99 protein-coding genes and 2 pseudogenes (1 of these 101 only partly in view) are annotated in these 114,403 nt (G+C 68.8%); 44 read left to right on the top strand and 57 right to left on the bottom strand.

From position 1 onward, the window contains the following. Nucleotides 1-28 precede the first annotated feature (28 nt). A complete protein-coding gene (locus tag WJ16_RS22345) occupies nt 29-667 on the bottom strand; it encodes a LysE family translocator (RefSeq protein ID WP_069261083.1) in 639 nt (212 codons plus the stop codon). 151 nt (nt 668-818) lie between these two features. Here WJ16_RS22345 and WJ16_RS22340 point away from each other — a divergent pair, with 151 nt between their 5' ends. Beyond that, a complete protein-coding gene (locus tag WJ16_RS22340; RefSeq protein ID WP_069259264.1) occupies nt 819-1,283 on the top strand; it encodes a GNAT family N-acetyltransferase in 465 nt (154 codons plus the stop codon). 231 nt (nt 1,284-1,514) lie between these two features. Further along, complete coding sequence (locus WJ16_RS22335; RefSeq protein WP_069259263.1) at nt 1,515-2,894, top strand: FAD-containing oxidoreductase; 1,380 nt, start codon at nt 1,515-1,517, stop codon at nt 2,892-2,894. A 203-nt stretch (nt 2,895-3,097) separates the two neighbouring features. Here the strand turns inward: WJ16_RS22335 and WJ16_RS22330 are convergent, their stop codons facing one another. Beyond that, complete coding sequence (locus tag WJ16_RS22330) at nt 3,098-3,991, bottom strand: SDR family oxidoreductase (RefSeq protein WP_069259262.1); 894 nt, start codon at nt 3,989-3,991, stop codon at nt 3,098-3,100. Between the two features lie 95 nt (nt 3,992-4,086). On the opposite strand from WJ16_RS22330, the gene WJ16_RS22325 reads away from it, so the two are divergent. Continuing rightward, nucleotides 4,087-4,944 (top strand): helix-turn-helix transcriptional regulator, encoded by an 858-nt coding sequence (locus tag WJ16_RS22325; RefSeq protein WP_069259261.1) that lies wholly within the window; start codon nt 4,087-4,089, stop codon nt 4,942-4,944. A gap of 83 nt (nt 4,945-5,027) precedes the next feature. On the opposite strand, the gene WJ16_RS22320 is transcribed toward WJ16_RS22325, so the two are convergent. The 4 genes and pseudogenes from WJ16_RS22320 to WJ16_RS34995 form a co-directional block, all read right to left on the bottom strand. Beyond that, a complete protein-coding gene (locus WJ16_RS22320) occupies nt 5,028-5,411 on the bottom strand; it encodes a hypothetical protein (RefSeq protein WP_069259260.1) in 384 nt (127 codons plus the stop codon). Nucleotides 5,412-5,697: 286 nt separating this feature from the next. Beyond that, nucleotides 5,698-7,037, bottom strand: a pseudogene (locus tag WJ16_RS22315) (serine hydrolase domain-containing protein). A gap of 46 nt (nt 7,038-7,083) precedes the next feature. Further along, entirely contained in the window at nt 7,084-7,479 is a 396-nt protein-coding gene (locus tag WJ16_RS22310; protein WP_069261082.1) for a BON domain-containing protein, read from the bottom strand. A 38-nt stretch (nt 7,480-7,517) separates the two neighbouring features. Beyond that, nucleotides 7,518-7,763, bottom strand: a complete 246-nt coding sequence (locus WJ16_RS34995; protein WP_157126846.1) for a hypothetical protein — start codon at nt 7,761-7,763, stop codon at nt 7,518-7,520. A 107-nt stretch (nt 7,764-7,870) separates the two neighbouring features. Here WJ16_RS34995 and WJ16_RS22300 point away from each other — a divergent pair, with 107 nt between their 5' ends. Continuing rightward, nucleotides 7,871-9,208: an MFS transporter gene (locus WJ16_RS22300; RefSeq protein WP_069259258.1), complete on the top strand. Its 1,338-nt coding sequence runs from the start codon at nt 7,871-7,873 to the stop codon at nt 9,206-9,208. 149 nt (nt 9,209-9,357) lie between these two features. Here WJ16_RS22300 and WJ16_RS22295 read toward each other — a convergent pair whose 3' ends face one another. Both WJ16_RS22295 and WJ16_RS22290 read right to left on the bottom strand, forming a co-directional pair. Next, the gene (locus WJ16_RS22295; protein WP_069259257.1) at nt 9,358-10,368 is read right to left on the bottom strand and encodes a 3-hydroxybutyryl-CoA dehydrogenase; all 1,011 of its coding nucleotides are present in this window, start codon (nt 10,366-10,368) and stop codon (nt 9,358-9,360) included. Continuing rightward, nucleotides 10,365-11,471, bottom strand: coding sequence for an NAD/NADP-dependent octopine/nopaline dehydrogenase family protein (locus WJ16_RS22290; protein ID WP_069259256.1), 1,107 nt, complete (start codon nt 11,469-11,471; stop codon nt 10,365-10,367). Before WJ16_RS22290 ends, WJ16_RS22295 begins: the two co-directional genes overlap by 4 nt. 149 nt (nt 11,472-11,620) lie before the next feature. Between WJ16_RS22290 and WJ16_RS22285 the strand changes: the two genes are divergently transcribed. Both WJ16_RS22285 and WJ16_RS22280 read left to right on the top strand, forming a co-directional pair. Then, complete coding sequence (locus WJ16_RS22285; protein WP_069259255.1) at nt 11,621-12,595, top strand: AraC family transcriptional regulator; 975 nt, start codon at nt 11,621-11,623, stop codon at nt 12,593-12,595. Further along, on the top strand, nt 12,592-13,629 hold the full coding sequence (locus WJ16_RS22280) for a LysR family transcriptional regulator (RefSeq protein ID WP_069259254.1): 1,038 nt from the start codon (nt 12,592-12,594) through the stop codon (nt 13,627-13,629). The genes WJ16_RS22285 and WJ16_RS22280 overlap by 4 nt, the downstream gene beginning before the upstream one ends. Nucleotides 13,630-13,673: 44 nt before the next feature. Here the strand turns inward: WJ16_RS22280 and WJ16_RS22275 are convergent, their stop codons facing one another. Further along, nucleotides 13,674-14,792 (bottom strand): porin, encoded by a 1,119-nt coding sequence (locus WJ16_RS22275; RefSeq protein ID WP_069259253.1) that lies wholly within the window; start codon nt 14,790-14,792, stop codon nt 13,674-13,676. Between the two features lie 412 nt (nt 14,793-15,204). On the opposite strand from WJ16_RS22275, the gene WJ16_RS22270 reads away from it, so the two are divergent. Together WJ16_RS22270 and WJ16_RS22265 are read left to right on the top strand one after the other, a co-directional pair. Then, nucleotides 15,205-16,602: a spinster family MFS transporter gene (locus tag WJ16_RS22270; RefSeq protein ID WP_069259252.1), complete on the top strand. Its 1,398-nt coding sequence runs from the start codon at nt 15,205-15,207 to the stop codon at nt 16,600-16,602. Between the two features lie 158 nt (nt 16,603-16,760). Continuing rightward, entirely contained in the window at nt 16,761-17,750 is a 990-nt protein-coding gene (locus WJ16_RS22265) for a PDR/VanB family oxidoreductase (RefSeq protein WP_069259251.1), read from the top strand. 44 nt (nt 17,751-17,794) lie between these two features. On the opposite strand, the gene WJ16_RS22260 is transcribed toward WJ16_RS22265, so the two are convergent. Further along, the gene (locus WJ16_RS22260) at nt 17,795-18,715 is read right to left on the bottom strand and encodes a LysR family transcriptional regulator (RefSeq protein WP_069259250.1); all 921 of its coding nucleotides are present in this window, start codon (nt 18,713-18,715) and stop codon (nt 17,795-17,797) included. Nucleotides 18,716-18,853: 138 nt separating this feature from the next. Between WJ16_RS22260 and WJ16_RS22255 the strand changes: the two genes are divergently transcribed. The 3 genes from WJ16_RS22255 to WJ16_RS22245 all read left to right on the top strand — a co-directional run bounded on the left by WJ16_RS22255 (nt 18,854) and on the right by WJ16_RS22245 (nt 21,089). Beyond that, nucleotides 18,854-20,137 (top strand): aromatic ring-hydroxylating oxygenase subunit alpha, encoded by a 1,284-nt coding sequence (locus WJ16_RS22255; protein ID WP_069259249.1) that lies wholly within the window; start codon nt 18,854-18,856, stop codon nt 20,135-20,137. Further along, nucleotides 20,134-20,637, top strand: coding sequence for an aromatic-ring-hydroxylating dioxygenase subunit beta (locus WJ16_RS22250; RefSeq protein ID WP_069259248.1), 504 nt, complete (start codon nt 20,134-20,136; stop codon nt 20,635-20,637). The genes WJ16_RS22255 and WJ16_RS22250 overlap by 4 nt, the downstream gene beginning before the upstream one ends. Before the next feature lie 65 nt (nt 20,638-20,702). Beyond that, a complete protein-coding gene (locus WJ16_RS22245) occupies nt 20,703-21,089 on the top strand; it encodes a tautomerase family protein (protein WP_069259247.1) in 387 nt (128 codons plus the stop codon). A gap of 44 nt (nt 21,090-21,133) precedes the next feature. Here the strand turns inward: WJ16_RS22245 and WJ16_RS22240 are convergent, their stop codons facing one another. Next, nucleotides 21,134-22,687 (bottom strand): sensor histidine kinase, encoded by a 1,554-nt coding sequence (locus tag WJ16_RS22240; protein WP_069259246.1) that lies wholly within the window; start codon nt 22,685-22,687, stop codon nt 21,134-21,136. A 173-nt stretch (nt 22,688-22,860) separates the two neighbouring features. Between WJ16_RS22240 and WJ16_RS22235 the strand changes: the two genes are divergently transcribed. The 5 genes from WJ16_RS22235 to WJ16_RS22215 all read left to right on the top strand — a co-directional run bounded on the left by WJ16_RS22235 (nt 22,861) and on the right by WJ16_RS22215 (nt 27,014). Continuing rightward, nucleotides 22,861-24,054, top strand: a complete 1,194-nt coding sequence (locus WJ16_RS22235; RefSeq protein WP_069259245.1) for an acyl-CoA dehydrogenase family protein — start codon at nt 22,861-22,863, stop codon at nt 24,052-24,054. Nucleotides 24,055-24,147: 93 nt separating this feature from the next. Then, complete coding sequence (locus WJ16_RS22230) at nt 24,148-24,525, top strand: hypothetical protein (RefSeq protein ID WP_069259244.1); 378 nt, start codon at nt 24,148-24,150, stop codon at nt 24,523-24,525. Between the two features lie 8 nt (nt 24,526-24,533). Beyond that, nucleotides 24,534-25,055 (top strand): nuclear transport factor 2 family protein, encoded by a 522-nt coding sequence (locus tag WJ16_RS22225; protein ID WP_069259243.1) that lies wholly within the window; start codon nt 24,534-24,536, stop codon nt 25,053-25,055. A 31-nt stretch (nt 25,056-25,086) separates the two neighbouring features. Further along, nucleotides 25,087-26,211: an amidase gene (locus WJ16_RS22220; protein ID WP_069259242.1), complete on the top strand. Its 1,125-nt coding sequence runs from the start codon at nt 25,087-25,089 to the stop codon at nt 26,209-26,211. 59 nt (nt 26,212-26,270) lie between these two features. Continuing rightward, nucleotides 26,271-27,014 carry an SDR family NAD(P)-dependent oxidoreductase gene (locus WJ16_RS22215; RefSeq protein WP_069261081.1) on the top strand — a complete coding sequence of 248 codons (744 nt, stop codon included), beginning with the start codon at nt 26,271-26,273 and terminating at the stop codon, nt 27,012-27,014. Between the two features lie 39 nt (nt 27,015-27,053). Here the strand turns inward: WJ16_RS22215 and WJ16_RS22210 are convergent, their stop codons facing one another. Then, on the bottom strand, nt 27,054-27,686 hold the full coding sequence (locus tag WJ16_RS22210; RefSeq protein WP_069259241.1) for a response regulator transcription factor: 633 nt from the start codon (nt 27,684-27,686) through the stop codon (nt 27,054-27,056). Nucleotides 27,687-28,039: 353 nt separating this feature from the next. On the opposite strand from WJ16_RS22210, the gene hpaC reads away from it, so the two are divergent. Then, on the top strand, nt 28,040-28,585 hold the full coding sequence (gene hpaC, locus WJ16_RS22205) for a 4-hydroxyphenylacetate 3-monooxygenase, reductase component (protein ID WP_069261080.1): 546 nt from the start codon (nt 28,040-28,042) through the stop codon (nt 28,583-28,585). Nucleotides 28,586-28,612: 27 nt separating this feature from the next. Here hpaC and WJ16_RS22200 read toward each other — a convergent pair whose 3' ends face one another. Together WJ16_RS22200 and WJ16_RS22195 are read right to left on the bottom strand one after the other, a co-directional pair. Then, complete coding sequence (locus WJ16_RS22200; protein ID WP_069259240.1) at nt 28,613-29,881, bottom strand: YbfB/YjiJ family MFS transporter; 1,269 nt, start codon at nt 29,879-29,881, stop codon at nt 28,613-28,615. Nucleotides 29,882-30,076: 195 nt separating this feature from the next. Beyond that, nucleotides 30,077-30,622, bottom strand: a complete 546-nt coding sequence (locus WJ16_RS22195; RefSeq protein WP_069259239.1) for an RBBP9/YdeN family alpha/beta hydrolase — start codon at nt 30,620-30,622, stop codon at nt 30,077-30,079. 118 nt (nt 30,623-30,740) lie between these two features. Between WJ16_RS22195 and WJ16_RS22190 the strand changes: the two genes are divergently transcribed. The 3 genes from WJ16_RS22190 to WJ16_RS22185 all read left to right on the top strand — a co-directional run bounded on the left by WJ16_RS22190 (nt 30,741) and on the right by WJ16_RS22185 (nt 32,680). Beyond that, nucleotides 30,741-31,196, top strand: coding sequence for an Lrp/AsnC family transcriptional regulator (locus WJ16_RS22190; RefSeq protein WP_069259238.1), 456 nt, complete (start codon nt 30,741-30,743; stop codon nt 31,194-31,196). A gap of 349 nt (nt 31,197-31,545) precedes the next feature. Then, nucleotides 31,546-31,668 carry a hypothetical protein gene (locus WJ16_RS35790; protein ID WP_257785873.1) on the top strand — a complete coding sequence of 41 codons (123 nt, stop codon included), beginning with the start codon at nt 31,546-31,548 and terminating at the stop codon, nt 31,666-31,668. 58 nt (nt 31,669-31,726) lie between these two features. Further along, nucleotides 31,727-32,680, top strand: coding sequence for a CgnE/CgnB domain-containing protein (locus tag WJ16_RS22185; protein WP_069259237.1), 954 nt, complete (start codon nt 31,727-31,729; stop codon nt 32,678-32,680). Between the two features lie 19 nt (nt 32,681-32,699). On the opposite strand, the gene WJ16_RS22180 is transcribed toward WJ16_RS22185, so the two are convergent. Beyond that, entirely contained in the window at nt 32,700-33,209 is a 510-nt protein-coding gene (locus WJ16_RS22180; RefSeq protein WP_069259236.1) for a GNAT family N-acetyltransferase, read from the bottom strand. A gap of 463 nt (nt 33,210-33,672) precedes the next feature. On the opposite strand from WJ16_RS22180, the gene WJ16_RS22170 reads away from it, so the two are divergent. Beyond that, nucleotides 33,673-34,227 (top strand): arsenate reductase/protein-tyrosine-phosphatase family protein, encoded by a 555-nt coding sequence (locus tag WJ16_RS22170; protein ID WP_069259234.1) that lies wholly within the window; start codon nt 33,673-33,675, stop codon nt 34,225-34,227. A gap of 407 nt (nt 34,228-34,634) precedes the next feature. Here the strand turns inward: WJ16_RS22170 and WJ16_RS22165 are convergent, their stop codons facing one another. Together WJ16_RS22165 and WJ16_RS22160 are read right to left on the bottom strand one after the other, a co-directional pair. Beyond that, nucleotides 34,635-36,653 (bottom strand): LssY C-terminal domain-containing protein, encoded by a 2,019-nt coding sequence (locus WJ16_RS22165; protein WP_069259233.1) that lies wholly within the window; start codon nt 36,651-36,653, stop codon nt 34,635-34,637. A gap of 90 nt (nt 36,654-36,743) precedes the next feature. Then, on the bottom strand, nt 36,744-37,196 hold the full coding sequence (locus WJ16_RS22160; RefSeq protein ID WP_069259232.1) for a hypothetical protein: 453 nt from the start codon (nt 37,194-37,196) through the stop codon (nt 36,744-36,746). Between the two features lie 319 nt (nt 37,197-37,515). Between WJ16_RS22160 and WJ16_RS22155 the strand changes: the two genes are divergently transcribed. Next, on the top strand, nt 37,516-38,160 hold the full coding sequence (locus WJ16_RS22155; RefSeq protein WP_069259231.1) for a response regulator: 645 nt from the start codon (nt 37,516-37,518) through the stop codon (nt 38,158-38,160). Beyond that, nucleotides 38,157-39,947 (top strand): sensor histidine kinase, encoded by a 1,791-nt coding sequence (locus tag WJ16_RS22150; protein WP_069259230.1) that lies wholly within the window; start codon nt 38,157-38,159, stop codon nt 39,945-39,947. The genes WJ16_RS22155 and WJ16_RS22150 overlap by 4 nt, the downstream gene beginning before the upstream one ends. 164 nt (nt 39,948-40,111) lie before the next feature. On the opposite strand, the gene WJ16_RS22145 is transcribed toward WJ16_RS22150, so the two are convergent. Both WJ16_RS22145 and WJ16_RS22140 read right to left on the bottom strand, forming a co-directional pair. Then, on the bottom strand, nt 40,112-41,422 hold the full coding sequence (locus tag WJ16_RS22145; RefSeq protein ID WP_069259229.1) for an MFS transporter: 1,311 nt from the start codon (nt 41,420-41,422) through the stop codon (nt 40,112-40,114). Nucleotides 41,423-41,565: 143 nt separating this feature from the next. After that, the gene (locus tag WJ16_RS22140; protein WP_069261079.1) at nt 41,566-42,582 is read right to left on the bottom strand and encodes an ABC transporter substrate-binding protein; all 1,017 of its coding nucleotides are present in this window, start codon (nt 42,580-42,582) and stop codon (nt 41,566-41,568) included. A 237-nt stretch (nt 42,583-42,819) separates the two neighbouring features. On the opposite strand from WJ16_RS22140, the gene WJ16_RS22135 reads away from it, so the two are divergent. Next, the gene (locus tag WJ16_RS22135) at nt 42,820-43,485 is read left to right on the top strand and encodes a response regulator transcription factor (protein WP_069259228.1); all 666 of its coding nucleotides are present in this window, start codon (nt 42,820-42,822) and stop codon (nt 43,483-43,485) included. Then, complete coding sequence (locus WJ16_RS22130) at nt 43,472-44,893, top strand: sensor histidine kinase (protein ID WP_069259227.1); 1,422 nt, start codon at nt 43,472-43,474, stop codon at nt 44,891-44,893. The genes WJ16_RS22135 and WJ16_RS22130 overlap by 14 nt, the downstream gene beginning before the upstream one ends. A 41-nt stretch (nt 44,894-44,934) precedes the next feature. Here WJ16_RS22130 and WJ16_RS22125 read toward each other — a convergent pair whose 3' ends face one another. From WJ16_RS22125 to WJ16_RS22105, 5 genes are all read right to left on the bottom strand, one after another. Beyond that, nucleotides 44,935-45,381 (bottom strand): hypothetical protein, encoded by a 447-nt coding sequence (locus WJ16_RS22125; RefSeq protein WP_069259226.1) that lies wholly within the window; start codon nt 45,379-45,381, stop codon nt 44,935-44,937. Nucleotides 45,382-45,468: 87 nt separating this feature from the next. Continuing rightward, entirely contained in the window at nt 45,469-46,257 is a 789-nt protein-coding gene (locus WJ16_RS22120) for an ABC transporter ATP-binding protein (RefSeq protein WP_069259225.1), read from the bottom strand. Beyond that, nucleotides 46,254-47,111, bottom strand: a complete 858-nt coding sequence (locus tag WJ16_RS22115) for an ABC transporter ATP-binding protein (protein ID WP_069259224.1) — start codon at nt 47,109-47,111, stop codon at nt 46,254-46,256. The genes WJ16_RS22120 and WJ16_RS22115 overlap by 4 nt, the downstream gene beginning before the upstream one ends. An 11-nt stretch (nt 47,112-47,122) precedes the next feature. Continuing rightward, nucleotides 47,123-48,934 carry an ABC transporter permease gene (locus tag WJ16_RS22110; RefSeq protein ID WP_069259223.1) on the bottom strand — a complete coding sequence of 604 codons (1,812 nt, stop codon included), beginning with the start codon at nt 48,932-48,934 and terminating at the stop codon, nt 47,123-47,125. Nucleotides 48,935-48,968: 34 nt separating this feature from the next. Continuing rightward, the gene (locus WJ16_RS22105; RefSeq protein WP_069259222.1) at nt 48,969-50,162 is read right to left on the bottom strand and encodes an ABC transporter substrate-binding protein; all 1,194 of its coding nucleotides are present in this window, start codon (nt 50,160-50,162) and stop codon (nt 48,969-48,971) included. 354 nt (nt 50,163-50,516) lie between these two features. On the opposite strand from WJ16_RS22105, the gene WJ16_RS22100 reads away from it, so the two are divergent. Genes WJ16_RS22100 through WJ16_RS22085 form a run of 4 tightly spaced genes read left to right on the top strand, consistent with a single transcriptional unit; the run spans nt 50,517 to nt 54,125 of the window. Beyond that, nucleotides 50,517-51,533 (top strand): LysR family transcriptional regulator, encoded by a 1,017-nt coding sequence (locus tag WJ16_RS22100; protein WP_069259221.1) that lies wholly within the window; start codon nt 50,517-50,519, stop codon nt 51,531-51,533. Beyond that, complete coding sequence (locus tag WJ16_RS22095) at nt 51,530-52,960, top strand: NAD(P)-binding domain-containing protein (protein ID WP_069259220.1); 1,431 nt, start codon at nt 51,530-51,532, stop codon at nt 52,958-52,960. The genes WJ16_RS22100 and WJ16_RS22095 overlap by 4 nt, the downstream gene beginning before the upstream one ends. Nucleotides 52,961-53,004: 44 nt before the next feature. Continuing rightward, nucleotides 53,005-53,535 carry a CMD domain-containing protein gene (locus WJ16_RS22090; protein ID WP_069259219.1) on the top strand — a complete coding sequence of 177 codons (531 nt, stop codon included), beginning with the start codon at nt 53,005-53,007 and terminating at the stop codon, nt 53,533-53,535. Continuing rightward, complete coding sequence (locus WJ16_RS22085; RefSeq protein ID WP_069259218.1) at nt 53,532-54,125, top strand: peroxidase-related enzyme; 594 nt, start codon at nt 53,532-53,534, stop codon at nt 54,123-54,125. The genes WJ16_RS22090 and WJ16_RS22085 overlap by 4 nt, the downstream gene beginning before the upstream one ends. A gap of 108 nt (nt 54,126-54,233) precedes the next feature. On the opposite strand, the gene WJ16_RS22080 is transcribed toward WJ16_RS22085, so the two are convergent. Together WJ16_RS22080 and WJ16_RS22075 are read right to left on the bottom strand one after the other, a co-directional pair. Continuing rightward, the gene (locus WJ16_RS22080; RefSeq protein WP_084636147.1) at nt 54,234-54,935 is read right to left on the bottom strand and encodes a methyltransferase family protein; all 702 of its coding nucleotides are present in this window, start codon (nt 54,933-54,935) and stop codon (nt 54,234-54,236) included. Between the two features lie 367 nt (nt 54,936-55,302). Then, nucleotides 55,303-55,734 carry an Lrp/AsnC family transcriptional regulator gene (locus tag WJ16_RS22075; protein WP_006753967.1) on the bottom strand — a complete coding sequence of 144 codons (432 nt, stop codon included), beginning with the start codon at nt 55,732-55,734 and terminating at the stop codon, nt 55,303-55,305. A gap of 295 nt (nt 55,735-56,029) precedes the next feature. On the opposite strand from WJ16_RS22075, the gene WJ16_RS22070 reads away from it, so the two are divergent. Together WJ16_RS22070 and ctlX are read left to right on the top strand one after the other, a co-directional pair. Then, nucleotides 56,030-57,109 (top strand): ornithine cyclodeaminase, encoded by a 1,080-nt coding sequence (locus tag WJ16_RS22070; protein WP_069259216.1) that lies wholly within the window; start codon nt 56,030-56,032, stop codon nt 57,107-57,109. A 58-nt stretch (nt 57,110-57,167) separates the two neighbouring features. Then, nucleotides 57,168-58,172 carry a citrulline utilization hydrolase CtlX gene (gene ctlX / locus WJ16_RS22065; protein ID WP_069259215.1) on the top strand — a complete coding sequence of 335 codons (1,005 nt, stop codon included), beginning with the start codon at nt 57,168-57,170 and terminating at the stop codon, nt 58,170-58,172. Nucleotides 58,173-58,325: 153 nt separating this feature from the next. Here the strand turns inward: ctlX and WJ16_RS22060 are convergent, their stop codons facing one another. The 4 genes from WJ16_RS22060 to WJ16_RS22045 form a co-directional block, all read right to left on the bottom strand. Continuing rightward, entirely contained in the window at nt 58,326-61,076 is a 2,751-nt protein-coding gene (locus WJ16_RS22060) for an Hsp70 family protein (protein ID WP_069259214.1), read from the bottom strand. A 5-nt stretch (nt 61,077-61,081) separates the two neighbouring features. After that, the gene (locus WJ16_RS22055) at nt 61,082-62,923 is read right to left on the bottom strand and encodes an Hsp70 family protein (protein ID WP_069259213.1); all 1,842 of its coding nucleotides are present in this window, start codon (nt 62,921-62,923) and stop codon (nt 61,082-61,084) included. Continuing rightward, a complete protein-coding gene (locus WJ16_RS22050; RefSeq protein WP_069259212.1) occupies nt 62,920-63,507 on the bottom strand; it encodes a DUF2760 domain-containing protein in 588 nt (195 codons plus the stop codon). Before WJ16_RS22050 ends, WJ16_RS22055 begins: the two co-directional genes overlap by 4 nt. A 261-nt stretch (nt 63,508-63,768) precedes the next feature. After that, nucleotides 63,769-64,209, bottom strand: coding sequence for an RrF2 family transcriptional regulator (locus WJ16_RS22045; RefSeq protein ID WP_069259211.1), 441 nt, complete (start codon nt 64,207-64,209; stop codon nt 63,769-63,771). Between the two features lie 142 nt (nt 64,210-64,351). On the opposite strand from WJ16_RS22045, the gene WJ16_RS22040 reads away from it, so the two are divergent. The 4 genes from WJ16_RS22040 to WJ16_RS22020 all read left to right on the top strand — a co-directional run bounded on the left by WJ16_RS22040 (nt 64,352) and on the right by WJ16_RS22020 (nt 68,550). Next, on the top strand, nt 64,352-65,266 hold the full coding sequence (locus WJ16_RS22040; RefSeq protein WP_069259210.1) for an NAD(P)/FAD-dependent oxidoreductase: 915 nt from the start codon (nt 64,352-64,354) through the stop codon (nt 65,264-65,266). 331 nt (nt 65,267-65,597) lie between these two features. Beyond that, a complete protein-coding gene (locus WJ16_RS22030) occupies nt 65,598-66,728 on the top strand; it encodes a DSD1 family PLP-dependent enzyme (protein ID WP_069259208.1) in 1,131 nt (376 codons plus the stop codon). 107 nt (nt 66,729-66,835) lie between these two features. Continuing rightward, a complete protein-coding gene (locus tag WJ16_RS22025) occupies nt 66,836-67,807 on the top strand; it encodes an ornithine cyclodeaminase family protein (protein WP_069259207.1) in 972 nt (323 codons plus the stop codon). Between the two features lie 20 nt (nt 67,808-67,827). After that, nucleotides 67,828-68,550: an HAD family hydrolase gene (locus WJ16_RS22020; protein WP_069259206.1), complete on the top strand. Its 723-nt coding sequence runs from the start codon at nt 67,828-67,830 to the stop codon at nt 68,548-68,550. Between the two features lie 379 nt (nt 68,551-68,929). Here the strand turns inward: WJ16_RS22020 and WJ16_RS34990 are convergent, their stop codons facing one another. The 8 genes and pseudogenes from WJ16_RS34990 to WJ16_RS21990 all read right to left on the bottom strand — a co-directional run bounded on the left by WJ16_RS34990 (nt 68,930) and on the right by WJ16_RS21990 (nt 80,196). Continuing rightward, nucleotides 68,930-69,355, bottom strand: a complete 426-nt coding sequence (locus WJ16_RS34990) for a hypothetical protein (protein ID WP_157126845.1) — start codon at nt 69,353-69,355, stop codon at nt 68,930-68,932. A 519-nt stretch (nt 69,356-69,874) separates the two neighbouring features. Next, complete coding sequence (locus tag WJ16_RS33615; RefSeq protein WP_076605987.1) at nt 69,875-70,270, bottom strand: hypothetical protein; 396 nt, start codon at nt 70,268-70,270, stop codon at nt 69,875-69,877. A 332-nt stretch (nt 70,271-70,602) separates the two neighbouring features. Then, nucleotides 70,603-70,752 (bottom strand): annotated as a pseudogene (locus tag WJ16_RS35955) (RHS repeat-associated core domain-containing protein); the annotation flags it as partial. 23 nt (nt 70,753-70,775) lie between these two features. Then, nucleotides 70,776-71,261, bottom strand: coding sequence for a DUF4265 domain-containing protein (locus WJ16_RS22010; RefSeq protein WP_069259204.1), 486 nt, complete (start codon nt 71,259-71,261; stop codon nt 70,776-70,778). Next, a complete protein-coding gene (locus WJ16_RS22005; protein ID WP_167375394.1) occupies nt 71,251-76,143 on the bottom strand; it encodes an RHS repeat-associated core domain-containing protein in 4,893 nt (1,630 codons plus the stop codon). Before WJ16_RS22005 ends, WJ16_RS22010 begins: the two co-directional genes overlap by 11 nt. Before the next feature lie 43 nt (nt 76,144-76,186). Further along, the gene (locus tag WJ16_RS22000) at nt 76,187-78,979 is read right to left on the bottom strand and encodes a type VI secretion system Vgr family protein (RefSeq protein ID WP_236858367.1); all 2,793 of its coding nucleotides are present in this window, start codon (nt 78,977-78,979) and stop codon (nt 76,187-76,189) included. 137 nt (nt 78,980-79,116) lie between these two features. Beyond that, complete coding sequence (locus tag WJ16_RS21995) at nt 79,117-79,734, bottom strand: glutathione S-transferase family protein (RefSeq protein WP_069259202.1); 618 nt, start codon at nt 79,732-79,734, stop codon at nt 79,117-79,119. A gap of 93 nt (nt 79,735-79,827) precedes the next feature. After that, entirely contained in the window at nt 79,828-80,196 is a 369-nt protein-coding gene (locus WJ16_RS21990) for a hypothetical protein (protein WP_069259201.1), read from the bottom strand. Nucleotides 80,197-80,277: 81 nt separating this feature from the next. Here WJ16_RS21990 and WJ16_RS21985 point away from each other — a divergent pair, with 81 nt between their 5' ends. Then, entirely contained in the window at nt 80,278-80,745 is a 468-nt protein-coding gene (locus tag WJ16_RS21985) for a MarR family winged helix-turn-helix transcriptional regulator (RefSeq protein WP_069259200.1), read from the top strand. 30 nt (nt 80,746-80,775) lie between these two features. On the opposite strand, the gene WJ16_RS21980 is transcribed toward WJ16_RS21985, so the two are convergent. Beyond that, nucleotides 80,776-81,369, bottom strand: coding sequence for a TetR/AcrR family transcriptional regulator (locus WJ16_RS21980; RefSeq protein WP_069259199.1), 594 nt, complete (start codon nt 81,367-81,369; stop codon nt 80,776-80,778). A 118-nt stretch (nt 81,370-81,487) separates the two neighbouring features. On the opposite strand from WJ16_RS21980, the gene WJ16_RS21975 reads away from it, so the two are divergent. The 4 genes from WJ16_RS21975 to WJ16_RS21960 all read left to right on the top strand — a co-directional run bounded on the left by WJ16_RS21975 (nt 81,488) and on the right by WJ16_RS21960 (nt 84,878). Continuing rightward, nucleotides 81,488-82,534: a saccharopine dehydrogenase family protein gene (locus WJ16_RS21975; RefSeq protein ID WP_069259198.1), complete on the top strand. Its 1,047-nt coding sequence runs from the start codon at nt 81,488-81,490 to the stop codon at nt 82,532-82,534. Beyond that, nucleotides 82,531-83,292, top strand: a complete 762-nt coding sequence (locus WJ16_RS21970; protein WP_069259197.1) for an isocitrate lyase/PEP mutase family protein — start codon at nt 82,531-82,533, stop codon at nt 83,290-83,292. Before WJ16_RS21975 ends, WJ16_RS21970 begins: the two co-directional genes overlap by 4 nt. 131 nt (nt 83,293-83,423) lie before the next feature. Continuing rightward, entirely contained in the window at nt 83,424-83,981 is a 558-nt protein-coding gene (locus WJ16_RS21965; protein WP_069259196.1) for a carboxymuconolactone decarboxylase family protein, read from the top strand. Between the two features lie 51 nt (nt 83,982-84,032). Then, nucleotides 84,033-84,878 carry a helix-turn-helix domain-containing protein gene (locus tag WJ16_RS21960; protein WP_069259195.1) on the top strand — a complete coding sequence of 282 codons (846 nt, stop codon included), beginning with the start codon at nt 84,033-84,035 and terminating at the stop codon, nt 84,876-84,878. A gap of 30 nt (nt 84,879-84,908) precedes the next feature. On the opposite strand, the gene WJ16_RS21955 is transcribed toward WJ16_RS21960, so the two are convergent. Continuing rightward, on the bottom strand, nt 84,909-86,120 hold the full coding sequence (locus WJ16_RS21955) for an MFS transporter (RefSeq protein WP_069259194.1): 1,212 nt from the start codon (nt 86,118-86,120) through the stop codon (nt 84,909-84,911). Nucleotides 86,121-86,190: 70 nt separating this feature from the next. On the opposite strand from WJ16_RS21955, the gene WJ16_RS21950 reads away from it, so the two are divergent. After that, nucleotides 86,191-87,240, top strand: a complete 1,050-nt coding sequence (locus tag WJ16_RS21950) for an AraC family transcriptional regulator (protein ID WP_069259193.1) — start codon at nt 86,191-86,193, stop codon at nt 87,238-87,240. Between the two features lie 91 nt (nt 87,241-87,331). Here the strand turns inward: WJ16_RS21950 and WJ16_RS35350 are convergent, their stop codons facing one another. After that, the gene (locus tag WJ16_RS35350; protein WP_167375393.1) at nt 87,332-87,499 is read right to left on the bottom strand and encodes a hypothetical protein; all 168 of its coding nucleotides are present in this window, start codon (nt 87,497-87,499) and stop codon (nt 87,332-87,334) included. A 54-nt stretch (nt 87,500-87,553) separates the two neighbouring features. Then, nucleotides 87,554-89,452 carry a DUF3857 domain-containing protein gene (locus tag WJ16_RS21945; RefSeq protein WP_069259192.1) on the bottom strand — a complete coding sequence of 633 codons (1,899 nt, stop codon included), beginning with the start codon at nt 89,450-89,452 and terminating at the stop codon, nt 87,554-87,556. Between the two features lie 592 nt (nt 89,453-90,044). Between WJ16_RS21945 and WJ16_RS21940 the strand changes: the two genes are divergently transcribed. Further along, complete coding sequence (locus WJ16_RS21940; protein WP_069259191.1) at nt 90,045-90,908, top strand: crotonase/enoyl-CoA hydratase family protein; 864 nt, start codon at nt 90,045-90,047, stop codon at nt 90,906-90,908. 48 nt (nt 90,909-90,956) lie between these two features. Here the strand turns inward: WJ16_RS21940 and pdeR are convergent, their stop codons facing one another. The 4 genes from pdeR to WJ16_RS21920 form a co-directional block, all read right to left on the bottom strand. Next, nucleotides 90,957-92,960: a cyclic di-GMP phosphodiesterase gene (pdeR, locus tag WJ16_RS21935; protein ID WP_069259190.1), complete on the bottom strand. Its 2,004-nt coding sequence runs from the start codon at nt 92,958-92,960 to the stop codon at nt 90,957-90,959. 561 nt (nt 92,961-93,521) lie between these two features. Further along, nucleotides 93,522-97,166: a hydantoinase B/oxoprolinase family protein gene (locus WJ16_RS21930; protein ID WP_069259189.1), complete on the bottom strand. Its 3,645-nt coding sequence runs from the start codon at nt 97,164-97,166 to the stop codon at nt 93,522-93,524. A gap of 129 nt (nt 97,167-97,295) precedes the next feature. After that, the gene (locus tag WJ16_RS21925) at nt 97,296-98,594 is read right to left on the bottom strand and encodes an MFS transporter (protein ID WP_069259188.1); all 1,299 of its coding nucleotides are present in this window, start codon (nt 98,592-98,594) and stop codon (nt 97,296-97,298) included. Between the two features lie 84 nt (nt 98,595-98,678). Continuing rightward, complete coding sequence (locus WJ16_RS21920; RefSeq protein ID WP_069259187.1) at nt 98,679-99,452, bottom strand: putative hydro-lyase; 774 nt, start codon at nt 99,450-99,452, stop codon at nt 98,679-98,681. 205 nt (nt 99,453-99,657) lie between these two features. Between WJ16_RS21920 and WJ16_RS21915 the strand changes: the two genes are divergently transcribed. After that, nucleotides 99,658-100,590, top strand: a complete 933-nt coding sequence (locus tag WJ16_RS21915; RefSeq protein WP_069259186.1) for a LysR family transcriptional regulator — start codon at nt 99,658-99,660, stop codon at nt 100,588-100,590. 92 nt (nt 100,591-100,682) lie between these two features. Here WJ16_RS21915 and WJ16_RS21910 read toward each other — a convergent pair whose 3' ends face one another. The 10 genes from WJ16_RS21910 to WJ16_RS21865 all read right to left on the bottom strand — a co-directional run bounded on the left by WJ16_RS21910 (nt 100,683) and on the right by WJ16_RS21865 (nt 111,943). Beyond that, nucleotides 100,683-101,009, bottom strand: coding sequence for an antibiotic biosynthesis monooxygenase family protein (locus WJ16_RS21910; RefSeq protein ID WP_069259185.1), 327 nt, complete (start codon nt 101,007-101,009; stop codon nt 100,683-100,685). A 65-nt stretch (nt 101,010-101,074) separates the two neighbouring features. Further along, nucleotides 101,075-102,064 (bottom strand): flagellin N-methylase, encoded by a 990-nt coding sequence (locus WJ16_RS21905; RefSeq protein ID WP_069259184.1) that lies wholly within the window; start codon nt 102,062-102,064, stop codon nt 101,075-101,077. Beyond that, the gene (locus WJ16_RS21900; protein ID WP_069259183.1) at nt 102,058-102,867 is read right to left on the bottom strand and encodes a MetQ/NlpA family lipoprotein; all 810 of its coding nucleotides are present in this window, start codon (nt 102,865-102,867) and stop codon (nt 102,058-102,060) included. Before WJ16_RS21900 ends, WJ16_RS21905 begins: the two co-directional genes overlap by 7 nt. After that, nucleotides 102,864-103,913, bottom strand: a complete 1,050-nt coding sequence (locus WJ16_RS21895) for a formylglycine-generating enzyme family protein (RefSeq protein WP_069259182.1) — start codon at nt 103,911-103,913, stop codon at nt 102,864-102,866. The genes WJ16_RS21900 and WJ16_RS21895 overlap by 4 nt, the downstream gene beginning before the upstream one ends. A 15-nt stretch (nt 103,914-103,928) precedes the next feature. Then, nucleotides 103,929-105,887, bottom strand: a complete 1,959-nt coding sequence (locus WJ16_RS21890) for an arylsulfatase (protein ID WP_069259181.1) — start codon at nt 105,885-105,887, stop codon at nt 103,929-103,931. Between the two features lie 181 nt (nt 105,888-106,068). Further along, the gene (locus WJ16_RS21885) at nt 106,069-106,788 is read right to left on the bottom strand and encodes an SDR family oxidoreductase (protein ID WP_069259180.1); all 720 of its coding nucleotides are present in this window, start codon (nt 106,786-106,788) and stop codon (nt 106,069-106,071) included. 250 nt (nt 106,789-107,038) lie between these two features. Next, nucleotides 107,039-108,346 carry an MFS transporter gene (locus tag WJ16_RS21880; protein ID WP_069259179.1) on the bottom strand — a complete coding sequence of 436 codons (1,308 nt, stop codon included), beginning with the start codon at nt 108,344-108,346 and terminating at the stop codon, nt 107,039-107,041. Nucleotides 108,347-108,658: 312 nt separating this feature from the next. After that, entirely contained in the window at nt 108,659-109,843 is a 1,185-nt protein-coding gene (locus tag WJ16_RS21875; protein ID WP_069259178.1) for a porin, read from the bottom strand. A 139-nt stretch (nt 109,844-109,982) separates the two neighbouring features. Next, the gene (locus WJ16_RS21870; RefSeq protein WP_069259177.1) at nt 109,983-110,771 is read right to left on the bottom strand and encodes an ABC transporter substrate-binding protein; all 789 of its coding nucleotides are present in this window, start codon (nt 110,769-110,771) and stop codon (nt 109,983-109,985) included. A 50-nt stretch (nt 110,772-110,821) separates the two neighbouring features. Then, the gene (locus WJ16_RS21865) at nt 110,822-111,943 is read right to left on the bottom strand and encodes a M20 aminoacylase family protein (RefSeq protein ID WP_157126891.1); all 1,122 of its coding nucleotides are present in this window, start codon (nt 111,941-111,943) and stop codon (nt 110,822-110,824) included. A gap of 185 nt (nt 111,944-112,128) precedes the next feature. Here WJ16_RS21865 and WJ16_RS21860 point away from each other — a divergent pair, with 185 nt between their 5' ends. Beyond that, complete coding sequence (locus WJ16_RS21860) at nt 112,129-113,088, top strand: LysR substrate-binding domain-containing protein (RefSeq protein ID WP_069259175.1); 960 nt, start codon at nt 112,129-112,131, stop codon at nt 113,086-113,088. 57 nt (nt 113,089-113,145) lie between these two features. On the opposite strand, the gene WJ16_RS21855 is transcribed toward WJ16_RS21860, so the two are convergent. Then, a protein-coding gene (locus WJ16_RS21855) for a TonB-dependent receptor (protein WP_069259174.1) crosses the window boundary here: on the bottom strand, nt 113,146-114,403 show its 3' portion. 1,055 nt of this gene lie beyond the right edge of the window; only the last 1,258 of its 2,313 coding nucleotides appear in the window; its start codon lies beyond the right edge, outside the window — the gene reads right to left on this strand; it ends in the stop codon at nt 113,146-113,148.

Below are 114,403 nucleotides of genomic sequence, written 5' to 3'. Positions count from 1 at the left end.
GTGCGATCCCGCCCGAAAACGAAAGCGCTCAGATCCCCGCTTTCGGCGCGTTCAGGATCAGCCGCAGCCCGAGCAGCGTGATCGCGCCGGCGGCGACGCGGTCGACCCACTTCTTCGCGCGCAGATAAAGCTCCCGCGGCCGGCGCGTGGAAAAGCACAGCGCGACGATCGTGTACCAGCCGAACTCCACGCCGAACACGAGCGGCGGCAGCGCCAGATAGCACCACACCGGCGGATGCTGCGGGAGCAGCGCCGCGAAGATGCTGCCGTACCAGATCGCCGTCTTCGGGTTGCTGAGCTGCGTCGTGAGGCCCGTCAGGAACGACTTGCGGGCGCTGCCGCCCGCCATCGCCTGCGGATCGTCCATCGCGATCGGCCGGTCGGCGCCGCGCCAGATCTTCGACGCCATGTAGATCAGATACGCACCGCCCGCCACCTTGAGGCCCACGTACAGCCATTCGACGGCCTGCAGCAGCGTATAGAGCCCGGCCAGCGCGACGCCGCCGAATACGATGCCGCCGATGCCCATGCCGAGCGCGGTGGCCAGCCCGTCGCGACGCGACAGCCCGATCGAATTGCGGGCAACCAGCACGAAGCTCGGGCCCGGGATCATCGCGCCGAGAAACAGCGCGGCCAGGATGGCGAGTACGGCGGCCGATGCAGTCATCGAAGTCTCCTTGATGAGCGACGCCGAATCGCCGGCGCCTGCGTGTCGTTTCCGATGGTCGAAGCGCCGATTCTGGCACGCTTCGGACATGACCGAAAGCGGCGTTGCGCTGCTATGCTGGCCCTGTTTCCCGCGATTCGCACCGCCCGCCATGATCGAGATCCGCGCCGCCCGCTATCCCGACGATGCCCGCGTCGTCGAGGCAATCTTCCGCGAGTACATCGCGAGCCCGACCGTCAGCCTCGCATTCCAGGACTACGAGCCCGAGATCGCCGCGCTGCCCGGCAAGTACGCGGCGCCGCGCGGGTTGCTGCTGCTCGCGTGGCGCGGCGAGCGCGCGGTGGGCTGCGCGGCGTTTCGCGAGATCGACGCGACGACCTGCGAGATGAAGCGCGTCTATGTGCGTCCCGACGCTCGCGGGCTGAACGTCGGCCGCCAATTGGTCGAACGGCTGCTGCACGACGCGAAGGCAGCCGGCTATGCGCGCATGTGTCTCGACGTACTGCCCGAGTTCGTGGCCGCCCGGCAACTGTATGCGTCGCTCGGCTTCACGCCCGCGCCGCCCGTCGCGTTCAACCCTGTGCCGGGCACCGAGTTTCTCGGGCGCGATTTGTAGTCCCGCCGTCGACACCCCGTTCCTCCTTTCGACAGGACACTCCGTCATGCGTGCTTTCCGCCTGTCCATCGCGCCAACCAAGTGGAAATACCTAGTCCGTCGGCATTCCGTGTGTCGACGCGCGCCTCGCGGCAACCGGCCCGCGGGTCTACCATAGGCGCTTGCCGTCGCGCGGCAGGCAGCTTGCGTGCGCGTCGCTCCGCAGGTGAACCGCACAGGAAGGAGTACGTCATGACGCAACACTTCGACGCGATCGTCATCGGCACCGGGCAGGCCGGACCGCCGCTCGCCGCGCGGCTATCCGCCGCCGGCCTGAAAGTCGCGATCGTCGAGCGCGGGCGCTTCGGCGGCACCTGCGTGAACACCGGCTGCATTCCGACCAAGACGCTGATCGCGAGCGCGTACGCCGCGCAGCTCGCCCGGCGCGCCGGCGAATACGGCGTGTCGGTCGGCGGCCCGGTCACCGTCGACATGAAAGCCGTGAAGGCGCGCAAGGACCAGATCTCCGGCCGCTCGAACCACGGCGTCGAGCAATGGGTGCGCGGCCTCGCGAACACGACCGTGTTTCAGGGTCACGCCCGATTCGAGCGCGCCGATACGGTGCGGGTGGGCGACGACGTGCTCGAAGCGGCGCGCATCTTCATCAACGTCGGCGGGCGCGCGCAGGTGCCGGACATGCCGGGCCTCGACACGGTGCCGTACCTGACCAACTCGACGATGATGGACGTCGACTTCCTGCCCGACCATCTCGTTATCGTCGGCGGCAGCTATATCGGGCTCGAATTCGGTCAGATGTATCGCCGCTTCGGATCGAAGGTCACGATCATCGAGAAGGGGCCGCGCCTCATCCGCCGCGAGGACGAAGACGTCTCGCAAGCCGTGCGCGAGATTCTCGAGAACGAAGGAATCGACGTGCAACTCGACGCGAACTGCCTGAGCGCGCGGCGCGACGGCAACGGCGTGGCGGTCGGCCTCGACTGCGCGGGCGGCGGCCGCGAGGTCGCGGGCTCGCACCTGCTGCTCGCGGTCGGGCGCGTGCCGAACACCGACGATCTCGGGCTCGACCGGGCCGGCGTCGCCACCGACGCACGCGGCTACATCACCGTCGACGAGCAATTGCGCACGAACGTGCCCGGCATCTGGGCACTCGGCGACTGCAACGGGCGCGGCGCGTTCACGCACACCGCGTACAACGACTACGAGATCGTCGCGGCGAACCTGCTCGACGACGATCCGCGCAAGGTGTCCGACCGCATCACGGCCTACGCGCTGTACATCGACCCGCCGCTCGGCCGCGTCGGCATGACGCTCGCGGAAGCGAAGCAGACGGGCCGCCGGCTGCTCGTCGGCACGCGCCCGATGACGCGCGTCGGACGGGCGGTCGAGAAAGGCGAAAGCCAGGGGTTCATGAAAGTGATCGTCGATGCGGACAGCCACGCGATCCTCGGCGCGTCGATCCTCGGCGTGACCGGCGACGAAGTCGTGCACGGGATGCTCGACGTGATGGCTGCCGGCGCGCCGTACACGACGATCAGCCGCGCGATGCACATCCACCCGACCGTGTCGGAGCTCGTGCCGACGCTGCTGCAGGATCTGCATCCGGTCGAATGACGCGCGGCGCTTGATCGTCCACGCGCCCGCGACGGGCGCGCCGAAGCCGCCGATCGAGAGCACGTTCGTCCGCATTCCAAAACATCATGGAAGCGCATCGATACGCGGAAACCGATGCGCAAGTCGGGAAGATCGTCGTCGCAATCTGAACGCCGCGAGCGCGGTGTGCCGGTCAAACCCGACCGATCGCCGCGCCCGCGCGCTCAGGTTTCGAAATACCGCGGCCGGTCGATATCGGCCAGCAGCCCGGGCTGCGTCGGCGCCCAGTCGAGCGATGCACGCGTGCGCTCGCTCGTCGCGGGCGCATCCATTCCCGCGAACATCGCGAACCAGCCGAAGTGCTCGCCGGCTTCCGCCGTCGTTTTCGCGACGACCGGCACGTTCAGCCGGCGGCCGATGACCTCCGCAATCTCGCGGAACCGCACGCCCGTATCGTCGACCGCGTGATAGCGCGCACCGGCCACGCCGCGCTCGATCGCGAGCCGGTACACGCGCGCCGCGTCGAGCCGGTGCACGGCCGGCCAGCGGTTGTCGCCGTCGCCGATATAGGCCGACGCCCCTTTCTCCCGCGCGAACGCGATCAGGCGCGGCACGAAGCCGTGATCGCCGTCGCCATGCACGGACGGCGGCAGGCGCACGACCGACGCATGCACGCCGCGCGCTTCCAGCGCGACCGCCGTCGCTTCGGACGCCCGCGGGTACGACGACGACACCGGTACGTGCGGATCGTCTTCCGTCGCCGCGCGCCCGGGCGCGACGAGCGCGAGGCCCGACGTGACGACGAGCGGCCGCGCCGAGCCCGCGAGCACCGCGCCGATCGTCTCGATCGCGCGACGGTCGAGTTCGCAGTTCTGCGCGAAGCGCGAGAAGTCGTGATTGAATCCCGTATGAATCACCGCATCGGCGGCTTCGGCGCCGCGCGCGAGGCTGTCGGGGTCCTCCAGCGACCCGCGATGGACGTCGGCACCCGCGGCCGCCACCGACGCGGCAGCCGCGTCGGACCGCGCGAGACCGAGCACCGAGTGCCCGGCGGCAATCAGTTCGGCGACGACGGCGGAGCCGACGAATCCCGACGCTCCAGTCACAAAGACACGCATGTTCAAACCCTCCGGATGGCATGGAGGCTTACTATCCGTCGATGGCCGCGCACGGTGAAGTCGTGACGGTTTACCGGTAAACGAACTAACAGGATATGGCTGACACCCGCGACAACCTGCTCGGCGCGTACCTGCGGGACCGCCGCGAAAAACTCGACCCGGCCGCGCTCGGCCTGCCGGCCACCCGCCGCCGCACGCCCGGCCTGCGGCGCGAGGAAGTCGCGCAGCGCGCGCACGTGAGCGCCGCGTGGTACACGTGGCTCGAACAGGGGCGCGGCGGCGCGCCGTCGGCCGACGTGCTCGACCGGCTCGCCCGCGCGCTGCTGCTGAACGACGCCGAGCGCGAGCATCTGTTCCTGATCGGCCTCGGCCACCTGCCGGAAGTGCGCTATCACGCGAGCGGCCAGGTGTCGCCGCGCGTGCAGCACGTGCTCGATTCGCTCGACGCGAGCCCCGCGATCGTGCGCTCGGCGACGTGGGACGTCGTCGCGTGGAACGACGCGGCGGCCGCAACGCTGACCGACTACGCGACGCTCGCGCCGGAACGGCGCAACATCCTGCGGCTCATCTTCGTCGATCCGCGCGTGCGCGGCGCGCAGGCGAACTGGGAACGCGTCGCGCGGTTCGCGGTGGGTGCGTTTCGCGCCGACGTCGCGCGCGGCGGCGCGACACGGGCCGTACAGGCGTTCGTCGACGAAATGCGCGCGGCGAGCGCGGAGTTCGACGCGCTGTGGCGCGACCACGATATCCGGTCGCACGAAGAAGGAACCAAGGAGATCCACCATCCGGCGGTCGGGCGAATCGCGCTCGAATATTCGGCGTTCGCGGTGAATGGGCGGCCCGACCAGACGCTCGTGATCTTCACGCCGGAAACGGCGGCCGACCGCGCACGCGTGCGGTCGCTGGTGGCCGCACGCGCGCAGGCGCTGGCCGGGCAGATGCCCGTTGCATGACGGCGCGCAATTTCGTCTGACGAAGGCGCCGTAGCGCCGTATCGGCGCCCGCTACGCGCGATACGGCGACCGGAAAATGTCGGTTACGCCGCTCGCTGCAACAGGTCGGTGGCGAACGACTTCGCATGCTCGACGGCTTCCCGCGCGTCGCCGAATACACCGAGCTGATCCCAGTGCTCCTCGGCCGCATATGTGCCTTTCACCGCAAGCGCCCGCTGCACGCTCAACTGCGCGGCGTATCGGCCGTCGTCCAGCGGCCGCGCCGTCGCGACGACCTTGTGCGGCGGGCTCGCGCGCTCCGGCTGGATCAGCTCGACGGCGCCGTCGGCCACGCCGATGTTCATCAACTCGTTCCGGGCCTTGCAGTCCGGGCAGTAGAAGCACCAGCCGGCATCCTCGCGATGAGGCCTGACCTGCCCGCGTGCCAGCACGGCACGGCATTCAACGTTTTCGCAGATGAACGGCATGGCAGTCTCCGAAGTTGTTTGACGGAAATCCTAGCATGTCCGTCGGCGCGCAACCACCGGCATCGGCATCGACCGGATTCCCGGCCGGCCGCCCCGGATCGCCGCGCCGCTCGATGCATACTCGATGCATACGCGATCGACCGTTCCGCACCGCATGCCACGCCCATGCCCGCTTTCTCGACTGGATGGCGATCAACGCGCGCTGCGCGCAATGGATACGCGCCGGAACCGGCAGATCGAGCGGTAATCCCGCGGCGGCCCCTTCGCGGCCACGGTTGTAACCGCGTTACCGCAGTTGGTGCGCCACCGCTCGCGCCACCGCACTCAATGCATCGCCACGCTCGAGCGCCGCACGCGGCCGTGCCGCCGCGCCCTGCGCATCGAGCGCGCGCGGCGCGAAGTCGGGCGACGACGAGAACTTGACGATCGTCAGCGCGCTCTTCGGCTCGACGAGGATCGACTGGCCGAACCGCCCCGCCGCCGCGAACGCGCCCTGACCGTCGTTCACCTGGTACCAGTAGTCGCGATACGCATAGCCGTCCTTGCCGGCGACCACGTTGCCCTTCGCGAACAGCGCCGCGTTGTGCGCGGGCTGCAGCGCCGCGCGTATCGCCGCGGCGGGCAGCGCGCCGCGTGCACCGGCGAGCCCGGTGCGCACGCGCTCGGCAAAGCGCGCGGCGTCGCGCAGCGTCGTGTACAGGCCCCGCTCGCCATCGCCATCGCGTTGCGGTCGACGACGCCGTAGGCGTCGTCTTCCGCGAAATCGCGCCACAGCCAGCGCTCGACCAGCGCGCTCCACGACTGCCCCGTCGCGCGCTGCATCGCCCATGCGACGGCTTCCGGCGACCCGCTCTGGTAGAACCACACGCTGCCGGGCGCGACGTCCGGCACGCGTCGCACGGTCAGCAGGAAATCGGCGATGCTGGCCGGTGCGCCTTCGCGGTGCGGCAGCAGCCCGACCGCGCCGAACAGGCCGAGATCGGGCGGAATGCCCGGCGCGTACGCGGTGGGCACTTCCATGTCCAGGTTCTGCGGCAGCGTGGCGCTGCCGAACGGCGTGTCGGCGAGTTCCGGCACCGTGCGCGAGAGCGGCGCGCCCGCGTCGAGCACGCCCGCTTCGATCATCTGTGCGACGAGCAGCCCCGTCACCGATTTCGTCATCGACGCCCATGCGTGCGGCTGGTCGGGCCGGAACCCGTCGAAGTAGCGCTCGTAGACGATCCGGCCGCGCTGCACGACGATGAAGCCGTCGGTGTGCGTCGCGCGCAGGTAGGCATCGAGTGTCAGCGTCTCACCGCCGATCGTCACGGGCAACGCGTCGAGGCCGGGCGCCGGCCGCTCCGGCAGTGGCATCGGCGCGGCCGCGTGCCGGATGCCGGCCGTCGGCGCGAGCAGCCGCGTGTTGCACAACGCCCAGCGCAGGCGCGCCGGCGTGAACGCGTTCGCCTTGTCGACGATCTGGTCGGCCGGCGGCGGAAAACCCTGCATCATGCCCGGCGTGGCGCCGTCGATTGCAGGAGGTGCGGCGTGCGCGGTCGCGGCAAGCGCGAGGCCGCCGGCTGGCGTGAACGTGCCGGCCAGCCGGCCGGTGCGCCGGACAGCGGTGAAGCGTCGACGAAGTCGCATCGGATCATGTCTCGTAGTGAAAGGAAAAACGACCGCGCGCGGCCACTCACGGCTGCTGGCCGTCGATGCGCAGCAGGTTCGACACCGACGCGCCCCCGTCGACGCGCCGCGCCACCGCCGCCGCGAGATTCGCCTGGTTCGTATCGGTGACGGAACCGCCGAGCGTCACGCCGCCGTCGCGCACCCGGACGAGGATGCGGGTGGCATTCAGGTTCTTCGTGCGCGCGAGCGCCGTGCTGACGCGGCGCTGCAGCTTGCGATCGGCCGCCTTGCGTTGTGCCGGCGACAGGCCGGCCGACGCAGGCGGCTGCGCCGACGCCTGCACGGCCGCGTCCGCCGAGGCCGGCACCGCCGCGCTCGCGGCTTCGGGTTGAGCATGCGCGGCGACGGTCAAGCATGTCGCCGTCAGCAGCGCCGCAGCCAGTCGGGATGAAGTTCGCATCATCGAATCGCACTCCTTAAAACTGTTGAAAGAACACCTCAGAACTGCGTCATCAGCCCGACCGTCACGCCGGTCGTCGCGCTCGCGCCGCGCCGCAGGTTCAGCGCCGCGAGCGTCGCCGGGTCGAGCATGACCTGCGGGCCGGCGAACTGAAACTGGACCGCCGCATCGGCGCGATGCATCGCGCGGGCGCGTAAGTGCCGCCGCTCGCGCAGCGGATGATCGCGCTGCTGCGGGACAGCGCGGCAGCGCACGCCGACCATCATTTGCGGGAGTGATGACACGCCCCTTTTTCTGCGGATTTGACCGGGGCCGGCGGGGCCGACAACACTAACCCGCAGTGCCGCACACAGACAGACGGCACGCGCCCGCGTCCCCTTCAGAGTCCGCCATGTACCCGACCGACACCGTGCAATCCCCGAGCGCCGTCCGGCCGCTCGCCGACCGGCCACTGCGCCGGATCGTCATCGCCTCCGTCGCCGGCAACGCGATGGAGTGGTACGACTTCTTCGTGTACGGCACGGCCGCGGCGCTCGTGTTCGGCCACGTGTTCTTTCCGCCCGGCGCGTCGCCGCTCGCGGGCAGCCTCGCCGCGTTCGCGGCCTTCGCGCTCGGCTTCGTCGCGCGGCCGCTCGGCGGAATCGTGTTCGGCCATGTCGGCGATCGCTACGGGCGCAAGGCGTCGCTCGTGTGGACGCTGCTGATCATGGGCGCGTCGACCTTCGCGATCGGGCTGCTGCCGACCTATGCGCAGGTCGGCGTGTGGGCGCCGGCGGCGCTCGTCGCGCTGCGCCTGCTGCAAGGCGTCGCGTCCGGCGGCGAATGGGGCGGCGGCGTGCTGATGATCAGCGAGAACGCGCCGCCGGAGCAGCGCGGCTATTACGCGGCGTGGAGCCAGCTCGGCGTGGGCGGCGGCTTCGTACTGTCGTCGGCCGCGTTTCTCGCCGCGCAGGCGCTGCCGGACGACGCATTCCGCACCTGGGGCTGGCGGCTGCCGTTCCTCGCGAGCATCGTCATCTTCGCGATCGGCATCTACATCCGCCGCCATCTGCCCGAAAGCCGCGACTTCGAGCAGGCCGGCAAGCAGGGCGCGCACACGCCTCTGCCGATCGTCGCGTGCATCCGGCGTCATCCGAAGGAAATCCTGCTCGCGATGGGGCTGCGCGTGGCCGAGAACGGCGGCGCCTACATCTTTCTCGCGTTCTCGCTCGTCTACGGCAAGTACGTCGGCATTCCGAACGGCGTGATGCTGACCGGCGTGATGATCGCGATGATCGTCGAGATGGGCGCGATGCTCGCGTGGGGCCGGCTGTCCGACCGGATCGGCCGCAAGCCGGTGTACCTGATCGGCGCACTGAGCCTCGTCGCGTGCGCGTTCCCGTTCTTCTGGCTGCTCGATACGCGCGCGACGCCGCTCGTCTGGCTCGCGCTGACGGTCGGTACAGCCGTAAGCCACGGCGCGATGATCGGCACGCTGCCCGCGCTCGTCGGCGAGCTGTTCAGCACCGAGGTGCGCTACTCGGGCGTCGCGCTCGGGCATGAAGTCGCGTCGATCTTCGCGGGCGGGATGTCGCCGCTGATCGCGACCGCGCTGCTCGCGCGCTATCACGCGTCGTGGCCGGTGTCGCTGTTCCTCGTCGCGCTCGGCCTCGTGACCGTCGCGACGCTATGCGTGATGCGCGAGACGCGTGTCGTGCCCGATGCCGGCAACCGCGGCGATCCGGCATGAGTGCGCGGACGGTTCCGGGGCTGGGGCCGGGCGCCGCCGCGCCGATGGCGATGCGGTTACCGTTTCCGGCCGGTAGGCGACGCGCCGGTTCGCTGCGCCGCGCACGCGCCGCTGCGGCACCGGGCGCGCTCGCGGCCGCGACGTCCGGGCTACGCGTCGCCGCCGCGCCGCGCGCCGTCGAACACCGGCGCGAGTCCCAGGTGTTCGAGCAGCCGCGCGAATTCGCCGAGCCGCTGCCGCATGTACGCGGGCACGTCCACGTTCGCGTAGTCGTGGAAGCCCGCGCCGGTACGCACGCCGTCACGCCCGGCTTCCATGTTGCGCACGACGCTCGCGGCCGGCGCGAAGCGCGGGCCGATCTCGCCGGCCAGGTACCGCGACGCGTAGTACAGGATGTCGCAGCCGCCCCAGTCGATGAACTCCAGCAGCCCGAGCACCGCGAAGCGCGGGCCGAAGCCGGTGCGGATCGCCGTGTCGATGTCCGCCGCGCTCGCCACGCCTTCCTCGACCATCCGCGCGGCCTCGTTCATCGCGAGTGCCTGGATGCGCGGCACGATATAGCCGGGCGCCGGCCCGCAGATCACCGGCTTCTTGCCGACGCGTTCGAGCAGCGCGGCCAGTGCGTCGACGACGGCCTGATTCGTCGCGTCGCTGCGGCTGATCTCGACGAGCGGCATCAGCAGCGCCGGATTCAGCCAGTGCGCATTCAGCATCCGTTCCGGGTGCGCGACATGGCGCTGCAACGCGGTGACGACGAACGTCGACGTGGTCGACGCAATCGTTGCATGCGCATCGACATGCCCGCCGAGCCAGCGAAGCGCGTCCGCCTTCGCATCGAGCACTTCGGGGAGCGCCTCGAACACGATGCGCGCATCGCGCACCGCGTCGGCCGCGCCGTCCCGCGCGACGATCGCGATACGCGCGAAGACCGCGTCGACCTGCGCGGCATCGATGCGGCCGAACGCGACCTGCGCGTGCAACGGCCGGGCGATCTCGTCGCGCGTGCGCGCGTCGAACGCGCTTTGCGCGGCCGCGTCGCGCCGCTTGAAGTCGATCAGCGTCACGTCGATCCCGGCAAAGGCGAACACGAGCGCGATCCCCTGCCCCATGCGTCCCGCGCCGAGCACGTGCACGCGCGTCACATCGGCGCCCGCCCTCATGCCGCGTACCCCGCGTCGAGCAGCGTGCGCATCGCGTCCGTCGACAACGCCGCGAGCCCCAGCCGTTCCAGCGTGCGGCCTTCCGCATACAGGTCGCGCACCGCGACCGCGCTCGCGATGCTCAGCAGCCCTTGCGCAACCGGTGTGGGCACGCCGGCGCGGCGCCCGCACGACACGATGAACGACAGCCCGAGCCGGGTGTCCTCGAGCATGTAGCGATGCGTACGCAGATCGATCTTCTCGCGCCAGTCGCCGCTATCGGTCAGCTTGCCGTGCGCGCCGCGCCCGTACATCCACTCGTCGCCGTCGGTCGCGTAGTGATCGGCGAGCGGGAAATGCGGCGCGCGATAGCCGAGCGCTTCGCGCACGGCGATGCGTTCGGCGTCGAGTGCGTTCGTCACGCGCCGGATCGACGGCTGCGTGCCTTCGTTGTGAATGTCCCACGCGTCGAAGTGTTCGAGCGGCCCGGCGTTCATCAGGATCAGCGGCGGGTGAATCACGGGGCCCGCGTTCATCAGCGCGCCGGACAGCGCATCCTCGACCGGCTCGACCGACGGATAGCCCGCGCGCAGCACGTCGAACGCCCAGCCGGCCGCCTGCGCCGGAAACACGCCGGTCGGCAGACGCGTCGCGTACGCGCTGATCACGACGTCGTTGTCGCCGTGCTTGCGCACGAGGTACGGCAGCGTGCCCGTTTCGGCGAACGCGACGCGCGCACGGTTGCCCGCGTCGGCCGCCGCGCGGGCGAACACGACGCTGCCGAACGTGCCGGGCGGCAGGAACACGACCTGGCCGTCTTCCAGCAGCGGCGCGACCTGCGCGGCGAGCGCGTCGTGCGACGTGGCCGGCAGCGGCACCACGACGAGCTGCGCATCGCGCAGCGCGGCCGCGAGATCGTCGGTCAGGCGGATCGCGCCGCGCGCGTCGCCGAGCGGCACGGTCCGCGTGCCACGATAGTCGGTCACGTTCAGCACGCCGAGCTCGCGCAGCCGCGCGTGGGGCGCGCGATCGCGCCGCCACCACGTCACGTCGTGGCCCTTTTCGAGCAGGTCGATCGCCGCCGCATGGCAGCCGTGGCCGCCGCCCAGAACACATGCCTTCATCGTCTTCTCCCGGTGATTGAGTGCTTCCGAGACTACGCGGCCGCGTCGCCGGCGTCGCTTCAAAACGCGCAACGGCACGCCCGTTCACGCAACGCAATCGCGGCGATGCGCAGGCCGCCGCGCCCCCGCATCCGCTACGAGGCCCATGAATGGACATCGCCCTTTCACGCCATGCGCCGAACCGGCTCGGCACACTGCAGGCGCCCGACGAAGTCGAACGCGCGGTCGCGTACCGGCTCGGCCCGCACCGGATGGCCGCGTACGGCCGCGATCCGTTTCATGCGGAGCTGTATGAAGTGCCGCTGCATCACGGCGCGCTACTCGAACTGTGCTACGGCCGCGAAACGCGCATCGATTTCGGCGACGACGCCGATCACTTCCTGTTCAGGCTGACGCTCGCGGGCACATGCGAGCTGCAGGCCGGCCGCGCAGTCGCGCGGGCGGGCCCCGGCGAACTGACCGTGTCGTCGCCCGCGCTCGCGAGCCGCCTGCGCACGAGCGCCGACTGCCGCAACCTCGTGCTGCGGCTCGAACGCGGCGCGCTCGAACGCAAGCTGCAGCACATGCTGCACGCGACGCTCACGCGGCCGCTGCAGTTCGACCTCGCGGCCGGCGGCGCCAGCGCGGGCGCGGCGCTCGCGCTGCCGACCTTCGAATACCTGTGCCGGCTCGGTGCGCAGCCGGGCATCGGCACGGCCGCGACGAGCTTCGGTGCCGACCTCACCGCGTGGCTGATGTCGCTGCTGCTCACGCACCTGCCGCATTCGTACAGCGATGCGCTCGCGCGCGGCACGCCGCCGTTGCCGGCGCACGTGCGCCGTGCGTGCGATCACGTCGATGCGCACCTCGGCGAGCCGCTCGCGCTCGCCGCGCTGGCGGCCGTCGCCGGGGTCGCGCCGCGCACGCTGCAGCACGCCTTCCGCGCGTTCCTGCACACCACGCCGGCCGCGTACGTGCGCGAACGCCGGCTCGCCGCCGTGCACGCGGCGCTACAGCGCGGCGACGCGCGCAGCGTGACCGACGTGCTGATCGCGCACGGCATCCACGGCTTCGGCCATTTCGCGAAGGCATATGCGCGGCGTTACGGCCACGTGCCTTCCGTCACCGCGAGGCAGACACGATGACGCATACCGCTCCCGGCCGCCCGGCGGCCCCGGCCCGCCCCGAACCCGCGCCTCACGACGGCGATTCGCCCGACGGCCTGCGTGTGCAGGACCTCGATCTCAACCTGTTGAAGACGTTTCGCGCGGTCTACGAGGCGCGGCACGTCGGCCGCGCGGCGCTGCGGCTCGGCGTCACGCAGCCGTCCGTCAGCTACGCGCTCGGCCGGCTGCGGCTGATGTTCCGCGATGCGCTGTTCGTGCGCACCGGCACCGGCGTCGAGCCGACGCCGCGCGCGCAGCGGCTCGCGATATCGGTCGACAAGGCGCTCGCGATATTGCAGGACGTGCTCGACGAAGGCTCGCGCTTCGCGCCCGACAGCACGCAGCGCGTGTTTCGTCTGCACATGAGCGATTTCGCGGCGAGCGCGTTCCTGCCGACGCTGCTCGCCGCGTTCGACCGGCGCGCGCCGGGTGCCGTGATCGAGACGCTGCACGTCGACGAATGCCAGCTCAACGTCGCGCTCGAATCGGGGCGCATCGACTTCGCGCTCGGGCAGTTCGCCGACGCGTCGAGCCACTTCCGGCGCGCCGCACTGCTGCACGAGCGCTGCGTGCTGCTGATGCCGCGCCGCACCGCGCAACGCATGGCGTTGCCCGACGATTACGTGCTCGACGGCGCGGCGCCCGACGCGCTGCGCTTCGTCGCGGTCACGTCGCATCCGCAATCGATGCAGTTGCTGGAGCGTCACGCGCTGATGCCGCGGGTGCGCGCGGCGCTGCCCGATTTCATGGTGGTGCCCGCGCTGCTGCAGGACGGCGACTATGCGCTGATCCTGCCGGAGACGATCGCGATCACGTTCGCGGCGCGGCAACCGTGCGCGCTGTACGAGATCGCCGATGCCGGCGAATGGGCCGTCAATGCGTACTGGCACCGGCGTTTCGACGCCGACCCCGGCCATCGCTGGCTGCGCGCGCTGCTGCTCGAACTGTTCAACATCGGCGAGCGGGCGCCGTTCGATGCATGGCTCGCGCCGCAGCCGCCTGCCTGCGCGTAGCGGCGCAGGTGGGCACGCGCGCGGGCGCGGTGCGGCCGGCGCCGTCAGAACGCCGTGAGGATGCCCGCGACGATCGAGCTGGCGGTCGCGCCCGGCCGGGCGACCGCGACGCCGCCGCCCGCCGCGCCGTTCACGACGAAGCGCGCATGCGCGCCGTTGCGCACCATCGCGGCGCCCGTGTACAGCACCGTGCGCTTCGACAGCGGATAGTCGAAGCGGATGCCGTACGAATCGGCGTTGCCGTCGCTGTCGGCAACCTTGCGGTAATGGCCGACGCTCAGCAGCAACGATGCACGCCCGATCGGCACCGTCGCGCTCAGCTCCATGATGTCGCTGTGCGGATACGCGCTCTGGCTGTCGATCGCGGTCGCGACGTCGGGGCCGCCGCGATGGCGCATGTACAGCGCGGCGACCTTCACGACGCGGAAGTCGTACGAAATCGCGCCGAGCGTGTAGTTGCCGTTCGCGGCCGGGCTCGTGTCGCCGAGCGCGGACGCGGCCGCCGGGCTGAACTTCTGCTGCATGTAGTCGACGTCGACCGACAGCCCGCCGCGCACGTAGTTGAGCCCGGCGCCGTACGTGTCGCCGAGCGTCGCCGGCTGTCCGGCCGCGCCGTTGGCGCCGCGCGCGGCCATCGCGCGCAGCATGAGGCCCGCGTAGCGCGGCGACGTGTAGCGCATCGAGTTGCGCACGCGCAGGAACGCGGGCCCGACGAAGTTGTTCGTCGCATTGCCCCACGCGAGCCCCGCGCCGAGGCCCGGCAGGCTGTACGTGACGAGCGTCGTGTGCAGGATCGTGTAAAGCTCGCCGAGCTGCACGCCGCCGAACGGCCCCGTGATGCCGACCCACGCCTCGCGGCCGAACAGCGCGCTGCTGTTCGACAGTGCGCCGCTGGCCGCGTTGAAGCCGTCCTCGAGCTTGAAGATCGTCGCATAGCCGCCGCCGAGATCCTCGGTGCCCCTGATCCCCCACTGCGACGCGAACGGATTGCCGCTGCCCATGCGCGTCACGTGGTTCGGCCCGGCGTTCGCGTATTCGATCGCGGTGTCGATGCGGCCGTAGAGCGTCACGCTCGACTGCGCGGCGGCCGGCAGCGCGATGCACGCGAGCAGCGCGGCAAGCGGTACGGCAAGCCGGTCGGCCCGCCCGTTCGGTTGGTTCATGTTGGTCGTCCCGTAGAAGTGCCGGCGCCGTTCGGCTGCGCGCCGCGTGGTGTGAGGCGCGCTCGCCGCAACGGGCCGGCGCTGCCGATCGAAAACGGGCCGAGTCTAGGAACGACAATTTCGGACGTCGACGCAATGCGCTCTATAACGCTTATAGATGCGTCGCATGATGCGCAAGCGCCCCGCTGCAGGCGCGCTGCGCGGCGGCCCGCGCGCGCGACCCTGGTGTTTTCTTTATCCGGGTCGGTAGATGCCCGTGTGGCGGCGCTGTCACTCCGGCTATGGCGGCCGAATTTGGCCGACTACGCTGCGTCTCCGACACGTGCCCCCGCACGCTTTCGCGCCGCGCAGGCGCGCGGCCCGCAAGGCCGCCGCCCCGCGCGTTTCCCCCGCCCGCTCCTGGAGAATCCGCATGTCCGCATCCACGGCCCGCGCTGCCGACGGCAAGCGCTATACGTACGAATGGTATGTCGTCGTCATCTGCATGCTCGCGTACGTCTTTTCGTTCGTCGACCGCCAGGTCCTCGTGCTGATGATCGAACCGATCAAGCGCGACCTGCACCTGTCCGACACGCAGTTCAGCCTGCTGAACGGCTTCGCGTTCTCGCTGTTCTATGCGGTGATGGGGCTGCCCGTCGCGTATCTCGCCGACCGCTACGCGCGCCCGCGGATCATCTCGCTCGGCATCGCACTGTGGAGCGTCGCGACCGCCGCGTGCGGGATGAGCCAGCATTTCGTACAGATGTTCATCGCGCGCATGGGGGTGGGCGTCGGCGAGGCCGCGCTGTCGCCCGGCGCGTATTCGATGCTCGCCGACTACTTCCCGAAGGAGAAGCTCGGCCGCGCGATCGCCGTGTATTCGCTCGGCTCGTTCATCGGCGGCGGCGTCGCGTTCCTGATCGGCGGCTACGTGATCGCGCTGCTCAAGCATGCGAGCGCGTTCACGCTGCCGGTCGTCGGGCAGGTGCATGCGTGGCAGGTCACGTTCCTGATCGTCGGGCTGCCGGGGATCCTCGTTGCGCTGCTGTTCGCCGCGACCGTGCGCGACCCGCAGCGCAAGGGGCTCGCGCAGGATCGCTCGGGCGCCGTGCGGCGCGTGTCGATGCGCGATTCGCTGCGCTTCGTCGGCACGCATCGCGCGACCTTCTCGTGTCACTACCTCGGCTTCTCGTTCTACGCGATGACGCTGTACTGCCTGCTGAGCTGGACGCCCGCGTTCTATATCCGCCGCTTCGGAATGACGGCCGTCGAAGCCGGCTACACGCTCGGCATCGTGCTGCTGGTCGCGAACACGGCCGGCGTGTTCTGCGGCGGCTGGCTCAACGACTGGCTGCTGCGGCGCGGCCGTGCCGATGCGCCGATGCGCGCCGGCGCGATCGGCGCCGCGTGCATGGTGATCCCCGCGACGCTGTTCACGCAGCTCGACAGCCTGCCGGCGTCGCTCGCGACGCTGGTCGTCGCGATGTTCTTCGCGTCGTTCCCGATGCCGACGTCGACCGCCGCGATGCAGACGCTCGCGCCAAACCAGATGCGCGCGCAGATCTCCGCGCTGTTCCTGCTCGTGTCGAACCTGATCGCGCTCGGAATCGGCACGACCGTCGTCGCGCTGTTCACCGACCGCGTGTTCGGCGCGCCGGCGGCGGTCGGCCATTCGATGTCGATCGTCAACGTCGCGGCGGCCACGCTCGCCGCGCTACTGCTCGCCGCCGGGTGCCGGCACTATCGCCGCAGCCTCGATCGCGAACGCGGCCATGAGTCGGCAGCCGCACCGCACGCGGCCGAAGCAGCCAGCGCGATCGCCGCGCGCTGAATACGGCGCACATTTTGCGTCGCGACCATCATCCATCCGGCTGATTCAGGCATCGTTTTTTTATCGATTTGATTTATGCGATGCCCGTCCCTATTCTCGATCGCATGACGGCGCGGGCCCTGCCGCGCCGTATTTTCCTTACCCCACGGATTTGCCCCATGCAAGCACACCGCCACCAGGTCCGGATCGACGCGCTGATCGACGCGGCGCAGGACATCCGCTGTTTCCGGGTTTCGCGCGTCGACGGCCAGCCGTTCGACGCGTACGAACCGGGCGCCCATATCGACGTCACCGCGCCGTCCGGCATCACGCGGCAATACTCGCTGTGCGGCAACCCGGACGAGCGCGGCAGCTATCTGTTCGCGGTGAAGAAGGAGGCGCAGTCGCGCGGCGGCTCGCGCTCGCTGCACGACGACGTGCGGGTGGGTGCGGAGCTGTCGATCGGCGCGCCGCGCAACCTGTTTCGTCTGGCGAACGACGCGAGCGAGCACGTGCTGATCGCGGCCGGCATCGGCATCACGCCGTTGCTGTCGATGGCGTATGCGCTGCACAAGCGCGGCGCGCGCTACCGGCTGCACTACTTCGCGCGCAGCCGTGAGCACGCGGCGTTCGTCGACGAACTGGCGGCCGAGCCGTTCGCGTCGCACGTGACGTTTCACTACGGCATCGAGCCCGATGCGCTCGCGGCCGAACTGGGCCGCTGCGTCGAAGCGGTCGATGCGCACGCGCATGTCTATACGTGCGGCCCGGGGCCGTTCATGGATGCGGTCGTCGCGGCAGCCGCGACGCACGTGCCCGACGATGCGATCCATCTCGAACGTTTCGCGGCAGACCCCGTCGCCGCCGATGCGGGCCGCGCCGAAGCCGGTGACGGCCCGGCCGACGGCTTCGAAGTGCGCCTGCAACGCAGCGGCCAATCGGTGCGCGTCGCGCCCGACACGTCGATCGTCGACGCGCTCGCGCGGATCGGCATCGAAGTCGACACTTCGTGCGGCGAAGGCGTGTGCGGCACCTGTATGGTGCCGGTGATCGACGGCGAGCCCGATCATCGCGACCACTGTCTCAGCAAGGCCGAGCGCGCGAGCAACACGGTGATCTGCTGTTGCGTGTCGCGGGCGCGTTCGCCGGTGCTCGTGCTCGATCTTTGACCGGCGGCGCAACGCATCACGCATCACGCATCACGCATCACGCATCACGCATCGTCGAACCGCTCGACGAGCTCGGTCAGCAGCGAACGCATCCACGCATTCCCCTCGTCTTCATGAAAATGCTCGTGCCAGTGCATCGTCACCGGCGCGGGCGGCAGCACGACGGGCAAGTCGTACAGGCGAAACGCGTTGTCGCGGTTCAGGATCTGCGCGAGCCGCTTCGGCAGCGTCGCGTACAGATCGGTGACCGACAGCACGCTCGGCAACGCGACGAAGTGCGGCACTTCGAGCGCGATGTTGCGGCCCACGCCCTGCGCGCGCAGCGCGTCGTCGAGCGCATGATGGCTGTGCTCGACCGACTTCACGTTCACGTGCGCGGCACGCACGAACTGCTCGAGGCTCAGCGCGGCCGCCGCCGGCAACCCGCGCCGGCGCCCCGTCATGCACACGTAGGTTTCCTCGAACAGCACCTGGTGCCGCGTGCGCGGCATCAGCTCGGGCAGGTTGCCGATCGCGAAATCGAGCCGGCTCGCGCGCAGCGCTTCCTCGATCTCCTCCACCGGCAGCGGCTGCACGCTGAGCGTCACGCGCGGCGCCCGCTCGCGCAGCGCCTGGCAGATCGCCGGCAGGTACGCCATCTCGCCCGCGTCCGACAGCGACAGCCGGAACGTGCGCGTGCTGGTGGCCGGATCAAAGCGCTCCGCATAGCGCAGCGCCACGCGCACCATGTCGAGCGCCTTGCCGACGATGCCCGCGAGTTCCAGTGCGACCGGCGTCGGCTGCATGCCCGAGCGCGTGCGCACGAACAGCGGATCGTCGAACAGCGTGCGCAACCGGCCGAGCGAATAGCTGACGGCCGGCTGAGACAGCGCGAGCCGCTCGCCGGCCTTCGTCAGACTGCGCTCCTCGACGATCGCCTGGAACACGCGCAGCAGGTTCAGATCGAGATGATCGACCGACGTCATCGTAGCCTCCATCATTTGCCGTATTTATTGATCCGCCAATTTTAGATCAATTTGACGGATATGTAGCGGAAGACGAGACTGGGTACTCGATACCGCGCGCGGCGCGGCCCCTTTCGCGACTCTTTCCCCACGACAACGATGAGCGACATTGCCTACCAGACGATCGACACCCGCGCGTTGCATGGCCTCGCGCAGCCCGACCGCATCGCGCCAGCGATGTATCACGATCCCGCGCTGTTCGAAGCCGAGCTCGAGCGCATCTTCTACCGCACCTGGATCTGGGTCGCGCACGAAAGCGAGCTGCCGAACCCGGGCGACTTCGTCACGACGACGATCGGCCGCCAGCCGGTGATCGTCGTGCGCGACAGGACCGGCGACATCAACGTGCTGCAGAACCGCTGCCGCCACCGCGGCGCGACCGTGTGCGAATCGCACAAGGGCAACGCGAAGGGCTTCACGTGTCCGTATCACAGCTGGTCGTACGCGCTCGACGGCACGCTGCGCGCGCTGCCGTACGGCGACGGCTACGAAGGCGTGTGCGAGAAAGGCGAGCTGCCGCTCGTGAAGCTGCGCGTCGGCGTGTACCAGGGGCTGATCTTCGCGAGCTTCAACGACGCGATCGAACCGCTCGAGGATTTCCTCGGCGGCGCGAAGCCGTGGATCGACCTGTTCATGAAGCAGGGCGCCGGCTACCCGATCAAGGCGAACGGCGAGCACAAGTTCAAGTTCAAGGGCAACTGGAAGATCCAGCTCGAGAACACGACCGACCTCTATCACTTCCCGGTCGTGCACAAGTCGTGGATGAAGTCGATCGACGACGAAACGGCCGCCGCGATCACGAGCTTCATGACGAGCGAGCACGCGTTCTGCCGCGGGCTCGGCAACGGCCACAGCCTCGCGGTGCTGATGCCCGAGCTGATCGACCTCGACGACGACGACGGCGCGCCGCTGCCCGAGCGCTTCGCGCCGCTCGCGGCGAAGCTCGCCGAGCGCCATTCGCCCGACGAAGTGCGCCGCATCGTGCGTTCGCTGCTGGGTGTCGGCTTCAATCTGAACCTGTTCCCGAACCTCGCGCTGTCGATGGCGTTCTTCCGCGTGCTGCGGCCGATCTCGGCGAACGAAACCGAGATCCGTCACGTCGCGCTCGCGATGGACGGCGGCCCGGACGAAGCGAACCGCGAACGGCTGCGCATCCACGAGCACTTCCAGGGCCCGTTCGGCTTCGGCAGCCCCGACGACGCGGAAGCATGGGAACGCGTGCAGCGCGGCGCGCATGCGGGCCCCGACGTGCCGATCCTCGTGAATCGCGGGCTGAACCGCGAGACGACCGCCGCGAACGGCGAAAAGACCGCGCATGCGACCGACGAAACCGGCATGCGCGAGGCCTACCAGCAATGGCGCAAGATGATGGAGCAACAGTGATGGACGACCGCAACGCCCTCTTTTCCGAGCAGACCTTCGCCCGCGCGGTCGAATTCGTGTGGCGCGAAGCCGAGATGCTCGACCGCCGCGACTATCGCGCGTGGCTCGACCTGTGGGCCCCGGCCGGCCACTACGTGGTGCCGATCGATCCCGACACGACCGATTTCGCGGCGACGCTGAACTACGTGTTCGACGACCACGACATGCGCGAGAAGCGCGTGCAGCGAATGGTGTCCGGCTACTCGGCGTCGGCGACCGACGCGGCGCGCACGGTGCGCACCGTGTCGCGCTTCACGCTGGAAAGCGGCAGCGCCGACACCGTCGAGCTGAAATCGGCGCAGGTCGTCGTCGCGTACAAGCGCGGCGTCGCGACGCTGTTCGCGGCCGACGTCACGCACAAGCTGCACATCGATGCCGAAGGCGAGATGCGGATCGCAGAAAAGGTCGTGCGCCTGATCGACTCGACCGAAGCGCTCAGCGCGATCGGCTTCCTGCTGTAAGCCGTGGCCGGTTCACCGCTGCAAGCGCAAAGGTGAACCGGTCACCTTCACCTTTCCGGACGACCATGCCCACCCTCGAAGTTTTCCTGCCGGCCGGCCACGACGACGCCCGCAAGGCCGAACTGATCGCACGGCTGACCGCGGCGACCGTCGACACGATCGGCGCGCCGCCCGAAGCCGTGCGCGTGCTGCTCACCGAACTGCCGCCGACGCATGTCGGCCTCGGCGGCCGCAGCGCCGCCGACGGCGCACCGCCGTCGCTACCGGTGATCGTCGCGATCCTGATCGCCGGCCGCACCGACGACCAAAAGCGCGCGCTGATCGCCGCGCTGTCCGATGCCGGCGCGCACGTGCTCGATGCACCGCTGCAGGCCACGCGCGTGATCATCAAGGACATTCCGAACACCGACTTCGGCATCGGCGGCCGGACCGCGCGGGCGCTGGGGCGCTGATCGTGCGCCGCGCGCCGCCGCCCGGCCGTGACGCGACGCTGCCGCTACGCGTGCGCACCGGCGAGCGGCAGCGTCACGCGGCAGTCGAGGCCGCCGCCGTCGGCCGGGCTCGCCGCGATCCGGCCGCCGTGGCGCGTCACGATGCTCTTGCACAGCGACAGCCCGATTCCGTTACCGCCGGCTTTCGACGACGAGAACCCGTCGAACAGCCGGTCGTGCGCATCGGCCGCAATCCCCGGGCCGTTGTCGATCGCGCGCAGTTCGGCGCGGCCGTCCACGTTCGCGGTGCCGAGCGTCAGCGTGCGCGGCACCTGTTCGCAACCGGCGAACGCCTCGATCGCGTTGAACGCGAGATTCAGGATCACCTGCCCGATCAGCACGCGCTCGCAGCGGATCGGCAGCGGCGCATCGGCCTGCACGATCGCGACCGTCACGCCGGCCTCCCTCGCGCGCAGCTCGATGAAATACGCGACGTCCGCGAGGATGTCGCGCAGATCGGCGAGCGCGACGACCGGCTCGCGCTTCACGATGAACTCGCGCACGCTCTTGATGATCAGCGCCGCATGCTCGGCCTGCCGGTCGGCGCTGCGCAGCCCCCAGATCGCGTCGTCGATCGCGCCGCGCGCGTTCAGCCGCTGCACCGCGCCTTCGATGAAATTGCGCACGGCCGCGAGCGGCTGGCTCAGCTCGTGCGCGATCACGCTCGCCATCTCGCCCATCGCGTTGTAGCGGCCCGCGTGTTCGAGCATGCGCGCTTCGGCCCGGCGAGCGTCCTCGATCGCGACTTCGTCGCTCACGTCGCGGAACTGCACGAGCAGCCCGTCGAGATCGTCCGCGATCTCGACCTGCCGGCACAGGATGCGCAACCAGCACGGCGAGCCGTCGCGCCGCACGATCCGGTAGCGCTGCGGCGCCGACGGATGCGCGGACGGCGCATCGCGCAGTTGCGCGACGAGCCGGTCGCGGTCGGCTTCCGAGCAGTAGTCGAGCACCGCGCCGAGCGCTTCGTCGGGCGCGAGCCCGAGCACGCGGCGGCCCGACTCGCTGATGAACTGCACGCCGCCGTGCGGCGTCACGACCGCGATGCCTTCGTCGAGGTCCTGCATGAACTCGCGCAGCCGCGCCTCGTAGCGGCGCAGTTGCTGGCGCACCGCCTCTTCCGCGCTGATGTCGCGGAACTGCACCATCACGACGTCGCGCCCGCGCAGCGGCACGTAGGTGGCGGTCGCCTCGGACAGCATGTCGACGCCCGTGCGCGACCGGTAGCACCACTCGTACACCTGCGGCCCGTCGACGCGCGCGCGATCCCACGCGCTCACGGCGATTTCGCGCTGGTATTTCGGCTCGGGGCGCGTCATGTCCGGCGCCTTCAGCGGCAACAGCTCCTCGACGGAAAAGCCGAGCGCGATGCACGCGGCGCGGTTCGCCCACACGATCGCCCGGGTGTGCGCGTCGTGCAGCAGCACGCAGGTCGTCAGCGCGTCGAGCAGCCGGTGGAAATCGTCTTCGTCGGGGAAACTCATGATCGGCACAGGATGAGGCCGCGCGGCATCGCGCGGCCGGAAACCCAACATAGCACCGGCGCGCGCCGCCCGCATCTGAAGATTTCTTTAGTGCGGCACGGAACGTCACCAGTGGCGCGGCCCAACGCACCAATTGCTGCGCGTTTTCGGCGTTTCTAGACTGGCTGCATCGTCGTGCCGCCGGCCCGAAACCCGCCCGGCACGCATGCCGCCCCGCATTCGCACCCTTATCCGCCCAGGAGACATCCATGCCGCAAGCCGCCCTCGCCATCGAACCCGCGCCGAGCGCTCCGCCCGGGGCACGCACGTCGGCCGCGCCGTTGTCGGCGCTCGACGCGGTGATCGAGACCGTCGCCGCGCGCCGCGACGAATTCGACCGCCTGTCGCACGTGCCGCGCGACGTGATCGCGCTGTTCAAGCAGGCCGGCATCTATCGCGCGGGCACGCCGCGCCGCTTCGGCGGCGATGCGCTCGCGCCGGGCGCGTTCCTCGACATGATCGAACGCATCGCGACCGCCGACGGCTCGGCCGCGTGGGTCGCGAGCTTCGGCTCCGCGAACGTGTATCTCGCCGCGCTGCCGCTCGAGACCCAGGCCGAGCTGTACGCCGGCGGCCCCGACCAGGTGTTCGCGGGCGGCCTGTTCCCGGTGCAGCCCGCGCAGGCCGCGCCGGGCGGCTGGCGCGTGAACGGCACGTGGAAATTCGCGAGCGGCTGCAAGGGCGCCGACTGGCTCGGCGTCGGCATCGCCGTGCCGGGCGCGCAGGACGCCGCGCCGAACAAGCCGCGCACGGCCGTGTTCCGCGCGACCGACGTCGAGATCGTCGAGAACTGGAGCGTGGTCGGCATGCAGGGCACCGGCAGCCACGACCTGCGCGTGGACGACCGCTTCGTGCCCGAAGCGTGGACCTTCGTGCGCGGCGGCGAGCCGACCGTCGACGAGCCGCTGTACCGCTACCCGACCGTCGCGTATGCGGCGCAGGTGCTGGCCGTCGTGAACCTCGGGCTCGCGCGCGCGGCGCTCGACGTCGTAAACCGCATGTCGGGCGGCCGGCAGACGACCACCGGCGCGCCGCGTCTGGCCGATCGCGCGTACTACCGGATCGAGCTCGCGAAGGCCGAAGCGCAACTGCGCTCGGCGCGCGCGTTCTTCTACGACGCCACCGACACCGTGTGGCAATCGATCCTCGCCGGCAACCCGGTGACGCCCGAGCAGGTCAGCCTGCTGCGGCTCGCGGCCACGCATATCGCACGCGAAGGCGCGAGCGTCGTCGAACGCGCATACCGCCTCGGCGGCACGGCCGCGATCTATCGCACGCACCCGCTGCAGCGGCTGCTGCGCGACGCGATGGTCGTGACGCAGCACGCGTTTCTCGGCGAAGGCAACTTCGACGGCGCCGGCGCGGTGTTCACCGGCGTCGCGCCGTTTCCCGGTTATCTGTAACCTGCGTCGACCGATTTTTTCTGACGCGCACGAAGCCGAAGCCCCGTCGCCGGCCGGTTCATGCGCCCCACCGATTTCTCTGGAGAACCCGATATGTCCGATTCGAATCCGCTGCCGCTGCGCGTCCTGTTCTGCTGCGGCGTGTCGCAAAACTTCTTCGACCTGCCGCGCGAGAAGATCGGCGAAGTGTGGCAGGCGTACGGCGCGATGCTCGCCGCCGTCGAAGCGATGCCCGGCGTGCGCGTGCTCGGCGTGATGGACGACGACCGCCTCGTGGTCGGCCAGGCCGACGGCGCGCCGTGGACCTTCTACATCATGGCCGACGTCGCCGACTTCGACACGACGGTCGCCGTGTGCAACCTGTATCGCACGACGCCGGTCGGCGAATACAACCTGTGGCGCTACGGCAAGATCGAGGCGCGGGTCGGCCGCGCGCTGACCGTGCCGTCGGCCGCGAAGCCCGCGGCGTGAGACGGGCGATGACCAACCTCGCTCCCGGCCTGATCGACGCGCTCGCGCAGCGCATGGCGGCGCTCGAAGCCGAGCGCGCGGTGCGCGCGACGATCACGCGTTACATGGCGCTGTGCGACGTGCCCGAGAATGCCGGCGACGGCCCGTCGCTCGCGGAACTGTTCACCGCCGACGCCGTATGGGAAGGCATCGGCCCGCAGTACGCGCGCAAGTTCGGCCGCGTCGAAGGCACGGCCGCGATCGTCGCGATGCTCGGCCGCTACCTGCCGCCCGATCCGCATTTCTCGGCGAACCTGCATTTCCTGACGTCGGAATCGATCGAAATCGACGCCGGCCTCACGCACGCGCGCGGCCGCTGGATCATGCTGCAGGCGTCGCGTTACGGCGACGGCACGGCCGAGCTGATCGCCGCACGGCTGACCGTCGATTTCGCGCCGGCCGGCGACGGCGCCGCATGGCCGATCCGCCATTTCCGCACCGAACGCGTGCTCGACGGCCCGTGGCCGCTCGCCGCCGCGCCACGGTCCTGATGCTTCCTTCCGTTTTCGCACGAACCCGACCATGACAGGCTTCATCGACACCTTCACGCTCGGCGGCCCCGGCCCCACGATCGCGATCAAGGACACGATCGACATCGCGGGCCATCCGACCCGCGCGGCGAGCCGCGCGCTGGCCGACGCGCCGCCGGCCGCGCAACACGCGGACGTGGTCCGCCTGCTGCTCGACGCCGGCTGGCAGATCGCCGGCAAGGCGAACATGCACGAGCTCGCGTTCGGCATGACCGGCATCAACGACTACACGGGCACGCCCGTCAATCCGCAGGACGCCGCGCGCATTCCCGGCGGCTCGTCGAGCGGCTCCGCATCGCTCGTCGGGCTCGGCGCGGTCGACGCGGCGCTCGGCACCGACACGGGCGGCTCGATTCGCGGGCCGGCCGCATGCTGCGGCGTGGCCGGACTGAAGCCGACGTTCGGCCGCGTATCGCGGCGCGGCGTCGCGCCGGCCGAGACCACGCTCGATTGCGTCGGGCCGTTCGCACGCGATATCCGCACGCTGGTCGCGGTGATGGCCGCGATCGCGCCGGACTTCGACCGGACGCAAGCAGCGGCCGCCGCCGCGGGTTGCACGGTCGCGCACATCTTCGTCGACGCCGATCCGGCGATCGCCGCCGCGCTCGACGCGGCCGTGCGCGCGTCGGGTCTTCGTTCGCATGCGCTCGCGCTCGACGACATGCCGGCTGCGTTCGCGGCCGGGCTCACCGTGATCAACGCGGAAACGTCGCGCGCGTTCGGTCATCTGGTCGCGACCGGCAAACTTGGCGCGGACCTCGATGCGCGACTGCGCGCCGCTGCAACGACGACGCCCGCGGCATTGCAGGAAGCCGACGCCGTGCGCGCGCGCTTCACCGCGCAGGTCGACACCGCGCTCGACCACGCGGACGTGATCGTGCTGCCGACCTTGCCCGCGCTGCCGATCACATTGCAGCAAGCCCGCGACGGCGTGTCGGTGATCGCGATGTCATCGCTGATCCGGCCGTTCAACCTGAGCGGCCATCCGGCGCTCAGCCTGCCGCTGCCGCTCGCCGGTTCGCCGTTGAAGGCCGGCCTGCAGATCGTCGGGCGCAAGGGCGCGGACGAACGGGTCTGCGCGATCGCGGCCCACTTCGAAGCGGCACTCGCCGCATGAATCACGATGCGGGCGCGGCGGTATGCGGTACGCGCCCGCGAACCACGGAAACACGCACCATGTCAGACCGAGTCGTCCTCGTCACCGGCGCCGCGCGCGGCCTCGGCGCCGTCATCGCCGAACGCTTTCATGCGGCCGGCTACCGCGTCGCACTGGCCGATATCGCGGCCGATGCGATCCATGCGCATGCGCGCGAACTCGACCCGGGCGGCGAACGCGCGATCGCGCTGCCGCTCGACGTCACGTCCAAACGCGATTTCGAAGCCGCGCGCGACGCGCTCGTCGCGCGCTGGGGCGCGATCGACGTGCTGGTGAACAACGCGGGGGCATCGAAGGTCGTGCCCGCGATGGAGATCACGGCCGAGCAGTTCGACCAGGTGATCGACGTGAACCTGCGCAGCGTGCTGTTCGGCTGCCAGGTATTCGGCCAGTATTTCGCCGCGCGCGGCGCGGGCCGCATCGTCAACATCGCGTCGCTCGCCGGGCAGAACGGCGGCTCGGCGACAGGCGCGCACTACGCGGCCGCAAAGGGCGGCACGCTGACGCTGACCAAGGTGTTCGCGCGCGACCTCGCCGCGCAGGGCGTGACCGTCAACGCGATCTCGCCGGGCCCGCTCGACCTGCCGATCGTGTACGAAAGCGTCGCGCCGGAGAAGCTGCGCCAGGTGCTCGCGAGCCTGCCGGGCGGCAAGCTCGGCTCGGCCGGCTTCGTCGCGGATGCGGCCGTGCTGCTCGCGTCGGGCGACGCGCATTTCGCGAACGGCGCGTGCTGGGACATCAACGGCGGGTTGTACATGCGCTGAACACGGCGCGCCGGGCGTCGCCGAGGCCGCGTCGCCGCGCTAGCGCGCCGCGTCGCCGCCGTCGCCCCACACGACCATCACGTCGCGCACGAGCGCGGCGATCGACGTCGCGCCGAGCTTCTCCTTGATGCTCGCGCGATGCACGTCGACGGTCTTCACGCTGATCGACAGATCCGACGCGATCTGCTTGCTGCCCTTGCCGTCCACCACGCCGCGCAGCACTTCCTTCTCGCGCGCGGTCAGCGCATCGAGACGCTGGCGCAGTTCGCGGTGACGCTGGCTGACTGCATGGCGCTGCTGCGCGAGCCGCAGCGCGCGCTGCACGCGTTCGAGCATCTGCTGCGAGTTGTACGGCTTCTCGACGAAATCGATCGCGCCGTTCTGCAGCGCGCGCACGGACATCGGGATATCGCCATGGCCGCTGACGAAGATCACCGGCAGCGTCGCGCCGCGCGCGTTCAGTTCCGCCTGCACGTCGAAGCCGCTCTTCTCCGGCATCCGTACGTCGAGCACGAGGCATGCGGGCAGGTTCACGTCGAAGCGCGCGAGAAAATCGGCCGCGTTCGCGAATCCTTCGGACGCGATGCCGACCGATTCGAGCAGCCACGCGAGCGATGTCCGCATGCCGCTGTCGTCGTCGACGATGTATACGATCGGTGCGGGTGACGTCATCGCGGGTGTCTCGCTGAATATTGGAAGGGGTATCGCACGCTGCGCAGACGAGGCCGGTTGTCGGCACGCCGCGCACGTCGTTCGCTGGGGGTGTGCGGCACATCATAACGAGCCGAAAACCCGCTGAGAACCCCTTCGCGTCCCGCACGAGCGGGCAATCGCGCTTTTTTTCGCGCGCCGCGCCGTGCATCTAGGTAGAACCTTTAGACGCGTTGGCGAGAACGCCATCTCCGTCGTCAATCGTGCGAATGGTCGCCGGCGTTTTCGCGACGTACGCTTGGGTCGTCGTCGGCGATCCGGCGCTGCACCGGCGGCGCCGCACGATCGCCGCTTTCGTTCACTCAGGAGCGCCCATGTCTTCCACGACCGATATCCCGCGACCGGCACGCGTCGAGCCGACCGACGCGCAGAAGGCCTTCCGGCAAGCGATGGCCCACCTCGGCGCGGCCGTCAACGTGATCACCACCGCCGGGCCGCACGGCCGCTGCGGGATCACCGCGAGCGCCGTGTGCTCCGTCACCGATACGCCGCCGACGCTGCTCGTGTGCATGAACCGTTCGAGCGCGATGCACGCGACCTTCGAGCGCAACCGGCATGTCTGCATCAACGTGCTGCCGGCCGAACACGAGCAACTCGCGCGACACTTCGCGGGGCTCACCGACCTGCCGATGGAACGGCGCTTCGACCTGCCCGTGTGGGAGCGCGGCGAGCAGGACGTGCCGGTGCTGCGCGACGCGCTCGCGAGCCTGCAGGGCACGATCGCCGACATGAAGGACGTCGGCTCGCATTCGGTGATGTTCATCGAAGCCAGCACGATTCGCGTGCGCGACGACGGCGACAGCCTGATCTACTTCAGCCGGGCGTTTCATCGCGTGTCGCGCACCGCGTGCGTGCGGTGAGCGGCGTTCAGCGCTTGTAGCGTGTGACTATGCGGCGGCCCGCAACGCGCGCTGCCCGGCCGCGAGCGCGGCACCCGCGAACAGCGTCAGCGCCGAATACACGAGCCCGCGCGCGAGCCCTGCACTGTCCGAGACCCAGCCGATCGCGACCGGCCCGGCGATCTGCCCGAACGCAAAGACCGTCGTGAATGCGCTGATCCCCTTCGCCCAGCCGTCGGTCGGCAGGTTGTGACGCACGAAGGCCGTCGTCGACGCCACCGCCGACAGGAACGTCGCGCCGAACAGCACGCCCGACGCGAATGCGGCCGCCGGATGCACGAACAGCGCCGGCATCAGCGTCGCGATGCCGAGCAGCGCGTTGAGCACGGCGAGCGCCTGGCCGCCGCGCATCCGGTCGAGCAGCCCCGACCAGAGCCGCGCCGACACGACGGTCGCGACGCCGAGCATCACGTAGAACGCGGCGACCACCGTGCCGCTCATGCCCGCGCCGCGCAGCAGCGCGACGATGAACGTCATGTAGCCGATATAGCCGACGCCGAACAGCCCGTAGCCGGCCAGCGCGAGCGCGAAGCGCACGGGGCTCGCCGTCGCCGCCGGCACCGCGCCGCCGCGCGGCGCGCCCGGTGCCGCGTGCGCGCGCTCGATGCGGCGCGCGGCCGACACGGCCACCACCGAGAACAACACGCAGGCGAACGCGAGCGCGAACCACGCGGGCTGCCAGCCATGGTCACCGTGCGAAAGCGTGGCCGGCACGAGCAGTGACGACGCGACGATGCCCCACCCGGTGCCGCCGTAGTAGAGCCCCAGCAGCAAGCCCGCATCGCGCGGCGACGCCGACGCGAGCCGCGCGGCCAGCACGCCGCCGCTGATGAAGATCAGCGCGCTGCCGACGCCGGTTGCGAGCCGCTGCACGAGCAGCGCGTGCATGCCCGACGACAGCCCGCATGCGGCCATCAGCAACGCGGTCAGCACGCAGCCGGCCGCGAGCAGCGTGCGTGCGCGCCAGCGCCGAGACAACCACGGAAACGCGAGCGCGCCGATCAGATAGCCGGCCGCGTTCGCGGTGTTCAGCGCGCCGGCCTGCGCGAAGGTCCAGCCGAGATCGGCCTTCATCGGCGGCAGCAGCAGTGCATACGAGAAGCGCGCGAGGCCGAGCGCGATCGCGCTGCCGAGCGACAGGCCGATCGCGAGCCGCCACGCAGCGATGCGTTCGGGGTCACGGTCGGGGCGGGATCGGGTCGCGCCGGCGTCCGGCCGCGACGGGCCGGCACGCTCCGGTTGCGGCGCTGTGCGCATCGAGTGTCTCCTTGTCTTCTGATGTCGGTCGAAGCCGTGGTGAGTCGCGTCGGTGCAACGTGTGTCGTCTGTCGCGCGCGCGTCGATTCCGACGGTCGAGGCTTCCGGTTCCGTCGGTCGATCATACGCGAGCCGTCGCGGGCCGGGATGCGTTCACGACGCGCCGCGCGGGAGGACGGCAACCGCCGGCCCGCACTATGCGCGCAACCCTGCCGCGAAGGCCGTGAACAACGCGCGCCCTTCGGGCCACTCCGCCAATCCCGCTTCCGCATTCAGATGGCCGCGCGGGCCGAGCAGCAGCGGCGTCGCGCCACGCTCGCTCGCCCACGCGATGCCGCGCCCGGACGGGTCGTACCCGTCGTTCGAACTGGCGATCGCCAGCACCGGCACGCCGCCGAAATCGCCATCCGGCAGATCCGCGAATGCAGCGGCCGCGGCCGGAAATCGCGGACCGCCCGGATCGGGCACCGCAACGAGCCACACGCCGCGCACGACACGCGCCGACGCCGCCCGCCAGTGCGCGAACAGCAGGCAGCCCAGCGAATGACAGATCAACACCGGCGGCGTGGCGGCCTGCACGACGGCTTCATCGAGCGCCGCGATCCAGTCGCGCAGGTCGGGCGCATCCCACGACGCGGGCGCGATGCGGATGGCGCCCGGCAACGCGGCCTCCCAGTGGCTCTGCCAATGCGCCGGGCCCGAGTTGCCGATCCCCGGCACGATCACGATCGTCTGATCCATCTCCGTCTCCACGATTAAGCGAGTTCGCAGTCTGGCGTGCTGCAAACGGGCCGGGAATGGCAAATCATCGGATATTGAGACAATATGCCGATGAATTAACGGCAACGGGAACGCGGACATGTCGAACGGAGAGCTCGATCGCCTGGATCTTTCGATCCTCGAAGCGCTGCAGGAAAACGCGCGGATGCCGCTGTCCGAAGTGGGCCGGCGCATCGGTCTGTCGCAGCCCGCCACGTCGGAGCGCGTCAAGCGGCTGGAAGAGCGCGGCATCATCGCGGGCTACGGCGCGCGGATCGACCCGGCCGCGCTCGGGTTGGGAATGATGGCCATCATCCGGCTGAAGACGACGCACGAACACATCAAGCCCGCGCTGCGCGCGTTCGCCGAGATGCCGCACGTCATCGAGGTGCACCGGATGACCGGCGACGATTGCTTCCTGCTGAAAGTGCTCGTGCCGACACCGGGGCAACTGGAAACCCTCATCGACGCGATTGCCCGCTTCGGCGCGGTCACGACGTCGCTGGTGCTGCGCTCCGAGCCGGCCAAACCGATCGGCAAGGCGCTGCTCGGTTGATGCGCGTCGGAGCGCCGGCACGCCGCCGATTGCGACGATCGCAACGATCGAGCCGATTGAATTGCCGATGAAAAAACGCCGGATGCGATGCGCCGATTCCGAATCCGGTCATTAAAAAAACGACGTCGAATCCGTCATTCGCTTTAACCGTGCTTGACCGCACACGACCGAAAATCCCCGCTGTTTAGCGCGCTTCGGCTAAAAACCTTGCAACGCATTGCATTCGCAAATTCGTCAGACTAATATCAACGCCACTCGTCGCGCATTCACGAAATGCGAAATGAGGAGTGGCCATTTTTCTGCCACGTTTTCATGTTGAAACGCTCATGTTCACCACAGGAGGATTCACATGCAGGATACTCAGCAGATCGAATTGCTTGACTGGATGCAGGAAGACACGCACCCCGAGGCCGTCGACATGATGGTCGAGGACGCCGTGGTGCTGTTCGGCACCGCGCTCTGGCCGGTCTGAGCGGGCCAACCGTTCTCGCGGAAGGGCTGCGGCCCTTCCGCCGTTTCCGGAGACACGCATGCTGAACCTGCACCGCGCGCTGGGCTTCCACCCCGCGCTGCGCGACAAGCTGGCGCGCGGCGAATCGGGAAAACTGCTGGTCGGCCATGACATCCGCAACCGCGACATCGCGTTGCGCGCCTTCTCCGCCCTGCCCGATTCGCTCGACGCGACCACCCTCTGCCTCGAAAGCACCCCGCCCGCCGACATCGCCGCCGCGCTCGATCGCGCCGATCTGTTCGTGCTGCTGTACGACTCGTCGTGCCTGCCGAAGCCGTCGCCGAGCGGCCCGCCGTTCCTCGCGGCGATCCGCCCCGCGATCGTCGAGCACTGGAGCAAGTCGGTACTGTTCAAGGATTACGGCCCGCATCTCGACGAGGCGTTCGCCGAATCGCTCGACGACATCGCCGCACGCAACGGCCGGCTGATCGACGCGGCCTCGCGCGCGTCGCAGATCCGCTTCGTCGACGAAGCCGGCAACACGCTCACGGGCTCGCTTGCGCCCGACCAGAAATGGACGAGCGTGGACGGCATGGGCAACCTCGACGTCGTGCCCGGCGAGATCGCGACGCACGTGACCGACCTCAACGGCTCGGTCGTGTTCAGCGGCACGTTTCTCGGTACCGTGCCGTTCGCGATCAAGTACAAGGTCGTCGAACGACTGGCGACCCTGCGCGTCGAGAACAGCACGATCGTCGACTTCGACACCGACGACGAAGGCTTCCGGCGCGATTTCTCGACCTATCTCGACCGGCATGCGAATCACCGGCGGATCGAGGAATTCGGCATCGGCACGAACCTCGGGATTCGCGGGCTGTACGGCCGCAACGCGGGGTTCGAGGAGCGTCATCCGGGCCTGCACCTCGGGCTCGGCGGCGGTGAAAACGGCAGCCACCATCTCGACCTGATCTTTGCGCGCGGCACGCTCGCGCTCGACGAACGGATCGTGTTCGACGGCGCGTTCGCCGTCTGACGACCCGGCCGCGGCGGCCTCAGGCTTCAGCGGCCTGCGGGCCGCCGAGCCACTTGTACATCACGAGGCAGTCGACGAAGCCGAGCCGCGCGTGACGATACGCGCGCGGCAGGCGGCCGACGATGTCGAATCCGAGCTTCTGCCACAGCGCGACCGCCACCTCGTTCGTCGAGACGACCGAGTTGAACTGCATCGCGAGGAAGCCGCGCTCGCGCGCGACCTGCTGCGAGTGTTCGCACATCAGGCGCGCGACGCCGCGACCGCGCGCGTCCTCGCTCACCATGTAGCCGCAGTTGCTCACGTGATTGCCGGGCCCCGCCGCGTTCGCCTTCAGGTAATACGAACCGAGCAGCACGCCATGCTCTTCGGCGATCCACGTGCACAGCGGCGCATCGAGCCACAGTGCGCGCGCCGCGTCCTGCGTCGGCGCCGGATCGAATGCATAGGTTTCCTGAGCAGCGACGATCGCGCGGTAGGTCGGCCAGAAGCGCGGGAAATCGTCGTCGGTCATCGGGCGAATCGTGATCATGCGGGGTCTCTCGTGATGGAAATGTCAGCAGCCGGGTCAGCGATCGTACCGTGATTCACGAACGGCCGCCGCCTCGTTGCGCGGCGCTGCGAGCAACGTGCCGCACATTGGCTCGCACATCGGCACCGTCGGCGGATTCGCATGCGGCGGCAGCCGGGCGGGCAACACGCGGTCGAATGCGTGGCTGTGCGCGCGACGCACTGCGCACGCTGGCAGCATCAGCGCCGGAACAGGTGGCGGTGACGGCGTGACGATGCCGCAGTCACGCACCACGAACGGGACCGTGGCTCGCGACTTCCCCGATTGGGCTCAACGTGCATGCGGCGCCACCGGGCCGGCTTGCCACGAAGCGACGCTATCTTGCGAAAACCAGACGTTTATTTTTTTCCGTCGCACGCGGCCGTCATGATCTCCCTCAAGCCCCGGCGCGCCGCCGGGGCGCCCCCACCCTCGAGGAGACATCATGAAAAGAAGGTACACCCTCACCACCCTGGCGCTGCTCTGCTGCGTCGGCATCCAGTGCGCGACGCCGGCATTCGCCGAAGAGCCGAAGAAGGTGGCGTTCGTCGACACGGGCAACACCGGGCGCAGCGTGATGGCCGAAGCGATCGCCGGCCAGTTGATCGCGCAGCGCCATGCGCATGTCGCGGTGATTTCGCGCGCGGTCGACGAAGATCCGTACGACGAAAAGCCCGAAGAGAACGGCGTGATCCTGATGAAGCGCCGCGGCATCGACACGTCCGCGCACCGGTCGGTGCAGTTGAACGCCAACGACGTCAGGCATTCCGACGTGATCCTGACGATGACCGACAAACACAAGGAGAAGGTGCTCGCGCTCTATCCGTCGGCCGCCGGCAAGGTATTCACGCTCGCCGAATATGCGTCCGGGAAGCACGTCGACGTGCCCGACGCGTGGGGCAAGCCGATCGACTTCTACGAAGCGGTGACCACGCAGCTCGACACCTATATCCCGGCCGCACTCGACAAGATCGCGACGGCTGCGCCGGCAAAGCAGTAGTGCCGGCAGAACCTGTCGGCTCGCCGCGCGCAACGCGCCGGCGCCGACAGGTTCGTCGTTCACGTCGATCCGCCCGGACACGCCACCCACCGCACGCGCCCGTCATCGGGCCATTCATTGTCTGCGTGTGGCGATGGAGTCCGCTCGACGCCCCCGCCAATCGCGCGGCCGGCCGGCCTGCTTGCGCGGCGCACGGTCGTGCAAGCGTACGACACGCTCAGCGCAATCGCCGCCGAAGCCGGCATCCGCCGCGAATCGCTATATCGCACGCGTTCCCACAACGGCAGCCCGACGTTGAAAACCCTGCTCGCGGTGCTCAAGCATCGGCCCGTGCCTATCCGCCGTCCCGGCGCAACCAGCGCACGCGCAAGACATCACGCGTCACACACAAGCAGCTCACCACCCGCTCACGGGCTCACCATCCACACCAGCAGCATCTGCGCCGGCGCGGCCGCCATCCCCGCCGGCGGATGCGCGAGCGTCGGCTCGACCGCCAGCGCCTGCGCAATCGTCGCCGCGTCGTCGACGGGCGTCGTGCGCACGATCGTCATCAGCCGCGCCGGCCGGTGCAGCGTCTCGCGATACAGCGCGCCGTACCACAGCGGTCGCAAGCCGAGCGCGTCCTGCAACACGTACGGATAACGCCACAGCCGCAGCACGAGGCGGGTTTCCGGCTGCCCCGGATCGACGCGGACGAACACGCGCCGCGTGCTTTCGCCGTGCGTGTAGCGCGGCAGCACCGGCAGCGTGTCGGCCGGCGCCTGCGGCAACAGCCAGCGCAGCGCGGTGGCCGGCGACCACGGCGTCGCGCGCTGCCAGCCGGCCTGCGCGAGATGCCGGTCGAGCGTGTCCGACGTCGCGCTCCATTGCAGCGGCAGATATTCCTCGCGATCGCCGCCGATCTCGGTGCGGCGCAGCGGCACGCGCAGCCATCCGCCGTGCAACCACTGGTCGACCGTCATCGCGACCACGTCGCCGACGTGCGGGCGCGCCGCGCGATCGAGCTGCCATTGCGCGGGCACCGTCCATACGCCGGCCGTCGCGAGCACCACCGCCACCGCGACGACCGCGCCCCTCGGCTGCACGTGCTCGCGCACGCGCCAGTACGCATACGCGCCGGCCAGCAACGCGAACCAGGCCAGCCCGAGGCTCCAGCCGCCGAGCAGGCCCGACAGCCACGTGTCGCCGACATACAGCCGCGCGAAGCCGCCGAGCACGATCCACAGCACCACCGCCGTCACGACCGGAATCCGCCATCGCGCGGGCCGGTCGCGCGCGAGCACCCAGCCGAGGCCGCTGCTCGCGAGAATCGCGAACGCGGCTTCGGCATCGGGCAGCGGCACGTGCAGCGCACCGGGCGGCAGACTCGCCGGCGTCGCGCCGGGCACGCCCGCGCCGAACACCGGCACGAGCACGACCGCCACCCCCACCGTCGTGAGCCACCACGCGGCCGTCAGCCAGCAGCGATGGATCATCAGCCAGACGAGAAACGCGGCCGCGACGATCAGCCCCGTATCGTGTCCGTGCAGCACGGCCAGCGCGCGCATCGCGGCATCCACCGGCGGCGTGCGCAGGTTCTGCAGGAACGCATACAGCGCAATGTCCGCATGCATCAGCGGATCGTTCGCGACGACATCCTGCACGAGCCCCGCGAACAGCCACACGCAGCCGACGAACAGCAGCGCGAACACGGGCACTGCGCCCGGCAGCCCGCGCACGTAGGCGATCGCGTCGTGCAGCCGCGCGCCGAACCGCGGCCAGCGGCGCGCGCACGCGTGCACGCCTTCGACGAACGCCCGGCGCAGCAGCGGCCAGCCGCGCCGCAGCGCGACGCGCACGCCGACCCACACGAGCGCGACCAGCGCCGCGACGACCAGCAGGATCGCGGCGACCCGCACGCTGATCGCCGCGGCCAGCGCGGCCGACGCCCCGAACAGGATGCCCGGCGCGACGTGCACGGGCGCCCAGACGAGCGCCGACACGACGTTGACCGGATAGAACGACCGGCGCGGCAGCGTCGCGCAGCCGACGACGACCGGCACGACCGCGCGCACCGGCGCCAGAAAGCGCGCGAGCACGATGCTCTTCATCCCGTGACGCAGCACGAATTCCTCGCCGCGCGCGTACGCGGCCGCATAGCCGAAGCGCGCCCACGCGTCGCGGATCATCCCGCGGTAGCGCCGCCCGAGCTCGTAGCTGATTCCGTCGCCGACCACGGCGCCGACCGCCGCGACGCCGATCGTCGTCCAGCCGTCGAGCGCGCCCGCGCCGATCAGCGCGCCGGCCGCGAACATCACGGCGCCCGCCGGCACGATCGTGCCGATCAGCGCGATCGCCTCCGCGCAGGCCGTCACGAACACGATCGCGAGCACGAGCAGCGGATGGGCGCCGATCGCGCCGATCCATGCGTGGATCGTGTCGCTCATCCTCCGCTCCAGGGCGGGGCGAACGCGGGGCCGGCAATGGCAGGGGGAGCGTTCATCGTGAGAGGCGCGCGCTCGCGCCGGCGTGGCGGATCAATCGAACTCGTGCTGTCGCGCATCGGCCTCGAGCGGCGCATCGTGGTAGCCGACCGTCGCGATTTCCTGCAGATAGCGCGCCAGAAACGCGCCGATCGATCCGGCGGCCTCGTACTGATGCACATGGCGGAATTCGTGGGTCAGCAGGCGGCGCGTATGCTGCCCGCGCAGCACGTACACCACGTGACCGAGCGTGAGCCCGATCGTCCCCGGCGACAGCAGCCCCGTGTCGCGCGCGATCGCGGCAAGCGAAGGCGTCTCGGGGAACGGCATGCGCTCGACGGTCACCAAACGAATCCGCTCCGGTTGCGCGACGCCGACCGTGCGCGCGTCGTCGGCTTGTGCGGGCGTCAGCGGCGCGCCCTGCGCGATCCCGCGCGCCGCCTCGGCTTCGGCCCATGCGACGGCGGCAGGCAGTGCGGACGGCAGGACATCGGCAAGATCGATCATCGCAGGGCTCCTCGGGGCGGAAGTGGCATCGGGCACCAGTTTAGTCCCGATTCGGGACGGTTCGCGGCGCGGCGCGCGACGCACGGTGCCCGCCTGCTCCCGCCACCGCGGTCATCGGGGAATACCCGGATTCGCGCCGGCTGCGCCGCGTATCTTTCCCGTCGATTATTTCGCTTTAGTACACATTCAGCGCTCGTTCGCGTCGAAAATTTCCCGGATGTGTACCGTTTTCGGATTCGGCGGAATATATTGGTCAGAAGAACGGCCGCGGCAATCGCCGCACGACCGTGCGCGGCGCCATCCCGAAGAGGATCGCTCGATGATCAGGGTAATTCTGGCTGACGATCACGCAGTCATGCGGGACGGACTGCGCCACATCCTGGAAACGGCCGGCGGTTTCGAGATCGTCGGCGAGGCGAGCGACGGCGCGGCCACGCTCGCGCTGGCCGAACGCGGCGCCGCCGACGTGCTGCTGCTCGATCTGTCGATGCCCGCGCCGACCGGCATCGAGCTGATCCGGCTGGTGAAGCACCACGCGCCGTCGCTGCGCACGCTCGTGCTGACGATGCATGCGGAAGCGCAGTACGCGGCGCGCGCATTCAAGGCCGGCGCCACCGGCTATCTGACGAAGGACAGCGCAGCAGCCGAACTCGTGGAGGCCGTCGGCAAGGTCGCGGCGGGCGGCGTGTACGTGAGCCCGTCGGCGGCCGAAAGCCTCGCGCTCACGTTGCGCGCGCCGGCCGCGGTGCTGCCGCACGAGCGGCTGTCCGCGCGCGAATTCGACGTGATGCGCCGCATCGTCGCCGGCCAGACCGTCACGCGGATCGCGGCCGAACTCGCGCTGAGCGCGAAGACGGTCAGCACGTACAAGACACGGATTCTCGAGAAGATGGCGCTGCCGCACGAGGCCGCGCTGGTTCGCTACGCGGTGCGCCACGATCTCGACCCCGGTGGCGACGCATGACGGCCGCCTTCCGCGTCCCGCCCTCGCCGCCGGACGACGTGCCCCCGGACGCGTCGCGCCTGTTCATGTCATCGCTGCCGCCGGGCCGGCGCGAACGGCGGCTCGCGCTCGCGACCGTGCTCGTCTCCGCGGTGATCTTCGCCGCGCTGGCGCCGTTCGCGGGCCGGCCGCTCGCGCCGGGCGGGGCGTTCATCCCCGTGTACCAGTCGGCGATCGTCGTCAACGACATGGTGACGGCCGGCCTCCTGCTCGGCCAGTACGCGATCCTGCGCCAGAGACCGCTGCTCGTGCTCGCGGGCGGCTACCTGTTCACGGGCTTCATGGCCGGCACCCACATGCTGACCTTTCCCGGGCTGTTCGCGCCGACCGGCCTGCTCGGCGCCCGCGACCAGACCACCGCGTGGCTGTACCTGTTCTGGCACGGCGGCTTTCCGCTGGCGGTCGCCGCGTACGCGCTGCTGCGCGCGACCTCGCGAACGACTGGCCCGACCGTGGCCCCGCAGCGCCGCGCGGCGATTCCGGTGGGGCTGTGCATCGCGGCCGCAAGCGGCGCGACGGCCGCGCTCGCGCTGCTCGCGACGGCCGGCCACGACCTGCTACCGCGCATCATGGACGGCAACCGGATGGCCGCGACGATGACGAACGCGATCACGATCGTCTGGGGGCTGAACCTGGTTGCGCTGATGCTGATGTGGCAGCGGCGGCGGCGCCAGTCGGTGCTCGACCTGTGGGTGATGACGGTGCTCGTCGCGTGGCTGTTCGACATCGCGCTGTCGTCGATGCTGAATCACGGGCGCTTCGATCTCGGCTTCTACGCGGGGCGCGCATACGGCCTCGTCGCGTCGGGCGTCGTGCTGTTCGCGATGCTGTTCGAGAACGGCCGGCTGCATGCGCAGACGGTGCGCGCGCTGGCCGGCGCACGCTTCCAGCATCGGCTCGTCGTGCAGCAGAGCGCGCAACTGAACGATGCGAACGAACGGCTCGAACAGCGCGTCGCCGCGCGCACCGCGCAACTGAGCGCGTCGAACCGCGACCTGCGGCGCGAAGTCGAGGACCGCGTACGCGCGGAACGAGCGCTGCAGGCGTCGCGCGAGGAGTTGCGCGAGATCGCCGCGATCAGTGCGAGCGCACGCGAAGCCGAGCAGCGCCGCATCGCGCGCGAGCTGCACGACGAACTCGCGCAGACGCTCGCGACGCTGAAGAACGATCTCGAATGGCTGATCGATCGCGTACCGCAGGACGACGCGCAGCTCGCGCGCAAGATCGCGGCGATGCACGCGCTGGCGCGCGATGCGGTGGCCGCGACGCGCCGCATCGCATCGGACCTGCGTCCGCTGATGCTCGACGATCTCGGCTTCGCCGCGGCGATGCAATGGCTCGTCGAGGATTTCCGGCATCGTCACGGCATCGACTGCGCACTGCATGTCGCCCCGCCGGCGCTGCAACTCGACGAGCCTTACGCGACCGCGGTGTTCCGCATCGCGCAGGAAGCGCTCGCGAACGTCGCGCGGCATGCGGCCGCGTCGCATGCGAGCGTCGCACTCGTGCATGCGAACGATGCGATCGAGCTGACGATTCGCGACGACGGCGCGGGATTCGATCCGCGCGCGCCGCGCAAGTCGGGCTCGTTCGGGCTGGTCGGGTTGCGCGAGCGCGCGTATCTCGTCGGCGGCACGCTGCGGATCGCGACGACGCCCGGCGAGGGAACGACGGTCGAAGTGGAGATTCCGCTGTCGCCTGCGCAGGTGGCGACCGCGCAGCGCGGAGTTGGCGGGCCGCGCGGGTAGGCACCCGGCGAAGGCGACGATACGCCGTCGCCGGCCGATCGGCGACGGCGGTCAACGCGTGGATGGCGACCGCCACGCGCTCGCGTACCTGCTGTCGAACCCGCACGCACCGGCCGGCTCCCCGTTCGTCGGCAACCGCTTGATGAAGCGGTCACCGCGCGCGATCACGCGCGCGCCGCCACCATCCCGCGCTCCGAGCGCATCCACGCGACCAGCGCGCCGATCCCGAGCAGCGCGAGACACACGATCGGCACGATCATCGGCCCGAATGCAGTGCCCGTCACCTTGCCGGCAAACGGCATCAGGTTCTGGCTGAAGAAGCCGCCGAGGTTGCCGATCGAATTGATCGCCGCGACGCTCGCCGCCGCCCGCGCGCCGGTGAAGTAACGCGGCGGCATCGACCAGAAGCACGGATACAGCAGCGGAATGCATGCCCCGCCGAGCACCAGCGCGATGAAGCGCAGCGGCGTCGACGGCAGCACGAGGCTCAGCAGGAAGCCGAGCGCGCCCAGCGCCGCGACGATCGCGATCGTGCGCAGGATGCTCTTCGCGCGGCGCAGCTTCGCGGGCAGCCACAGCAGCAGCAGCACCGCGAGCGCCCACGGCAGCATGCTCAGGAAGCCGTTCGTGCTGCTCGACACGCCGAACGATTTCACGAGCGTCGGCAGCCAGTACGTGACGCCGTACAGCGACGTCGACATCAGCATGTAGGTTGCCGCGAACAACATCACGCGCGGATCGAGCAGCGCCTTCCACGGCTGGCCGTGCTCGGCCTGCGCAGGCTTCTCGCGCTCCAGCGCGGCTTCGACGATCTGCTTCTCGCGCGCGTCGAGAAAACGCGCATCGCGCACCGACGCGGGCAGCACGCGGAACACGACGATCGCGACGATCACCGCCGGGATACCCGTCGCGACGAACACCCACTGCCAGCCCGCGAGCCCCCACACGCCGTTCAGACTCAGCAACACGCCGCCGACCAGCGAGCCGAGCATGTTCGCGAGCGCGCTGCCGAGCGTGAAGATGCCGAGTACCTTCGCGCGATAGCTCTGCGGAAACCACAGCGTCAGGTAGTAGATCACGCCCGGATAGAAGCCGGCCTCGGCGATGCCGAGCACGAAGCGCAGCGCGCAGAACGCCGGCATCGACGTCGTGAAGCCCATCAGCACCGTGATGAGCCCCCAGGTCAGCATGATCCGCGCGAGCCACACGCGGGCGCCGTAGCGATGCAGCGCGAGCGTGCTCGGCACCTCGAACAGCAGGTAGCCGATGAAGAACAGCGACGACGCGAGCCCGAACGCGGCTTCCGTCATCCCGAGGCTGTGCACCATCTGCAGCTTCGCGAAGCCGACGTTCTGCCGGTCGATGAACGCGATCAGGAACATCACGACGAGGATGGGCATCAGGCGCCACGCCATCTTCGACATGATGCGCTGTTCTTCGGCGGACGCGAGGTCCAGGGGGGCGGTAGCGTTCACTTCAGGCTCCTTGCGTGAATCGGTTGCATCGCGATTGCATAACGGTTGCGTAATGGTTTCGAATCGGTTGCGTCGCGGTTGAATCGGCGCCGCGCACGACGGTTGCGCGGGCGCGGGCGTATCGGTGAAAGCGAGCGGCGGGATCAGCCCGACCGGAAGTCGTCGAGCATCGGCGCGAACATCTCGTGCCACGCGCGCGGCTTCGCCTTGATCGTGCCGGCCAGGTACAGGAATTCGACGTAATCCATCAGCTGGTTCGGCAGCACCGAGAAGCGCGTATCGGGCGCCGCGAGCATGCGCATCACGTCGTCGTGCGACACGCTCACGCCCGACGACGACGCATAGAGCGCGGCCGCCGCGCGCGGGTCCTGCACGATCAGGCGGTTCGCTTCGTCGAGCGCGCCGAGAAACGCGCTCGCGAGCGCCGGATGCGTATCGACGAGCCGCTTCGGCGCGAACACGACGTCGAGCGTCATCGGGCCGAGCACGTCGACCGAATTCACGACGCGGTGGATGCCCGGCTCGCGCAGTTCCAGCGTCGAGAACGGCGGCGACGTGAAGTGCGCGGTCACGCCGTTCTCGCGGCGGATCAACGCCTGCATCGCCTGCGGATGCGGCAGGTTCACGGTGATCGAATCGAGCTGCGCGAAATGCGCGGGGCCGAGCTGCCGGCTCGCGACCATCTGCAGCACGACCGCCGACAGCGACGTGCGGATGCCGGGCACCGCGATCCGGTCGGCGCGCGTGAAGTCGCGCAGCGACGTCAGGCCCGGCCGGTTCGCGTTCAGCGACAGCGACGTGGTCGACAGCCCGCTGATGCCGATCACCTCGACGTTCGGAATGCCGCGCGCCCGCGCCCACAGCTCGATGAAGCCCGGTGCGCCGGCCCCGGCGAAGTCGAGCGTGCCGGCCATCATCGCGTCGTTGACGGAATTGCCGCCGTCGAGCAGCACCCAGTCGACCGCCACGTCGCGCACGCCGTGGCGCGCCGCGTGCCGCTCGAACAGCCGCTGCTTCTCCATCACGAGCAGCGGCAGGTACAGCACGCCATAGCCTTTCGAGATCCGCACCGTGAGCGGCTTCGCGCGCACGAGCGCCGGCGCGGCCAGCATGCCGAGCCCGGCGGCGAGCAATGCGCGGCGGCGCGGCGACGTCGTCATGCGCGCGCCGCCGTACGACGGGCGGCACACGGCCACGCGCCGGCCCGCGTCACGCGACGCCGCGCGTTCGTCGTGCCCCTGACTTGCTGCATGTTGCCGTCTCCTTGAATATTTCTGGTATTAATGCCGTCCTTGCGTACTGCATCCGGCTCGACACAGGTTATCGACCGAGTCTGAGAAAATGCTGACATCCCGCCCCCGGGAAAACCCCTAACCACCCATCTGCGAAACGGCACCATGCGCATTCTCGTCGTGGAGGACGATGCCGAAATCGGCGCGGCGATCCGCAGCCGCCTCGCGCGGCTCGGCCACGCCGTCGATCTCGAAACCGACGGCGCGACCGCGAACGGGCTGCTGCGCGTCGAGCGCTTCGACCTCGTCGTGCTCGACGCGAACCTGCCCGGCATGGACGGCTTCTCGGTATTGCGCCATCTGCGCGCATCGGGCAGCACGACGCCGGTGCTGCTCGTCACCGCGCGCTCGGCGATCGACGACCGCGTGAGCGGCCTCGGTCTCGGCGCCGACGACTACCTGGTGAAGCCGTTCGACTACCGCGAACTCGATGCGCGCGTGCAGGCGCTCCTGCGCCGCAACAGCGGCCACGCGAACGACGTGCTGACGCTCGGCGGCCTCGTGATCGACCGCAGCAGCCGTCTCGCGGAACTCGACGGCCAGCCGCTGTCGCTGTCGCGTCAGGAATTCGCGCTGCTCGAAATCCTCGCGAGCCGACCGCAACGAATCTTCTCGAAAGACGAACTACTGAACCAGTTGTTCAGCTTCGGCAACGAGCCGACCGCGAACGCGGTCGAACAGTACGTGACGCGCGTGCGCAGGAAGCTGCAGGGCAGCTCGGTCGAGATCCGCACCGCGCGCGGGATGGGGTATCAGATTGCCGCGCACTGACTGGTTTCCGAAGACGCTGTTCGGGCGCACGCTGCTCTTCATCGCGCTCGTCGTCGCGACCGGCGCGCTCGCGCTCGCCGCGATCGCGCGCTACTACGCGGGGGTCGCCGCCGAACGCGCGTACGACCAGCTGCTCGCCGGCGCATCGATCCAGGTCGCGGAAAACCTCTACGTGCAAGGCGGCGTGCTCGCGCTGAATCCGCCGGTGGCCGCGCTGTCGACGCTGTCGCGCTACGACCTCGTCTACTACAAGGTCGTCGATTCGCGCGGCATCGTCGTGGCCGGCTACCACGATCTCGCGAGCCCCGTGACGCTCGCCGCCGCGAAACAGGGGCCCGCGTTCGCGACCGGCCTGTACCAGGGGCACCGGGTCCGCACCGCGACCATCGCGCGCTACATGCCCGAGGAGAGCACGCCGGGCTGGGCGCTCGTCACCGTTGCGCAGACCACGAATGCGCGCCAGCAGCTCACGAACGACATGAGTTTCAAGGTGTGGACGCTGATCCTGCTGATGAGCGTGCTCGCGATCGGCGCGAGCGGCCTCGCGATCCGGCGCGGCCTGCGCCCGCTCGCGCAGATCGGCGCGATCATCGCTGCGCGCGACCCGGCCGACCTGCGGCCGGTGGCCGTCGACACGCCGAGCGAGATCGACGCGATCATCGGGTCGATCAACGGGCTGATGCACCGCCTCGCCGAGCGGATCAACGCGATGCAGCGCTTCATCGCCGACGCCGCGCACCAGATGCGCACGCCGCTCGCGCGGCTCGACGCGCAGATCGAACTGCTCGACGGCGAAGCCGATCCCGCCCGCCACGCGGCACGACTCGACGCGCTGCGCGCGACCAGTTCGGACGTCGGCCGGCTCACCGGCCAGTTGCTCAATCATGCGATGGTGATTCATCGGACCGAGGCCGTCCCGCTGCAACCGGTCGAACTCGTCGCGCTCGCGAAGGAGGTGCTCGGCCGCACGATTCCGCTCGCCGGCGAGCGCGATGTCGCCGTGGCATTCGCGAGCGACGCGCCGCATGCGTGGATCGACGGCGATGCGATCAGCCTGCAGGAAGCGCTGTCGAACGTGCTGCACAACGCGCTGCTGCACGGTCACGCGGACGACATCGTCGTGTCGGTCGCCACCGCGCATCACGCCGACGGCGCGGTCACGCTGACCGTCACCGACAACGGCCGCGGGATTGCGCGCGAGCACTGGGATGCCGCGCTGCAGCCGTTCGTGCGGATCGCGCCGGACGGCAGCGAACGGCGCACCGGGTCGGGCCTCGGGCTCGCGATCGTGCAGGAAGTGATGAAGGCGCATGGCGGGCGCGTGGGGTTCGCGTTTCCCGACGCGGGCGGGTTTTCAGTGGTGCTGACGTTTCCGCGCGCGGCGCAGCGCGATGCCGGGAACGCGTGAGCCGACCGTGAGCGTCGGCGCGCGCGCGGCGCGGCAAACACTCAGTCGTCGCGGTCGTCGTCGAAACGATTGCGCTGCGCATGCGTCGCCACCCGCCGGTCCAGCTCGTCGTACCGACGATCGCAAAACAGCCGGCACAGCGTATCGACGTCCGCGCGCGCGTCGACGTCGATCGTGTCGACATGCTGCTCCAGCTTCCCCTTGCCGATCCCGAACAGCCCCTTCTTCATCCGCATCGACACCGCGTTCAGCTGAAAGCCCGCCGCGTGCGCGTCGCTCAGCGCGGTCACCCACAGCTCGCGCTGATCGTCGGCCTGCTGCAGCACGAGCGCCGGCAACGGGCCGTCCTGCGTGTCGTTCCATTCGGCATGCTGCGCGGCCCACGGGAATGCGTCGAACGCACGGGTAAACGACGCGTAGTCCGTCTCTCCCTGCGGATCGAGCTGCTTGAAATCGTAGCCGACTTTCTGAATGGAATACGTCAACATGGTGCGGCGCTCCCGGTAGCGGTCATGGCGACCGAACGTCAATCTACCCGACAATCAGGCGTGCATGCCAATTTTTCGCCACGCCCGCTATGCCGCCACCGCCTCTCCGCCCAGATACGCATCGCGCACGCGCTCGTCGTCGAGCAGCGCGGTCGCGGGCCCTTCGAGCACGACGCGCCCCGTCTGCAGCACGTATCCGTAATGCGCGATCTCCAGCGCGAGGCTCGCGTTCTGCTCGACCATGAACACGGTCACGCCCTGCCGGTTGATCGTATCGATCAACGCCAGCACCTTGTCGACGTAGAGCGGCGACAGCCCCATCGTCGGTTCGTCCATGCAGATCAGCTTCGGTCGCGCCATCAGCGCCCGCGCCATCGCAAGCATCTGCTGCTCGCCGCCCGACAGCGTGCCCGCGCGCTGCGTCAGCCGTTCGCGTACCCGAGGAAACAGGTCGAGCACGCGCTCATAGTCTTCCGCCACCGCCGCGCGGTCGCCGCGCGTGTACGCGCCCATCAGCAGGTTCTCGCGCACGCTCATGTCGCCGAACAGCCGCCGCGCCTCGGGCACGGCCGCGATCCCGCGCCGCACGCGCTGCGGCGTGGCGAGCGTCGTCACGTCGTGGCCGTCGAAGCGCACGACGCCGCGGCGCGGCCGCATCAAGCCGAGAATCAGCTTCATCGTCGTCGACTTGCCGCTCGCGTTGCCGCCGAGCAGGCTGACGATCTGCCCGCGGCCGACTTCGACGTTCACGTCGAAATGCACCTGCACCGGCCCGTAGAACGTGTCGAGGTGTTCGAGTTTCAGCAGCGCATCGGTCATGGTCGTGGTGATGGTCGTGGTCGTGGTCGTGTCGGGTCCGGAAGTCGGTGCGCTCATGCGGCCGCCTGCGCCGCGCGCTCGGCCGGCGCGCCTCCCGCATGGCGACGGCCGAGGTACGCCTCGATCACGCGCGGATCGTGCCTCACGTCGCGCGGCGCGCCTTCGGCGATCTTCACGCCGTTGTCGAGCACCATCACGCGGTCGGACACGCGCATCACGAGTTCGAGCTTGTGCTCGATCAGCAAAATCGTCAGGCCGCGCGCCTTCAGCGACTGGATCAGTTGCAGCATCTCGGCCGTCTCCGTCTCGTTCATCCCGGCCGTCGGTTCGTCGAGCAGCAGCAGGCGCGGGTGCAGCGCGAGCGCGCGGCCGATCTCCACGCGCCGCCGGTTCGCATACGACAGGCTGTGCGCCGGGTGATCGATGCGCGGCGTGAGCCGTTCGCCGAACCCGGCGACGATCGCGCGCGCCTCGTCGCGCAGTGCGGCTTCCTCGTGCCGCACCGCCGCGGGCCGCACGAGCGCGCGCAGCACCTCGGCGGCCGCGCCGAGCACGGGCCAGCCCGGCCGCGCCGCGCGCAGCCGCGCATGCGCGCCGATCAGCACGTTGTCGAGCACGCTCAGGTTGCCGAACACGCGGCCATGCTGGAACGTGCGCGCGATGCCGAGCGCCGCGAGCCGCTCGGGCGCGGTGCCCGTGATGTCGCGGCCGTCGAACGTCACGCGGCCGGCATCGGGCCGGTCGGCGCCCGCGATCAGGTTGAACAGCGTCGACTTGCCCGCGCCGTTCGGTCCGATCACGCTCAGCAGCTCACCGTCGGCGAGCGTCAGGCTCGCGCCGTCGAGCGCGGTCACGCCGTCGAAGCGGCGCGTCAGGCCCTGCACGTCGAGCAAGGGTCGAAGGGTCGTCATCGCGTGTCTCCTCACACCGTGCCGAGCAGGCCCTGCGGCCGGAACCGGACGAGCAGCAACAGCACGAGGCCATAGATCAGCATCCGGTAGTCGGCCGCCCAGCGAAACAGTTCGGGCAGCCCGATCAGCGCGATCGCGCCTGCGATGCCGCCGAGCACGTTGCCGAGCCCGCCGAGGATCACCATCGTCAGCGCGAGGATCGACACCTGCGAGTCGAAGGTCTGGTGATTGATGTAGCTGTACAGATGCGCGGCAATGCCGCCGCTCACGCCGGCCGCGACACCGCCGACCGCGAACGCGATCGCCTTGTAGCGGTTCGGCGCGATGCCGTGCGCGCGCGCGGCGACGTCGTCCTCGCGCACCGCGCGCAGCGTGCGGCCGAGATGCGAGCGCAGCAGCCGGACCTGCACGAGCGCGAATACGACGAGCACCGCGAACGTGAACCAATACGCGGCACGTGCGGTGGTCGCCCACGGCAGCGGCGCGATGCCGGTGATGCCGAGCGGGCCGCGCGTCAGGCCGTCCCAGTTCAGGATCACGAGGCTCACCACTTCGCCGATGCCGAGCGTCGCGATCGACACGTAGTGCCCGCGCAGCCGGAACGCCGGATAGACGAGCAGCGTGCCGAGCACGGCGGTGATCGCGCCCGCGCACGGAATCGTCACGGCCGGCGACCAGCCGAGATCCGACGACAGCAGCGCCGACGCATACGCACCGATCACGAGCAGCGCGGCATGGCCGAGCGAGATCTGCCCGACCGTGCCCGCGACGAGCGTGAGGCTCAGCGCGAGCAGCCCGTACAGCCACGCGTTGGTCAGTGTCTGCAGCACGTACGGCGACGCACCGAGCCACGGCAGCACTGCCGCCAGCGCGATCAGCCCGACGAGCAGCGGGCGCGGCACGCGCACGGCTTTCACGGCCGCGAGGAAGGTACCCGTCATCGGCTCCGGCGGCAGCGCGCGGTTCGCGCTGAACAGCCCGTTCGGCCGCCACACGAGAAACACGATCAGCAGTCCGAACGCGAAGAGGTCGCGATAGCTGGTGCCGAACAGCGCGACGCCGTAGCTTTCGACGAGACCGAGCAGCAGGCTGCCGGCGATCGCGCCCGGCACGTTGCCGAGCCCGCCGATCAGCAGCGCGACCACGCCCTTCAGCGTCGCCTGGAAGCCCATCGCCGGATCGATGCTGTTGTAGTACATGCCGACCAGCAGCCCGCTCACGCCGCCGAGCGCGCACGCGATCGCGAACACGGTCTGGTTCACGCGGTCGACGTCGACGCCCATCTGCAGCGCCGCGTCGCGATCCTGCGCGGTCGCGCGCACGGCCCAGCCGAGCCGCGTGAAGCGCAGGAAGCCGTACAGCAGCGCGGCCGCCGCGATGCCGATGCCCGCGATCAGCAGGTCGAGCGAGCCGAGCGTCGCGCCGGCGATCCGCAGATGCCAGTCGGGCAGCGGCGTCGGCACCGCGCGCGGGTCCGCGCCGAACGCGAGCTGCGCGAGCTGGTCGAGGATGAAGCTGATGCCGATCGTCGCGAGCAGCGGCGCGATGCGTGCCGCGTGGCGCAGCGGCCGCAACCCGATCCGCTCGATCGCGACGCCGAGCGCGCCGCAGCCGACGACGACCGCCGCGAGCGCGACCGGCAGCGGCAGCCCGAAGCGCGTCAGGCACAGCCAGCCGATGAACGCGCCGACCATGTAGACCGAGCCGTGCGCGAAGTTGATCAGGTGCGACACGCCGAAGATCAGCGCGAGCCCGACCGCGAGCAGCGCGTAGATGTTGCCGACGATGAGGCCGTTGAGCGTGTAGTCGAGCCAGGAAGCCATCACGATGCGTCCGTTGCGTGCATTCGGTTCAGGTTCAGCGCGCCGCGAGCTGCGGCTTCGCACCGTCCCACAGCGCCCACTGCCCCTGCTTCACGACGAGATACACGGTGCGCGCGCCCGCGACGCGGCGCGTCTGCGGGTCGAAGCGCACCTTGCCGAAGATCACGCTCGGCACGTCGGCGATCTTCGCGAAGCCATCGTGCGCGGCCTGGCGCGTGGTGCCGTAGCGGCGCAGCACCTCGGCCGACAGGATCAGCGCGTCGTACGCGCGGGCGACGAAAGAATCGGGATCGGCATGGAATTTCGCGCGATAGCGCTGCACGAACGCCTGCACCTCGGGGCGCGGCTCGGCCGGAAAGAAGTTCGATTCCGTATAGACGCCGTCGACGGCCGCGCCGCCCAGTTCGAGGAATTTCGGCGAATACACGGAGCCGACCGCCGCGATCGGCAGCGTGACGCCCGACGTGCGCGCCTGGCGCACGATCTGCGCGCCGTCCGCGTAGTACGAGATCAGCACGATCGAGTCGGGCTTCGCTGCACCGATCCGTACGAGCGTCGAACGGAAGTCCTTTTCGGTCGGCTGATAGCCTTCGGCCGCGACGACCTGTGCGCCGAGCCCCGTCACCGCCTTCGCGAAGATGTCCTTGCTGGTGCGGCCCCAGTCGGTGTTCAGGTACAGCACCGCGATCCGCTTGAAGCCGAGTTCCTTCACCGCGTAGCGCGCGAGCAGCGGCTGTTCCTCGGCCTGGCTGAGCGCGGTGCTCCACAGGTAGTCGCCGCCCTTCGTGAAGTCCGGATGCGAGTTCGTGAAGCCGAACTGGATCAGTTGCCCGCGCTGGTAGATCGGCGACGCGGCCATCGACGTCGCGCTGGAGAAGTCGCCCAGCTCGATCGCGATGCGCGGATCGGCGACGAACTTCTGCGCGATCGCCACCGCCTGACGCGGGTCGCTGCGGCTGTCCTGGAAGTCGATCGCGAGCGGCCGGCCGTGAATGCCGCCGCTGCCGTTGATCTCGTCGAGCGCGAGATCGAAGCCGCGTTTCCATTGTTCGCCGTACTGCGCGTCCTGGCCCGTGAGCGGCCCGCTCACGCCGATCACCACCGGCTCGCCCGACACGCCGGCCGCGAGCGCGCCGCCCGTCGACAAGCCCCATGCGGCCGCGAGCGCCGCCACCGTGCCCAGCACGCGCCGCCATGCGCCGCGTGCGTCGTTCCCCGAAACGTTCATGCGTCCCCCAGCTTCAGTCAGTCGAAAAGAGTGAGGGCATGTAACCATCCGGTTCAGGACGATCCAACGAAGTTTTGCGCATATCGATATCGCGCGCGGCGCGAAGCGGACGAGCCCCGCGAACGGCGCTGCGCCCACCCGCGTCGCGCGATGCAGCGGCGCGCGTCGCATCGCATTGATTCGATTGGCGTTTCGTTCATGTCATCGGTCGCAACCGACGCACGCTCGCGCGCGACCGGCGCTCGCGACGCGCGTGCCGTTCGCAGGATTCGCGCTGTCGATAGCAAAAATCATTATATGAATCGCGCATGATCGCGCTCCTACAATGCGCAAATCGCATCATCGGAACGCGTCATGGAGCTGCATCAACTCGAAGCCTTTTCCGCGGTCATGTCGGCCGGCAGCGTGACCGGCGCGGGCGAACTGCTCGGCCGCTCGCAGCCGGCCGTCACGCGACAGATCCAGGAGCTCGAAGCCGATCTCGGCTACGCGCTGTTCGACCGGCACGGCCCGCGCGTCACGCCGACGCGGCGCGCGTTCCTGCTCTACGAGGAAGTCGAACGCTCGCTGGTCGGCCTGCGCGCGATCGAGGCACGCGCCCGGGCGCTCGGCGACGACACGGCCGAACCCGTGCGCATCGCGGCGACGCCTTCGCTCGCGGCCACGCTCGTGCCGGCCGCGCTCGCCGCACTGCCCGACGGTGCCCACGCGCCGCATTACCAGTTGCGCAGCGAATCGGCCGAGCACGTCGTGCACGAAGTGCTGGCCGGCACGGCCGATGTCGGCGTCGTCACGCTGCCGATGGCGCATGCGGGGCTCGACGTGCACTGGATCGCGCAAACGCCGTGCGTCGCCGTGCTGCCCGCCGGCGACCCGCTCGCGGCGCAGCCGCGCATCGCGCTGCGCGATCTCGCACGCCGCCGCATCGTGACGGTCGCGAACCGGCACCGGCTGCGCCAGCGCATCGACGCGGCGTTCGCGGCCGCGCGTGTCGATGCACGCGTGTTCGTCGAAACCAATGCGTCGCTGAATGCGGTGATGGCCGCGCGCGCGGGCATCGGCATCGGCATCGTCGATCCGGCGACGGGCGTCGCGCTGCCGGTGGACGGGGTGGTCGCGCGCCCGCTCGACGTCGACATTCCGTTCGCGTTCGGCGTCGCGACGCCGGCCGGCAAGGCGCGCACGGCGGCCGTCGATGCACTGCTCGATGCGTTGCACCGGACGACGCGCGCATTGCTCGACGACGTGGTCTTTCACGACGCCGCCGCGCACGACGCACTGCTGCGCGGCGACCGGCTGCGCACCGAACGTACGCCGCGCGGTGCCGTGCGCGCGACGCGTGCACGCCGTACGCGCGCGGAGGCCGCATGACGACGCCCGCCGCATTGAATGCACTCGAAGCGCGCCTCGCGCAAGACCTGCGCTGGCTCGACCTGCCCGCGCCGTCATGGGTGCCGCCGCGCGAAGCCGACGGCACGCGCGTGCTCGACGTCGCGATCGTCGGCGGCGGCATGGCCGGGCTCGCGGCGTCCGCCGAACTGCGCCTGCTCGGCATCGACAACCAGTGCGTGATCGACCGCGCGCCGGCCGGCTACGAAGGGCCGTGGGTCACGTTCGCGCGGATGGACACGCTGCGCTCGCCGAAGCAGCTCGCCGGGCCCGCGCTCGGGCTGCCCGCGCTGACGTTCCGCGCATGGTTCGAAGCGCAACACGGCCGCGACGCGTGGGACGCGCTCTACAAGATTCCGCGCACGCAATGGATGGACTACCTGCGCTGGTACCGGCGCGTGCTCGACCTGCCGGTGCGCAACGACACCACGCTCGTCGCGCTGCGTCCGCGCGACGACGGCCTGCTCGCGCTCGACGTGCGCGGCCACGATGAAGCCCGGACGCTGCTCGCGCGGCACGTGGTACTCGCGACCGGCCGCGACGGCCTCGGCGGCCCGTACGTGCCGCCCGTCGCGCAACGCGCGCCGCGCACGCGCTGGGCGCATTCGTCCGAGCCGATCGATTTCGCGGCGCTCGCGGGCAAGCGTGTCGGCGTGGTCGGCGCGGGCGCATCCGCGTTCGACAATGCGGGCACCGCGCTCGAAGCCGGCGCCGCACGCGTCGACCTGTTCTTCCGCCGCGCGGACATTCCGCGCATCAACAAGCTGACGGGCATCGGCAGCCCGGGCCTCGTGCACGGCTATGCCGATCTCGACGACGCGACGAAGTGGCGCTTCATGCACTACGCGCTGACGTCGCAGACGCCGCCGCCGCGCGACAGCGTGCTGCGCGTGTCGCGTCACGACCATGCACATTTTCATGCAGGCAGCCCGATCGAGACGCTCGTCGAACATGCGGGGGGCCTCGACGTGACGACGCCGCGCGGCCGCCATACGGTCGACTTCCTGATCTTCGCGACCGGTTTCCATTCGGACTGGACGACCCGCGCGGAATTCGCGTCGTTCGGCGCGCAGGTGCGGCGCTGGAAGGATCGCTATCGACCGGAACCGGGCACGTGGCTCGACGAACTCGCCGAGTCGCCCGATCTGGGCCCCGCGTTCGCGTTCCAGGAACGCGAGCCCGGCGCATGCGCGGCCGTCACGCGCATCCACTGCTTCAACCACGCGGCGAGCCTGAGCCACGGCAAGCTGTCCGGCGATATCCCGGCCATCAGCGCGGGCGCCGCGCGACTCGCGCGCGGGATTGCGAGCCGGCTGTTCGACGCGGACCGCGATCGTCACTACGACGCGCTCGTCGCGTATGCGAACGCCGAGCTGCAAGGCGACGAATGGCGCGACGCCGACGCGTGAACGCGCGTCCATCGATCACATTGACGACGAAGGGAACCCGAAAGATGACTGACTCCATCACGCCGGCCGATGCGCCGGACACGATCGACGCGATCGCCGGCCTGCGCGCCGACGATGCGGTCGCCGCGCTGCGCCGTGCGCGCGACAAGGTGCGGCTGCATACGCGGCTGAGCGAAGCCGCGCTGTTCGATCCCGCGTTGCCCGATCTTTCGCTTGCCGAACGACTGCACGCGGCACGGTATGTCGCACACGCGTCGAACGCGCACGCATTGGCCGATGCTTATCGGGCACGACTGATCGACGCAGGCGGCACGCCCGACGATATCGCACGGGCAGATGCCGATGCATTCGACGCATTGCCCCGCCGCATCGGCGCGATCCTTGCGCATGCGCGCCTGCTGACGCGCTCCCCCGTCGACGCGCGCCCGTCCGATCTCGACGCACTGAAGTCGGCCGGACTCACGACGCCCGCGATCGTCGCGCTGTCGCAGCTCGTCGCGTTCGTCGCATATCAGTTGCGGGTTGCCGTTGCCGCGCGCGCGCTTCAGGCCCATGCCACCCGGGAGGCCGCATGACGACGGCCACTCACGGCTTCACGTCCGACACGCTCGGCTGGCGTGCGTGGCTCGATACGGTTTCGCTCGATGCGGCGACGCCCGATCAGCTTGCGGTGCTCGATGCGAGCCATCCGCAAGCGAAGACGTCCGACTATTACCTGCTGCTCGTCCACTTGCCCGAGATCCTGCGGCAACGTTCCGGCGTATTCAACGCGATCATGTACGGCCCGGGCGGGCTGTCGCGCGCGGAGCGCGAACTGGCAAGCACGGCCGTGTCGCGCGTGAACGGCTGCGTGTATTGCGCGTCGGTGCATGCGCAGCGCTTCGCGCAGCTCGCGAAACGCACCGACGCGATCGAGCAGGTGTTCGACGATCCGGCCACGGCCGGCACGACGGCGCGCGAACGCGCGATCGTCCGCTATGCGATCGCGCTGACGGAGCGGCCCGATACGGTCGACACGACCGACATCGCGGCGCTGGAAGCCGAAGGGCTGACGCATGAGGAGATTCTCGACCTGTCGCACGCGGTCGCGATCTTCGCGTGGGCGAACCGGTTGATGCTGACGCTGGGCGAGCCGGTGTTTCCGGAGCCGGCGGCCCGCGCCTGACCTGTGGCGATACCTGCACCTCGACACGGGATCGGCCCGATCGCGGCGCGACATCGCGTGCCCATCTGCGTCATCGGGGACGCGCATGGCGCGCGCCCGGCCTGCGCGTCAAAACACGCCCGGAATCAGCCGGTACCGCACCTTCTCCTTGTACGCACGATAATCCGCATCTTCCGACAACACCCTTTCCTCGAGACTGATCCGCCCGATCTGCAGCAGCATCCAGGTGGTGATCATGAACACGTTTCGCGCGCTGTAGTTGGCGAGCAGGAAACCGATTTCGGACAACAGGTAGGACGCATAGATCGGGTGACGCACGAACCGGTACGCACCGACCGAAACGACCCCGCGATTGGCGGGCAGCAGACCGAACGAGCGCCCCAGTGACAGTTTCGCGCACAGCTGGCACGCAATCCCGCAAAATTGCAAAGTTGCGCCGGCCCACTCGGGAATCAGTTGGGTACTGGCGTCCAGTTGATAGGCGAGGCAGTAGAACGAGCCGCCAACGGAAAAGCACACCGCGACCGGATGCCAGTCGCGCCGCTTCGGCAATTTCGCGAATGCCGACAATCCCACGGTCAGTGCCGCGGAGACCAGCAGCAGGATCAACGTGATCCGGCCCGGATTCTGGCGCCACGGTAGATAAGCCAGATAGGCAAACAGGCCCAGCACGGTCACCGAGCACACGCGAGCGCCCAGTTCGACCAGATTGATCGGCTCCGACGCCCCTTCCGCCTCCGCGGCATGCGGCATCCGGGCGTCTTGCGCACATTCCCCCCGCCTTCCGGCATCCTGTGTGACCTGTGTCATCTTGTCGACCCCGTCATTCATGCGTTTTTTTATTGCCGATTCAGATTAGCATGCCGAACCAGTTCAAGCGGGCCCAAGTTTTGACTTTGTGATGCGGATTAGTGTAATTCCCGAGAATATCGCCGAATGAAAAGCCGGAAGGGTTGAATATCCCGGTTGCCGCTCGGTACGCCGCATTCCACACTCCGGGCGGATGAAACGATTCCCGTTCTGCGGAAATCGACTGGCTCGTATTACGACGGAATCGGGCCCGGGTAAACGCCATGTATGCAATGGCTGCGATCGCAACGGAAACGACGCCCGGCCGCGCACTTCGCGCCGGGCCGCCCTTTCGTACGGCCGCCGTGGCGTCGCCGGGATACCCGCGTCACGCCTTGTGCGTCGACAGCAAAATACTCGTCTCGGTACTCGCGATCCCGTCGATCAGCCGGATCGCACCGAGCACGCGATCGAAGTGCTCGAGCGAATCCGCATGCAGTTCGGCGACGAGATCCCAGCGCCCGTTGGTGCTGTGGATCGACGCAACGTTCGGATGCCCGCGCAGCACCTTCACCACTTCCGCGCCGCGATTGCCCTGTACGGCGATCGACATCAGCGCGCGAATGCGGTGCCGCTCCGCCGCCGGCTTGAGCCGCACCGTATAGCCGACGATCACGCCGTTCTTCTCCAGCCGCGTCAGCCGGTTCTGCACGGTCGCGCGCGCGACGCGCAGTTCCTTCGCCAGCGCGACGACGGGCAGTCGCGCGTTGTCGCGCAGCAGCGCGATGAGCTGTCGGTCAACGTCGTCGAGCGTGATCATGAACGGGCCTTCCTGTTGAGCGTGAGCCGGCCGCCAGCATGCCGGACGTCGTGCATTTCGATCCATGCGAACCGAACAAACTGCCGGATCTGGCTGGCATTTTGCCAAGTCTATCGATAAATCTGCCACTTTTGCCGTCTTTTTGTTGGCTCGACTCGCGGAAATAATGACTCCATTGACCGGCTGAACACGCCGCGCCGCCGCTTTCCACAAGGCCCGGACCCGCGCCGAAACACCGCCCGGTCGACCCGAGCGCCAGGACACCCGTACCGGCACTGAATATGGAGACAGACCGATGACCCGCTTCCTCGACGTTCCCGCCACCGCGCGACTGATCGCCCAAACCGGCGTCACGACGTTCCTGCGCGAACTCGTCGACACGCTGCGCGCCGATTACCTGCACTGGGCCGACTTCGACAAGTCGCCGCGCGTCGCGTGCCACTCGCGCGACGGCGTGATCGAACTGATGCCCGTCGCGAACGCGTCGCTGTTCGCGTTCAAGTACGTGAACGGCCACCCCGTCAACGCCGCGCGCGGCATGCACACGGTGATGGCGTTCGGCGCGCTGGCCGAAGTCGATACCGGCTACCCGCTGCTGCTCGCCGAACTGACGCTGACCACCGCGCTGCGCACGGCCGCGACGTCGGTGCTCGCCGCGCAAGTCCTCGCCCGCCCCGATTCGCGCACGATGGCGCTGATCGGCAACGGCGCGCAGAGCGAATTCCAGGCGATCGCGTTTCACACGCTGCTCGGCATCGACGAAATCCGCGTGTTCGACGTCGATCCGCACGCGACCGACAAGCTCGTGCGGAACCTCGCCGCGTACCCTGAACTGCGCGTCGTGCGTGCCGCGTCGACCGCCGACGCGGTGCGCGGCGCCGACATCGTGACGACCGTCACCGCCGACAAGGCGTACGCGACGATCGTCACGACCGACATGATCGAGCCCGGCATGCACGTGAACGCCGTCGGCGGCGATTGCCCCGGCAAGACCGAACTCGAGGCGGGCGTGCTGCATGCGGGCCGCGTGTTCGTCGAATTCGAGCCGCAGTCGCGCATCGAAGGCGAGATCCAGCAGATGCCGGCCGACTTCCCCGTCACCGAGCTGTGGCGCGTGCTGCAGCACGAGACGACCGGCCGCGAACGCGCGGACGAAGTCACGGTGTTCGACTCGGTCGGCTTCGCGCTGGAAGACTACTCGGCGCTGCGCTACCTGTATGCGCTCGCGCAGCAGCACAACGCGGGCGTCGAGATCGCGCTGATTCCGCCGGCCGTCGACCCGAAGAACCTGTTCGCGCTGATCGACGACCCGGCCGCGATCGCGCAAGGTCACGCGGCGTACGTGACCGAAGCCGTCGTCGCGCTCGCGCGCTGACCGTCATCCGCGGGCGGCCGGCTCGCCGCCCGCTTTCCTGCCTTCGCTCCCGTCTTTCATGAACCTCGTATCGATCCAGGCGCCGGCCGCCGTCGTGATGATCCGGCCGCACCGCTTCCTGCCGAACCCGCAGACCGCGGCCGACAACGCATTCCAGCGCACGGCCGGCGGCAGTGCGGGCGGCCCGCAATCCGGCGTGTCGGCCGCCGCGCGCGACGAAGTCACGGCCGCCGCGCAGATGCTCGCCGATGCGGGCGTGCGCGTGCATGTGTTCGACGATCACGGCGAGCGCGACACGCCCGATTCCGTGTTCCCGAACAACTGGTTCTCGACGCACCCGGGCGGCCACGTCGCGCTGTATCCGATGGCGAGCCCGAACCGCCGCCGCGAGCGGCGCGCGGACGTGATCGAGATGCTGAAGGCCGAGTACCGCGTGCAGGACGTGATCGACTATTCGGGCCTCGAATACGACGACGTGTTCCTCGAAGGCACCGGCGCGATGGTGCTCGATCACGTCGCACGGATCGCATACACCGCGCGTTCGCGCCGCGCCGATCCGGTCGCGCTCGAACGCTTCTGCACGCACTTCAATTTCGAGCCGATCTGCTTCGATACGGCCGATGCCGACGGGCGGCCGATCTATCACACGAACGTGATGATGAGCGTCGCGACCGAGTTCGCGATGGTGGGCCTCGACCTGATCGCCGACAGCCGGCGTCGTGCCGAGATCGCGCAACGCCTGACTGAAACGGGTCGCGCGGTGATCGCGCTCGATCAGTCGCAGATCGCGAACTTCGCGGGCAATACGCTGGAATTGTCGGGAAGAAACGGGCGTGTGCTTGCGCTGTCGCGGCGGGCGTTCGATTGCCTCACACTTGACCAGCGCGCGACGATCGAGCGCTCCGCGCGGTTACTGCCGCTCGACGTGCCGACGATCGAACTGGCCGGCGGATCGGTGCGCTGCATGCTCGCGGGGATTCATCTTGCGCGGCGGGCGGCCGCGCCGGATGCGATCGCCGTGGAATCAACCGCATCGCCACGCGAGACGACGCCGCAAATCTGACCGGCAGGCTCATAAAGCGCAAACGGCTGCCGATGCGATGCAACGGCTGCCGTTTTTTCGTTCGAAGGGCGTTGAATCGGCGAGTGTCGGCCCGCATCGGCAACGCTGCGGAATGCTCCGGCGTCCGAACGATACCGGCGCCCGCGGCGCCGCTCACCCGGCCAGCAGCTTCAACCCGGCCGGCAGCGTTTCGCCGAACACGCGCGCCGTGTCGGCTTCGTCGAACGCGATCACTTCGCGCACCATGTCGATCCATGCGGCCGACGCATTCGCGGCGGACAGGCGCTTGATCACCGCGTCGCGCGTATCGTCCGGCAAGTCGCGTGAACGGTCGCCCGTCATCCGGGCAATCTGCGCGGCCGCGAACGCGGCCGGCTCGACCTGCTTCCAGTCGAGCGCGAACAGCGCATCGAGCCAGCCTTTGGCGACTTCCGCCGGCACGACGCTGTGCGCGCTGCCATAGAACGGCCGCCGCGCGCCGATGCGCCCGAGCGCCCACGCACACAGCGCACGCTCGGCCGGCTTCTGCAATTGCGCGATCAGGCGCTCGGCCAGCTCGACCTTGCGCTCGACGGGCAACCGTTCGAGCGAAGCGGACAGCCGCGTCATGTCGGCCGGGCCGACCTTGCCCGGATCGAACGGCAGCTTGCGCCGCTTGTCGTCGGACGGTTCGAGGAACGCGATCGCGTCGCGCACCTGCGTCTGCGCATCGTCGTCGAGGCCGCCGGCCACGCGCCGCCACAGCGTCCACCACTCCGACCACACCTGGCCGTCGTTCACATATTGAATACCGTCGTCGAACAGCGGCCACAGCTGCTCGATGCGCCATGCATCGAGCGGATGGCCGAAGCCCGGGCGCAGGCAATAGCCGGCGAGGTTCAGCCACGCGCGTTCGTGATCGGCCGAGCGCCGGCGCCGCCGCGCCCGCGCCAGCAACGCATCGAACAGTTCGCGCGCGAGCGCGACGTCCCACTCTTCGCGCGGGCCGAGCACCTGTTCGAGCTGCGCGCGCAGCCGGCGCGTGTCTTTCGGCGTGACGCCGGCGGCCTTGCTGCCAAACGAGCGCTCGATCAATTCGATCGCCTGGTCGAGACGCGGATGCCGCGCGAGCGCAGCGTCGTCGCCCTGCGCGGGCGCATCGCCGCGCAACTGGAATTCGAGCCGCCAGCGGCGCGACGCATCGTCGGTCGCGATGCAGTGCATTTCGAGCGTGCCGACCTCGGTCAGCGACGCGGTGAGCTTCACCGGCGTTTCGCGTGCATCGCTGCCCGCCCGCCGCTCGACGACCGTCGCGATCGGCGGCAGCCGCACGAAATCGCCGCCGTCGAGCTCGACGAGGTCGCCGGGCCGGTATGCGGTGTCGGCCACCGTCGACACGAGGTGGAAACGCACCGGCTGCCCGAGTTGCAGCGCGAACGTGCGATCGTCGAGCCGGATCTCGTGCCCCTCCTCCGCGCCGCGCGGCAGCAGGCAAACGCCACGCGCGGCGGCACCTTCCGCACCGTCGTCGAGCACGAGGAAATAGCTGCGCGCGGAACCGCCGCCGATGCGCGGCGCATGCCCGGCGCGCGCGAGCCCGTAGGCCACCGCACCGCGCGCGACCGCCACATCCGGATGCGCGTTGTGCAGCACGTCGAGCGGCGCGCCGCGCCACGCGCCGAGCGTCTGCGCGAGACGGCCGGCGAGCGCGCCCGCGCGGAACACGCCGCCGTTGAGCAGCAGCGTGTCGGGCAGCGGGCCTTCCGCATGACGATTCAGGAACGCGGCGACGTGCCGCGTGACGGCCGCGTCGCTCGCATACGGCAGCCCGAATTCGACGATCGCGGCGCGCGCACGGCGCGGCAACTCGCCGGCTTCGACCTGCGGGAAGAACCCTTCGACGACAATCTGCTCGACTTCCTGCCGCGTCAGCTCGGCCGAACGCGCGCCGCCGACGAGCTTGCTGCCCGCGCCGAGCAGCGTGACGTTGACGGATTCGGGTGCATCGTCGCCGAGCAGCCGCTCCTTCGCGGCGCGGCAACGCTCGACGAGCTGCGACAGGCTCGCGGCGGACAGCCGCGTGCCGGGCTCGGTCAGCCGCGACTCGACCAGGCGCGCGAGCGCGAGATCCATGTTGTCGCCGCCGAGCATCAGGTGGTTGCCGACGCCGACACGCGTGAAAGTCGGCTCGCCGTCGTCGCCCGGCGCGACATCGACGAGCGTGAGGTCGGTCGTGCCGCCGCCGACGTCGCAGATCAGCACGCGCCGCGCGGCGGCGAACGTGTCGCGCAGCGTGTCGCGCTGGCCGTACAGCCAGTCGTAGAACGCGGCCTGCGGCTCTTCCAGCAGCCGCAGCGCGGGCAGCTTCGCGCGCCGTGCGGCCTCGACCGTCAGTGCGCGCGCGCCGTCGTCGAACGACGCAGGCACCGTCAGGATCACGTCCTGCTTCGCGAGCGGCGCATCGGGAAAACGCGCGTCCCACGCATCGCGCACGTGCGCGAGATAGCTCGCGCTCGCGTCGACCGGCGACACCTTGTCGACGCCGTCGGCCGCGCCCCACGGCAGGATCGCCGCGAGCCGGTCGACCGACGCGTGCGACAGCCAGCTCTTCGCGCTGGTGACGAGCCGGCCCGGCACCTGCGCGCCGAGCGTGCGCGCATAGCGGCCGATCACGGGCGGCAGCGCGTCACCCGCGCCGCCGTCACGTGCGCCGGCCGCCTGCCACGGCAACCGCAACGCGTGCGCCGCGAGCTCGCCGGCCGCCGGGTGATAGCGCACCGACGGCAGCAGCGGCTGCGCGGCCACCGCGCCGGGGCCGACCAGCTGCTCGACGTCGAACACGCGGATCGCGTCGGAACCGGCCTCGACGTATGCGACGACCGTATTGCTCGTGCCGAGGTCGATCCCGACCGTATAACGCTTCATCGCGCTCAGGCGGCGCCGCGCACGTCGAACTCGACCTTCCAGCGCTCGTTCGTGCCGCTCGGGATCGCCTCGAGTTCGAGCGTGCCGGCTTCGGTCACGCGCGCATGCAGCTTCACCGGCACGACCTCACCGACGGTGCGCCCTTCGGCCGGCAGCGTCGCCTGGATTTCTTCCAGTTCCTGCAACTCTTCCGCCGACCAGTAGTCGAGCAGCGTGCCGACCTGGTCCTGGCGGCGCACCGACGAACCGAAGAAGCGGAACTGCACCGGTTCGCCGACGACGAGGCCGAACTCCTGCGGCGGCAGCGCCGCGTCCGAGCCTTCCTCCATCCCGAACGGCGCGACGCACAGCGCCTGCACCGGCGGTTCGAGCCCCGGCACCGCGGGCATCGCCGATTCGATCGCGACGTAGTATGCGCGCGCCGTGCCGCCGCGAATGCGCACGCCACGGCCGCGCTTCACGTAGCCGTAGTACGCGGCGCCACGCGCGACCGCGAGGTCGAGATCCGCGCCTTCGAGCAGGCGCGCGGGCGGCGCGCCTTCGGCGGCGAGCCAGCTGTTGAGCGTATCGAGCACGCGCTGCGTGAGCAGCGTCGACTTGAACACGCCGCCGTTGAACAGCACGGCGGTCGGATGCAGGAACGTCGCGCCCGGCGGCAGCGTGCGCTGCACGCCTTCGAGCGTGTCGAGCGCCGCGACCTGGCGGCCGAGGAACGCCGCGAGATGGCGGGTGACGCCCGCGTCCTGCGCATACGGCAGGCCGAGCTGCGTCAGGCCGACGCGCGCGCGGCTCACCGGGCGCGCGGCCGCATCGACCTGCGGGAAGAAGCCTTCCAGGATCGTCTGCGTGAGTTCCGCGCGCGTGAGCTCCGTGCGGATCGACCCGCCGATCAGCTTCGAGCCGCGGCTCGGCACGACGAGCGGCACCGCGTCGGTCGCCGGATCGGACAGCAGCGTTTCCTTCGCCGAGCGGCATGCGTACGTGAGCGCGCGCAGTTGCCATGGATCGGCCTGCGTGCCCTGCTGCGCGAGCTTGCGCGCGACCACATGCGCGAGCGCGAGGTCCATGTTGTCGCCGCCGAGCAGGATGTGCTCGCCGACCGCCACGCGATGCAGTTCGAGATTGCCGTCGCGCTCGACGACCGCGATCAGCGACAGGTCGGTCGTGCCGCCGCCGACGTCCACGCACAGGATCAGGTCGCCGACCTGCACCTGCTTGCGCCAGCCGCCCTGGCTCTTCTGGATCCAGCTGTACAGCGCGGCCTGCGGCTCCTCGAGCAGCGTCATCCGCGAGTAGCCGGCGGCGCGTGCGGCTTCCGCCGTCAGTTCGCGCGCGGCCGGATCGAACGACGCGGGGATCGTGACCGTCACGTCCTGGTCGGCGAACGGTGCGTCGGGATGCGCGTGATCCCACGCTTCGCGCAGGTGCGTCAGGTAGCGGATCGAGCTTTCCAGCGGCGACACGCGCGACACTTCCGGCGGCGCATCGCTCGGCAGGATCGCCGCGCGGCGATCGACCCCCGGGTGGCACAGCCAGCTCTTCGCGCTCGACACGAGGCGGATCGGCGTGCCGGCGCCGCGCGTGCGCGCCATCTCGCCGACCGCGAAGCCGCGCGAGGCCGTCCACGGCAGCGTCAGGTCGCCCTGCGTGAGTTCGCTTTCATGCGGCAGATAGAGGAACGACGGCAGCAGGTCGCGCGACTCCAGCGCGCCGGGCGCGGTGAGCTGCGCGATCGGCAGCACCTGCTGCGTGATGGCTTCGCCGTCGCTCGCGGCGCTGTCGACATACGACAGCGCGCAGTGGGTCGTACCGAGGTCGATACCGATCGAATAGCGCGGATCGCTCACAGTTCCACCTCCGCCGGTGCGACGACGGAAGCGTCGTGGCTGCCGGTCAGCTTCGGCAGGCGCACGTCGGCCACGCGCCAGCCGCGATGGCTGAGCGTGCCGCTGAACGGCGCCGAGCCGACCACGTTGCCCGTCACGCGCACGGCCGTCGCGTCGAAGCCGGCCGGCAGCGTGACGCGGCTGCCTTCGGCTTCGTCGCGCACCGGCACGATCGTGAAGTGTTCGCGCAGCGCGGCGCGGCAGCCGTCGTGCACGAGGCGGGCGGCGGCGCCGATGTCGGCGTCCGCGTAGCCGGCGATGTCTTCCTCGACGAAGTCGATGAAGCGCGCATCGCGCTGCAGCAGACCGAGCAGTTGCAGCGCGGCCTGCGGGCTCGCTTCGCGCAGTTCGGGCGCCGGCGCTTTCACGGGGGCGGCGGCCGGGGCCGGGGCCGGGGCGGCAGCGGGTGCCGGCGCGACCGGTGCCGGGGCGCCGTCGCGCACGCGCAGCACGCCGGCCGCGAACTCGCGGTTGCCGAGCACGGAGAAGAACGTGCCGACGGCCAGCGACAGCCGGCCGAAGAAGGACAGGTTGGATTCGGGCATGGGGTCTGGACTCCTGTGGGCTCGCGACATGGCGAGCGATCTTGCCTGGGCGCCCGGCGGCGGCGTGCGGATTGCGCGCTGGCGCCGCCCGGCGCGTGATTCGGTCGCGCCCTCGCGGGTGCGGAAAACCCGTATTTTGCCCTGTGGCGGGCGAACCGGGCAGAAGTTGGGGGACAGAACATGTCGGCACGCCGGTTTCGCGCCGCGCCGGATTGCGTCGAACGCCACGTCATCGACGGCCGGCCGCGATGCTGCGGCGCATCAGCGCGGCTTGCGCCGCGGGGCCGCCTTCGCTTCGAATTCGCGCGACAGCATGCCGAGCGTGACTTCGCCGAAGCGCGCGAGCAGCGTCGTCTCGGCCTCCTTCAGCGTGGCCGACAGGTGCGCGTTCACCGCCTGCTCCACCAGGCATTCGGCGTCGTCGTCGGTGACGAGATCGGAGAACAGCGGCGGCTCGCCCACCGCGCGATAGACGTCGAGCAGCGTGATGTCGTCGAGCGCGACGCTCAGCACCCAGCCGCCGCCGTGCCCCTTCTCCGACTGCACGTAGCCGCAGTCGCGCAGGCCGCCGAGCAGGCGCCGCACGACGACCGGATTCGTGCACAGCATCGTCGCGATCGCGTCGGACGTCATCGGGCCGTCGGCCTGGTCCATGTGGATCAGCGCATGCAGCATGCGCGACAAACGGCTGTCGGTTCTCACGGGCGGAACTCCCTTCTCTCGAAACTTTTGAAGTTGCATGAATGATACCATCGCCCTATCATGCAACTTCTCGTGTTTCATGAGTTGGCCGCCAGCGGAACACGTTCGTCATTCACGCAGGTTCAGGACAAGGAGCGGGTGCATGCATGACCACCATGAAGTGATCGTGATCGGCGGCAGCTTTGCGGGGCTGTCGGCGGCGATGCAACTGGCGCGGGCGCGCCGCCGCGTGCTCGTGATCGACGCCGGCCGGCCGCGCAACCGCTTTGCCGCGCACGCGCACGGCTTTTTCGGGCAGGACGGCAAGCCGCCCGCGCAGATCGTCGCGAACGCCGCCGCGCAACTCGCCGCGTATCCGACCGTGCGGCGGATTGCAGGCGACGTGCGCACCGCCGAGCGCGATGCCGACGGCCGCTTCCACGTGACGCTGGCCGACGGCAGCCGTGCGAGCGCCGACCGGTTGGTCCTCGCGACCGGCATCCGCGACGAACTGCCGGCGCTGCCGGGGCTCGCCGAGCGCTGGGGCGTCAGCGTGCTGCACTGCCCGTACTGCCACGGCTACGAGGTGAGCGGCCGGCGGCTCGGCGTGCTCGCCACGCATGCGCTGTCCGTGCATCAGGCGATCCTGATTCCCGACTGGGGCCCGACGACGTGGTTCACGCAAGGCGTGGTCGAAGCGAACGACGAAGAAGCCGCGTTGCTCGATGCGCGCGGCGTGCGCATCGAGCGCTCGCCGGTCGTGGCCATCCTCGGCGACGCGCCGCGTATCGAAGCATTGCGGCTCGCCGACGGGCAGGTCGTGCCCGTCGATGCGCTGTTCGTCGGCGCGCGCACGGCGATGGCGAGCGATCTCGCGCAGCAACTCGGCTGCGCATTCGACGACGGGCCGCTCGGGCCGGTCGTGCGCGTCGATGCGGGCAAGCAGACGAGCGTCGCCGGCGTCTTCGCGGCCGGCGACGCGTCGACGCCGATGACCAACGCGACGTTCGCATCGGCGTCGGGTGTGATGGCCGGGGTGGCCGCGCACCGGTCGCTGATAGTCGGGCTCGGCCGGTAACGGTGCATAGCCAGGGGGCCGCGATCCGGATCGACGCACCCGCAGCGACGTCCAGCGCATGCCGCGCGTCGTTGCCCCGCTGCCGGCGAACGGCACGCTCGTCCGGCTGCCGCCCGACCGGCATCTGCTGCCCGTGCCGGTAACGGCGCTGCTGCCGCCGCGCACCGGCCGTTGCGCGCGGCAGCGCATGACGCGCGCAACGGGTCGTGCGATTCCGATTCTGACGATTAATCATCGCTTAATGCCGAATTAGCGCGGCGTTAAACCCGAAGTCCGTCGACGCATCTACAGTGTCCGCATCGGCAACCCTCTCTATCCCAGGCAACGCATCGTGGACCTTCATACCCTCAACACCCCGGCCGCCCTGATCGACGTCGGCCGCATGCGCCGCAACATCGGCCGCATGCAAGCGCATCTGGATGCACTCGGCGTGACGTTCCGGCCGCACGTCAAGACCACCAAATGCGCGCACGTCGTCGAGGCGCAGCTTGCAGCGGGCGCGCAGGGCATCACCGTGTCGACGCTCAAGGAAGCCGAGCAGTTCTTCGCTCACGGCATCCGCGACATCGTCTACGCGGTCGGCATGGTGCCCGCGAAGCTGGGCCAGGCGCTCGCGCTGCGCCGGCGGGGTTGCGACCTGAAGCTGCTCGCCGACAGCCTGCCGGCCGCGCACGCGATCGCCGAATTCGGGCGCGCGCACGGCGAGCGCTTCGACGTATGGATCGAGGTCGACGTCGACGGCCACCGCTCGGGGATTCCGCCCGACGCCGACCTGCTGATCGACGTGGGCCGCGCACTGGCCGACGGCGGGATGGCGCTCGGCGGGGTGCTCGCCCACGCGGGCTCCAGCTACGAATACGACACGCCCGAAGCGCTGGCGGCCATCGCCGAGCAGGAACGCAGCCGCACCGTGCGGGCCGCGCAGCGTCTGCGCGCCGCCGGGCTGCCCTGCCCGGTCGTGAGCATCGGTTCGACGCCCACCGCGCTCGCGGCGAAACACCTCGACGGCGTGACCGAGGTACGTGCGGGCGTGTACGTGATGTTCGACCTCGTGATGCACAACATCGGCGTGTGCAGCCTGTCCGACCTCGCGCTGTCGGTGCTGACCACCGTCATCGGGCACCAGGAAGAGAAAGGCTGGGCGATCGTCGATGCGGGCTGGATGGCGATGAGCCGCGATCGCGGCACGCAGCGCCAGGCGCACGATTTCGGCTACGGACAGGTGTGCACCGAACACGGCGACGTGCTCGGCGACTACGTGATGAGCGCAGCCAACCAGGAGCATGGAATCGTGTCGCGCGCGGGTTCGCCCGATTCCGGCATCGCGCAACGGTTTCCGATCGGCACCCGCCTGCGCATCCTGCCGAATCATGCGTGCGCGACGGGCGCGCAACATCCCGAGTATCAGGCGATCGGCGAAGACGGCAGCGCGCAGACGTGGCCGCGCTTCTACGGGTGGTGACCTGAGCGCGCCGCCGCGTGGGCCTGGCGATGAATTGACTATTTGTCCAAATCTGGACAAAATTTAAAAACCTCGATTTGCGTGGCGCCATCAGCGCCTGCCCGAACATGCCGACAGACGCCCGACTCCTGCTGCTCGACCGCGATGCGGTCGAACCCGCTCTCCACGCCGAGCAAGTGACGGCGGCGGTGCGCGAAGCCTTCGTGCTGCACAGCCAACGGGCCGGACGGGTGTTCCCGGTGGTCCGCGAGAAGCTGCATACCGGCGGCGTATTCGGCATCAAGTCGGGCGACGTCGCCGGCCAGGATCTGCTCGGTTTCAAGGCAGCCGGATTCTGGCCCGGCAACCGTGCGCTCGGCGGCGAACCGCATCAGGCCACCGTCGCCTTGTTCGACCCGGCGACGGGCCGTCCGCTGTGCATCATGGACGGCAATGCGATCACCACCGCGCGAACCGGTGCCGCCGGCGGCCTCGGGCTGCAACTGCTCGCGCGTCGCGACAGCACGCGCATCTGCGTGTTCGGCACCGGCGTGCAGGCGCGCGTGCAGCTCGACTACGCGCTCGCGCTGTTGCCGCAACGGTGCACGGTGCAATACGTGAACGTCGGCGGCGAGCCGGACCCGCGGTTCGAATCGGCGTTCCGGGAACGATGCGCGATCGGCGTGGCGCGTGACCGGAACGACGCGGTGGCCGACAGCGACGTGGTCATCACGGCAACGCCGGGCGGCGGCCCGCTGTTCGAAGCGGACGCGGTTCGGCCGGGCACCCACCTGACCTGCGTCGGCGCCGATACCGCCGGCAAGCGCGAGCTTCCGGCCGGCGTGCTGGAACGCGCGCGCATCGTCGTGGACGATCACGATCAGGCGCGCAGCATCGGCGAGTGCCAGTGGGCGCCGGATTTGCCATGCACTGAAATCGGTGACATCCTCGCCGGAACGACGCCGGTCGACCGCGCGCCGCACGAGATCACCGTCTTCGACATGACCGGGCTCGCGCTTCAGGACCTGACCGTCGCACGCTTCCTGTATCGACAGGCCCTCGAACACGGCACCGGACGCTCCATTCCGTGGCCCTGGTAAACGACTTTTCTTCAACCGCCATGCGTGTCACCCAAGTTTCCGCCCTCTCGTTCGACCTGGACGACACCCTGTGGCCGTTCGGGCCGTCCGTCGTACGGGCCGAAGCGTCGCTTCGCGCGTGGCTGATCGAGCACGCGCCGGGTACGGAGAGCGTGCTGTCCACACCGCAGGCACTGAGCGAGTTGCGTGAGGAATACGAACGATTGTGCCCGGAGCTTGCCGGCGACTTCCGCGCGATGAGAATCGGCTCGATCCGGCTGGCGCTGGAGCGCGCGAACGAAGATGTCGCGCTCACCGAGCCTGCGTACGCAGCGTTCTATGCGGCGCGCAACCGGGTCGAATTCTATGAGGATGCATTGCCGGCGCTCGCGTGGTTGAGCGCACGGTTTCCGTTGGTCGCGGTGACCAACGGCAACGCGGATCTCCGGCTGACCGGCGGCGGAGAATTCTTTCGTGCGACGCTCAGCGCGCAGACGTTCGGGGTCGCGAAGCCGGAGCCCGGGATATTTCATGCGGCCGCGCAAGCGCTCGACGTGCGGCCGGCGGAACTGCTGCACGTCGGCGACGATTACCACCTCGATGTCATAGGCGCGTTGAATGCGGGGCTTCAGGCGGCGTGGGTGGTTCGCGATACGCATCCGGAAACGGAGCGGGTGCCGCAGCTGGCCGCGACGCGGCATCTTACGTTCAGTGATCTGTCGATGCTGTGTCGCGTGCTTGGTGGGCCTGATGAGGTGGTGTAACGGCGAGTGGTGGAATGGATGCGAGCGTTCGCCGAAGATCATCGTTCTGATAGAACAGCGTCGTATGTCGCGTCTTCGCCGGCACCGACAGGAAGCATCCCGATCAGGGACAATCTCACGAAATCAGCATATCTACCCGTCATCGAACGTCTCATCACGATGCAGCAGTGCGGCTTGATAATCAGATAAAGACATACTCATGCGTGGTTGGATCGTCCCATGCTTGGGCAGGAAGGTTCGCTATGTTCAGCAAACAAGCACCGCTCTTTTTGGCTCCCTCCGCATTTGCGATGCACCCATGAGGCGGAAGACTACGCGCTGATTCAAAAACAGCTCGACACGAGCGCAACCCTGCACTTTTTGTAGTGTGCGCCTCTTTCTACCGCAATTTAGAAGCCACTCTTACGACTCGATCAGATACGCTCGCATCGTGCGCCCAAACAGCCCATTCAGTACTATCAAATCCATCGAGCACCATCTCATATCCGCGAAAGTCCTTCCGTTCCACCCGGCCGCGGGAAACCGGCCTTTCAAGTCTGGCCGCAACGATTTGACAATCGATAGTCTGATCCAACGCACGAGCAAAGTCGTTCAACTCAGCCCAAGTCATGGCGATACCATTTTCTGAAGAACGTACCGCCTCTTCAAAAGAGGCCATGGCTTGGCCACCTGGAGCACAACCGATCCCGTAAAAATCGAGCACATACCAAGTCCATTGGCTACCGGGAACAACTGTCAGTAGTTCTTCGAGCGAGATCTTGGAACCGTCTGACCGATTCATCGGAAACGAGCGCATTTGCATCATGGCATCTCCATCGGAACTGCGGGCCCGTGCTGCCGTGTTCCTCCCGTCGGATTGGGGAGCCAATTGTGCTGATGGGGACACGGATGGTTTTGGGGGCGACCGTGGTCAGTGAAATCTATATCGCGTGTGGGAACGAGATTTCTGTTTGCATCGTAACCCCATTCTCGTGCCTGGTTGTACGCACCTCGACGTCCTTCCTTCCTGCCCAATTGCGTGTGCGGTACGTCTACGTCAGGCACCGGATTGCCGTGATTGTCGCGAGGTAGCGCTCTGTCGGCCCAGAAAATGCCAGGGCAAGGACATTTGCATGTCAGCCCAAGCAGGTCGATCCACTGTACCGGATTGGGCGCGTACTGATAAACTTTTTACCCCGACGCACCCACTCTGCGTATACGCCGCAATCCCCTGTCCATCAAGGCTTCCAGCCTGCTCGCACTTCACTGCACGGAATTTTCCCCCGAAAGCAACTTTCCCGTACCACACGCTCAGAGACAGGGATAATGCCCCTTCATTCAACGCCTATCGGCTCTCAAGGTTGTATTTGGCAACTCTAGAAACGTCTTCATCTTCATCTTGTACAAGTCTCCTGATGATAGAAATGGGAGCCTTTTTATTCGAGGCGATACCTTGCCGAACAACTGCGTCGAGATCCTTTGATAGAAGCTCAAATAATCCATCAGACAACTTTCTCCTCACGGCAACGGAACGACGAACATCAGGCTCAAATTTACAAAGCAATGTCAAGATCTCCAGTGGGACTGTCTTGTTATGAGCAACCCACTTTCTATATTCCGGAAATCTATCGATGACATCTTTCCACACTGAAACAGGAGCCTCTTCAGTCGCAGCGCGATCATATTCATCCTTGATCGAACTCGCTCGCAGAGCTACGAATTCCTCAGCAGAGTGAATCATTTCGAGTCCTTACACTTCAATGAGTCAAAGTCAATGCTCTTGCCCGTGTCGCTCTTGTGCTTATTCATGTAATCGCCATAGACGTCGGCGTCTGCCACCCATGCACCATTCTTGTCGTACACCTTCCAGGCACTGTTCCCATGCCCTGTTTGATCTTCAGACCACCACATGCCAGTGCCCGGATCTCGCACATACTTAGCGTAGCCCACGCCCGGCACGTTGCCTGAACATATCCTGTCAAAACGATTTACTTCCCACTTGCCTCTACATGGGCATTTTGCGTTCTGGTTCGCTTTTGAAGATGCTTGTTTTCTTCCAGCGCCTACAGGCGCTTTCGACAATCCGAACGGGTCGACCCACTCGATTGGATTGGGCGCGTACTGATAGAAGTTGATACCACGAGCCAACCCGATAGGGTCCTTCGAGATGAAGCGCCCGGCGTTCGGATCATAGTACCGATGCCGGTTATAGTGCAGCCCTGTCCAACGCCATCTTCAACACGGCACTATTCTTTCACCCACCAATTCAGAAGCGTATCGTCACTAGAGTCCTCAAAATTTTTATACACGTTCGCGTAGTACCATTCGATCCCCGTCCGCCTCTTGAAATCGTCGAAGAAGCGATTAATTGCTTCGATACCATTGATCGACGGCACCGATAATGCAAGGTTTCCGCCATTCATACCGTCCAAGCTGCCACCTAACTTTTGGCATACCTCACGCTCCAGCCTTTCCACTTCAAGCCGAGGAACTTCGTCGGCGTAAATTTGGACACAAAAATTTCCGCCTCGCTTCAAAATGGTGGCTGGCTGATCAATGTCAGCTATTTTGATCAAGTCACCCTTCGCGAGATTCAGTGCGAGCCCCGGCGATGAGAGCAATTCATAGGAGCCGTCTCCAAGGGACATCGCGGGAAGCTCCTCATAGACGGGGCCTGCGTCGTTGTGCCCCGCATACACGTTGACAAGACAACGTTTTTTCTCAGCGTCCATATGGTGCTCCACAGCTTCCACGTTCAACACAAGACATGCCTTCCTTCACGTAGCCGCTACTCCCTGCACTCAAGTTGCAAGATGCTCCTTCAAGTTCGACATTAACGTCGGATAGGTTCCCACCATTTGCAGTGGCGACGTTCCTGTGACCCAAATGCATGTCATTGGGATTCGTTGATGTTTGACCGCACCGCCAACATTTGTAGATGCCCGTCTTGTTTGTCGCCAGTAAGCGCTCGCGACAAGCGGCTTGGCCAGCTCGGCTACCTCCGCCTATGCGACTCGCAGCCATCTTCTCGTTGGTAGCGCCGTCCCCGTCCGGCAATGCGAATGATGACGGCGGCTTCTTCGCCAAACCCAGTGGATCGATCCACTCGACCGGGTTAGGCGCGTACTGATAGACGTTGATGCCACCCGCAAGCCTGATCGGGTCTTTCGATACGAACCGTCCGCTACTCGGATCATAGTACCGATACCGGTTGTAATGCAGCCCCGTCTCGTCATCACAATACTGCCCCTGGAACCGCACCGGGTTTCCCACCTCATTCCGCTCCGGCACCTCCCGCCAGACCGTCTTCTCGCCACCCCAGGCTCGATACCGCCCCAGCCACACCACCTTCCCCGATTCATCCAGCAACTCCTGCGGCGTCCCGAGGTGATCGTTCTGATAGAACAACGTCGCATGCCGTGTCTTCGCCGGCACCTGCACGAACCGCCCATCCGTGCCCGTCGCGATGAACGCCGCCTCCACCAGCGTTTCGTCCAGCCGCGCCAGCGGCACGAACGTGCCCGGTTCATGCAGGTACAGCGACGCGCCCTGCCACTGGTGCCGCTCGATGAACGTGTGGAGCCGCTGTGCCACCGGCACCGAGTCCGGATCGTCCGGATTCTCCCGCACCACCTGCGTCGCGCGATGCGCGCGCGAATCGCGCTCGTGCAACGCCAGCGGCGGAATATGGAACCGCTCCTCCATCAGCAGCACGTCGCCGTCCCAGGTGAACACCGTCCGGTCGATGCTGCCGTCGTTTTTACCGACCTCCTTCAACCGCCGCCGGCCGAACGCGTCGTACATGAAGCTCACGCGCAACGCCGGCCGCACCGTGCCCGGAATCGACCTCACGCCGTTCGGCGTCCACTCGCGCCGGTCGACCTCGTTCGCCGCCGGCGGCTTCGCATAGCGATCGGCCTGCTTGAGCCGATTCGCCGCATCGTACTCGTACAGCCACGTCACGCCGCCCGGTTCCGTCTTGCGCACCAGATTGCCGTGCGCATCGTGCTCGTAATGCGTGCGATTCAGTTCCTTCAGCACGTTGCCGATGCACTTCGGCAGCGACTTCTCCCACTGGGTCAGCGCGTCGAGTTCCTCGGCGATCCGCAAGCGTCGCGCAAGCTGCGCCTCCGGCAACCGCTCGCCCGGGTGGGCGTCCCACCACGCGCGATCCTGCACCATCTGCCGCTGCATCCGCGCCGACGCCGACTCGACCGTTTCCTCGCTCGGACGCGGCGGGATCTTCTCCGGATCCACCGGATTGCCAGCCGGATCGAACGCGAACACTTCCTTCAAGTCCAGCGTCGTCGCTTTCAACAGACGCCCGGTCGGGTCGTACGTGTAGTCCGTGACGCCCCGCGTGCGATCCTCGATCCGCATCAACTGGCCCGCCGCGTCGTAGCCCATCTGCCGGCCGGCAATCCAGTCCCTCGGTAACGTCTTTCGTGCGTCGTGACGGACGATCATCCGTTTCAGCCGGCCGGCCGGATCGTATTCGCGTGTCTGCTCGAAGCCGGGGTATTGGCGGCGCGTTTCGCGATGCAGCGCATCGCGCTCGAAGTCCACCAGCGGCCGGCCGTCCAGCAGCACGCCATGCAGATGGCCCGAACCGTAGCGCAGCCAGTCGATCGTCCGCGTATTCGGCAGTTGCGTGCGGATCCGGTTGCCGAGCACGTCGTATTCGTGCCGGGTCACCGTCGTGTAGGTACCGTCGCTGTCCGGGTAAATCGTCTGCTCTTCGGCGATCAGGTTATCGGCATCGTTGTAGTGCAGATGCACGCGGCTGTGATATCCGTGCGCGGTCGTCAGGCGCCCGCGGGCGTCGTAATAGAAGTGCTCGGTCACCTGGCCCCGTCCGTCCGGCCCCTTCGTCTCCCGCCGCGTCAACCGGCCAAGCGGGTCGCGTGCGTAGGACGTCTCGATGTCCCCTGTCTGCGAACCGGTCAGTTGCCCCGCATCGTCCCACTGATAGCGGGTCGTGCTGCCGTCGAAGTCCGTCTGTTCGACGATGCGTCCCAACCGGTCGTAGCCGAACCGCGTCTGATCCCGGTTCTCGTTGGTCAGCGTGTCGAGCCGCCACTGTCGATCGTATGCATATGACAGTTCCCGTCCCGCGGCGTCCTTGCGCCAGGTCGGCTGCCCGCGTGCATTGAACGTGTACTCGGTGACGTGGCCCGCGCCGTCGCGGTAGGTGCGCAGGTTGCCCTCTCCGTCCCACGTGAAGCGCTCCTCGGCGCCGTTCGGATACACGACACTGACGACTTGCCCTCGCGCATCGCAGCGATACCGCGTGTCGTGACCCGCGGCATCGGTGACCCGCGACGGATGCCCGCGCTCGTCGTAGCCGTAGCGTGTCGTTTGGCCGGAACAGTCGGTCGCCTCCGCGAGCCGCCCTCCGTGGTCGTAACGGAAGCGTTTTACGCCGCCCTTCGGATCGGTGAGCGACAGCAGTTCGCTGCGCGCGCTCCACGCGTAGCGGGTCGTGCGGCCTGCCGCATCGGTCACCGCGACCGGTCGGCCAAGTGCGTCGTACGCCGTTTGCGTGACACGGCCGTCCGGGATCGTCACCTTGACCGGCAAGCCCGCTGAATCGTATTCGGTGCGGGTCGTGTTGCCGAGCGCATCGGTTTCGGCAGTCAGCCGACCCTGGTCGTCATACGCAAAACGCTGCGTGTGGCCCATCGCGTTCCGGGTGCCGACCAGACGGTGCCGTTCGTCCCATTCGTACGATTCGGTCGAACCGTCCGCATGTTCGACCAGCACGATCCGGTTGTGGAAATCGTAACGGTGAATCGTCGCATGGCCGTCCGCATCGGTCACTTTCGTGTACCAGTGTTCGCGGTGGTACTCGAAATGCGTGTCGTCCTGGACGTGCTGGCCTTCGTGGCCGTACCAGGTCCGCACGCACCGGGCGTCGGCGGGCGCGGGCATGCCTTCGCGTCGGCCCGGCCAGTCCCATGCGAGGTTCGCGGGGTGCCCGTTGAAATCCGTATAGCGCGTGAGCAGATGTTGCTCGTACGCATACGTGCGGCGAAAGCCGAGCATGTCGATGTGGCCGGTCAGATCGCCTTCGGCGTTATACGTGTAGCGCGCAAGCGCTTCATTGGCGAGGCCCGGAACGCCTGCACGGTAGATCGCCGAGACGCGGCCGTCGACGTACTCGATGCGGATCGTGTTTGCCGCGCCGTCGCCGATCGTGGCGAGTTCACCGGCTGCGTTGTAGCTGAAGCCGAGGCCGCAGCCGTCGCGGTTGATGCGGGAGACGAGGCGGTAACGGGCCGATGCAACGAGGCCGTTCAGTTCGTACTCTTCTCGAATGCCATCCGGATAGGTCAATTGAATCCTGCGGCCATCCGGTCGTGCAATCGTGAACTGCTCGGTCGGCACCTCGACCGACTCCCCGATTCCGACTGGCGGCAACGGCACGGCCCGGCTGTCCGGATCGAAGAACGTCAACGTCCCGTCCCGCTCCTGCAGCGACAGATGGTACGCACTGCTCCAACGCGCGCCCAGCGGGCTCGCATCGTAGGCCGCAAGACTGGACCGGTAGCGTCGCGTCCACACGATCGGCACGACACCGTCGAGCACGAAGTCGGTCTGCGCGAGGTGCTCGTCGCCCATCGCGTAATTGACGGGCTTCGCAGTCGCCGTCTTCGGACAACCACACCCGTCCTTCGCCGGCAGCGGGCTCGGCGTCGCGCCTTTCTGCGTCGAATCGCGGTGCTCGCCGGGCTTGCGGTGCGGCTCGCGCATCGTGCCCGGCGTGGCCTGCGCGACGTGCGACGGCAGCCCGCGCGCCTTGCGAGCCCGGATTTCCGCGGTGATCTGCGCGGCCATGAACAGCAAACCGCCCGCTTCCTCGGCGCTGCCGAATGCGCGGTCAAGCATCGGCCCGGCGTCGCGGTCGAACGCATCGAGCCATGCGACGATCGCGTCGCGCTGGCCCGATAGCTTGAGCAGCTGGTCGATGCCGACGAGCGCAATCTCTTCCGTCGACGGCACCCATGACAGGAAGCCCGGGTTCTTCTTGATCCGCCCCATCTGTTCGGCTGCCGATACAGGATCGAGCACGAAGCGGCGCACCGTGCGCGACGCTTCGCGCACGCCCGCGACGATGTCGTTCTTCCACGCGTCGATGTGCGTATCGAGTTCGGCCATGAAGGCGAGCACGTCGCCGCCGGCCGTCGCCCAGAACAGGTCGACGAGCACCGCAGCGCCCGCGCCCTTTGCAAATGCAAGCAGCACTTCCTTGACGACCGCGCGCGCCGGCCGCGTCGCATTGCCCGCGGCCGGCACCACGCCAATCGCATCGATCGCGAGAATGCCCCAGTTGAGCACCTGCTTCGAGCCGCCCGGCTCGCTGCAGATCCGGTAGATGTCGACACCGACGTCGTACAGCGACATCGCATTGCCGACGAACGGCACCATGTACAGGCACTGTACGAAGAACTCGAGGCCCGGGTTGCCGACCGATTCCGCGCCGACTGCGATCAGCTTGGGTGAGGCTGCCGGTGCGGGCACCGGGCTGACGATCACGCGCCGTGCTTCGGCATTCTGAAGAATCGCCTTCGGGATCGGGCGCTGAGGGGGCGAGGGAGCAATGATTCCGGCCATGGTTGTTATCTGTTTCGAGCGCTAAGCGAACACCGCCTGCGGATCAGCGCGACACGGTGGTTTTGACGAGACCCGGGACGGCATCGGGCATCGATGCCGTCGCGCGGTTGCTGGTGGAGTGCGCGACTGGCTTGCCGACAGCGTCGAGCGGGGATCGGGCAAGCGCGGCGACATCGCCCTTCGCGACACTCGACGCAGTAGCCTCGACGAAAGCAGCCGCGTCGAGCGCCGGTTCGACGCCCCCCGCGGCGGGGATCGCTGCCGTCATCGACGCCCCGACGAGACTCGGCACCGCGTGGCCGGCATCCCCGCTCGCCAACGCAAACGGCGGCGCGCCCTTCGGGTCGGCCCACTTGCGCGCCCTGTCCTGAAGATCGTGGTCTTCCTCGAAATACTCGACCGAGCCACCGCTGCGCGGCACATCCATCACCGTGCCCCGGCCGTTGGCATCGAGTCGGCCCTCGCGCCACGAACCGTCCGGAAACGTCACGCGATACTTTGCGTTCCTTACCGGCTCGCCATTCGGATACGCATGCCAGAGCTGCATGCCGGTCGGCTCCTGCCCGGGCATCAGCGGCAACGCCTGTCGCCGGGTTGCAGACGGCCCGGCACTCACCGGCCCACGCAACCGAATCTCGCCCGCGCTGCCGATCTCCACCGTCCCGCCTTCGAGCTTGATATAGGCGCCGCCGCACATCAGCGTCAGCGCCTTGCGCGCATTCAGTGTCACCGCGTCCGATGTGCTCGCGATCGTCACGCCCTTCAGCGCCGTGAGTTCGAGTGCGTCCGCCTGCGCCTGTACGTCGACCTTGCCCGCGCCCGCGTACAGCTTCATTCCGCGCGCATTCGCATACATCGAAACCGCATTGCCGGCCGCGACCGTGAAGTTGCCGCCGACCGCGGCGTCCGCATTGCCGCCCGTCGTCGTGAACAGATGGCCCGCTGCCGCGAGTTGCATATGCTCGCCGCTGGCGAGCGCGATGCCGTGCGGCGCGGAGGCAAGCAGAACCGCCGCTTCCAGATCCTTGATCCGCGATTCGAGCAACGCGTGCTGCGCATCGCATGCAGCCACCGTCGCACGGGCTTTCTCGACCGCTTCGGCGAGGCTGCGCATGCGCGACCGGGCCGAATCGAGTTGCGCACGTGCCGCCGTCATGTCGAATGCCTGACCGTCTGCGTGCGGCTGAACGTCCGCGGCAAGGAACAACCCCTTTCCCGCACGCAGCCCCCCGCGCTCGTCGGTCCTGACCTCGAACCCTTCGCCGCGCGTCTGCTGCCGGCTATCGACGAGATGCCCGAGATTGACCTGCGTCTTGCCGCCGTACTCGGTCGACAGCTTGATGCTTTCGCGTCCCTTCCGATCCTCGAAACGCAGCTTGTTGTTCGCTCGCGTGCGAATCACGTTGCGCGTATTGAAGCCGTCCCGGTTCGTCACGAGGTCGACGGCCTGACTATGATGATGGGCATGCGCAATATACGGTCGGTTCGGGTCACCCCCGGCAAATGCGACCGCCACCTCGGTATCGGCGAGCAGCGGAAAATGAAATCCCGTCTGGTTCTCGCCGGCGAACGGTTTGGCCAGCCTGAGCGGCACGGATTCACCGCCGGCCGCCCATTCGTCGAAGTCGAAATCGAAGCGCACGGTGTACAGACCGCCGCTCGTCAGATGCGCATAAGGCGAGGCATCCGGCGTCGTGACCCGCGCCGACAGCGTGCCCGCGATCGTCGGCCAGCGCCGCTCGTCGAACTTCAGGCGAAACGGCCGGCCGCACGGAATCGCGTCGAACGTATTGATATACGACGCGTCCCGACCGCCCGCGTGGCGCACGGCAACGATGACGAGCCCATGCGGTGCATCGGCCGGCGTCTCGTCGAGCTTCGCAACGAGTCCCGGCGCGAAATCCACCACCGAACTCCTGCCGGAATACACGACCTGCCACGCAACCGCCGCTTCGTGACGCAACTGCGCCTCGCGCCGGCCTTCGTCGCCGTCCAGATGATGCGTGCCGAAAACGTAACGTCGGCCCCAGGTCGTCGGATCGTCGCGAGCGATATTCGCTTCGGCATTGAACCGCTCGTATGCCTTTTCCGGGTTGTAATCGGCGACCTTGACCGACTGCGGAATCGTCTCGCTCAACGACTCCAGCGACAGCACCGCCTCGTGACCGGTTTCGAGGCCGCTTGCCTCACGGTATGGAATGACGACGTCCGGGCGATACGTGTAGGCGTCGACGTCGTCGCCGAAATGCAGTTCGTCGCCATGCTGTCCCGCGCGAAAGAAGCAGAACAGGCCGGCTTGCTCCATCAGCAGCCGGATGTAGTCCCAGTCGGACAGCCGGTATTGCATGCGGAACGCAAGACGCGGATAGGCGCGGCGCAGCTTGAACGAGAACTGATGGGCGCGGAATGCATGTCGCCGCAGAATCGACTCGATGATCTCCGGCACGGACTGCTGCTGATAGACGCGCGATGATTCGGCCAGACGCAGGCGAGCGACGAACGGCTCGACCACGATGCGATACGACACGAAATCACGCGTCTTTCGAATCTGTCCGAATGCGGTGATGCAACCTGTGAAGCGACGCGCGGCGCCGGCCGCGCCTGCCGGCTCGATCACGAACGTCGCGGGGCGATTGAGATAGTCGTTGCGCGCGAGCGAAACCGGGGCGGTCAGCGTCAGTTCGATCCGATAGGGCTCGCCCATGCGCTCGTCGAGCACGAACGACATGATCGACAGATCCTGCGCACGAGGTGCGCCAGGCACCTCCAGGAAATACGACTGTCGACCGGTTATCCACTGCGCGAACGCGCCGTCTGCACGTCGTTCCAGAGCCACGTTTTCCCCTCAGCCACGATTATTTTCTTGGAAGCTGAAGGGATAACGGATGGCCGTATTGGCGTCCAGCGATTGGTAACAGTCCGAAACAATTTTCGTGGTTGACCCTGCCGTGAGGCACGATCAACCACCCCGTTTCACGCCGCCTTCCTCGCCTCCGCGATCCGCTGCGGCGCCTTCGGCCGCGCATACAGCCGTTCGAGATACGCGCGCAGGTGCGGGAACGGTTCGATCAGGTGGCATTCGCTCGCCCAGTCGATCAGGTAGGCCGTCACGCAATCGGCCACCGTCAGCGAATCGCCGACGATGAACGCGCGCCCGTCCAGATGCGCGTCGAGAATCGCAGCCATCGTGCTGAAATCCTCGCGCGCCAGCTCGATGTCGGCCGGCGAACGCTTCTCCGGCGGATAGATGAACGAATGCCGCGTGATCCGCCACAGCGGCTGCTCGAGCTCCGTCACCGCGAACATCACCCACCGATAGGCTTGCGCGCGCAGCGCCGGATCGACCGGCAGCAGCGCCTTCTCCGGGTATTTGTCCGCGAGGTACAGCACGATCGCGGCCGACTCGGGAATCACGAGGTCGCCGTCCACCAGCACGGGCACCTTGCCGGCCGGATTGAGGCGCAGAAAGTCGGGCCGCTTGTGCTCGCCCTGGAGCAGGTTGACCGACACGAATTCGAAATCCGCATCCAGCTCCTTCAGCCCCCACAGCGCGCGTTGCGTGCGGGTGCCGGCAAATCCGTAAAGCTTCATCGCCAGTCTCCATTCGGAATGTCGGGAAAATGTCCGCATGCGGGCCATGCGCATCGAATGAAGCGACGCACGGTGGCCGGCATCGCGCGTCGTTCAGGCGCCGGGAATCGCCAGCACCGGCATCACGTCGATCGCCACGCCCGGGAACAGCGTGAAATGCGGATGGCCTTCGAACAGCGCGGCCGCCGCGTCGTGCGACGCCGCCCGCACGACGGTAAAGCCGCTCATCTCGTTCGCCGTGTCGTGGATGCCGCCCGCGTCGATGGTCTTGGTCTTGCCGAGCGGGCCGCCCAGCTCGACGATCGCATCGCGATGCCGCTCGACCCACGCATGCCAGGCGGCGATGCCGTCGCGCTCGCGCGTGCGCCGCTCGTCGTCCGACAGCGCCATCCAGGCTTTCATGGCGGGGCTATCCTTGCTTCCGAGAAATACCGCGAGATACAACTGCTGTTGCGCACTCATGCCGTCTCCTCCGATGACGGACGCAGCGGACTGCCGCGCCCCGACCTTGACAAGATAGGTTGATATCAACACAATTGCAACATGGCACGAAAAGAAATGCTCCCCTTCGAGACGACGCTGATGGTGCGCGATTGCTGCCTGTGCCTGCACATGCAGCGCGCGGCGCGCAACCTCGCGCGGATCTTCGACGATGCGCTGCGCCCGCTGGATCTGACCAACGGCCAGTTTTCGCTGCTGATGTCGTTGAACCGGCCGCAGCCGGCGCCGATGAAATCGGTCGCGTCGCTGCTCGCGATGGACCGCACCACGCTCACGGCCGCGCTGAAGCCGCTCGAGCGGCGCGGCCTCGTCACGATCGTGCAAGACCCGGACGACCGGCGCAGCCGGCTGCTCGAACTGACGCCCGCCGGCCACGCGCTGCTCGCCGAAGCATTCCCGGTGTGGCAGCGCACGCATGCCGAGATCGAGCAGCCTTTCGCGCCGGGCGAAGTCGACCAGTTGCGCGGCCAGTTGCGCACGCTGTCGATCGATCCGGGTTCGCGCGACTGATGCGGCGCGCGGCACCGAGCCGCGTGCCGCTTACTTCCGGCCCTTCTTCGGCAGCAGCAGCTGCGCGAATTCCTGCAGGAAGCGCACGGGCCCGTACTCGTGCAGCGCACGCCCGCTGCTGAGCGCCCCGTCGATGACCGTCGCGAGCCGCAACGCGAAGGTCTCCGGTTCGTCGAGCCCCAACGCGCCCCCCAGCTCCGTCAGCCGGCGCCGCAGTTCCTGCTTGTGCGCGACGGCGACCTTGCGGGCCGGATGGTTGCCGTCCGCGTATTCGGCGGCGATGTTGATCTGCGGGCAGCCGCGATAGCCGGGGCGCGCAATGCGTTCGCCGATCCATTGCAGTTGCGCATCCAGCTCCTCGCGCGGCGTGCGCCGGTACTGCGCGGCCACCGCATCCCAATGCGCCCAGAAATCGGCGTCCTCGCGCAGCAGGAACGCTTCGATCAGGTCGTCCTTCGTCGCGAAATGCCGATAGAGGCTCGTCTTCGCGACGCCCGCCTGCGCGACGATCAGGTCCACGCCGACCGCGCGCGTGCCCTCCCGGTAGAACAGCTCGCTGGCCGTTTGCAGAATGCGTTCGCGCGTATCGGGCGCGCTCGCTGGTGTACCCGTTTCCTTTCTCATCCCCATTCGGCCGTGACGGCCGCCCGCACTGCAACAGTGACCGGATCATAGCACCGCGTGCTTGACGCACGCTACAGGTCTGTACTATAAAACAGACCGTTCTGTATCGGAGTGGATCATGGACGATCGAATGACGGTTGCAGTCTATGGCGCGACGGGCCACACCGGCCGGTTCGTCGTCGCGGAACTGGCGCGGCGCGGCCTGGGCGCGATCCGCATCGGCCGCGACGCCGCACGGCTCGCGCAAGCGGACGGCGATCCGGCAACCGCACGCGTCGCCGCGGTCGACGATCCGGCGGCACTCGACGCCGCGCTCCGCGGCGCCGATGCGGTGATCAACTGCGCGGGCCCGTTCGTCGACACCGCGCTGCCGCTGGCCGACGCCGCGCTGCGGGCCGGCATCCCGTATCTCGACCTGAGCGCCGAACAACCGTCGGTGCTGGCGCTGGCCGAACACTGCGATACCCGGGCGCGCGCCGCGGGCGTGACCGTCGTGCCGGCCGCGGCGTTCTACGGCGGCCTTGCCGACCTGCTCGTGACCGCCGTCGCGGACACGAACCGGCCGATCGAGCGCGTCGATGTCGCGACGGGGCTCGATCGCTGGCACCCGACCCGCGGCACGCGCGTGACGGGCGAGCGCAACCGCGCGGTGCGGCTCGTGCAAAAGGACGGCAAGCCGATGCCGGTGCCGTCGGCCGCACGCGAACGCGCGTGGCCGTTCCCGCCGCCGATCGGCCGCGTCGACGTGACGCTGCTGCCGTTTTCGGAAGTGATGACGCTATCGCGCCATCTGCGCATCGATACGATCGAATCGTGGCTCGCCACGCGCGCGCTGCGCGACGTGCGCGATGCGGCCACGCCGCCGCCCGTGCCGACCGACGCGCTGGGCCGCTCGGCGCAGCAGTTCGCAATGGACGCGATCGTCGTGCAGCACGGCACGACGCACCGCGCGACGGCGTCCGGGCGCGACATCTACGCGGTCAGCGCACCGATCATCGTCGAAGCGGCCGTGCGCGTGGTCACGGGTGACACCGTGGTATCGGGCGGCGTGCGCAGTCTCGGCGAACTGTTCGACGCACGCGATTTCCTCGCGGCGCTCGATTCGGTGGCAGTATCGTTCGGCACGACGACCGATCCGGTTTTCCACAACGAGGAGCAAGTATGAGCAGCAATGACAAAGGTGAGTATTTCCGGTCGCTTCACCGCGCGGGCCAGCCGCTGGCGTTGTTCAACGTGTGGGACGCCGGCAGCGCGCGCACGGCGGCCGACGCGGGCGCCGTCGCGCTGGCCACCGGCAGTTGGTCCGTCGCGGCAGCCAACGGCTTCGTCGACGGCGAGCAGATGCCGCGTGCGCTGATGATGGAAGTGCTCGCGCGAATCACGCGCGCGACCGACCTGCCCGTCTCCGTCGATCTCGAAAGCGGATACGGCGAGCGGCCGGAGGACGTCGGCGAAACGATCGCACTGAGCATCGAGGCCGGCGCGGTCGGCTGCAATCTCGAAGACAGCTTCCCGGCGACGGGCGAATTGCGCGACGTCGACGCGGCAGCGGCCCGCCTCGCGGCCGCACGGCAAGCCGCGGATCGCGCGGGCGCGAATTACTTCATCAACGCGCGGTCCGACGTGTTCTTCAAGGCGCCGGCCGACACGCACGACGAGCGCCTGCTCGACGCCGCGCTGGCCCGCGCGCACGCGTACGCCGCGGCCGGCGCCGACGGCCTGTTCGTGCCCGGGCTGCGCTCGCCGGCGCTCATTCGCGCGCTGACGGCCGCGTCGCCGCTGCCGGTGAACGTGATGCGCGTCGCGGCCACGCCGACGCTCGCCGAATTCGCGCAATGCGGCGTGGCCCGCATCAGCCACGGGCCGTATCCGTACCTGCAGGCGATGAATACGCTCGCGGAGATGATCCGGCAAGGCGGTTGACCGCTACGCGCGACGGCCGGCCTCGCGCGCACCGCACGATGACATCGCATGTAATTGGCGCGCGACACGGCCGCGCCTACGCTTCGGGTGTCGCGCCGCCATGCCGGCGACGCGCGTCACCCGGAGACACCATGTCCGCCTATCCGCTTCATACGATCGACTCGGCGCCGGCCGCATCCAGGCCCGTCCTCCAGCAACTCCAGCAGACCTTCGGCGTGATCCCGAACGTCGCGGCGGCCATGGCCGCGTCGCCGGTGCTGATCAACGGCTTCATCGGGCTGTTCGAGCGCGTGCACGCAAGCAGCCTCACCGAGCCGCAGATCCAGACGCTGCTGCTCACCAACGCGGTCGCGAACGCGAGCGAATGGCCGGTCGCGTTCCATACCGCGCTTGCATTGAAACAGGGTGTGACCCACGCCGACGTCGACGCGATCCGGCGCGGCGGCCTGCCCGCCGACGCGACGCTGGCCGCGCTGTCGGCCACCGCGCGCAGGCTGATCGACACCCGCGGCCGGCTGGCCGATGCCGACCGGCAGGCGTTCTTCGACGCCGGCTTCACGGCCGAACAGTTGCTGGAAGTGATCGCGGTGGTGGCCGCTTCGACGATCACGAACTACGTCGGCAGCGTCGCGCGGCCCGCGCTCGAAGCGCCGTTCGACGCATTCGCGTGGCGGGCGAACGCCGCGTGAGTCCGGTAGAGTCGATCGCATCGCTCACGGAACACCCAGGGAGAAGGCACGATGAACGCCAGCCGCCGCGATCCGCACACGCCGCCGCACGAACTGGGCCGGTTGCTGCGCTACTGGCGCGACGTGCGCGGCGTGAGCCAGCTCGGCCTGTCGCTCGATGCGGGGATCTCGCAGCGCCAGATCAGCTTCATCGAAAGCGGACGCAGCGTGCCGGGCCGCGACACGCTGCTGACGCTCGCGCAGACGCTGGACGTGCCGCTGCGCGAGCGCAACGCGCTGCTGCTCGCGGCCGGCTATGCGCCGGTGTATTCGGAAGCGCCGTGGGATGCGCGGGAGATGCACGGCGTGATCCGCGCGCTCGAACGGGTCGTGCGCCAGCACGAGCCGTTTCCGGCGATCGTGATGGACCGCCACTGGAACGTGCTGATGACCAACGAGGCGGCGCCGCGCTTTTTCGGCTGCTTCATCGACATGGCCGCGCGCGACGGCCCGCGCAACCTGCTGCGCCTGATGTTCGATCCGCACGGCATGCGGCCGTTCCTCGCCGACTGGGAGTCGGTGTCGCGCAGCCTGCTGCAGCGCGTGCATCGGGAATCGGTCGGCCGCGTGCTCGACGATGAAACCCGGCAATTGCTCGACGACCTGCTCGCCAGCCCCGACGCGCCGCGCGACTGGAACACGCCGCCGGCGCCGGCCGCCGCGCCGTCGCTGCCGGTCATCCCGATCGGCTTCGTGCACGAAGGCGTCGTGCTGCGTTACTTCTCGCTGGTCACGACGGTGGGCACGCCGCAAAGCGCCGCCGCGCAGGAACTGCGCATGGAGTGCATGTTCCCCGCCGACGATGCGACCGAAGCACGCCACCGGCAACTGCTCGACGCGCACGCACCGCTGCGCTGACCGGCGGGCCGGGCGGCCCGCCGGTGCCGATCACTCCGCCAGCGCGGACGCCACGCCGACGCGCTTCGGCACGCCGGTCACGATCGTCGCGACCGCGACGGCCAGCACGACGGCGGCGGCCACGAACACGCCGGCCGCACCGTTCGCGTCGAACACGACGCCGCCGGCCGCCGCGCCCGTCGCGATCGCGAGCTGGATCGCCGCGACGATCAGGCCTCCCGCGCTCTCGGCTTCATCCGGCACGGTGCGCGTGACCCACGTCGACCACGCGACGGGCACGCCGCCGAACGCCATCCCCCACAACGCGACGAGCACCGCGTCGACCATCGGCGCGCGGCCGAGCGCGACGAGCGCGACGCCGAGCACGACCATCAGCGCGGGCATCCCGATCAGCATCGGCCGCAACCGGTGTTCGAGCACGCGGCCGGCGAGCGACGTGCCGACGAAGTTCGCAATGCCGTAGCCGAGCAGGATCGCCGACAGCCCGTTCACGCCGACGCCCGCGACCTGTTCGAGAAACGGCCGCAGATACGTGAAGAACGCGAAATGCCCGGTGAACACGAGGATCGTCGCGAACATCCCGAGGCCGACGGTCGGCCGGCGCAGCACGTCGATCAGCGTGCGCAGCCGCGTCGTGCCGCTCGGCGGCATCGGCGGCAGCGTGACGACCTGCGACACGAACGCGAGGCCGCCGAGCACGGCCGCGATCAGGAACACGTTGCGCCAGCCGATCAGGTGTCCGAAGTAGCTGCCCATCGGCGCGGACGCGATGGTGGCGACCGCCACGCCGCTGAAGATGATCGACAGCGCGCGCGGCACCATCGCCGTGGGCACGAGCCGCATCGCGGTAGCCGTCGCCATCGTCCAGAAACCGCCGAGCGCGACGCCGAGCACGACGCGGCCGACCAGCAGCATCGCGAGATTGGGCGCGAACGCGACGGCCAGGTTCGATGCGACGAGCAGCAGCGAGAACACGAGCAGCACGCGCCGCCGGTCGATCGTGCGCGTCAGCGCCGAGATCAGCAGGCTCGTGACGAGCGCGACCGTCGCGGTGGCCGTGACGGCCTGCCCGGCCACGCCTTCGGTCACGCCGAGACTCTCGGCCATCGGCGTCAGCAGGCTGGCGGGCAGGAATTCGGCAGTGACGAGCCCGAAGACGCCGAGCGTCATCGCGAATACCGCGCCCCAGGCCGGTTCGCGGGGGGCCGCCGTCGAGGCGGCCGTGGAGGTTCCGGGATTCATACGGGGTTCCGTGTCGGTTAGGGAAAATACTGACGAGAGCGTATCGTAAGGAACCACATCAGGACGGTCTATGACATACAATCCGCTCTTGTTGATCGATCGTCCGAATCTCAAAATGTCCGAGCCCCTGCTCCCTCCCATCCCCGACGCGCACGACCTCGTCAGCGAGTTGCTGCTGGGGATGCGCCTGAGCGGCGTGCAGTACCGCCGCATCCAGGTCGCGCGGCCGTTCGGGCTGAACTTCGGCCATGTGACGGGCCGCGCGCAGTTCCATTTCGTCGGGCGCGGGCCCGTGCTGCTGCGCAATGCGTCGGGCGACACGATGCGGCTCGAGGCCGGCGACGCGATCCTGCTGCCGCACGGCGGGATGCACGCGCTGGTATCCGACCCCGATGCGCCGTGTCGCGAGATCAACGGCTTCGAGGTCGCGAAGATCTGCGACACGGTCGCGTCGGTGGCGTCGACCGGCACGTCGCCGGCGCCCGGCGCGACGACCGAGCCTGGCGCCGGCGACGCGCTGATCTTCAGCGCGTGCATGGAGCTCGATCTCGGCGGCATGCAGCCGCTGGTTGGCACGATGCCGGAGTTGATGCACGTCGGCACGCTGCTCGCGCGCTACCCGGAGATCCGCCCGATGCTCGACGCGATGGAGCGCGAAGCGTGCTCGGCGCGCGCGGGCTTCGCGGGCATCCTCGCGCGGCTCGCGGACGTGGTCGCGGCGTTCATCGTGCGCGGCTGGGTCGAGTGCGGATGCGGCGACGCGGCGGGCTGGGTGCAGGCGCTGCGCGAGCCGAAGCTCGGTCGCGCGATCGTCGCGCTGCATCGCGACCCGGGGCGCAACTGGAGTGTGGCGGAACTCGCGACCGAAGCAGGCGTGTCGCGTTCGGTGTTCGCCGAACGCTTTCTCGCGGCCACCGGCATGACGCCCGTGCGCTATCTGACCGAACTGCGGATGCGGCTCGCCGCGCAATGGATCACGCGCGACCGCGAGACGATCGAGGCCGTCGCGTACCGGCTCGGCTACGGCTCGCTCGCCGCCTTCAGCCGCGCGTTCAAGCGCGTGGTCGGCAAGCCGCCGGGTGCGGTGCGCGCGGACGGCGAGGTGCGGGTCGACGCGTGATGCGTGATGCGTGATGCGTGATGCCGGCCGCGGTCGCGTCGCGTTCGTGGTCCGGCCTCTCCCGGCCCACCGCCGCGCGGCAATGCAGTACTCAGTCGGTGCGCGCATCCAACCTGTCGATCAACGCCGTCGCGCACTGCACGGCGAGCGCCACGCACTGCTCCACATCGACGACCGCACCGCTCGCGACGGCGCCTTGCACGATCCGGCCCAGCAATTCCTTCGAGAGATCGGCGATCTCGTGATCCCGTTCCGTCATGATGTCCCTCCTGTCCGGCGGCCCACACGCGACACGCACGCTTGCGCTGCCCGTTCAACGCCCTTTCGCCCGCACGACGATCTGCGCCTGCGTGTCGCGTTCGATGCGTTCGAGCGACGCGCGCAGCGCCGTGAATTCGTCCGGCGTACACACCTGACGGCCGAAATCCGCCGTCATGCGCCGCGTGACCTGCACGACGCGCGCGGCCGCGTCGAATACGTAGTGCGACGTGAAGTCGACGAAGCGGTCGTGCACGGCGGTATCGGCCGGCAGGTCGGTCACCGCGACGCCGGCCGGCAGCGCGATCTGGCCGGTCTCGTCGAACGTGCCGCCGATGCAGCCCCACGGCTGCGTGCGCACGGGTTCGGCCAGCCAGCCTTCGACCTGCGTCGCGATCCCGCCCGTCAGGCTCGACAGCGTGGGCACCGCGGTCGTGCCGTCGGGCCACACGACATGATCGAGCGTGCCCGACAGCGTCACGTCGAACGGCCCGTCGGTCACGCGCCGGTCGCTGGTCGACAATTGCGCGCGCCCGCGCAGCCCGCTTCGCCGCAGACGGTCGTTCGCGAGTTGCGCGACGGCGTCGGGCGTCGCACGGCGAAACAGGTTGCGTTCGAGTTCGGCCGTCCAGCCGTCGTCCTCGACGTACGCGTGAAACCGCGCGGCGCCCGGGCCGGCCGCATCGATCTCGACCCGCGCGATGCGCGCGCGCGGCTGCGTGGCCGGCGTGCGCGACAGCACGCCCGTATCGACGAGCAGCGCGGGACGGTCCATCACGATCGGCGGCAGGTAGCCGAACGCGATGCCGGCCGTCGTCGTATCCGCATAGCGGCCGAGATCGGGTAGCCACGTGATCGCATGATTGATCGCGCCGCCGCCGTAACCGGGCACCGCCGGCAGCGTATAGACGGCCCCGAGATTGAGCAGCACCGGTTCGCTGCGGATGCCGACCGCCGAGAGCAGCGCGCCGAACAGCGCGACATGATCCTTGCAGTCGCCGTAGCGGTTGCGCAGGATGTCCGTGACGCGATGCGGCGCGGCGGCCGTTTCGCCGAGAAACAGCCCGACGTAGCGGATGTTCGCCTGCACCCAGTCGTACAGGATGCGCGCCTTGTCGCGCGGATCGGCGGCGCCCGCGGTGAGCGTGCGCGCCAGTTGCGCGACGGCCGGATCGTCCGCGCCCGGATCGACGGCTGCGTCGCGGTAGCGCGCGGCGAACGCCGCATAGTCGGGCAGCGTCGACACGACGAGCCGGTCGCCGTAGGTCGCGTAGCCCACCGCACCGCTCTCGATGCGGTCGTACGGGCCGTGCCGGTAGTCGAATTCGTAGCGCGTGCGGCCGTTCGCGGTGACCGGCGGCAGCGCGACGTAGCCGCGTGCATCCGCGTACAGCGGCATGTCGGCCGGCACGTCGAAGATCAGCCGCTGGCTGTCGACGGGCTCGCGCGACGGCTCGACGGTGTAGCCGAAGTAGCCGCGGTTGACCGGCTTCGTGCGGGTCTTGCGGAACGCCACGCGCGTGCTCGACCCGGCTTCGACGCCGGGAAACACGACGGTGCGCAACAGCCCGTCCTGAAACGTCGGCGCGCCCGCCGAGCGCGGTTCCTGCACGTCGCGGATGCCGTCCGCGCCGACCGGATGCGCGACACCGTCGCGGTCGATCGTCTCGGCCGCGAGCAGGTCCACCTTCTCGAGATGCTTGTCGAACCACACGTAGCGCTGCGCGATCGCATCGATGCCGTTCGCGTCGTTCGCGCGCAGCGTCGAATCGTCGTGCTCGTCGAGCGAACCGTCGTGCTGGATCACGAATTCGTGGACGTCGCTGACGATCGTGACGGGCGCGTCGCCGCCGGTGCCGCCGTTGCCGCGCGCATCGGCCACGGCCGCGTCGGCGCCGAGCGCGATCGCGCAGGCGAGCAGGCCGCCGGCCCATCGGGAAGGGAAAAGCACCACGTCGAAGCTCTCCGCGCGTTCGTTGCCGGGCGCGACGGGCGCGCGCCGGCACCGATGACTCGATTCGCATGACTCGATTCACATGACGCGCAGATGACGGCTCGCGCGCCGCGTGCCCGTCGTGCGACCCAGTGTGGGTGACGTGCCGGCGAGCGTCAAGCCGCGCGGCGGCACGCGTGCGCGCGAGGCGCAGGCTCGCCCGGTGCGCCGCGCCGGTGCGCCACGCCCGCATCGCGCCCCTGCGTGTTCCGCCCCGTCCCGGCGTTCCAGCGGACGCCACCGCCGGCCACGCGCCGGATCGGCCGCTGACGCGCATTCGCGCAACACGGCGAACCGGCCCCACCCACCGTCCCGCTCCTGCAGCCCCGTCCACCGCCGTCCGACGCCGGCCCGCCCTGCCCGCGACCGCCTTCCCCACCCGCACCGACGCAATCGGCATCCCCGTTCAGGTCGTGCGTTGTTCCCCGCAATTCGACTTTTGTGCGCGCGCAACAATGGCGGTGCCTCGCGCCCGGCGCCCGGCGGGACACCCGTCTCCCGCCCGGCTCCGGGCGTGACGGTCTTCAAAAACCACATCTCACGAGGACATACCATGCAACTCCAATCCCATCCCGCGTGCCGCCCGTTTTACGAAGCCGGCGAACTCACGCAACTGACTGCCTTTTATGAGGAGGGACGTAATGTCATGTGGATGATGCTGCGATCGGAGCCGCGGCCCTGCTTCAACCAGCAACTCGTTACCGACATCATCCATCTCGCGCGCGTCGCACGCGATTCGGGCCTGCCGTTCGACTTCTGGGTGACGGGCTCGCTCGTGCCCGAGCTGTTCAACGTCGGCGGCGACCTGAGCTTTTTCGTCGACGCGATCCGCAGCGGCAAGCGCGACCTGCTGATGGCCTACGCGCGCTCGTGCATCGACGGCGTGTACGAGATCTACACGGGCTTCGGCACCGGCGCGATCTCGATCGCGATGGTCGAGGGCAGCGCGCTCGGCGGCGGCTTCGAGGCCGCGCTCGCACATCACTACGTGCTCGCGCAGAAGGGCGTGAAGCTCGGGTTCCCCGAGATCGCGTTCAACCTGTTCCCGGGCATGGGCGGCTATTCGCTCGTCGCGCGCAAGGCCGATCGGGGCCTGGCGGAGCAACTGATCGCGACCGGCGAGGCGCACGCCGCCGAGTGGTACGAGGATCGCGGCCTGGTCGACCAGACGTTCGACGCGGGCGACGCCTATCTCGCGACGCGCACCTTCATCGACGTGACGAAGCCGAAGCTGAACGGCGTGCGCGCGATGCTGCGCGCACGCGAGCGGGTGTTCCAGCTGACGCGCTCCGAGCTGATGGACATCACGGAAGCGTGGGTGCATGCGGCGTTCACGATCGAGCCGAAGGATCTCGCATACATGGAACGCCTCGTGATGCTGCAGAACCGCCGCGTGTCGAAACTGCGCACGGTGTAATACGACGGGCGCCGCCGTGGGCCGGCGGCGCCCGCTCATCAACGACGCTCAGGCGATCAGCCTGAGCTTTCGCGTCTCCGCGAGCCACGCCTCGAACGCCTGCGCCGGCATCGGCCGCGCGTAGTAGTAGCCCTGCGCGTGATCGACGTCGAGCTGCTTGAGGAATTCGGCTTCCGCATGCGTTTCGACGCCTTCGGCGACCACCGCGAAATTCAGCGCCTTCGCGAGCGACACGACCGAGCGCACCAGCGCCTGCGAGCGCGGATTGCGGTCGATGCCCGTGATGAAGGTGCGGTCGAGCTTGATCGCGTCGAGCGGCAGGCGCGACAGTTGCGACAGCGACGAATAGCCGGTGCCGAAATCGTCGAGATGAATCTCCGCGCCGAGCTGGCGGAACTGCCGCATCAGCCCGTTGGCCGCGTCCTCGTCGTCGATGAAGCAGCTCTCGGTCAGCTCGATGTCGAGCAGGCCGGGCTTCAGCCCCGCGGCGTCGAGTATCGACGCCATCTGGTGCACGATGTTCATGTCCTGCAACTGCCGCGCGGACACGTTCACCGCGATCCGGATGCCGAGCCCCTGCGCCTTCCATGCGGCGGCCTGCGCGGCCGCGGTGCGCATCACCCAGCGCCCGAGCGGCGCGATCAGGCCCGACTCCTCCGCGAAGCGGATGAACTCGACCGGCGCGACAAGCCCGCGGTCGGGCGACTGCCAGCGGATCAGCGCCTCGACGCCGTGCACGTCGCCGGTCGCGATGTCGACGACCGGCTGGTAGTGCAGCACGAACTGCTCCTCTTCGAGCGCCTTGCGCAGATTCGTGTCGAGCCACATGTACTTCGCGACCTTCTGGTTCATCTCCAGCGAGAACACGCGGTACGTATGCTTGCCCTCTTCCTTCGCGACATACATCGCGGTATCCGCGCTGCGGATCAGCGTCTCGAGCGAATCGCCGTGCTGCGGATGCATCGCGATGCCGATCGAGCAGCTCGTGTAGACCTCCATCAGCCCGAGATGGATCGGCGTGCGCAGCCGTTCGAGAATGATCTGCGCGGTCGCTTCGAGCAGCGGCCGCGTGCCGTGCTCGAACAGCACGAGGAATTCGTCGCCCCCGAGCCGCGCGAGCGTCGCGCCGGACGGCAGGCAGCCGCTGATGATCGCCGACACGTCCTGCAGCAGCCGGTCGCCGGTGATGTGCCCGTAGTGATCGTTGACGCGCTTGAAGTTGTCGAGGTCGAGGAACAGGATGCCGACCTGCCCGCGCGATACGGCGGTTTCGGCGGCGATCGCCGCGTGGATGCGCTCGCTGATCGCATGACGGTTCGGCAGCCCGGTGAGCACGTCGGTGTTGGCAAGCTCGCTGAGCCGCTGTTGCGCGCTGCGCTCCTCGGTGATGTCGATGCCCGAGCAGATCAGGAACTGCTCGTCGACGCCGCTGCCGCTCTGCACGAACTTGTTGCGGAACTGGAACAGGCGCGGCCCGTTGACCGTGTTGATGTAGCGCTCGACCGCGAACGAATGGTTGCTCGCGAAAAAGCCCGTGATGTTGCTGCGCGACTGCGCGCCCTCCTCGGGGCTCATGAACAGCTCGAACGCGCTGCGGCCGATCACGTCGACTTCCCGCTTGCCCGTCACTTCCTCGCACAGGCGGTTGAAGCGCTGCACCATCCCGTTGCGGTCGAGGATCACGACGAGCGAATTCACCTCGGACACGACCTGCTCGGCGAACGCGAGCCCGTGCGCGAGATCGCTCGCGACGGATTCGGTGTCGGAATACGCGGAGGCCGTGCCGGCCCAGTCGGTCGGGTCGACTTTCCTGCCGACGAGATGAAGGCTCACCGGCTCGCCGAACAGCGTGATGTCGAGCACGAGGTGCGACGTGACGCCGGTCAGCGCGCGGATGCGCGCAGCCTGTTCGGCCGTCAGCGCGACGGCGACGTTGGTCAGGCCGCGAACGGCGGCCAGTTCGAGTGCATTGCTGTCGCTGCCGAGACGCCAGCAGGGGCTGCGCGTACCGACGTGCGCTTCGAGCACCGCGCTATCGTTTTCGTCATCCATGAAGACGCCCCGATCCAGAAAAAACGCACAGTGTAGACGGAGGCGAGCCGGCCGGCCCTCCTTCCGTGCCGCGCGCCGCGCGCATCCGGAAGGACAGCCGTGATTGCCGTGATATGGGCCTCGTCCCGTACTTGTTTCCAGCCAATGCGACCCGGCGTTCGCGCGTGATGCGCGCAGGTGCTGCCTAACGAATGATGAAACCCATCTTATCAAATGACGATCAGAATTGGCACTCACATTTAGAGCAGAGTGTCAAGGAATCGGGACTCGATTGGCAAGTCGGATTTTTCATGATGTGCAGCCCGCGCGATCGGGATGCGGCGCGGCGCCACGGGGCGCGCGAAACGGGTCGAGCGCCCCGCCGGGCGGGCGTGTCGGGCGGATTCCGGGCGGCGGGGACGGTGCGGCGACGGGCCGCCTCGATAGGGTCGGATCGCTGTCCGGCAATCCGGATTTGCGCTATTTTTGATTCCGTTTGTGCGCGAATGCGCGGCTTTAATCCACAGTTCGTTGCAATACCGCTCACGCGCCGGCGCGGGAGGCCCGCGCCGGCTGCACGACTCAGCCCGCCGCGCCGTATCCGCCGCCGCCCGGCGTTTCGACGACGAACACATCGCCCGGCGCCATCTGCGCGCGGCCGATGTGGTCGAGCGCCTCGACCGTGCCGTCCGCCCGCTCGATCGAGTTGCGGCCGAGCGCGCCCGCCTCGCCGCCCGCCGCGCCGAACGGCGCGTGGATCCGGTTGTTCGACAGGATCGATGCGGTCATCGGCTCGAGGAAGCGAATGCGCCGCACCGCCCCGTCGCCGCCGCGCCAGCGCCCGCCGCCGCCCGACCCGGCGCGGATCCGGTGCGAGTCGAGCCGCACCGGATAGCGCCATTCGAGCACCTCCGGATCGGTGAGCCGCGAATTCGTCATGTGCGTCTGCACCGCGCCGACGCCCGCGAAGCCGTCGCCGGCACCGCTGCCGCCCGCAATCGTCTCGTAGTACTGGTATCGATCGTTGCCGAATGTGAAGTTGTTCATCGTTCCCTGGCTCGACGCGACGCAGCCGAGCGTCCCGTACAGCGCGTTGGTGATCGCCGACGACGTCTCGACGTTGCCCGACACGACGGCCGCCGGATACTCGGGGTTCAGCATCGAGCGGGCCGGCACGATCACCGTCAGCGGTTTCAGGCAGCCGGCGTTCAGCGGAATGTCGTCGCCGACGAGCGTGCGGAACACGTACAGCACGGCGGCCATGCAGACGGCCTTCGGCGCGTTGAAGTTGTTGTCGAGCTGCGCGGACGTGCCGGTGAAGTCGATTTCCGCGCGCCGCGCCGCGCGGTCGACGCGGATCGCGACGCGAATCTCCGCGCCGTTGTCGAGCGGGTAGCGGTACGCACCGTCCTGCAGCGCGCCGATCACGCGCCGCACGGCTTCTTCCGCGTTGTCCTGCACGTGCCCCATGAACGCGAGCACGACGTCGCGGCCGAACTGCGCGACCATCCGGCGCAGCTCGTCGACGCCCTTCTGGTTCGCGGCCACCTGCGCGCGCAGGTCGGCCATGTTCTGCTCGACGTTGCGCGCCGGGTAGCGGCCCGACGCGAGCAGCGCGCGGGTGTCGGCGTCGCGCAGCACGCCGGCCGACACGAGCTGCCAGTTGTCGATCAGCACGCCTTCTTCGTCGATATGGGTCGAATCGGGCGGCATCGAGCCCGGCGTCGTGCCGCCGATGTCCGCATGGTGGCCGCGCGAGCCGACGTAGAACAGCGGCGCGTCCGAGCCGTCCGCGAACACCGGCGTGATGACGGTCACGTCCGGCAGGTGCGTGCCGCCGTGATACGGGTCGTTCAGCATGAACACGTCGCCGTCGCGCATGCGGCCGCGATTGCGCTCGATCACCGTGCGGATGCTCTCGCCCATCGAGCCGAGGTGCACCGGCATGTGCGGCGCGTTCGCGATCAGGTTGCCGTCGCCGTCGAAGATCGCGCACGAGAAGTCGAGGCGCTCCTTGATGTTCACCGAGTACGCGGTGTTCTGCAGCCGCAGCCCCATCTGCTCGGCGATCGACATGAACAGGTTGTTGAAGATCTCGAGCCGCACCGGATCGGCGTCGGTGCCGAGCGAGCGGCGCGTCGGCAGCGGCGTCGTGCGCGTCAGCACGAGGTTGCCCTGCGCGGTCATCTCGGCGCGCCAGCCGGGCTCGACCACCGTCGTGCCGTTCTTCTCCGCGACGATCGCCGGGCCGTCGATCGCGTCGCCGGCCAGCAGCGTGTCGCGCACGTAGAGCGACGCGTCGTGCCATTGGCCGCCGGAATAAAAGCGCACCGCGGAATGGGCGCGCAGCGCGGCATCGCCGCCTTCGTTGCGCGGCGCGAGCGGCGCGATCTCCACCGGCGCGTCGGAGCGGCCGATCGCCTCGACCGACGCGAGTTCTGCGATGAGCGGCGTGCCGGGCATCAGGAACGCGTAGCGCTGCCGGTACGCGGCCTCGAACGCCTGCTGCATCGCGTCGACGCTGCCGGCCGGCACGTCGAGCGCCGAATCGGTGCCCTGGTAGCGCAGGTGCACGCGGCGCTCGGTCGAGATCCGCTCCGGCGGCACGCCTTGTTCGAGCAGCGCGCCGACCGCCTCGTCGGCCAGCCGGTCGAGCGCCGCGTTCAGCGCCGGCAGCGACGCGTCGGACAGCACGGCCTCGACCGCGCGCTCGCGCATCGCCGTCTGGTCGGCGAGGCCCATTCCGTATGCGGACAGCACGCCCGCGAGCGGATGCGCGAACACCTGCGTCATCCCGAGCGCGTCGGCCACGCCGCACGCATGCTGGCCGCCCGCGCCACCGAACGTCGTCAGCACGTAGCGCGACACGTCGTGGCCGCGCTGCACGGAAATCTTCTTGATCGCATTCGCCATGCTGCCGATCGCGATTTCGAGGAAACCTTCGGCCAGCGCCTCGGGCGTCTCGCGCCGCCCGGTCGCCGCGTGGATCTCGTCGGCGAGCGCGGCGAACTTCGCGATCACGCCGTCGCGGTCGAGCGGCTCGTTCGCATGCGGGCCGAACACGCGCGGGAAGTGATCGGGCTGGATCTTGCCGAGCATCACGTTGCAGTCGGTCACCGTCAGCGGGCCGCCGCGCCGGTAGGCGGCCGGCCCCGGGTTCGCGCCGGCCGATTCGGGCCCGACGCGCAGCCGCGCGCCGTCGAAGCCGAGCACCGAGCCGCCGCCGGCCGCGACCGTATGGATGCTCATCATCGGCGCGCGCATCCGCACGCCGGCCACCTGCGTCTCGAACACGCGCTCGAATTCGCCGTGATAGTGCGACACGTCGGTCGACGTGCCGCCCATGTCGAAGCCGATCACGCGCTCGAAGCCGGCCGCCTGCGCGGCGCGCACCATCCCGACGATGCCGCCGGCCGGCCCCGACAGGATCGCGTCCTTGCCCTGGAACGCGTCGGCGCGCGTCAGCCCGCCGCTGCTCTGCATGAACTGCAGGTTCACGCCCGGCATCTCGTGCGCGACCTGCTCGACGTAGCGGCGCAGGATCGGCGACAGGTACGCGTCGACGACGGTCGTATCGCCGCGCGACACCATCTTCATCAGCGGCGAGACCTCGTGCGACACCGACACCTGCGTGAAGCCGATCCGGCGCGCCAGGTCCGCCAGCGCGCGTTCGTGCGCGGTATAGCGGTAGCCGTGGATCAGCACGATCGCGAGCGCACGCACGCCGCTGTCGAACACGCGGCGCAGCGATGCCTCGGCGCCCTGCGCATCGAGCGGCACGACGACGTCGCCGTGCGCGCCGATGCGCTCGTCGATCTCGACGACGGTCTCGTACAGCGCGTCGGGCAGCACGATGTTCAGATCGAACAGGCGCGGCCGGTTCTGGTACGCGATGCGCAGCACGTCGCGAAAGCCGCGCGTCGTCGCGAGCGCGGTGCGTTCGCCCTTGCGTTCGAGCAGCGCGTTGGTCGCGACCGTCGTGCCCATCTTCACCATGTCGACGCGCTCGGGCGTGATCGGCTCGCCATCCGCGAGGCCGAGCAGGTGGCGGATGCCGGCCACGGCCGCGTCGCGGTATTGCTCGGGGTTCTCGGACAGCAGCTTGTGCGTGACGAGCGTGCCGTCGGGCCGGCGCGCGACGATGTCGGTGAACGTGCCGCCGCGGTCGATCCAGAATTGCCAGCGTGCTGTGTCGGAGGGAACGGGGTCAAGGTGTCGGTCGGTCATGATGTCGGGTCGATGCGTCGTTGAGTCGAAGGGCGAGCGCCGCCGCACGGCGCGCGTCGCGCGCCGTGTCACGGGGTCGATCGAGGGGGAAGAAAGACGACGGGCCGGCGGCCCTGTCGCCGGGGTTCGTCAGGCGGCGTCGAGTTCGCGGCCGCGGGTCTCGGGCAGCGTCAGCGCGGCGACGATCACCACGCCGTACGCGGCCACCGCGAAGATGCCGATGCTCGTGCCGAGCCCGTATTGCTTGGACAGCGCGCCGATCAGGAACGGGAACAGCGCACCGATCGCGCGGCCCACGTTGTAGCAGAAACCCTGGCCGGAACCGCGCACGCGGGTCGGGAACAGCTCGGTGAGGAATGCGCCCATCCCCGAGAAGATGCCCGATGCGAAGAAGCCGAGCGGGAAGCCGAGCCACAGCATCGACGCATTGGTCAGGTTCAGCGACGTGTACGCGAACGCGATCGCCATCGAGCCGACCGCGAACAGGATGAAGTTCGGCTTGCGGCCGAGCCGGTCGGTCAGGTACGCGCTCGTCAGGTAGCCGACCCACGAGCCGAAGATGATCATCGCGAGATAGCCGCCGGTGCCCATCACCGTGAGGTGCCGCTCGGTCTTCAGGAAGGTCGGCAGCCACGTCGTGATCGCGTAGTAGCCGCCCTGCGCGCCCGTCGTCAGCAGCGCCGCGCGCAGCGTGGTCGTGATCAGCTTCGGCGCGAAGATCTCGGTGAGGCGCGGCGCATCGGCCACCTTCGCCTGCGCGGCCTTCTCCTTCTCGTAGACGTCCGGCTCCTTCACGTAGCGGCGGATCGCGACGACCAGCAGCGCGGGCGCGAGGCCGACGAGGAACAGCGCGCGCCATGCCTGCTCGGCCGGCAGCACCGAGAACAGCAGCGCATACAGCAGCGCGCACAGCCCCCAGCCGATCGCCCAGCCCGACTGCACGAGGCCCACCGCCTTGCCGCGGTCGCGCGCGCGGATCACTTCGCCGATCAGCACCGCGCCGGCCGTCCATTCGCCGCCGAAACCGAAGCCCATCAGCGCGCGCGCCGCGAGCAGCTGGTGATAGTTCTGCGCGAGTCCGCACAGCGCGGTGAACACCGCGAACCACAACACGGTGAGCTGCAGCGTGCGCACGCGGCCGATCCGGTCGGACAGGATGCCGGCGATCCAGCCGCCGAGCGCCGACGCGAGCAGCGTGATCGTGCCGATGAAGCCCGCATCCGCGAGCGAGATGCCCCAGGTCGCGACGAGCGTCGGGATCACGAACGACAGCATCTGCGTGTCCATCCCGTCGAGCATGTAGCCGACCTTGCAGCTCCAGAACGCGCGGCGCTCGCGCGGCTGCGCGTGCCCGTACCACGAGAACAGGCCGTTGCGCTCGGGGCTCGCGGGCTCCGCGGCGTTCGCCGCGAGGGTCTTGCTTTCCATGGTGGTGCTCCTGTCGTTGTGCGCCGTCGAATGGCGATCGTGCGTGCGGGTGGTCGTGCGGCTCGTTGTGCGGTTCGTCGCCGCTCAGAATACGGCGAGCGACGCGTTCGTGATGTCGGTCATCAGCATGTGGCCGGGCGTGTGCGCGATCGCGATCGGCAGCTTCGCGTCCATCAGCGCGGTTTGCGGCGTCACGCCGCACGCCCAGAACACCGGCAGCTCGCCGTCGCGGATCGTCACCGCATCGCCGAATTCGGGCGCGTTCAGATCGGCGATACCGAGTTCGCGCGGATCGCCGAGATGGATCGGCGCGCCGTGCACGCCCGGAAACCGGCTGGTGATCTGCACAGCGCGAATCGCGTCGGCGCCGCGCATCGGCCGCATCGACACGACGAGCTGACCGCCGAAGATGCCCGCGCGGCGGTTCGGAATCGACGTGCGGTACATCGGCACGTTGCGCCCTTCCTCGACGTGGCGCAGGCCGATCCCCTCGCGGGCCAGCATGTCCTCGAACGAGAACGAGCAGCCGATCGCGAACACGACGAAATCGTCGCGCCACAGCGCTTCCAGCGACTCGACGCGTTCGGTCAGGCGGCCGTCGCGGTACACGTTGTAGCTCGGCACGTCGGTGCGGATGTCGAGATCCTCGCCGAGCGCGTCGATCCGGAACGCCCCCGGTTCGCCGACGCCCAGCAGCGGGCAGGCTTTCGGATTCGCCTGACAGAAGCGCAGGAAATCGTGCGCGAACGCTTCGGGCAGGATCGCGAGGTTCGCTTGCGCGTACGGGCCGCACTGGCCGGCGGTCGGGCCGCGGAACGCGCGTTGGCGCACGGACTGGCGGAATTCGGAAGGGGTCATGAGGTTGTGTCGCAGATCAGGGTGTCGTGGAGATGACGGTGGCGTGTCATCGGATACGGCGAAGAATAGAAAAGAAAAAAATTTGCCGCCAACGAGTTTTTTTGCGCTTCGTGTATAGAATTTCTTAACGAAGATTCGGGTTTTCCCCGGTCCCGTTCACTTTTCCTCACCGGCAAAGTGCGCATCCACCGTCCGTCCGATCGCCATGAACACGCGTTTTCTCGAAACCTTCGTCACGCTCGCGAAGCTGCGCAACTTCCGCACGACGGCCGCCGCGCTGCACGCGACGCCGGCCGCGATCTCGCAGCGCCTGAAGGCGCTCGAGGACGAGCTGCAGACGGTACTCGTCGACCGCGACAGCCGCGAATTCCGGCTCACGCCGAACGGCGAGTACCTGCTCGGCTATGCGAAAGCCGTGGTCGAGGCGACCCAGGAACTGCAGGCTGCCGCGGCCGGCGAGAGCGCGCTGCGCGGCAAGCTGCGGCTCGGCGTGATCGAGACCGTCGTGCACAGCTGGCTGCCGCACTATATGCGGCGGCTCGCGGCCGACTATCCGCAGCTCGAGATCGACCTGACCGTCGACGTCAGCGTCGTGCTGCAGCGCCGGCTGATGGCGGGTGAACTCGACCTGATCATCCGCGTGGAAGGCAGCGACGAGGCGTCGGTCGTGTGCGATGCGCTCGCGAACTATCCGGTGCGCTGGATCGCGCGCGCGGGGCTGCTGCCGAACCTGCGCACGGGCCTCGCGCGGCAGGTGCTGCGCCAGCCGATCCTCACCTACGGACGCGGCACCGCGCCCCATCGCGCACTGGAAGACATCGTCCGCACGCTGGCGCACGCGCACGGCGTGCCGCTGTCGGACACGCGCATCACCGGCTCGCCGTCGATCTCGGTGATCGTGCAGCTCGTGCGCGACGGATTCGGCGTGGCGGCGATCCCGGTGCTGTTCGTCGACGCGTTGATCGAAAGCGGCGAAGTGGTCGAGCTGCCGCTGCAGCCGTCGCCGCCGTCGATCGTCGTGTCGATGTCGCGGCGGGCCGACGCGCCCCGCTTCGTGCACGGCGCAGCGATCGCGGCGCGGGCCGCGTGTCACGAGTATTGCGAGAAGAGCAAACGGTTGCTGGTCGAAGCGCTTTGACGCGGGGCGGAGAGGGGCGATGCGCCGGGGAATCGAACGGCCGGCGCACCGCTATTTTTATGCAATACGAAAGAAATGAACCAGACAGCCCTTCACGCAGTTTGGCCCGTATGCGGCGGCGCGAGCTTGCCGTCGCCATACTCGCGCAGCACCTTGGAAATCACGATGCGATAACCGTCCAGCCAGCGCGCCTGCTTCGACTTCGCCTCGAGATGCGCGGGATGCTCGATCAACTGCCGCAGCGCCGCTTCCGACTCCCAGTAGTAGACGTTCTGGATCAGCCCCGATTCGGCGTTCTCCCACGTTTCCTCGCCGAGATAGCCGGGCGCCGCGCGCGCCATCTCGGCGATCTGCCGGTCGAGCCGGTGAAATTCGTCGTCGTATTGCCCGGCACGGAAAATGAAGGTCGACGCGTACATGCCCGCTCCATCGAATGCGCTTGAAAGAGCGCCGATTGTAAGGCAAGCCGCGCGTGCCGCGATCGTCACGCGGCGAGCGTATCGACGTCGCGCCGGCCGTCGAGCCACGCTTCGATGCGCGGTGCGTCGTCACGCATCTGTTCGGCTGCGGGAGCCGGCATCGCGGCCAGTGCGTGCCGCGCGCGTTCAAGCGCCTGCGCGAAGCCGCGCAACTCGCGCGTCGCGGGCCGATCGTCGGCATGCCGGCGCGCAAGCGCCGCTTCGACGCTCCTCTCGATCAACGCGCGCTGCGCGTCGATGAACGCCATGCACAGCGCGCGGCAATGCACGGATACCGACGCGACGGCGAACAGCACCGGCACGATCGACACGGTCAGGTAGCCACCGGGAGCAAGCCGCGCCAACGCGTGGCGCACGTCCTGCCCGCCGCCGACCAGCGACGCGAACACCGCATCGCGCCACACCGCACGCTCGAATGCGAGCGCATCGCGGCACGCGTCGAGCGCCGCACGGTCCGCGACCTGTCCGGCCGTCACCAGCGGAATCGGGAATGAAGCGTCGACGGACGATCGCGCGCCCGCCGTTTCGACGATGCAGTCCGCACCGAGCCACGCCGCGTCGTCGCGCCGCGCGGCCAGCACACGCGACTGCAGCCGGTCCGGCAACATCGGATCGAGCGGCACCGCACCGCAGATCGACGGTTTGTCCGCATGCACGCTGCAGCGGCCGTCGTCGGCCAGCGCCGCGCAACGGCCGAGCGACGGATAGTCGTAGCCCTGCAGCGTCAGCGCGATCCATTCGCCCTCCGCGCCGCCGGTGCGATGAAACAGCCGCTGCGCCAGTGCGTCGCACGCCGCGACGTCTTCCGCATCGAGCGCATGTCCGGGGTGGCCCGCGCGCCAGCGCTCGCCGATTCGCTGCTTCGGCACGCGACCGATCGTCAGCGCGCCGACGAAGCGATCCCGATGCCGGAACAGTTCGCGCAACGACAGCGTCGGCGCGCTGTTGCAGCAGCGTCCGCATGCGTTGCACGCGAGCCCGTAGCCGTCTACCACGGCCGCCGCACCGAATCCTGGTAGCGCGTGAGGATGAAGCGCGCGACGTCGTCCGAGTGATACGCGGCGACGAGCTGCGTCACCCATGGCTTCGCGCGATCGGCATCGCGCACCGTCAGCACGTTCGCGTACGGCGAGCGCGCGTCCTCGATGCCGATGCTGTCGCGCGCGGGTTGCAGCCCGGCGCGCGCGGCATCGTCGCTGTCGATCGCGACGAACGCGGCCGTGTCGAGCGCCGCGTAAAGGCGATCGCGGCGCACCGCGACGAGCTTCAACCCCAGCCGGTTGCCGGTCACGTCGCGCAGCGTCGCGCGCAGCCCGGCGCGCTCGCGCAGCGTCACCAGCGTGTCGTTCTGCAGCAGCACGAGCGCGCGAGCCATCCCGCGCGGATCGGCGGGAATCGCGACCGTCGCCCCCGGCTGCAATTCATTCAAGCGCTTCAGCTTGCGCGAATAGAACGCCATCGGCAGCGTGACGGTCGGCGCGACTTCGGTCAGCGCGTAGCGTTTGCGCTCGCGCGTCGCGGCCAGCTGTTGCGCATCCTCGAAGCTCGCCGCGTCGATCCGGCCGTCTGCCAGCGCCGCATCGATGCGCGACGGATCGTCGAATTCGACGACGTCGATGCCCAGCCCTCGCGATGCGGCGACCCGCTTCACTTCGTCCAGGATCTGCGCATGCACGCCGCGGGTCACGCCGACGCGTACGGCCGGCAACGCGGCTTCCGCGGCAACGGTCGAACCGGAATGAACCCACGCGCACGCCGCCAGCAACCAGGCGCCCGCTTCATGCACGATGCGCTTCATGACGCGTCCCTTAGAATCGTGCGGAACCCGATATGCGATGCGCCGAGATCGGCTTCCTGCTGTTCGCGCGACGACGCGCGATAACGCACGCAGTAATCGCGCGAGCACAGGAACGAGCCGCCCTTGATGACCATCGGCGTATCGTGCCGGCGCGTCGGCGGCGCGACGGCCGCCGTGTCGCCGTTCGTGTGCGACTGGTGCGGGCCGGTGTAAGCGTCCTTCGTCCATTCCCACGCGTTGCCGATCATGTCGTAGAGCCGGAACCCGTTCGCCACGTAACAGCCGACGGGCGCGAGCCCCGCATGGCCGTCCTCGACCGTGTCGAGCACCGGGAACACGCCCTGCCAGTAGTTCGCGGCCGGCTTGCCCTGCGCGTCGCGCGGCGCCGCGTCGAGCGACGCGTCGTCGCGGCCGCCCTTGCCCGCGTACTCCCATTCGGCCTCGGTCGGCAGGTCGCGGCCGAGCCAGCGCGCATACGCGAACGCATCGCGCTGCGTGACGAGCGTGACGGGCAGGTTGCCGAGCCCGTCGATGCCGCTGCCCGGCCCGCGCGGATGACGCCACGATGCGCCCTTCACCCACGACCACCACGCGAGATCGCGTGCATTCATCTCGTCGCGCGTCGGCACGTGGAACACCGCCGCGCCGCCCTGCTGCTCGGCTTCGGTCACGTAGCCCGTCGCCTGCACGAACGCGGCGAACTGCGCGATCGTCACGTCGGTCTGGTCGATCCAGAACCCGCCGACCCGCGTATGGCCGTCGCCCACCGGGCGCTCGTCCGCATAGCCGCGCGTGCTGCCGAACACGAACGCGCCGCCGCGCAGGTGCACCATCCCGGCCCGCGGGTCGTCGCGCCAGCCGGCCGGCAGCCCCGAGTAGCGTTCGCACTGCCGCTCCGAGCCGAGCGGCGCGAGCGCGCGGCCGCGATTCGCGCCGTCGAAGGCGTCGCCCGCCGGGGCGACGGGATTCGCATAGCCGGCCGCGAACGCGGCGGCGAACAGCATGGCGGCCAGCGCCGCGCCGATCGTCCGGAACCGGAACCGCATCGTGTCGCTCCCGGGTCAGTAGTAGCCGCGCGGACGCAGCGGTTCGACACCGCCGACGTTGCTCATGTAAGTCTTCCACTGGTCGACGAGCGTACCGATCACCGACGGGTTCTGCGCCGACACGTCGGTCGTCTCGCCGCGATCCGACGCGAGGTCGTAAAGCTGCCAGTGACCGTCGAGCGGCCCGAGCGGCGGCTCGGTCCACAGCGCCTTCCAGCGGCCGTCGGCGCTGCGCAGGTACGCGCGGCCGTATGCTTCGTCGCCGAACGGCGTCGTATGCACTTCGCCCGTCGCCGATCCCGTGAGCACCGGCAGCAGCGACTGGCCCGTGACCGGATACACGTAGCGATTGTTGTAGATCACCTTGCCCTTGTTCTGGTCGACGCCCGTCAGCGTGTTGACGAGCGGCGGCGCCGGCTGCGACGGCGGCGTGACGCCCGCGACCGCGAGGAACGTCGCGGTGTTGTCGGTCACGTGCGTGAACGCGCGCAGCGTCGGCAACGACTGCGTCTGGCCCGGCAGGTGCACGATCGTCGGCGTCGACACGCCGCCTTCGGCCGAATAGCCCTTCGTGAGCCGGAACGGCGCCGCGCTCACTTCGGCCCAGCGCAGCCCGTACTGCAGGCGCTGCGCGTTCTGCTTGCCGTTGTCGGTGCCGAGCGTCGAATAGACCGGCTCCTGCGCGTTCGCGGTGTCGGTCGCCGTCGGGTCCGCGCCCGAATCGATCGGCCAGCCTTCCGCGCCGTTGTCCGACTGGAACATGATGAACGTGTTGTCGTATTCGCCGATGTCCTTCAGGTGCTGGATCAGCAGGCCGATGTTGTAGTCGAGGTTCTCGACCATCCCCGCATAGATCTCCATGTAGCGCGCCTGCGCCTTGCGCTCGGCCGGCGACAGGCTCGCCCACAGCTTGTCCACCTTGCCGGGGCCGTAGTCGACGTAGCCGTCCGCGGCCGCGTGCACCGCGCTGATGTATTTCGCGCTGGCGGTGCCGTTGTTCGCGGTCGCGGGCGACGCGGCCGTCGTTTCCGGCAACCCGTCGAACGGCCTGAAATCGGCGGGAATCAGGCCAAGCGCCTTCTGGCGTGCGATCCGCGCGTTGCGGATCGCGTCGTAGCCGGCGTCGTACACGCCCGCATACTTGTGCAGCCACGGATCGGGCACCTGCAGCGGCCAGTGCGGCGACGTGTAGGCCGCGTACGCGAAGAACGGCTTGCCGTCGCGCTTGTTCGCATCGATGTACGAAATCAGCTTCTGCGTATAGAAATCGGTCGAATAGAACACGGCCGGGCTGCCGCCCGTGCCGCCCGGCTGCCCGGGCTGGCCAGGCTGCACGTAGCGGCCGTCTTCGGTGTAGTTCGACGAGCCGGCCGGCTCGTGCGCGAAGTGGTTGGTCGCCGCGCCGCCGAGCAGCACGTAGCTGCGCTCGAAGCCCCACTGGTCCGGCGTCTGCCCGCTGCCCGTCGCGCTGCCGACGATCCCCGAGCCGATGTGCCACTTGCCCGCGATATACGTGTGGTAGCCGGCGTCCTTCAATAGTTGTGCGAACGACAGTGCGCGATCGTTCAGGTAACCCTCGTAGCCGGGCAGCCCACGCCGTTCGTCGGTCGGCACGCCCATCGTGCCTTCGCCGACGAGATGGTGATCGGTGCCGGAGACCAGCATCGCGCGCGTGATCGCGCATACGGTGCCCGTGTGATGGTTCGACAGGATGCGGCCCGACGCAACGAGCGCGTCGAGGTTCGGCGTGTTGATCTCGCCGCCGAACGCGTGGATGTCGGAATAGCCGAGATCGTCGGCCATGATGTACAGGATGTTCGGCCGTTTCGCGGCCAGCGGCGGCGTGGCGTTCGCGGGCGGCGACGGCGGATCGCCGTCGACGCCGCCGCACGATGCGAGCGACACCGCACCGGCAAGCGCGGCGCAGACGACACGGAAACGAAAAGCATGCAACGGCGCGGCGGACTTTTTCATTATGCTGAACGCTCGATCTACGGGATCGGCGATCTTAGCGTCGCGCGCGCGGCATCCAAAGTCCGATTCGTCACATGCTAACGGGGTGGCGGAATATGCACGCGAACCGCATGGCCGCCATCAGCGCACGCGTATGCGCGCCTGCGGTGCACGCCGATACCGGCCGCCGCGGGGTTTCGGGTCAGCCGCGCCCGCCGAGGCTGCCGCCGCCGTCCACGGCCAGCACCTGCCCGGTGACGAAGCCGGCTTCGTCCGACAGGAAGAACGCGATCGCGGCGGCCACGTCGTCGGTCGTGCCGAGCCGGCGCGCCGGGATCGTCGCGAGCACCTTGCGTTCGGCTTCGCTGCCGACGGGCCGCGTCTGCCGGAACAGTTCCGTCTCGACCGGCCCCGGCGCGACCGCGTTGACGGTCACGCCATGCTCGGCGAGTTCGAGCGCCCACGTGCGCGTGCAGCCGACGAGCGCGCTCTTCGCGGCGGAATACGCGGTGCGATCGAGACTGCCGAAAATCGCGCGGCTGCAGATATTGACGATGCGACCGTGGCCGCGCGCCTTCATCGCTTCCGCGAAGTGCTGCGTGACCTGGATCGCGGCCCGCACGTTGAGATCGAACACGGCCTGCAGCGACCGGAAGTCGATCTGCCCGAGCGGTTGCGGCAACGCGATGCCGGCGTTGTTCACGATGCCGTCGACGTCGTGCCGCTCGCCGATGCGTGCAAGGGTGTCCGCCGTGCGTTCGACGTCGGCGAGATCGCACGCGAGCAATTCGCCGGGGAATTCGATGCCCTGCGTGTGACGGGCGAGGCCGATGACGCGATGGCCGCGCCGTGCGAGCAAGGCGCTGACCGCGAGGCCGATGCCGCGCGATGCGCCGGTGACGAGATAGGTGCGAGATGACATGCGTGCTCCCGGAGTGCGTTCACGTGAAGGAGGGCGTGCAGAATCGCTTCCGGTGCAACCGCCTCCGGCATCCGCACTTTCGTCGGACCATTCTACGTGCGTAACGGATATTACGTCGTGAAGCCGCGCACGCGGCCGCGGGCGAGTATCAGCCGTTCGCGACACTGCGGCCGAGCGCCGACTCGGGCGACATTCTCCGTGCGTTGGCCGCACGAAGCCGGCGCCGCACGCGGCGATCGGCGCGCGGCGTTCAGCCGGCCCGCCCCGCCGCCACCGGCATCGCGCGCCGCGACGCGATCCGCAACGCCAGCACGCCGCCGGCCAGCAGTGCGGCCGCGACGAGCAGCAGCGCGAGGTCGTATGAATGCGTGACGTCCTTGATTCGCCCCATCACCGGCGGCAGCGCGAGCCCGGCGATGTTCGCGACCGCGTTGATCAGCGCGATCGACGCGGCGGCCGTGAGACCCGACACGTATTCGGTCGTCACGGCCCAGAAGACGGGCGTCGCCGCCCAGTTGAAGCCGACCGCGAGCACGAGCAGCGCATACGCGACGGGCAGCATCGGCGTATAGATCGCCGCGATCAGCAGCGCGCCGGCCAGCAGCATCGGCACGCCGAGATGCAGCGCGCGTTCGCCGCCGAGATCCGAATGCCGGCCGTTCACGTACATCGCGACGCACGCGAACAGGAACGGCAGCGCGGACAGGCTGCCGACCGCGAAACTCGATTGCCCCGACAGGCTCTTCACGAGCAGCGGCAGGAACAGCGTGAGGCCGATCGTGCCGAACGCCTGCAGCAGCCAGAACGCGGCGAGCGCCCACACCTTGCCGTCGCCGAACGCCCGCCGCAGCGCGACGCCGTGCGACAGGTGCTCGCGCGGCGCGCTGTCGCGCAGCGTCGCTTCGAGCCACGCGCGCTCGTCGGCCGGCAGCCAGCGCGCGTGCGCGGGCGTGTCGGGCAGGCGGCGCAGCACGACGAACCCGAGCAGCAGCGCGGGCACGCCTTCGAGCAGGAACAGCCAGCGCCAGCCCTCGAGGCCGAGCACGCCGTTCAGGTTCAGCAACGCGCCGGACAGCGGCAGCCCGATCACCGACGCGAGCGTCGCGCCGATATAGAAGAACGACATCGCGCGGGCCCGATCGCTCCGCGGATACCACGCGGACAGGTAGTAGATGATGCCCGGCGTGAACCCCGCTTCCGCCGCGCCGAGCAGCAGGCGCATCGCATAGAGTTGCCCTGGCGTATGGACGGCGCTCATCGCGGCCGCGACGACGCCCCACGTGATCATGATCCGCGCGATCCAGCGGCGTGCGCCGACGCGCGCGAGGAACAGGTTGCTCGGCACCTCGAACAGGATGTAGGTTACGTAGAACAACCCCGCGCCCAGCCCGTACATTTCGGCGCTCAGCCCGAGATCGGCGTTCATCTGCAGCGCCGCGACCGAGATGTTCGAGCGGTCGATGTACGCGACGAGATACAGCAGCATCAGGAACGGAATCAGGCGCAGGTTCAGGCGCCGCATCGTCGCGGCGTGCAACTGCGGGGCGTCGGCGGTCATCGGCGTGTCTCCCGGTTTGTGTCGCCCGTCGTGCGCGACGGGACGGCCGCCGCGCACGCGGCAGCGTCATCCGGGCCAGTCTAGGAGCCGCGTTAATTTCGCGTCAACGACCGGGGCGTCGTCTCGATATGTGAGATGCGCGCGACCGACGGCGTCGCGCGTTCGCTCGCATCGGTCACGCATCGCGGGAAACAGGCCCGCGGCCGCGAGCGCCAGGCCGGGCGATGCGCGGCCCGCACCGGCGGCGGCCGCGTCGGCGATCGCCTGCGGGTCGTCGAGCCGCAGGCGGCCGGCCGCGCGATGGTCGTACGCTCAGAACTTGTGACGGATCCCCGCGTGAACCATCAACTGCTTCGACGTCGACGACAGATCCACCGCGCCGGGAACGTACGCCTGATCCAGCGACGAGCCCGTCGCGTCACCCGCGATCCGCTGGTACGCGCCCATCAGGTAGACGTCCGTGCGCTTCGACAGGTTGTAGTCGGCCATCAGCCCGATCGAATGGGTCTTCGGTTTCGCGGTGCCCGTCGTCGCGTCGTAGCGCACCGTCGTGTACACGTACTGCGCGCCGACGAACAATGCCGGCGTGAACTGGTATTTGCCGTTCACCTCGAAGTTCTGGTACTTGATCGCGTTGACCGTGCCGCCCGCGAGCGGGCCCGTCACCGGCTCGATCGTTTCGTCACCGAACAGGTAGCCGACGTTCGCGGCCGGCCGCGTGACGTTGCTGTTCGTGTACGCGAAGCCGACCGTCGCGGGGCCGGCCGTGTAGTTGATGCCCGCGCCGAAGATCCGCAGCCTCGCCGACGCGAAGTTGGCATCGGCGCCGACCGATCCGGACCCCGCGATCGCGCCGCCCGACGTCGCGCCCGGGTTGTCCGCATTCAGGAATGCCGCGCCGACGAGCAACCCGCCCTGTTCGTACTGGGCGCCGACGCTCCACTGCCGGTTGTTCGCAAAGCCCGTGTCGTTACTGAAGCTGTACGTGCCGCCGAACGAGAAGCCGGCGAAATCCGGGCTCGCGTACTTCACCGTGTTGTTCACGCGAAACGTGTTGCCGGTGTTGTCGTTGTCGAGCGGATGCGAGAACGGATAGACACCCCAGCTGCCGTTCGCGGTCGTCGGCGCGAGATAGTCGACCACCGCATCGTATTGCCGGCCGAGCGTCAGCGTGCCGAAACGCTGGCTGCCGAGCCCGACGTACGCCTGCCGCCCGAACATGCGGCCGCCCTGCGCGAGCGTGCCGCTGTTCACGTTGAAGCCGTTCTCGATCTGGAACAGCGCGCTGTAGCCGCCGCCCAGATCCTCGGTGCCCTTCAGCCCCCAGCGGCTGCCCTGTGCGAAGCCGCTCGCCATCTGCCACGCGCTGTGGCCGCCGACGTTGTTCGTATAGTCGATGCCCGCGTCGACGAGGCCGTACAGCGTGACGCTGCCTTGCGCGAAAGCGGGCGCGGCGCACAGCGCCGGAATCGCGACGAAAACCAATCTCCAGTTCATTGTTTTGTGATCCTTATCGATAGGATTGCGCATGCCGGGCGGGAATGTCATCGTCCGCCGCTCGCGCATGCGTGGTACTGCCTTTACAGGCGCGCGGCTCGCCGCGCCCCCCCTTTCTCGTGCCTGACGGACGCGTTCGTTACTTCGCGCCGTAGATGTCGAAGTCGAAATACTTCCGGTTGATGCGCTGGTACGTGCCGTTCGCGAGAATCGTCGCGAGCGCGCGGTTGAAGGCTTCGCGCAAGTCGCCGTCCTGCTTGCGCAGCCCGAGCCCGTCGCCCTGCCCGAAATACTTCACGTCGTCGATCGCCGGGCCGACGAACGCGAAATCCTTGCCCTGCGGCTTCTTCAGGAAGCCGTCGCTCGCCGCGATCGATGCCTGGAACGCCGCGTCGAGCCGGCCCGTCACGAGATCGGCATAGACCTGGTCCTGGTTCTGGTACGACACGATCTGCACGCCGGCCGGCTGCCAGTTCGCGACCGCGTAGTCGGCCTGCGCGGAACCCTGCTCGACGCCCACGCGCTTGCCCTTCAGCGCGTCGGCCGTCGGCAGCAGCGGCGACCCCTTGCGCGCGACGAGGCGCGCCGGCGCATTCGAGATCCGGTTCGTGAACGCGATCTGCTGCTGCCGCTTCGGCGTGATCGTCATCGACGACGCAATCACGTCGAACTTGCGCGCGAGCAGCCCCGGAATCATCCCGTCGAAACTCGACTCGACCCACACGCAGCGCGCATGCAGCTCCGCACACAACGCGTTCGTGATGTCGATCCCGAAGCCCGTCAGCGTCCCGTCGGGCAGCTTGTATTCGAGCGGCGGATAAGTCGGATCGACCGCGAGGCGAATCTCCTTGCCTGCCCAGTCGCCCGCATGCGCCGCCCCTGCCGCCAGCGCCATCGCGAGCGCCGCCATCCGTTTCCACTGCTTCATTGCCAGTCTCCTTCGTTGTGTGAATCGTCGATCGGGATCGTGCGGGCTCGTTACGCGAGAAAGCGCTCGGCCAGTGCGATCCAGTAGCTCGCGCCGGTGGCGAGGCAGGTGTCGTTGAAGTCGTAGCCCGGGTTGTGCAGCCCGCAGCCGGCCGCGCCGTCGCCGTTGCCGATCGACAGATAGCTGCCGGGGCACGCTTCGAGCATGAACGCGAAATCCTCGCTCGCCGCGATCGGCTTCAGATGCGGGATCAGCGCGGCATCGCCGCCCCATTCGCGGGCGACGTCGCGCGCGAACGCGGTTTCCACCGCGTGGTTGACCAGTACCGGATAGTCGTGGCGATAGTCGATCTCGGCCATCGCGCCGTAGCTCGCGGCCTGCCCGTGCACGATCTCGCGGATGCGCGTTTCGAGCAGCGCGCGCACGTCGGGCGACAACGCCCGCACGCTGAGGGCGAGTTCCGCATGCGCCGGGATCACGTTCGACGCCGTGCCCGCATGGATCGAGCCGGCCGTGACGATCGCCAGGTCCTGCGGATTCACGTTGCGCGACACGACGCTCTGCAGCGCCATCACGATCGACGCGCACACGACCACCGGATCGACCGTCAGGTGCGGCGCCGCGCCATGGCCGCCGCGCCCCGTCACGCGCACGCGCACCTCGTCGGCCGACGCCATCGCGGGGCCGTCGCAGAAGCCGAGCACGCCGGCCGGCAGGCCCGGCACGTTGTGCATCGCGAACACCGCGTCGCACGGAAACCGCGCGAACAGCCCGTCGTCGAGCATCCGCTTCGCGCCGCCGAGCCCTTCCTCGGCCGGCTGGAAAATCACGTTCAGCGTGCCCGTGAAGCGCGCGCGCTCGGCCACGCAGCGCGCCGCCGCGAGCAGCATCGCCGTATGTCCGTCGTGACCGCACGCGTGCATCACGCCGTCGTGCCGGCTCGCGTGCGGCAGCCCGGTCGTCTCGTGGATCGGCAGCGCATCCATGTCCGCGCGCAATCCGAGCCGTTTGCCGACGCCGCGCGCCAGCGTGCCGACCACGCCCGTGACGCCGATCCCGCGCGTCACCCGATAACCCCACGTTGTCAGACAGTCGGCCACCAGACCGCTCGTCGCATGTTCGTCGAAACCCAGCTCCGGATGCGCATGCAGCCGACGGCGCAGCGCGATCATCTCGGCCTCGATGGCAGCCAGTTCCGGCTGGATAGATGGATGGTCCAACCCCGATTCTCCTCGATGCGTCTATGGTTTCCGATCGCCCGGATGACCGATCGTGGCCGCATCGTAGGCAGCGAAAATCCCGGCGAACAGCCGCGGTTTCGTTATGATGACAACCTTTCGTTGTCGGGTATCGCACCATGAGCACGATCAAGCTTCATCAGTTGCAGGCGCTCGTCGCGAGCGCGGAGGCCGGGAGCATTCGCGGCGCGGCGCGCTCGCTCGGGCTGTCGCAGGCGGCCGTCACGCGCGCGCTGCGCGAACTGGAGGCCAGCGAACGCCTGCCGCTGCTCGTGCGCGCGCCGGAGGGAATCGGCTTCACCGAATACGGGAAAACGCTGCTCACGCACGCGAAGCTCGTGCTGAAGCAGCTCGAACACGCGCAGAGCGATCTCGAACGCATGCGCGGCCGCGTCGAGGGCCGGCTGAGCATCGGCGTCACGCCGTGGCTGACGCTGACGTTCCTCGCGGAAACGGTGCTGCGCTTTCGCGAACGGATGCCCGACGTGCGGCTCGAACTCTACGAGGCGCTGGCGGCCGTCGCCCAGCCGCTGCTGCGCGACGGCAGCATGGATTTCGCGCTCAGGCACATGCAGCCGGGCAGCGCGCAGGAATTCTCGTTCGAGCCGCTGCTGCGCTACGACATGTCGGTCATGGTGCGCGCCGGGCATCCGCGCGAGCGCGCGCGGTCGATCCACGACCTGCTCGACGACGACTGGGTGCTGAATTCCACGGCCGACGGCCAGGCCGCGCTCGTCGACACCCTGTTCACGCGCAACGGCGCGCAGATCGACGAGCGGCGCATCGTGCGCGCGCAGTCGCTGTCGATGCTGCAGACGATGCTCGAACAGGCCGACATGTGCACCTGGTGTCCGACGATCCTCGCGTCCGTGCCGCAGTTCGGCGAACGGATGCGCGTGCTGCCGTTGAAAGAGACCTTCGAGCCGGACGAGCTCGGGATCGTCACGCGGCGCAGCAGCACGCTCAGCGACGCGGCGCGCTGCTTCATCGACTGCCTGCTGCACGTGATCCGCCGGCATGCGCGCTCGGCGCGCAAGGCGGATCTCGCGTTGTTCGGGACGCTGTCGCTGCTGATCTGACGCGCGGCGGACGCGGCTCGCCGCCGCGCCGCCTGCGCCTCATGCTCGTGCTGCCCGTCAGATCTTCGCCGTCAGCGTGATCCCGACCGTGCGCGGATCGCCATACAGCACCGGATACGCGCCATACGACGGCAGCAGCTCGAGCTTCTTGTAGACCTTGTTGGTCAGGTTCGTCACATAGCCCGTCACGATGTACTTCTGGTTCGGCGTCGTGTAGGACACGTGCGCGTTCAGCACCGTGTAGCCGCCCTGCCAGAGCTGCGGCATCGTCTGCCGCGTCGCGCTGAAGTACTCGCGGCTGCGGTAGTTCACGTCGCCGCCGGCCGTCAGCGTGCCGAACGACACCGGCACGCGATAGTCGAAGCCCGCGTTGATCGTCGTATGCGGCGAACGCGCGAACGAATTGCCGACGGCGGTCGGCACATAGCGGAACTCCGTGTAGCGCGTGTTCAGCATCCCGAGGTTCGCGAACAGGTAGAGGCTGTTGACCGGCTGCGCCTTCAGTTCCAGTTCGAAGCCGTCCGCGCGCCCCTGCCCCGCATTCGACAGCGTCGACACCGGCGGGCCGCCGAACGGGTTCGACGCCAGCGCGAACACCTGGATGTCGCGATAGTCGTAGTGGAACACGCTCGCGTTGACGATCAGCCGCTTGTCGAACCACTCGCTCTTGATGCCGACCTCGTAGTCGGTCAGGTACTCCGGCGACACGGTCGACACCGTGCTCTGCGTATACGCGTTGCCGTTGTAGCCGCCCGACCGGAAGCCGCGCGCATAGCGGAAATACGCGCGTACGTTGCTGCTGAGCGCATATTCGGGCGTGAGGTCCCAGGTCGGCGCGCGCCACGTGTTCGTCTGGTTCTGCCGCGCGCTGACCGCCAGCGGCGACGACACCGACGACGGATCCCACCAGCTGCCCGGATTGCTGAACGTCACGTTGCCGGTGTCCTGCAGCCCGGTCAGGTTGATGTTCTTGCGCTCGATCGTGTAACGCAGCCCGCCGGTCACGTTGAAGCGGTCGGTAAACCGGTACTTCACGCTGCCGAAAATCGCCGCGCTCTGCGTGTGCTGCGTGAGGTCGGTCAGGTGGTAGAACGCGGGCGACGGCGAGCCCGGCAGGCCGCCGCCGGCGCCCTGCTCGGCCAGTTGCTCGGTGAACAGGTGGGTGCCGACGAGCCAGCTGAACCGGTCGTTCTGCGGCGACTCGAGGCGCAATTCCTGCGAGAACTGGCGGCTCGACAGGCGATCATGCGAACGCGCGGCGTCGAACGCGGAATAGTCCTCGTCGTCCTGGTACCAGCGGTGCAGCCCTTCGAAC

It is taken from the genome of Burkholderia metallica (assembly GCF_001718555.1).
In the GTDB taxonomy this organism is placed as follows: Bacteria; Pseudomonadota; Gammaproteobacteria; order Burkholderiales; family Burkholderiaceae; genus Burkholderia; species Burkholderia metallica.
The sequence above is the reverse complement of the archived record's forward strand: the minus strand, read 5'-3'. Positions and strand labels throughout refer to the sequence as shown.

Bases quoted from the DNA above. Each gene is read 5' to 3' on its own strand.
- WJ16_RS22345 (WP_069261083.1), bottom strand. From the start codon at position 667: ATGACTGCATCGGCCGCCGTACTCGCCATCCTGGCCGCGCTGTTTCTC.
- WJ16_RS22340 (WP_069259264.1), top strand. From the start codon at position 819: ATGATCGAGATCCGCGCCGCCCGCTATCCCGACGATGCCCGCGTCGTC.
- WJ16_RS22335 (WP_069259263.1), top strand. From the start codon at position 1,515: ATGACGCAACACTTCGACGCGATCGTCATCGGCACCGGGCAGGCCGGA.
- WJ16_RS22330 (WP_069259262.1), bottom strand. From the start codon at position 3,991: ATGCGTGTCTTTGTGACTGGAGCGTCGGGATTCGTCGGCTCCGCCGTC.
- WJ16_RS22325 (WP_069259261.1), top strand. From the start codon at position 4,087: ATGGCTGACACCCGCGACAACCTGCTCGGCGCGTACCTGCGGGACCGC.
- WJ16_RS22320 (WP_069259260.1), bottom strand. From the start codon at position 5,411: ATGCCGTTCATCTGCGAAAACGTTGAATGCCGTGCCGTGCTGGCACGC.
- WJ16_RS22310 (WP_069261082.1), bottom strand. From the start codon at position 7,479: ATGCGAACTTCATCCCGACTGGCTGCGGCGCTGCTGACGGCGACATGC.
- WJ16_RS22300 (WP_069259258.1), top strand. From the start codon at position 7,871: ATGTACCCGACCGACACCGTGCAATCCCCGAGCGCCGTCCGGCCGCTC.
- WJ16_RS22295 (WP_069259257.1), bottom strand. From the start codon at position 10,368: ATGAGGGCGGGCGCCGATGTGACGCGCGTGCACGTGCTCGGCGCGGGA.
- WJ16_RS22290 (WP_069259256.1), bottom strand. From the start codon at position 11,471: ATGAAGGCATGTGTTCTGGGCGGCGGCCACGGCTGCCATGCGGCGGCG.
- WJ16_RS22285 (WP_069259255.1), top strand. From the start codon at position 11,621: ATGGACATCGCCCTTTCACGCCATGCGCCGAACCGGCTCGGCACACTG.
- WJ16_RS22280 (WP_069259254.1), top strand. From the start codon at position 12,592: ATGACGCATACCGCTCCCGGCCGCCCGGCGGCCCCGGCCCGCCCCGAA.
- WJ16_RS22275 (WP_069259253.1), bottom strand. From the start codon at position 14,792: ATGAACCAACCGAACGGGCGGGCCGACCGGCTTGCCGTACCGCTTGCC.
- WJ16_RS22270 (WP_069259252.1), top strand. From the start codon at position 15,205: ATGTCCGCATCCACGGCCCGCGCTGCCGACGGCAAGCGCTATACGTAC.
- WJ16_RS22265 (WP_069259251.1), top strand. From the start codon at position 16,761: ATGCAAGCACACCGCCACCAGGTCCGGATCGACGCGCTGATCGACGCG.
- WJ16_RS22260 (WP_069259250.1), bottom strand. From the start codon at position 18,715: ATGACGTCGGTCGATCATCTCGATCTGAACCTGCTGCGCGTGTTCCAG.
- WJ16_RS22255 (WP_069259249.1), top strand. From the start codon at position 18,854: ATGAGCGACATTGCCTACCAGACGATCGACACCCGCGCGTTGCATGGC.
- WJ16_RS22245 (WP_069259247.1), top strand. From the start codon at position 20,703: ATGCCCACCCTCGAAGTTTTCCTGCCGGCCGGCCACGACGACGCCCGC.
- WJ16_RS22240 (WP_069259246.1), bottom strand. From the start codon at position 22,687: ATGCGGGCGGCGCGCGCCGGTGCTATGTTGGGTTTCCGGCCGCGCGAT.
- WJ16_RS22235 (WP_069259245.1), top strand. From the start codon at position 22,861: ATGCCGCAAGCCGCCCTCGCCATCGAACCCGCGCCGAGCGCTCCGCCC.
- WJ16_RS22230 (WP_069259244.1), top strand. From the start codon at position 24,148: ATGTCCGATTCGAATCCGCTGCCGCTGCGCGTCCTGTTCTGCTGCGGC.
- WJ16_RS22225 (WP_069259243.1), top strand. From the start codon at position 24,534: ATGACCAACCTCGCTCCCGGCCTGATCGACGCGCTCGCGCAGCGCATG.
- WJ16_RS22220 (WP_069259242.1), top strand. From the start codon at position 25,087: ATGACAGGCTTCATCGACACCTTCACGCTCGGCGGCCCCGGCCCCACG.
- WJ16_RS22215 (WP_069261081.1), top strand. From the start codon at position 26,271: ATGTCAGACCGAGTCGTCCTCGTCACCGGCGCCGCGCGCGGCCTCGGC.
- WJ16_RS22210 (WP_069259241.1), bottom strand. From the start codon at position 27,686: ATGACGTCACCCGCACCGATCGTATACATCGTCGACGACGACAGCGGC.
- hpaC (WP_069261080.1), top strand. From the start codon at position 28,040: ATGTCTTCCACGACCGATATCCCGCGACCGGCACGCGTCGAGCCGACC.
- WJ16_RS22200 (WP_069259240.1), bottom strand. From the start codon at position 29,881: ATGCGCACAGCGCCGCAACCGGAGCGTGCCGGCCCGTCGCGGCCGGAC.
- WJ16_RS22195 (WP_069259239.1), bottom strand. From the start codon at position 30,622: ATGGATCAGACGATCGTGATCGTGCCGGGGATCGGCAACTCGGGCCCG.
- WJ16_RS22190 (WP_069259238.1), top strand. From the start codon at position 30,741: ATGTCGAACGGAGAGCTCGATCGCCTGGATCTTTCGATCCTCGAAGCG.
- WJ16_RS35790 (WP_257785873.1), top strand. From the start codon at position 31,546: ATGCAGGATACTCAGCAGATCGAATTGCTTGACTGGATGCAGGAAGAC.
- WJ16_RS22185 (WP_069259237.1), top strand. From the start codon at position 31,727: ATGCTGAACCTGCACCGCGCGCTGGGCTTCCACCCCGCGCTGCGCGAC.
- WJ16_RS22180 (WP_069259236.1), bottom strand. From the start codon at position 33,209: ATGATCACGATTCGCCCGATGACCGACGACGATTTCCCGCGCTTCTGG.
- WJ16_RS22170 (WP_069259234.1), top strand. From the start codon at position 33,673: ATGAAAAGAAGGTACACCCTCACCACCCTGGCGCTGCTCTGCTGCGTC.
- WJ16_RS22165 (WP_069259233.1), bottom strand. From the start codon at position 36,653: ATGAGCGACACGATCCACGCATGGATCGGCGCGATCGGCGCCCATCCG.
- WJ16_RS22160 (WP_069259232.1), bottom strand. From the start codon at position 37,196: ATGATCGATCTTGCCGATGTCCTGCCGTCCGCACTGCCTGCCGCCGTC.
- WJ16_RS22155 (WP_069259231.1), top strand. From the start codon at position 37,516: ATGATCAGGGTAATTCTGGCTGACGATCACGCAGTCATGCGGGACGGA.
- WJ16_RS22150 (WP_069259230.1), top strand. From the start codon at position 38,157: ATGACGGCCGCCTTCCGCGTCCCGCCCTCGCCGCCGGACGACGTGCCC.
- WJ16_RS22140 (WP_069261079.1), bottom strand. From the start codon at position 42,582: ATGACGACGTCGCCGCGCCGCCGCGCATTGCTCGCCGCCGGGCTCGGC.
- WJ16_RS22135 (WP_069259228.1), top strand. From the start codon at position 42,820: ATGCGCATTCTCGTCGTGGAGGACGATGCCGAAATCGGCGCGGCGATC.
- WJ16_RS22125 (WP_069259226.1), bottom strand. From the start codon at position 45,381: ATGTTGACGTATTCCATTCAGAAAGTCGGCTACGATTTCAAGCAGCTC.
- WJ16_RS22120 (WP_069259225.1), bottom strand. From the start codon at position 46,257: ATGAGCGCACCGACTTCCGGACCCGACACGACCACGACCACGACCATC.
- WJ16_RS22115 (WP_069259224.1), bottom strand. From the start codon at position 47,111: ATGACGACCCTTCGACCCTTGCTCGACGTGCAGGGCCTGACGCGCCGC.
- WJ16_RS22110 (WP_069259223.1), bottom strand. From the start codon at position 48,934: ATGGCTTCCTGGCTCGACTACACGCTCAACGGCCTCATCGTCGGCAAC.
- WJ16_RS22105 (WP_069259222.1), bottom strand. From the start codon at position 50,162: ATGAACGTTTCGGGGAACGACGCACGCGGCGCATGGCGGCGCGTGCTG.
- WJ16_RS22100 (WP_069259221.1), top strand. From the start codon at position 50,517: ATGGAGCTGCATCAACTCGAAGCCTTTTCCGCGGTCATGTCGGCCGGC.
- WJ16_RS22095 (WP_069259220.1), top strand. From the start codon at position 51,530: ATGACGACGCCCGCCGCATTGAATGCACTCGAAGCGCGCCTCGCGCAA.
- WJ16_RS22090 (WP_069259219.1), top strand. From the start codon at position 53,005: ATGACTGACTCCATCACGCCGGCCGATGCGCCGGACACGATCGACGCG.
- WJ16_RS22085 (WP_069259218.1), top strand. From the start codon at position 53,532: ATGACGACGGCCACTCACGGCTTCACGTCCGACACGCTCGGCTGGCGT.
- WJ16_RS22080 (WP_084636147.1), bottom strand. From the start codon at position 54,935: ATGACACAGGTCACACAGGATGCCGGAAGGCGGGGGGAATGTGCGCAA.
- WJ16_RS22075 (WP_006753967.1), bottom strand. From the start codon at position 55,734: ATGATCACGCTCGACGACGTTGACCGACAGCTCATCGCGCTGCTGCGC.
- WJ16_RS22070 (WP_069259216.1), top strand. From the start codon at position 56,030: ATGACCCGCTTCCTCGACGTTCCCGCCACCGCGCGACTGATCGCCCAA.
- ctlX (WP_069259215.1), top strand. From the start codon at position 57,168: ATGAACCTCGTATCGATCCAGGCGCCGGCCGCCGTCGTGATGATCCGG.
- WJ16_RS22060 (WP_069259214.1), bottom strand. From the start codon at position 61,076: ATGAAGCGTTATACGGTCGGGATCGACCTCGGCACGAGCAATACGGTC.
- WJ16_RS22050 (WP_069259212.1), bottom strand. From the start codon at position 63,507: ATGCCCGAATCCAACCTGTCCTTCTTCGGCCGGCTGTCGCTGGCCGTC.
- WJ16_RS22040 (WP_069259210.1), top strand. From the start codon at position 64,352: ATGCATGACCACCATGAAGTGATCGTGATCGGCGGCAGCTTTGCGGGG.
- WJ16_RS22025 (WP_069259207.1), top strand. From the start codon at position 66,836: ATGCCGACAGACGCCCGACTCCTGCTGCTCGACCGCGATGCGGTCGAA.
- WJ16_RS22020 (WP_069259206.1), top strand. From the start codon at position 67,828: ATGCGTGTCACCCAAGTTTCCGCCCTCTCGTTCGACCTGGACGACACC.
- WJ16_RS34990 (WP_157126845.1), bottom strand. From the start codon at position 69,355: ATGATGCAAATGCGCTCGTTTCCGATGAATCGGTCAGACGGTTCCAAG.
- WJ16_RS33615 (WP_076605987.1), bottom strand. From the start codon at position 70,270: ATGATTCACTCTGCTGAGGAATTCGTAGCTCTGCGAGCGAGTTCGATC.
- WJ16_RS22010 (WP_069259204.1), bottom strand. From the start codon at position 71,261: ATGGACGCTGAGAAAAAACGTTGTCTTGTCAACGTGTATGCGGGGCAC.
- WJ16_RS22005 (WP_167375394.1), bottom strand. From the start codon at position 76,143: ATGGCCGGAATCATTGCTCCCTCGCCCCCTCAGCGCCCGATCCCGAAG.
- WJ16_RS21995 (WP_069259202.1), bottom strand. From the start codon at position 79,734: ATGAAGCTTTACGGATTTGCCGGCACCCGCACGCAACGCGCGCTGTGG.
- WJ16_RS21990 (WP_069259201.1), bottom strand. From the start codon at position 80,196: ATGAGTGCGCAACAGCAGTTGTATCTCGCGGTATTTCTCGGAAGCAAG.
- WJ16_RS21985 (WP_069259200.1), top strand. From the start codon at position 80,278: ATGGCACGAAAAGAAATGCTCCCCTTCGAGACGACGCTGATGGTGCGC.
- WJ16_RS21980 (WP_069259199.1), bottom strand. From the start codon at position 81,369: ATGAGAAAGGAAACGGGTACACCAGCGAGCGCGCCCGATACGCGCGAA.
- WJ16_RS21975 (WP_069259198.1), top strand. From the start codon at position 81,488: ATGGACGATCGAATGACGGTTGCAGTCTATGGCGCGACGGGCCACACC.
- WJ16_RS21970 (WP_069259197.1), top strand. From the start codon at position 82,531: ATGAGCAGCAATGACAAAGGTGAGTATTTCCGGTCGCTTCACCGCGCG.
- WJ16_RS21965 (WP_069259196.1), top strand. From the start codon at position 83,424: ATGTCCGCCTATCCGCTTCATACGATCGACTCGGCGCCGGCCGCATCC.
- WJ16_RS21960 (WP_069259195.1), top strand. From the start codon at position 84,033: ATGAACGCCAGCCGCCGCGATCCGCACACGCCGCCGCACGAACTGGGC.
- WJ16_RS21955 (WP_069259194.1), bottom strand. From the start codon at position 86,120: ATGAATCCCGGAACCTCCACGGCCGCCTCGACGGCGGCCCCCCGCGAA.
- WJ16_RS21950 (WP_069259193.1), top strand. From the start codon at position 86,191: ATGACATACAATCCGCTCTTGTTGATCGATCGTCCGAATCTCAAAATG.
- WJ16_RS35350 (WP_167375393.1), bottom strand. From the start codon at position 87,499: ATGACGGAACGGGATCACGAGATCGCCGATCTCTCGAAGGAATTGCTG.
- WJ16_RS21940 (WP_069259191.1), top strand. From the start codon at position 90,045: ATGCAACTCCAATCCCATCCCGCGTGCCGCCCGTTTTACGAAGCCGGC.
- pdeR (WP_069259190.1), bottom strand. From the start codon at position 92,960: ATGGATGACGAAAACGATAGCGCGGTGCTCGAAGCGCACGTCGGTACG.
- WJ16_RS21930 (WP_069259189.1), bottom strand. From the start codon at position 97,166: ATGACCGACCGACACCTTGACCCCGTTCCCTCCGACACAGCACGCTGG.
- WJ16_RS21925 (WP_069259188.1), bottom strand. From the start codon at position 98,594: ATGGAAAGCAAGACCCTCGCGGCGAACGCCGCGGAGCCCGCGAGCCCC.
- WJ16_RS21920 (WP_069259187.1), bottom strand. From the start codon at position 99,452: ATGACCCCTTCCGAATTCCGCCAGTCCGTGCGCCAACGCGCGTTCCGC.
- WJ16_RS21915 (WP_069259186.1), top strand. From the start codon at position 99,658: ATGAACACGCGTTTTCTCGAAACCTTCGTCACGCTCGCGAAGCTGCGC.
- WJ16_RS21910 (WP_069259185.1), bottom strand. From the start codon at position 101,009: ATGTACGCGTCGACCTTCATTTTCCGTGCCGGGCAATACGACGACGAA.
- WJ16_RS21900 (WP_069259183.1), bottom strand. From the start codon at position 102,867: ATGAAGCGCATCGTGCATGAAGCGGGCGCCTGGTTGCTGGCGGCGTGC.
- WJ16_RS21895 (WP_069259182.1), bottom strand. From the start codon at position 103,913: ATGCGGTTCCGGTTCCGGACGATCGGCGCGGCGCTGGCCGCCATGCTG.
- WJ16_RS21890 (WP_069259181.1), bottom strand. From the start codon at position 105,887: ATGAAAAAGTCCGCCGCGCCGTTGCATGCTTTTCGTTTCCGTGTCGTC.
- WJ16_RS21885 (WP_069259180.1), bottom strand. From the start codon at position 106,788: ATGTCATCTCGCACCTATCTCGTCACCGGCGCATCGCGCGGCATCGGC.
- WJ16_RS21880 (WP_069259179.1), bottom strand. From the start codon at position 108,346: ATGACCGCCGACGCCCCGCAGTTGCACGCCGCGACGATGCGGCGCCTG.
- WJ16_RS21875 (WP_069259178.1), bottom strand. From the start codon at position 109,843: ATGAACTGGAGATTGGTTTTCGTCGCGATTCCGGCGCTGTGCGCCGCG.
- WJ16_RS21870 (WP_069259177.1), bottom strand. From the start codon at position 110,771: ATGAAGCAGTGGAAACGGATGGCGGCGCTCGCGATGGCGCTGGCGGCA.
- WJ16_RS21865 (WP_157126891.1), bottom strand. From the start codon at position 111,943: ATGATCGCGCTGCGCCGTCGGCTGCATGCGCATCCGGAGCTGGGTTTC.
- WJ16_RS21860 (WP_069259175.1), top strand. From the start codon at position 112,129: ATGAGCACGATCAAGCTTCATCAGTTGCAGGCGCTCGTCGCGAGCGCG.